Source organism: Niallia sp. CD-39, from assembly GCF_059874745.1.
In genome coordinates this window covers 381,046-496,388 of sequence record NZ_JCBCPS010000001.1, presented here as the reverse complement: position 1 = coordinate 496,388, position 115,343 = coordinate 381,046, and the positions used below count along the sequence as shown (strand labels likewise).

Here is a 115,343-nt window from a genome sequence, read left to right as displayed (position 1 = left end):
AATTGCCCTTCATAATGATATTGTCGTTCCTTATATTACTACTTATGGGACGGTGGAGCAGAAAAAAAGATGGTTACCAAAATGTACTTCTGGTGAAATAATCACGGCAATTGCAATGACGGAGCCTGGAACGGGTTCAGATTTAGCTTCGATTAAAACCTCAGCAATTCGTGAAGGTGATTATTATCGGTTAAATGGCGAAAAAACATTTATTACGAATGGAATTCATTCTGATTTAGTCATCGTTGCCTGTCGAACAAATCCAAGTGAAAAGCATAAAGGAATAAGCCTTCTAGCTGTAGAACGAGGATTAGAAGGATTTAAAAGAGGGAAAAAATTAAATAAAATTGGTTTACACTGTCAGGACACAGCAGAATTGATTTTTGAAGATTGCATGGTGCCAGTTGAGAATATAATAGGTGAAGAAGGAAACGGATTTACTTACTTAATGGAAAAACTTCAACAGGAACGACTTGTAGTAGCGATTGCAGCGCAAATTGCTGCAGAGGAAATACTCCGTCAAACAATACATTATGTAAAAGAAAGAAAAGCATTCGGGAAGAGTATTAGCAAATTTCAGAATACTCAATTTAAAATTGCTGAAATGGCAACTGAAGTTCAAATGAGCAGAGCTTTTTTAGACACTTTAATTGTTGAACATATGAATGGCGAAAATGTTGTTACAAAAGTATCGATGGCAAAATGGAAAATAACCGATGAAGCGAGAAAAATTGCGATGGAGTGCATGCAGTTATATGGTGGTTATGGATATATGGAAGAGTATGAAATTTCTAGAAGATTTCGAGATATACCAGTTGCGAGCATTTATGCAGGAACGAATGAGATTATGAAAACCATTATTGCCAAAAATCTAGGTTTATAAAGGGAGGATTACGATGAGAGATGTTGTGATTGTTGAAGGCGTTCGTACAGCAGTTGGCAAACGAAACGGACTATTAAAAGATATCAGACCAGATGATTTATCTGGATTTATTATAAAGGAACTCGTACGAAAGGCAAAGGTAGACCCTAGCTTGATTGACGATGTTATCTGGGGGTGTGTCTCACAAATCGGTGAGCAATCTGGAGACATTGCAAGAGTAGCTTCATTAATTGCAGGACTGCCAATCGAGGTACCTGGTGTAACCATTGATCGTCAATGTGGTTCAAGTCAACAATCTGTTCACTTTGCCTCTCAAGCCATTCTTTCAGGAGATATGGATGTTGTAATTGCTGGTGGAGTTGAAAGTATGTCAAGAATACCAATAGGCTCAAGTTATCAAGGGGCAAAACTTAGTGATCAACTAACTTCAAAATATGAAATGATTCATCAAGGTGTTTCTGCAGAAAGAATTGCAGAACAATACAATTTCACACGGACAGATTTGGATCAATTCGCATATGAAAGCCATATGAAGGCGTTATTTGCACAGGAAAATGGTTATTTTGAACGTGAGATCGTTTCATTTGAAGGAAAGGATGCAGAAGGGCAATCCTTTGTCATGAATGAAGATTCTGGACCAAGAAAGGGAACATCTGTAGAAGCTTTATCTGGCTTAAAGCCGGCATTTAAAGAAGAAGGAGTAATTCATGCAGGAAATTCTAGTCAAATTAGTGATGGGGCCGCAGCGCTATTATTAATGACTGCTCAAAAAGCGAATGAACTCGGCTTGAAGCCTCGGTTCAGAGTGGTAGCACGATCAGTCGTTGGATCAGACCCAACACTGATGTTAACAGGGCCAATTCCAGCAACCTCTAAAGTATTAGAAAAAGCAGGGTTAACAATCGCTGATATTGATTTGTTTGAAGTTAACGAGGCATTTGCTTCGGTTGCTCTAGCTTGGTTGAAGGATACAGGAGTTGATCCTAAAAAGCTAAATGTAAATGGCGGTGCTATTGCATTAGGTCATCCACTTGGAGCTAGTGGAGCACGATTAATGATTACGATGATGCATGAAATGGAGAGAAGAGGGGTAAAATACGGATTGCAGACAATGTGTGAAGGTCATGGAATGGCAAATGCGACAATTATTGAAAGGATATAAATTCCTTGACTTTATGAAAAAAACAAAACATGTTAACATGAGAATGATATAATATAGAAAACAGCGAACCTAAACAGAAGTTGTTTAGGTTCGTTCATTCTGTTGAACTAGCTAAAGAAGAAGGGAATTTTATTCGACTTAAGGCAATCATGAAAGGAGGATGCATCTTATGAAACTGATTAAAATGATCCCTAATATGATGACTTTAGGTAATTTATATTGTGGATTTCTATCAATTGGATTTGCTGCTTATGGTCAATATAATAACGCTGCCATTTTAATCATTATTGGGATGATGTTAGATAGTATGGATGGAAGAGCGGCGAGAATGCTTAAGGTGGATAGTACGCTTGGCAAGGAACTAGATTCTTTAGCCGATGTAGTTACATTTGGAGTAGCGCCATCATTCTTAGTTTATTATACATATTTTTACCAATTTGGAGTAGTTGGTATGGCGATTTCGGGGTTGTTTCCATTATTCGGAGCATTTCGCTTAGCGAGATTTAATATTAGCTCTTCCAAACAATCATTAAATTATTTCATCGGTGTACCAATTACAGCGGCAGGCGGAATTTTAGCGGTTCTTACACTATTCGGGAGTGTGATTCCTAGCATTGTGACAACGGTTGTATTTACAGCACTTTGCTTTTTGATGGTGAGCCGCATTCGTATACCGAGTTTTAAAGAAGTCCCATTGCCAAAATATGGTACAATTGTTACATTGTTCTTGGGGAGTTTATTGTATGTGTTATATATGGGAACATACTCTACATATCCATTTTTAATTTATATTTTCACCCCATTATACATCGGTTACGTTTTGTATCAATTTAAAAAAGGAAAAACAAAAAGAGAACAAAAAAAACAAGGTGAAGAAAATCACGAAGAGTAGGTTTGGAATCGATCGATTCCAAACCTTTTTTGTATAATCTTTTTATGAGTATTTATGGGTGTATATCATTACAGTAGATGGTGGCGACCCCTTGAAAACGTTCTGCATTTTCTACCAGTTAGTTACTGATATAGCAGTCCTTGTTTCATAGGAAGCTTCCTCGTGAAGAGATAAACGAAGATCATATTAACTTAATGCTGTTTATTCATCACCTTTAATTGGATAAATGGTTCAATTAGCTTGTTTTTTCTATAGGCCATATTGAAATCATGATAAAAGGAAAATGTAAAATGATACAAAAGGATTGGGCGTTTCGACCGATATGTAAAGTAAAAGATTCAACAGGTCGATTTTAGTGCGCATTGGGGGCTGTATCATGGATAACCTTACGGGAATAAATAGTCAAAGTGCTCTATTAAATATAGATACATTGAAAAATAAATATGAAAACTTAGATGCTCACAATATAAAGGAAATAATTAAGGAAGATTTAATTGGTTTGCAGAACCAATACGAACAATATCTGAATCTGACTTATGCGATCGACACGTCTACAATTGTAGCTATTACAGATTTGCATGGTGTGATTCTATATGTAAACGATAAGTTTGTTGAAATATCCCAGTACTCAAGAGAGGAATTGATCGGAAAAACTCACAGGGTCGTTAGCTCAAATTATCATAGTGCAAATTTTTTTCAAGATATGTGGAGGACAATCAAGAAAGGGAAGATTTGGGAAGGGGAGGTGAAGAACAGGGCAAAAGATGGAAGCTTTTATTGGGTAAAGACTTCGATTGTACCCATTCTTAATGAATCAAATGAGATTAAAATGTTTATCTCATTAAGAACTGATATTACAGAAGGCAAATTGCTCCAAGAACAACTGTTTAATGGAATGAAAACAAACTTTCAACATGTCGTTTCTACAATGAATAATATCATTTTTAAAGTAAAGCGCTTTCAAAGAGGAGATTACATTTATACTTTAAGTACCGGTAAATTAGCTGAACAGCTTAATCTATTCGGCGAATCAATTGAGGGAAGAAGCCCTAGTGAGGTCTTTTCATTAGATGTAGCAGATAAATTAATTAGCCATTATGATCAGGCTTTCCAAGGTGAAAAATTCAGTTTTACATTTAGCTATGAAAATTATTACTTAGTAACTCATCTTTCCCCAATAGAAAGCGATGGAGAAATTGAAGAGATTATTGGATGCGTTAGTGATATTACTGAGTTATATCAGGCGCAAAAGCAGGTTGATAAATTAGCTTTTTATGATCCAGTTTCAGAATTGCCAAATCGACGTAGTTTTTTTCTAGAGTGCGAGAGAAGATTTAGTGTGCAAAGTGAAACGCCCTTTTCAATTTTTATCCTAAATATTGACCGGTTTAAACAATTGAATGATTCATTAGGGTTTGCAATTGGAGATGAACTGATTGCTGAGATTTCTTTAAAGTTGAGCTTACTACTGCCTGAAGATGCCACAATCTATCATTTTATGGGAGATGAGTTTATCATTCTCTCTGAAACGAAGGATTTAAAGAAGTTAAAAACATTGGCTCAAGAGATTCTAAAGTTGTTTGAGCAGCCGTTTATGCTACCATCGAATATTCAATTGTTTACATCAGTAAGCATTGGGATTAGTACGTATCCAACGGATGGGAAAACCTACTTAAAGTTATTAAAGTCAGCTGAAGCAGCTAAATCTTATTCGAAAAAATTAGGTCGCAATCTATTTCATTTTTATAGTTTTGAAATGGCAGAGTATGATGAGCAGGTGTTAATGATTGATCAACAACTACGAAAAGCGATTAATAATAACGAGCTGGAATTGTACTTCCAACCAAAAGTTGTAACAGAGAACAAGAAAATTTCTGGGATGGAAGCGTTGATTCGTTGGAAAAGCCCAGTTCTTGGTCAAGTGCCCCCTGATACATTTATCCCTGTTGCAGAGGAGACTGGATTTATAACTATGCTTGATGAATGGGTGCTCACTGAAGCATGTAAGCAAAATAAATTTTGGAATGACCACTTATTTGAAGATCCTCTGAAGGTATCTGTAAATGTTTCAGCAGTACATTTTAAAAGACCACATTTTGAAGAAAGAGTATTAAATGTACTTCAAAAAACAGGCTTAGATCCAAAGTTATTAGAAATTGAAATTACTGAAACGAGTTTTATTGAGGATAGTGAGGAATGTATGAAGTCCTTAAGAGTATTAATGGATGCAGGGGTAACTGTTGCGATTGATGATTTTGGTACAGGCTATTCTTCTTTGCTCTATTTAGAAAAGCTTCCGCTTTGCACATTAAAAATCGACCGGGCATTTATTCGTCAAATGGAAAAAAGTAGAGAGTCAATGAAGATCGTTAAAGCCATCACTGTTCTTGGGCATGAGTTAAATTTAAATGTAATCGCAGAAGGAATTGAGACAAAAGAAGTCTATGAACAAATAAAAAAAATCGGTTGTGACGAAATTCAAGGATACTTCATTAGTAAACCTTTAAATACAGATGATTTTGAAGTTATGTACGAGCAACAAATTGTAGCTGTATAAGGGCAATTAGGTAAAAAAACGACTCTTTCATTCAAACTTTGAAAGAAGAGTCGTTTTTTTATGTCTTTATATGTTCTTTGCCTTTTCAATATCAACTTTTCCTGAGAAGAAGGTTGCACCACCACCCATATCTGCGATGCGATCTGGAGTTAATCCATTTACTAATTGCTTCTTCTTCGGGTCATCCTTCCAAAGACCTTGAGAAACAGCTACCCCTTCCATGACATTGTCAGAAACTACAGCTTTAAGGACACACTCTCCACGATTATTCCATACACGGACATAATCTCCGTCTTCTATTTGTCTAGCTTCTGCATCATTATAATGAAGGTGAATTCTCGGTTCCTTTTCAAGGGATTCATGCTTTTCATTATTCGAGAATGTACTGTTTAAATAATTATGAGTTGGTGCAGGAATAAATGAAAACGGGAAATCAGCTTCAAAATCACTTTCTTCAAAAATCGGTAATGGAGCGTACCCATCATCCTTCATTTTCTCTGAATACAATTCAATCTTTCCACTCGGAGTATTAAGGGGGAAACTAATGAGTGGAGGGATAGTTGCTTTAGCAAAATGTTGCGACTGGAGCAACTCAAGAGAAATATGCAGAATATGGTCGTGATCATTCGTAGATAACGCTACGTTTATCATCTCTTCGTCAGATTCTTTAAAGAGATCTTCTGTAAAATCCATTGCCTTTGCTAATAATCTAAATACATCTGTATTTGATTTTGACTCACCATATGATTCAATAACTGGCTGCTGCAATTGGATATAATGATGCCAATATGAGGCATAAAAATCAGTATTTTCATAAGATGATGTTGCAGGTAGAACAATATCAGCATATGTCGCCGTTTCTGTTAAAAATAAGTCATGGACGACCAGAAATAAATCATCTCTGAGCAGTCCTTCTTTTACCTTATTCGCATTTGGAGCGACAACAGCCGGATTACTAGAATAGACAAACATTGAATGAACAGGCTTTACGTTATCCAATAAAGCTTCACCAATTAGGTTCATATTAATCGAACGAACTGACTGGTTTTTAAGCAAATCAGGTCTCTGTAACGCAAATTCATTATGCCCTAAGTAACCTGAATTACTTTTGATAGCACCGCCACCTTTAAGTGACCAAGCTCCAGTAATAGCAGGTAGTATAGAAATCGCCCGAGTTGCCATTCCACCATGATCATGATGTTGCAATCCGTTGCCAATTCTAATGAATGATGGCTTTGCTTTTCCGTATAGCCTCGTAAATTCAAAAAGATCATCAACAGAAATACCAGTAATTTCAGAAACTAGCTCCGGAGTATATTGCTTTACATGCTCTCTTAAAGCATCGACTCCAACTGTATACTTATCTAGGAATGTTTTATCCTCTAACTCTTCTTTAAATAATATATGCATCATTCCTAAAGCAAGAGCACCGTCAGTTCCTGGCTTGATAGGGATGAACCAATCTGACATCCGCCCGGTTTGGTTTTTATGGACATCAATTGTGATGATTTTGGCCCCGTTTTTCTTAGCTTTCTGAGCAAGTGTCACTTGATGCATATTCGTGCTAACCGCATTGACTCCCCAAAAAATAATCAGTTCAGAATGAATCGTATCCTCAGGGTCAGTTCCAATATTGCCTCCCATTGTATATGCATAGCCTTTTGTGCCTGCAGATTGACAAATGGTTCGTTCCAGTTGAGATGCACCTAGCTTATTAAAGAAACGGCGGTCCATTCCTTCCGAATTAATAATTCCCATGTTTCCATAAAAGCTATATGGCAAGATGCTTTCGGGACCGTGTGTTTTAATTAAATCTACCCACTTGCTTTTAATCGTTTCAATTGCTTCTTCCCAACTAATTCTTTCAAATGATGCTTCTCCTTTACGACCGATCCTTCTCAATGGATATTGAAGTCTTTTAGGATCATACAGTCTTGCTGTCATATTCCTAACTTTGTTACAAATGGTTCCTTTCGTTACTGGATGGTCTTTGTCTCCTTCAATCTTTATAATTGCTCCGTCTTTTTTATGTACTAACAGTCCACATTGATCTGGGCAATCTAAAGAACAAACAGATCGAAACACTCCGTCCTTTTGCTCTACATAAGACATTGCCATCCACCTCTCAATATTATAAATGTATTTCAAATTTACCATAAGAAAAAGAGCGCTGTCTAATTAGATTGAACAAAATAGTTATTATATCTATATTAGAATAATAGATTTGAGAGGAAAGAGCATGAGGAAGCCATGCTCTTTTTTAAGGTAGTTTTGAACTTTCCCAATCGGAGAATAAGCCAGAGCCGTTACAGCCATTGCAGTAAATGGAATCCCCATGATACATGTACATTTCAGGCGGGTAAACGAGAAATCCTCTACCTGAACAATCTGGGCACTTATTTGAATCTTGAAATTGCTTCAATTTCTTCTCTTGACGTTCTTTTCTCCACGTTTGGAAAGATCGAACAATTTTCATATTCAACACCTCTTACCCATTATTTTGTATAAAAAAATCCTTTTTATACCATTATATTGAATGAAAGAAAAATGGTTTATAAAAATAGTTTTGAAAATGCATGGAAATTGAAGGGACGTGCAAAAATTGACGGTGATTGAACAGTTTATTAATACATATACTGCATTCTTTGACTGGACTATGTGGTGGGAGGTTCTATCGAATCCAATCTCGTGGGGATATATTGGTACACTCATAGTGTTAGAAGGCTTGCTTTCAGCAGACAATGCGCTTGTTTTAGCAATGATGGTAAAGCATTTACCAAAGGAAGAACAGAAAAGGGCATTAACTTACGGTGTATTCGGAGCATACTTTTTCCGGTTTTTCTTTATTGGAATAGGTATGATGCTCATCCAGTTTTGGTGGCTAAAATTAATTGGTGCACTGTATCTTGCATGGATGGTGTATCAACATTATCGAAATAAAAAAGCAGATCATGTTGAAGAAGAAAAAAGTCAAAGCAAAGGCTGGCTAATTGGTGCAGTCGGGATGTTTTGGGCTACTGTTATTTCAGTCGAAATGATGGATATTGCTTTTTCTATGGATAGTATATTAGCTGCTTTTGCAATATCAGAAGAAGTGTGGATATTGTTGATCGGAGGTATGATTGGCATACTAATGATGAGAACAATCGCTGGTGTCTTAATTGATGTACTTGAACGAATGCCGGAGCTTGAGCATATTGCTTTTGTGTTAATTGGTTTGATTGCAATAAAAATGCTGTTAAGTGCCTTTGGAGTTGAAGTAAGTCATCTATACTTCTTTATAATCATTACTTCGACACTACTTGGGTTTATTACCTACTCTGTTCTTAAAAGAAGATATGCTTGAAGAACAATACAAAAGAGATCGAGGAAAATTCCTCGATCTCTTTTGTTTGTAAATGTCCATTAATTGCTGAATATGAATGGACGCTTCGTGTGCATTAGTATTTCTATCGCTGCCAATAATGTCAACTGAATTCCAAATTTTATTAATTATAGCAAACGGCGGTGACCTCTGAAGGGAAAAGAATGTCAAGAGAGACTCCGCAAGATCGAAGTGACAAGGAGAATATTTCGGACAGTCAATGGAGAATGACTGCCTGAAGAGATAATGGAAGAGTATTATGTGGACAAAAAAATACTACTGCATAAAAAGTTTAACACTCTAAAGCGATATGAATAATCGCTTTAATAAAGCGATTTCAGCAGTTTTTCTGTAAAAGAATGTAATAATAGCGCTTACAAATAGGTCTTTAGAACTATTGTTATTAGTTGTCTTATTTTTTAGAATTGTGTTATATTTCTGATAATATAAAAGGAGGTAAAAAGATGGGAAATTTGGCGAAGGACTATCCTTCCAAAGATAAGAAGCAGGAAATGATTGAAAACGTTTCCAAATCACCTAAGTTTCATAACCTCATCAGTGATAAGAAAAAATTTATCATCCCAGTTACTATTTTCTTCTTGGCCTTTTATTTCACTCTACCAATTTTAACATCCTACACAACTATTTTAGAAGCTCCAGCAATCGGTGCGATTACATGGACTTGGGTATTCGCATTTGCCCAATTTATTATGACATGGGTATTATGTACAATCTACGTGCGAAAAGCTGCCAAGTATGATGAGCAAGTAGAAGAAATTCTAAAAGAAAATAGTGAACAAGGAGCTAAAAACGAATGAGTTATACAGCACTTAGTTTATTCTTAGTTATTGTTGGTTTGACGTTGTATATTACGTATTGGGCAGCTAAAAGAACAAATACAACAAGTGAATTTTATACAGCTGGTGGGGGGTTAAAAGGTTGGCAGAATGGTCTTGCAATCGCTGGTGACTATTTGTCTGCTGCTTCATTCCTTGGAATTGCTGGCGCAATTGCGTTGACTGGTTTTGATGGGTTTTATTTCTCAATCGGATATTTAGTCGCTTACTTGGTTGTGTTATTTATTGTAGCTGAGCCATTAAGAAACTTAGGGAAGTATACGATTGCGGATATGATCAATGCTCGCTTTGAACAGAAAAAAGTGCGTGGGGTTGCAGCATTAAGTACCATTACGATTGTTATATTTTATATGATTGCACAGCTTGTTGGTGCAGGTGCTCTTATTCAATTATTATTAGGAATTGATTATTGGGTTGCTGTATTATTAGTTGGTGTTATGATGACAACTTACGTATTATTCGGCGGAATGACAGCAACTAGTTGGGTGCAGATTATTAAAGCGGTACTCTTAATGCTTGGTACATTGATTATTTCATTCCTTGTATTAGCAAAGTTCAATTTCAACATCTTTACAATGTTTGAAGAGATGAAAACGGCAACTTCTCATGGAGAAGCTTTCTTAAACGCAGGTGTGAGATATACTATGCCACTTGATACAATTTCGATGATGGCAGCACTAGTATTAGGGACTGCTGGTTTACCACATATTTTAATGCGCTTCTTCACTGTTAAAGATGCTAAAACCGCGAGAAGCTCTGTTGTTACTGCAACTTGGGTAATCGGAATCTTCTACGTCCTCACGATTTTCTTAGGTTTTGGTGCAGCAGCATTTGTTGGTTCTACAGATATTATCGCAGCAAACGCTGCTGGAAACATGGCAGCACCATTATTAGCAGAAGCATTAGGTGGAGAATTCCTAATGAGCTTCGTAGCTGCTGTTGCGTTTGCGACGATCTTAGCAGTTGTAGCAGGATTAGTTCTATCTGGTGCATCGGCATTTGCTCATGACGTATATGGGCAGATTATTAAAAAAGGAAAAGTCACAGACCGTGAGCAAATGCTTGCAGCACGTTATGCTTCATTAGCGGTTTCAGCACTTTCCATTGTTCTTGCTCTATTCGCACAAAGCATGAACGTAGCCTTCTTAGTATCATTGGCATTCTGTGTGGCAGCAAGTGCAAACTTACCTGTTATTATATACACGATCTATTGGAAGAAGTTTAATACAACAGGAGCAGTTACTGGGGTATTAACTGGTTTAATTACAGCACTTGTTCTAGTTGCTGTAAGTCCGAACGTTTTAAGCCCTGAAGGAACTGCAATTCTAACAGGTACACCGTTGTTCCCATTAACGAACCCAGCAATTGTATCGATTCCAGCTGGATTCCTTGGAGGATTCATCGGTACAATTGTATCGAATAAACGCGATGATAAGAAGTATGAAGAAGTATTGGTTAAGGCGAATACTGGAATAAAGTAAGTGTAAAAATTCAGGTTAGTTGGAGTGATTCAGCTAACCTGGATTTTTATCTTTTTATGAAACCGCCATCTGTTGATCGACTTGACGAAGGAAATCTCCAATTTTCTGATCTTGAATAATGGCATCAGCATACTGATCCAGAAAAGTTTCGTCATGATTTACAATGATAAGTTTTGCTCCATTCTCTTTAGCGATAAGGGGAAACTGATTTGCTGGTGATACGGTTAAAGAGGACCCTAAAACAATGAATAAATCCGCCTTTTGCGTTTCATTATAAGCTTTTTCGAACGCTTCCTCAGGTAACGATTCTCCAAAAAGTACGACATTCGGTCGCAATTTGCCCCCGCAGTTACAGATCATTTCTCCTTCTAGATAAATGTCACTTGAATACTTCTTTTTACAAGTCTGACAATGTAGCTTTTGTAACGTACCGTGTAGCTCAATAACATCCTTTGCTTCTGCCATTTGATGAAAGCCATCGACATTTTGAGTGATAATAGATTGAATAATGCCTTCTTCTTGCCATTTGCCAATGATGCGATGACCAATATGTGGCCCAAACTCTTTTAATGCTTGAACTCTGCTTTGGTAAAAGTCAAAAAAATCATCTACCTGTTCATTTAAGGCTTGGATGGATGCTAGTTTTTGTAAATCGTGCTTATTCCATAATCCTTTCTGAGAACGAAAATCTGGAAGACCGCTTTCCGTTGACATTCCAGCACCAGTAAATACAACAGTATATGTAGCCTCTTGCAATAATTTAAGCATGATTTTGACTCCTCCTTGGATATTTAATAATTAATAATAGTGGATTTTATGATTTGTTTATCATTTTTATCGCGCCATAAATAATTTCTAAAGAAAACATGGACGGTTTTGTTTACATTCCATAAGAATATGCATATGATTATTACAATGGTGTTTAAACTCTAGATGTGGAAAGGTGGCCCCTGATTGATACAAGCAACGCATACAAAAGATTTAATCAAAAAAATAGTGCTAGTGATCGTTTTTATTGCAGCTGCTATTTTCATGTACATACATTTTTCTAAGTTCTGGCCAATTTTACTTGCATTATTAACAGCTATGATCTTTGAGCCCTTTGTTAAATGGTTAATGAAATCAATGAAGGTTCAGAAAAGAATCTTACCTGTAACGATTGTATTTTTAACGTTTTTATTTATATGTGGACTTACGTTATATTTAACTTTAACAAAAGTTATCAAGACAGTGTATGACTTCTCCTTGAAAATTCCAAGTTACGCTCTTGAGGTTGAACTGTTTTTGAATAAAGCTATTAACCATCTAAGAGAGTTAATCGAAGAAATCCCTCAAGGAACCATGATCATAACTGAACTTGAAAGTCGAGGAGAATCTTTTGTCCAAACATCGATTGACTTCACAACACACTTAGTTCAATTAATTGGAAATTGGCTGCAATCGATTCCTAATACTTTGTTCATTTCACTGATTTATTTTATTACACTTTTCTTATTTAGTTTAGACCTGCCGAGACTGCTAAATTTGTTTTTTAACTTTTTTAAAGACGAAACGTCTAAAAAGCTTAGATTTGTTTTTCAAAACATGTCAAAGGTATTCCTTGGTTATTGGAAAGCGCAGTTTATTCTTAGTGTCGGGGTATTCCTAATTACATATGTTAGTCTCTTGTTTATTTCGAGAGATGCTGCATTTATTATGGCACTCGTTATATGGGTTGTCGATATTATTCCACTTTATGTTGGTCCTGCCTTGGTGCTGGTGCCATGGGCTTTATTAGCGGTAATTCTTGGCAATGTTTCAACAGCAATTCAATTATCTGTACTAGCACTAGTCTTGTTAATTTTAAGAAGAATCATTGAACCAAAGGTGCTTGGAGATTCAATTGGTTTAGCTGCACTACCAACGGTATTATCGATGTACTTTGGCTTCGTCTTTTTCGGGGTACTAGGTTTAATATTGGGTCCATTCGTATATATTGCCATTCGATCTGCAATCGAATCTGGATTGTTTAGCAATAGTATATTCGCAAAAAAACGCGAAATAGATCATAAATAATAACAACAGACCCTACTGGAAGCTTTTCTTTAGTAGGGTCATTTTCTAAATAGAATACATATACGATTGGATGAGATAACTTTGCTTAAGGTGAGGGAGATAGAATTAGGAACAGGAAGGCCGAAGATCATAGTTCCCATTATTGGCAAAACTGAAAAAGAGATTCTCAATGAAGCAATTGAAATGATTAGCAAAAAGCCAGATTTAATAGAATGGCGAGTGGATTTTTTTGATGGATGTAGAGATATTGTGCGTGTGCGTACAATCGTTGATCGTCTTCGAGAACATATAGATAATACTCCATTAATCTTCACTATTCGTACGAAAGCTGAAGGTGGGTGTATAGAGCTCACATCGCTTGAGTATCAAGCCTTAATTGAAAAGGCTATTCAATTAGAGAACATTGACATCATCGATATAGAATATCGAACGATTCATGTTCCATTACAAGAAATGAAAGGGTGGAATAAACTTCTACTTTGTTCTGTTCATGAATGGAACCACACACCTAGTAGGGAAGAAATTTCTCGATTGATGAAAGAGATGATCACAGCTGGCGCAGATCTACCGAAGCTCGCTGTTACCCCAATTAACTCATATGATGTATTGACCTTATTTGAGGCAAATGTATGGCTAAAAGAGCATTACCCAACCCAACCATTTATTACGATGGCAATGAAAGAAGTTGGTCTACTAACAAGAGTTGCCGGTGGTTTGTTTGGATCTTGTGCAACATTTGCGAGTGGGAAGTATTCTTCAGCACCAGGACAAATCCCGATAGATGAAATGAAAATAATGATAGAATTACTACATAAACAGACTGATCATAAGAAGGAGGAGTTTTAACATGGATTTAGGACTTAAGGGGAAAGTTGTTATTGTCAATGCTTCAAGTCAAGGGTTAGGTAAAGCAATCGCGATTGGCTTTGCAAAAGAAGGTGCTAATGTAATGATCTCTAGTAGAAATGAAGAGGCATTGATTGCTGTACAGCAAGAAGTGAAGGAGCAGTACAATGTAGATATCTCATACTGCCGTTGCGATGTTACAAACCCAGATGATATTGGGAACCTTGTACAATCAACAGTTGATGAGTATGGTACAGTTGATATTCTGATTAACAATGCCGGGGGACCTAAAGGAGGTACATTCCTTGATGTTACGGATGAAGATTGGGAGAATTCTTTCCAATTAAATGTGATGAGTCATGTGAGAATGATTCGTAACGTTGTTCCACATATGATGGATAGAGGAGGAAAAATTATCAATGTTGCTTCTTCCTCAATTAAACAACCTATTCCTGGTTTGATTCTGTCTAATACATTTCGTTTAGGAATTGTTGGCTTAACGAAAAGTTTGTCTAGTGAGCTAGCACCTTATAATATTCTAATTAATACAGTCGCGCCTGGTAGAATTGCAACAGATCGAGTCGATTATTTGGACAATTTAAAAGCGAATAAGTTAAATGTAACGAAAGAACAAGTACAAGAAATGGCTTTAAAGGAAATACCATTAGGGCGTTATGGAAAGCCTGAAGAGTTTGCAAATATGGTCGTGTTCCTTTCATCAGATGTAAATACATTTGTGACAGGCAGCTCCATATTAGTAGATGGGGGAATGGTAAAAGCACTATAAGGTGCTATCCTCCTTGACGAGTATATGTAAGTGTGTTATTAAATAAGAGTATAATTATTAGCACTCTAAGTATAAGAGTGCTAACTTTATAAAATGTTAATAGCTAGGAGGGTTTTGAATGGGAAAAATGCAATTCCAAGCAGAATCAAAAAGACTATTAGAATTAATGGTGAATTCAATCTATTCACAGAAGGAAGTGTTCTTAAGGGAACTTCTATCAAATGCTAGTGATGCTATCGATAAGATGTATTATCGTGCGTTAACAGATGAAGCAATTCCATTTCAAAAAGAAGATTATTACATAAAGATTATTCCAAACAAAGAAAATCGTACATTAACAATATCTGATACAGGAATTGGAATGTCTAAGGAAGACCTGCAAAGTCATTTAGGTGTCATTGCGAGAAGTGGTTCTCTTGCTTTTAAGAAGGAGCACGAATCGAAAGACGGCCATGACATCATCGGTCAATTCGGTGTAGGTTTTTACGCTGCTTTTATGGTTGCAAAAAATGTACAAGTTATCAGTAGAGCTGTTGGAGCTGATGAAGCCTATAAATGGGAGTCAGATGGAGAAGATGGATTCACAATTGAACCGTTCTCGAAGGAAACACCTGGAACAGATATTATCCTCTATTTAAAAGATAATGAAGAAGAGGAAAGTTATGACGAATTCTTTGAAGAATATCGACTAAGATCAATCATTAAGAAATACTCAGATTTTATTCGCTACCCAATCAAAATGGATGTTAAAACAAGCAAACCGGTTGAAGGCAAAGAAGATGAGTTAGAAGAAGTGGTTGAAGAACAAACGATCAATAGTATGGTACCGATTTGGAAGAAAAATAAAAGTGAACTGACTGAAGAGGACTATTCAAATTTTTATGCCGAAAAGCATTATGGTTTTGATCAGCCATTGAAGCATATTCATTTCCAAGTGGACGGTAGCATTCGATATAATGCAATTCTTTATATTCCTGAAAGCATTCCGTTTAATTACTATTCTAAGGAGTTTGAAAAAGGATTAGAGTTATATGCCAACGGCGTCTTAATCATGGATAAATGTGCGGATTTACTTCCTGACCATTTTAGTTTTGTTAAAGGGATGGTTGATTCAGAAGATTTAAGTTTAAATATCTCACGTGAAATGTTGCAACAAGACCGTCAATTAAGCTTGATCTCAAAGAATATCGCTAAGAAAATTAAAAGCGAATTGCTTTCCTTATTAAAGAAAGACCGCGACAAATACGAAACTTTTTATGAATCATTTGGACGCCAATTGAAATTCGGTGCATACAATGAGTTTGGTGCACATAAGGATGCGCTACAAGATTTGCTTATGTTCCATTCATCTCATGAAGAAAAACGTGTAACATTAGATGAATACATCGATAGAATGAAAGAAGATCAAAAATACATTTATTATGCAACAGGAGAGTCGATTGAAAGAATTAAGAAGCTTCCACAAACTGAACTTGTCCTCGATCACAAATATGAGATTCTTTATTTCACAGAAGATATTGATGAATTTGTTGTAAAGGTACTGATGAACTATAAAGATAAGGAATTCAAATCGGTTTCCAGTGGGAATTTAGGAATTGACGCATTAGACAAAGATGATGATCGTACTGAAGAAATGCATAAAGATTTATTTAATGAAATGCAGAAGATTTTAGCGTCTAGTGTTAAAAATGTAAAGTCTTCTAAGAGATTGAAAAGCCACCCAGTTTGCTTATCAACAGAGGGCGAAGTATCAATCGAAATGGAAAAGGTATTAAAGATGATGCCTGATAATCAGAATATACAAGCAGAGAAAGTGTTAGAAGTAAATGCGAATCATGAAGTTTTTCATAAATTAAAAAATGCATTTGAAAATGATCAAGAGAAGTTTACATTGTATACGAAGCTCCTCTATAATCAAGCTTTGCTCATAGAAGGCTTAGCGATTGAAGATCCAGTTGAATTCACTAATGACATATGCAAAGTAATGGTTTAAAAGTGATAGGCTCAAGGAATTCTTCCTTGAGCTGTTTTTATTGGAAAAAATGAAATTAATTCAGTTCATTTAAAGCGTTCTGTTGATATTCTTTGAAGAATGCATCGCAAAAATGATCCCATTTAGCTGCTGCTTCAATCGAAGCATCACATACTTCACCGACAACTGGCTTTTCAACCAGGCATGCTAATTCGTTGCCAAATGATTGAATCGTTTTTTGACTACTTCCGACGAGTAGATCTTCTACAAATTGCTCAGCATTGTACCAGCTCTTAACTCTTTGAAGGTCTTTATAAATTTGAGTCAGTAATAGATTTCTTGGACCTTCTCAATGTGGCGAAATTAAGTATCATAAAAATAGATTTGTAGAAGCAAAAACTCATGGATGGGAATAAACCCTTCCATGAGTTTTTATGATTTGCCTTTGATTAAGAAGAGGATATAGAGACAAACAGAAATTGTTACCGAAATGGCTGAGGCGATATAAATACTGCTATAGCCGAACAAAAACGCAATTTGTCCGAATAAGATCGCCCCGATTCCTATTCCTAGATCAAAGAAGGAGAAGAATGTTGCATTAGCCATTCCTCTTCGATTAGCCGGTGATTCCCGTACAGACCAAGCTTGAAGTGCTGGTTGCACGGTACCAAAGCCAAATCCGAAAAGAATAGCGGCAACATAAAGAATGAGGCTGTTTGGTAGCCATGAAAGCAGTAGCATTGCAATTATTATGCATAATGCACCAGGTATAAAAACTGCTTGATGTCCCTTGCGATCATATAGCTTTCCAGCAAATGTGCGGCTAATAAGTAAAGCAATCGCATATAAGAGAAAGTACCATTCAATTCCACTTACACCTTTACCACTTGCATAAAGCGGTAGAAAGGTAGCGATACCGCCAAAAGTAATCGTAATAAAAAATAGCAAAATCGATGGTGGCATAGCGGTCTTTTCATATAAGTCCCAACGTTTATGAGTTACAGTCGTAGCTTCAACTTTTTTATATTGGATTCTAGAGGATAAAATAAATGCGAGTAATCCCAATAGTGCACAAATGAAAAAGAAGAAAGTAAACGACATCTTCCCGACTAAGGATAGCCCTAAAGCTGGTCCAACAGCTAGAGCAATGTTACCACTTAGTCCATAATACCCCATTCCTTCTCCGCGTCTTTTCGCAGGAATTAAGTCAGTAGCTATTGTACCTGAGGCGGTAGTTTGGAGTCCCCAGCCGAAACCTTGAATAAGACGGAGGGCGAGAAGTGTAATGATTCCGCCAGCAAAGCCGATTAATCCCACTGAAACTAAAAAGATGGCAAGCCCAGTTAAATAAATAAACTTTCTACCTTTTGTTTCTAAAGCATGACCAGCATAGGGACGAATGAGTAAGGCTGAAAAGGTGAAAATCCCAACAACGATGCCGATTAATCGCTCATTGCCACCAAGAGATTCAACGAATAGTGGCAATGTTGGTAAAGTCATTTGAAATCCTAGAAATATAAAAAGATTTGCTAAGCAAATCATTACAAAATCTTTTGTCCAGATTTTATCTTCCTTTTGTTGAGGAATTTCTTTTGAGATGAATTGCGTCATATATGTACCCCCTAGGTGTATATTTATTTAGATAGTCTAAATATAATTCTTATTTTACATTAAACATGAATTTTTTCATATAAAAATAGAAAGGAATAATTGGGAATGAAACTTAATGCTTTTCAATTGAATTATCAGAAAACTTCTGCTACAATTAAAAAAAGCACAAGGGGTTGATTTCAAATGGAAAAATACATGTTAAATTCGCCACTCCAATCTGAAGAATCCATTGTCTCGTATTTGGCAGAAAAAGTACTAAATGAAGCACTACACTCATTTCAAGTCGACAAGCTAAGAACAGAAATTGATAAAGCCCTATGTGAAAGAAATAAAGAACGATTTTTAGAATTATCCGGTCAATTAAACGTGTTATTAAAAGAACAATAATAATGGATATGAAATCCCTTCAATTGTCATGATTGAAGGGATTTATTTGCAGTTTTATAGAAAAAGGAGTTCATTACAAGATGAAAAGAAAATTAAACATCGGTACACTTAATCATGGAGAAAAGAATTGTATTACGGATATAAAAGGAGTAAAAGTTGGACATAAAACCGTTCAGAAGAAGGTCGAGGGAGATGAGAAAGTTGTTACTGGTGTAACTGCGATTCTGCCACACGGAGAAAATTTATTTCAACAAAAAGTAGTTGGTTCTAGCTATATCATTAATGGATTTGGTAAAACAACAGGGTTGGTACAATTGGAAGAGTTAGGATTGATTGAATCACCGATTATGTTAACAAATACTCTATCAGTAGCAGCGGTTACGCATGGAACAATTGAATATATGCTACAACTAGATGAAGAAATTGCTGATACTACGAGTACGATCAATGTAATTGTTGGAGAATGCAATGATGGATATTTAAATTCCATTAGAAAATTAGCTATTTCTCCAACTGATGCTAAAGAAGCAATCGAGTCAGCTTCTGAACAGAAGTGTGAAGAAGGTGCAGTTGGAGCAGGGACAGGTATGGTTTGTTACGGTTATAAAGGAGGCATAGGAACAGCCTCAAGAATCCTTCCAGTGGAAGATGGAATGTATACAATGGGCTGTTTAGTGTTAAGTAATTTTGGTTCAAAGCAAGATTTTCTACGAAGTGATATTATTGAGGCAGAGAACGATTTTGTCAATCGAAAAGAAGATGGTTCGATAATGATCATTATTGCAACAGATGCTCCTCTCAATGAACGACAATTGAAAAGAATTGCAAAGCGATGTGGAATCGGATTAGGAAGAACAGGAAGTTATTTTGGCAATGGAAGCGGAGATGTAGTCATTGCGTTTACAACGGCACATGAAATGAACCATTCAGGTGAAGATCTACTACATACTTTTGAAAATATAAGAGATGATCATCATCTTATGGATAATTTCTTTAGAGCTGCGGCAGATGTTACCGAAGAGGCAATCTTACAATCATTGCTCTTATCCAAAACAACAATTGGAAGAAAGGGTAGAGTCGTTCATTCAATTACTTCTGACAAAGAAAAATAAATAGTTTCACAAGAAAACTTGTAGCGACTAACGTCTCTACAAGTTTTTTTATGGAAGTATAAAAATAAAACTGATATTTCTTTTGAACAAATACGTTCTAATTGTTTAAGCCGAATGAAGACAAAATTATGTGTTTGAGAGAAATGCGGCATTTGACTCGATGTCAGATATAGATAAGTATGCAAAGGTTCGAGGGTTTCTGCAAATGAAGTTGAAGCGCTGCACACGAAAAAAGTCTGCCTAAAAGGATAATGATAGATTATCTACACGATGTATTAAATCACATGATCTGTGCAATTGTTCTCTGCATAATTTTCCTTTAAATAGAGAACGATGAAAGAAACGATAGTATGAATTTAAAGGTGATTAGAATGAAGAAGATAAATGATAGGCGAAAGAGAACTCTTATAAAGACGGACGAGAGTAGGAACGAGTCACTTGCATTACAACATTTGTTTTTGGATGTGACGACATCTGATGATTTCGTTCAATACACATTTCAGTTTGAATCATATTTTATTTGTATAGGCTTTTATAATACGCTCGTAAATGCTGATCACCTACATAAAGATATTATTCCCTATTTAAATAGAGGCTCATCGATTGAAGATTTACCTCGAATTATACCGTGGGAATCAGTTCATGTGACAACAGATTATAAAAAGCTTAAAGAAGATTTAATGAATGGATCTATTATGATATTTGAACCGAACTCATTGGATGCGTTTTGTGTTTTGAATGTTTCTGTTGATAATGCAAGACAAGTATCAATTCCAGAAGTTGAGTTCAGTGTTGTTGGTCCAAAAGAGTCATTTGTCGAATTATATGAAACGAATGTGAACCTTATTCGGAGAAGAATTCCCGATGAAACACTGAAAGTAAAAGAAATGAAAATTGGAAGGCTATCAAAAACGAAGGTTGGAGTTATATACTTAGACGGCATTGCAAATGAAGAAAATGTAAATACTATGATACAAAGATTATCAACAATTGAAATTGATCAAATATTAGATAGTTCTTATCTTACACAACTTATACAGGATAACCAAAATTCGCCTTTTCCGCAACTGATTGATACGGAAAGACCTGATCGGGTAGTTGGAGCATTAGGTGAGGGCAAAATTGCTGTTGTGACAGAAGGAGCACCACATGTATTGATTGGCCCTACAACGTTTTTTGAATTTTTTGCTGCTTTTGAAGATTATTATTTGAACTGGGCAATTGCATCTTTCTTTCGTTTTGTAAGATTCTTTGCCGTTTTATTTTCTATATTAGTCACACCCATTTATGTTGCAGTACTAACCTATCATTATGAACTGATTCCGAAAGATCTTGTAGCTACGTTGGTAACATCAAGAAACCAAATTCCCCTTCCACCGATACTAGAGGCACTAATTTTAGAATTGACAATTGAACTTTTAAGAGAGGCAGGAGCACGACTGCCAACAAAAGTTGGTCAAACGATCGGTATCGTAGGAGGAATTGTAATCGGAACGGCTTCTGTAGAAGCGGGATTAACTAGTAATGTCTTATTAATCTTTGTTGCTTTGGCTGCATTAGCATCCTTTACAACACCGGTTTATCAAATGGGTAATACGATCCGACTGATTCGTTTTCCGTTTCTTTTAATGGCTTATTATATTGGGTTGCTTGGCGTAGCCGTTAGCTTTTGTTTTCTATTAATCCATTTATTAAGGCTTTCTTCGTTAGGGCGTCCATTTCTTGAGCCAATGTATCCTGTTAGAATAAAGGATTTTAAAGATATCGTTCTACGTTTGCCTTTTAAGTATCAAAGCCTACGACCTCTGCAACAAGAAACAGAACAAACGCAAAAATTTAATTCTGTGAAAGCAAAAGAAATTAACGATTCAAAAAGGGGCTAATTATATGGACGGCAAAATTGAGAAAGAAAAAATATCTCCATACTTAGTTGCGTATTTGATACCAGGTGTTCAAGTAGGGATCGGTATTCTTAGCTTTCAAAGTGGTGTCGTCAAGTATACAGGAAATGATTCCTGGATTTCTGTCATTCTTGCAGGGATACTTATCAGCTGTTCACTTTACTTAACTTATCAATTATTAAATAGAGAAAAGCAAGATATTATAGACATACATATAAAATATTTTGGAAAGTGGTTAGGTAATCTGTTTAATGTCTTTTTGATTCTGAATTGGGCCTTGATTGGAATTACAGTGTTAAGAAGCTTTATAGAGATTGTGCAAGTATGGGTATTTCCATCAATTAACATATATACATTTTCTTTGATTCTTCTTATTCTAGCAGTATATTGTGTAAAAGCTGGCTTCCGTGTTGTCGTAGGAATTACTGTTTTAGGTGTTATCATCCCTCTTTATATTTTTTCTACTTTTCTCTACGCATTAGAGTATATTAATTTTCAAAACTTACTTCCCTTTATGAATCATTCTATAATGGAACATCTTATGGGGGGGTATATGATGATGACAAGTTATTTAGGCTTCTCGACTTTATTATTATTCTATACAAGAATACAACAGCCAGAAAAATCACAGAAGTGGGCACAGTTGGGTAATTTTTTTACAATGATTCAATACTTATATATAATGGTCCTTTCAATCGGTTTTTATAGTGAAAAAGAAGTAGATATATTTATTTGGGCAACATTATCAATTTGGAAAATAGTTGAAATGCCATTTGTCGAGCGATTTGAATACATCGGCATCACCTCTTGGGTGCTTATAATATTACCAAATATTTGTTTGAGTTTATGGGCTAGTACGTATGGAATTGAAAAGGTATTTCAGCTGAATAAAAGACTTTGTATTCTCATAGCTGCATGCTTAGTCTTTGTTGTTACAGTATCGATTGATGGTCGAATGCAAATTGAGCTCCTTACAAAGTACTTAAGTCTATCTGGATTGTTTTTGCTTATTTTTTGGATTCCTTTTCTGCTTATTATTTCACTTTTACGTCATAAAGTAGGAATGAAGAAAGGTGAATATAATGCGTAGATTAATGAGATTATTAATCTTTATCTTAGCTATTATATTTTGTACAGGCTGTATGGAATTAGATAAAAATATATTAGATGATGTTCAACTAACCACCGCCATAGGTTATGAATATGAGGATAGACATAGTAAGTCATTAAGGTTGACAGCTGTATATCCTGAATATCAAGCAAGTAGAGCAGTCATTAATAAATCAATTACTGAAACAGGTTTGTTAAGTAAAGAAATACGTGACAAGATAAGTTTACAGTCGGACAAACCTTTAGTAAGTGGGAAACTTGAAGTAGCCCTTTTTCATAGAGATTTAGCTGAGGATGGCATTATTGATGTTGCGGATAGCCTTGTTAGAGATCCATCTGTTGGTGCAAATGTATACTTTTGTGTTACTGAAGAAAGTACAGAAAAGGTTCTGTCGAATCAATACTCAGATAATGATACTGGGTTATATTTATCTAATATTATTGAGCAGAATATTGATACGGGATTAATTCCTAAAAACAACTTACATTTGTTTATGAACAGGTATTATGCAGAAGGTGCAGATCCAATTGTCCCGATCATAACGAATAATGGGAATACTTTGATGATTAAAGGAATTGGGCTGTTTAAAGACGATCAATTAAAAGGGATGATTGGTCAAGAAGACTTCTTCCTTATCCAAATGCTCATGAATCGAAAATCGAGTCGGGACACTCAAAAAATAAAGTTGGATAAAGAAACCCTATTCTCTATCTCTGCTGTTCATTCTAAAAGAAAAATCTTAATAGAAAAGCCGATGACAAGTGAACCGATTACAGTTAGATTGGAAATAAAAACGATTGTACGTGAATTCACTGATGGGAAGATTACTAAGCCTGTTATTAAAGAGATGGAAGAAAAAATTCAACAATTTATAAAGGAAAATGGAGAAGTGTTAGTTAAGAATTTTCAACAATTAGGAGTTGATCCAATCGGTTTTGGAGAAGAAACTCGTGCCAAAACCCGGAAATGGGATATAAAGAAGTGGGAGGAAATTTATCGCGATATTCCAATTAAAATTAATGTCAAAGTGCAGATTGTAGAATCCGGTGGGGTTAGTTAAGAAGCTTACGAAGCTGTATAAGTTGCTAAGTCATCAAGAAAGTATTATAGTTGTGCTATTATGATTTTAAGAAAATAGGGGAGTGCATATGAGAAAAAAATCCATTTTTCTGCTGTTGTTAGCAGGAATGCTGTTTTTAACGGCTTGTGGTTCAAAGTCTTTAGATCAATCCATTACATTAAAAGACCATAATGGTTCAGACGTGACCTTCCCACAAGACAAGCAAACAATTTTCTTCTTTATCACGACATATACATGAGGACTCTGCCAACAGCAACTAGTTGAGTTGCATGATAAGCTTGATCAATTTGATGATTTAGATGTCAATATGTATATCGTAAGCAATGATGCTCCAGAAGAGCAAAAAGTTCTTCATGATGAATTAGAAAGAGTGTTTGGCCAAAGTTTGCCATTCATTTCTGATCCAGAATTACAATTTTCTGAAGCGGTAGGAATGAAAAATAATCAAGTGGCATCTCGTGGTTATGTTTTATTAGATGAAGAAGGAGAAGTCAAACTTCAAAAAGTAAATGACCATTGGGGAGAACAATTACAGCAAACACTTGAAGATATTCAAACTTCATACAATGAATGAGCAAAAGCTGGCTAAAGAGGTGAAAAAACTCCTTTGCCAGCTTTTTTATTAATTTTATAAAGTTTACATCTTCTATGTTAAATAAACCTTTAAGTACTTTCACCATTAAGAAGTTCTTACTGAATTAAATCATTAGTTTTAATAGAAAATAGACCAGCATCGTAAATAAGGCGAGCGGCACACCAAATGTAGCCCATTCTTTACTAGAGATGTTCATTTTTCCAGCTGCTATAATATTTGGAATGTTACCTGGAATGAGCATACCTCCACTGATTAACAGCCCAAGCATTATCATTTTCACCGTATAATAATCCATCGACGGGCTGATTTCAGCAGCTGCTAATGTTGCATTATCTAATAATGCACTTATGATGTTAATCCAATATAAAAGTAAGGGGTCTAATCCAATTAAGTATTTGTTAATAAGAGGCTCAAACCCTGCACCAAGGAAGGTTAACCCCATCACAAAGAAATAAATTTTTAATGAACGAACGACGATTTCTTCGTAAGTTTCATTTGTGTTATCAAAAGTTTTAATTGAAGATTCTAATTGAGTAGGCAATCGAACGACAAGCATACCAAGTATTGAAAAAAACAAAAGAGCCAAAATGGTTTCTTTTCCTATCAAATGAAGTAACAAGAAAAAGTCACCTTGCAGTTTGCTAATGGCAATCGTTGAAAGCGGTTCTCCTAATGGTGTTAATGCTGCACCCATACCAATTGAGAAACATGAGAGGATGACAAGTCTAATTGCAGATTTACGCTCAAGATCACTGTTAGTTACAATTAGTACAAGGACGAGTGCTGCGATAATTGCAGTAATGATGCTAGAAACAAGCCCTAATAAAAAAATCACTAAAAAGATATATATTGGAAAGGGGATATTCTTTTTAATTGTTTGAATGATTCTTTTTAACGGACGTTGAAACCATTTAAAACAAAGTCCTGCAATGAATACGGCAATTGTTATTTTAATTGGGTCACTTGCTGCTTTAACAAATAACTCAGGGTTTAATACCCCCCCTATGTAGGCAGCTACAACCCCCATCAAAAATAGAAAATATTCTAGATTTCTTTCGACTACTTTTAATGTGAACGGCAATACCATAACAAAAATAAAAACGATAAGTAAGCCAACAGTCATAATTTAAACTCCATCCTATCAATTTCCCAAATATAATTAGGTTCTATGATATATATGAAGTGCCAATTCGATTATTGACAACTTTTTGTCCAAGCCGCTTGATTATCTTAGCATCCCGTTTAAACCGGTTCCAAACTCACTGAATTCAGGTTCGACTTGCTGCTTATTTTCCCTCACTTCGTTTTGATTTTTCTGATTCTTATTTTTTTGGTCATTAGTAGGCTTTGGTTTTTCTGTCATTGTAAACATCTCCTTTTACATCCAAATTTTACAGGATTATGATAGTATATTCGTAGTATATCCATTATAATGAATAATAGGACTTAAGATATAAGAATCCAAATAATAGCGAGGGATATTATGACGTTACGAAGTTATATGTTAAGGACAATGCTTGTAGTTATTCCGGGCATTATATTAGTTGGGCTTGGTGTATGTTTTGGAAATGGAATTACTGGAGTTAGTCTCATCTTAACAATGGTAGCGGTAGTATTACTAGGAAGTTTGATCGGTATTTTATCATCAATCGTAAACTATAAGCGTTTTGTAGCACCAATAGCAAAAATTAATTATGTACTAGGAAAGATCGAAGCTGGTGACATTACAGTCAGAGTTGATGAAAATCGAGTAGGACAATTAAGACCAATTGCAACTGCTTTAAATGAAACAATGGAGAGCTGGACAACTGTATTACACCAAGTTGTAAGGGCTTCCAACGAAATAAAGCAATATTCTGAACAATTGTCAGTAGGTGCAGAACAAACAAATTCGGCGACAAAGCTCATTACACATTCAATTGAGGAGATTTCAACAAATGCTGAAGAACAAGTTGACGGTGTTGATGAAACGACAAATGTTGTATCACAATTAACTTCAAACTTACAAGCATTTATCACAAGTAATGAAGCAACGAAATCAGATGTACGTTTGTCCTTGAATAAGGCGCATTCAGGTTCAGAGTTAATACTATCAGCAGGGGCACAAATGGATTCAATTCAGAAAAATGTGGCCCAATTATCAGAGATTGTCATTGGACTTGGTAAGCGCTCACATGAAATTGGTGCGATTGTAGAAGTAATAAGTGGTATAGCTGCTCAGACAAATCTATTAGCATTAAATGCAGCAATTGAAGCTGCAAGAGCAGGTGAACAAGGAAAAGGGTTTGCAGTTGTTGCTAATGAAGTTAGGAATCTGGCCGAAAAGTCAGCAGACTCAACCCTTCAGATAGGTGAATTAATTAAGTATACTCAAGATGAAACAAATAGAGTTGTAACGATGATGGAAACTGTTACAGCAGAAGTAAAACAGGGTATTGACGTGATGGAGTTCGCTGGAAACTCATTCTTAGAGCTGAAAGGTTCAGTCTCAAATGTAACGCTTCAAATGGATCAAATTTCTCAAGTGATTTCAGACATGACAGCAGCTTCACAAAAAATTGTAGGCATGATGGATCACGTTTCAATAATCTCAAAACAATCAGCAGCAGCGACTCAAAACGTTTTAGCAGCAACAGAAGAGCAATCTGCCTCAATGGAGGAAGTAAGCATCTCAGCAGAATACTTACAAAACATGTCTAATGGACTGCATCGTGTAATTGGGAAATTCAAATTATAATTGTTAAAAGTCTATCTCAAGAGGATAGGCTTTTTTGTTGAGAATCGTACTCAACTTTTACTAGTTTCAAGGGATTTATTCAAATATAGTGTGTAACGCAGTGACCGGGGTAAAAGCCTAAGTAGCGGATATGTCGTACTGCATAGTTTAAATTAAGGTTCTACTAAGTCAAAACGCAATGTGATTTTGCTCTACAAGAAGTTCGGTCATGTCATCAATGCAATTAGTTGTGGAGTTTACTTGTCATGAAGCAAAAAGCTACTGCCCAAAAGAAGATGGAGATTATCTTTTAGTGTTCTTGAACCTGTTCCATTTGTCGTATGCATTGTATTTCGTTTGTTCTTCATATAAACTGTTTATATAATTTGCATGAAAAGGTGATTTGGATGAATGAAAGAAAGAAACATGTGATGGAAATTGCCCATCACCTTTTTATCGATAAAGGATATCAAGCTACGTCAATTCAGGAAATAATTGAAAGTAGCGGTATTTCTAAAGGGACTTTTTATAATTACTTTTCATCAAAAAGTGAATTGTTGATGAGTATGATTTCATGGTTACACGAAAAACATGATCTAGAAAGAAATAAATTATTGGTTGGCAAGAATCCTAGAGATCTGAACTTATTTTGTGAACAAATGTCTATCCAGATGAAATCGAATAAGCAGAATAAGCTGCTTAACTTATATCGTGAAATTCTTGCATCAAAAGATAAGGAACTCGTGCAGTTTATTCGGCAACAACAACTACATGAAATGCAATGGCTTGTGCATCGTTTTTGTGATCTATTTGGTAAAGAGAATGAAAAATATTTATTTGATTGTGCAAGTATGTTTATTGGCATTCTTCATCAAAATGCGCATTTTTATTTTTATGATAGCGACACTAATGATGATATAGATCATGTTATTCGCTACTCTGTTCATCGTTTACAATCAATTGTTCATGATGTCGTTGCTAAAGATGAATATCTAATCCATCCAAAGACATTAGCAAGGTGGGTAAATGAGGATCAAACTGTAAATGTTGATAACATCAATTTATTTTTACTTCACTATGGCCAACTGAAAAATACAATTACAAAATCACCACTTCAAGAAAGCGATAAACTAAGATTGAATGAATTATTGGATTTCTTAAAAGAGGAATTAATTGAAGTTGTAGATATCAGAAAATCTATCGTTCAAAGTGTATTTTCTTCATTAGAAAACGATTCCTACTTAGGCAAGAACCCCAAAATTGTAGAAATTAAAAAAATAATCGATAACGTACTAACAAAATAAGATGTTAGTACGTTTTTTTTTCTTAAATGACGTATTCTTTCCGATTTATAAAGTAAATAGATCTATTTATTAAAGAGAAGTTTCTATAGAAAATAGGATTGACTTTACACTTTTTCAGGAGTAAATTAATGTTTATGAAAACGAAATACAAACCTTTTATTCGCTAAATTTATTTGCAAAGGTAATGCGGAGGAACCAATATTCATGGCAAAATGCCTTGGGGTGAATCTTAATTTAAAGATGGGATACTCTTAGTTCCAAACCCGACAGCTAACTTCGTAAGCGTTAATTAAAAGAGGAAAGGTCATGTAATAGACCATTTCTTTATGATGGTTTTTTTTATTTCTTAAGGGTGGTATAAAATGGTTAAACATAAAAAACAGTTTGCAGTGATAGGGCTAGGTCGTTTTGGTGGAACGATCTGCAAGGAGCTTTATCAATATGGTCACGAGGTTTTAGCGATTGATAAAGATGAAGAAAGGGTAGATGACTACGTTCAGTTTGCCACTCAAACTATACAACTTGATTCGACAGATGAGAACTCAATGCGAAAAATAGGAATTAGCAACTTTGATCATGTAATTGTGGCGATTGGTGAAAACATACAGGCTAGTATTTTATCCACATTAATCTTAAAGGAATTAAACGTTCCAAAGATTTGGGTTAAAGCTCAAAATGATTATCATCATAAAGTATTAGAAAAGCTCGGTGCAGATCTAGTAATACATCCAGAATCAGATATGGGAAAGCGTATAGCTCATCAAATGGATTCTGATAAGGTTATTGATTACATCGACTTATCCGACGAATACAGTATTGTTGAAGTATTTGCTTCTGAAAAAATTAGTAATAAAACATTTGTTCAGTTAAATATTCGAGCAAAATACGGAGTAACTATTATTGCTCTAAAGAGAGGCAACGTGATGAACATCTCACCAATGCCTGATGAAGATATACAGATAGGGGATATCTTAGTTGTAATGGGCCATAAAAATGATATCCATCATTTTGAAGAAAAGTGCTTATAGTTTTATTGCAATTAAATGCATTTAGGAAGTGTTTGACGTAAATGTATTGTAGAAGTGGAGAGGAAAAATGGAGTCTGTCGAACCAATTAAGGAAATGAAGAGTATTAATGCAATAAAGAAAAAGCTTGAAGAAAAGTCATTGAGAGATCTTTTGTTGTTTGTTTTAGGGATTAATACAGGAATTAGAATTAGTGACTTATTAAAAATAAAAGTTTCAGACGTTTATGAGAATAGTAAGTTGAAAGATTTTATTGTTATTTGTGAAAAAAATGAAGTGAAAAAACAATATTATGTGAATGTAAAAGTGAAAAATACCATTGCTCGATATCTTGAAGAACACACAGTGAAACCAAATGATTATTTATTTAAATCCAAAAAATCTAATAAACCGATTACAAGGCAGCAAGCATATCGTATTATAAATTTGTCTGCTAAAGATGTTGGAATAGATAGCAATATTGGTACACACACTTTAAGAAAAACATTTGGCTACCATGCCTATAAAAAAGGGATTGCAATCTCCATTATAAAGTCGATTTATGGACATAATACAAGAGCTGAGACTCTAAAATATATTGGCGTTAGAAATACTGAGCTGGCTATTATAAAGGTTGATGTGAATTTATAGAATATAATAGGAACTCAATTAAGTAGTTGTTCGGACAGAAGGCATACTATTGAAATTAGTTTACCTTCTGTCATTATATGAATAAATTTATAGTACGATTATTTTTATGTATTTAGTATTTGATCAATAGATCAACATTTGATGAGGTTCGCACTATTGTTTATATTTAAATGGATTTTCTATTATACGAAAATATAATTTGATTTATGATGAACGTTTTGAGTGTTACACACCTCCGCAAGATGAAGTATCGAGGAATGCATAATAACCACCAAACCTATACAACTGAAGATCAAAAAATATGTTTTAGAAGTTGCTCATTACTATGAAGAGCAAAATGAAATCTTTATGTAGCGAAAAGAAAAGACGATTGAAAAAGTTTTAGCAGACGAAAGAAAAGACCAGGTTTACGATTGAAACTTCTAAAATGACATATTAAATGCCTTTTCAGGATATGTATACTTTTTGCAGTAATGAACTTTAAAGAATTTGCCTCCTCAAGTTATGGATCATAGTAAAAGATTGATGTACTAGAAGTGTAGTTTTATATCCGATATTAACAATAATAAATCATTAAAAATACAATTTAAGAGAACAAAAGGATTGAGGAGGCTTCCTCAATCCTTTTGTTGAGAGTTTCAAATAAGGAATTAATTTATACTAAACACTTAATCATAAAACATATAAAAACACTGATAAAAAGTGAGCTGTCGTTCCTAACATAATAAAAATATGAAAAATCTCATGAAATCCAAAATGTTTAAATTCTAAAAACTTAGGCTTTATTGCGTAAATAACTCCGCCAATTGTGTATAAAACACCACCTAGAATTAATAGTCCAACCCCCATTAAATCTAATGCTGAAGAAAGTGGCGAGAAGGCAAGGATGATAATCCAACCCATTCCAATATATAAGCTAGTTGATAGCCATCTCGGACAATTAAACCAAACCAACTTGAATGTTACCCCTAATACAGCAAGCGATGTTACAATTGCAAAGATCGTCCATCCGACAGTTCCATTTAGTGTGATTAAACAGAATGGAGTATAAGATCCTGCGATTAACACAAAAATCATGGAATGATCGAGCCTTCTTAAAAATGCAATTACTTTATCTTTTGCCATTACCATATGATAAGTAGCAGAAGCAGAATACAATAGAATCATACTAATACCAAAGATAATAACTGAAGCAATCGTTAATGCACTTGGAGCCGTTAAGGCTGCTTTAATGACCATTGCAAGTAGTGCAATAAAGGATAAAACTGCCCCAACTAAGTGTGTAAGTCCGTTAATAGGTTCTCGTATATATGTATGCATGATAAACAACTCCTTGTATGTTGTTAAGTAGTTTTGTTAACTACTTATAATAATACAACTATATCTAGATGTAGTCAACATTTACTTTTCATTAGTTTTTTTGTATGATAAAGGAAAATGTTACGACTAGGAGATTTCAATGAATTCTATAACTGATACAATAAATAGCTTATCATTAAATGAACAGATTCAATTAGAGGACATTCCAGAAATTGATTTATATATGGACCAGGTGATTCAACTATTTGAAAAAAAATACTCAAATTCTAAACGAAATGATGATGAAAAGCTTTTAACGAAAACAATGATTAATAATTATGCAAAAGGCAAAATCCTATTTCCAATAAAAAACAAAAAATACTCAAGAGAACACATCATCTTCATTAGTTTCATTTATCAATTAAAGGGAAGCTTGTCATTAGCAGATATACAAACAACATTAGACCCTTTAAATGAAAAAGCTGTAAAAGGTGATGGAAGTTTGGATGGGATTTACCAAAACTTCTTAATAATGTCGGAAAGAAACAATGAAGTGTTCACACAAGAAATAAGTAGATTGGATCATGATATAAACGATGTTCTAGCTTCCTTCAATGAAGAAGAAGCCTCTATTATTAAAAGGACTTTAGAGATAGTCGTACTTGTGCATATGAGCAATCTTTATCGTAGAAGTGCAGAGAAATTAATTGATGAACTTACAAAACAAAAAAAGCCTTCATCGTAGGCTTTTTTGTTTTGCGATTACAGACTTTTCATTACATCAGAGACAATTTCATATGACTTCAATCGTTCATTATGATCAAAAATTTGCGCATTGATGATGAGTTCATCTGCTTTAGTTTCTGCTAGAAACGATTCAATTTTTGCTTTGACTGTTTCTCTATTTCCGATGATGGAGGAGCCTAGCTGCTTTCTTAGTAAATCTTCTTCGTAAGGCGTCCAAAGGTGATCCATCGATTGGACAGGTGCAGGCAGTTTTCCACGTTTGTTTCTCATCATTGCGAGGAAAGCCTGTTTTAACGATGTTGACAAATACTCTGCGTGCTCATCTGTTTCTGCTGCAATAATATTGACTCCGACCATTGTATATGGTTCGCTTAAAACATTGGATGGTTTAAAACTTCTATGATAAAGGCTTAATGCTGGGATCGTGTTTTCTGGTGAGAAATGAGCTGCAAATGAAAACGGCAATCCTAATTGTCCTGCTAATTGTGCACTAAAGCCACTTGAGCCAAGCAACCAAATTGGTATATTCAAGCCTTCACCAGGATATGCTCGTACGTGCATTGGACCATCATGTAAATCAGGGTTAAAATAGCTGCGTAGCTCAGATAACTGCTCAGGAAAATCGTTTCCATCACTCCTTCTATCACGACGCAATGCCATTGCAGTAACTTGATCTGTGCCAGGTGCTCTACCTAATCCTAAATCGATTCGGCCAGGAAAAAGTGACTCAAGCGTACCAAACTGTTCAGCAATGACAAGAGGTGCATGATTTGGCAGCATGATTCCACCAGAGCCAACTCTTATTTTTTCAGTACCACTTGCGATATGGGTCATTACAACGGATGTAGCTGAGCTTGCGATGCCAGGCATATTATGATGCTCCGCAATCCAATAGCGATTGTAGCCCCATGTTTCAGTTTGCTTTGCAAGATCTAATGAGTTCTTCAATGAATCAGATGCATCTTTCCCAACAACAATAGGAGATAAATCCAATACGGAGTATTTCACTTTTTTCGTCATCTATTTAATCATCTACTTTCATAAATTATCTGTAAGTAATCATATTTTATGATCATATATATGATATCAATCGTTGGAACAGATACAAAGTAACTTGCTTATAGAAGGATAACATAACTAAATTAATTACTTGCGAAAATGATGAATGGGTTATTTTTTGATAAATTTAATAACCATATTTTCAATTGTATGTTTAGTAAAAGTTCTTCCAGTCTATTAAAAAGCATGTAGACAATGTCGATTTTCGACTTTGTCTACATGCTTTGGCAGTTCTAAATACTTCGTTTCATTATTTTCTGTAGAATTTTTCAGTAAAATAGGGGTGTCCCTCTTCATTGAAGGAAACTCCAACTCCTAACTGGCGAAATTCATCATGAAGGATATTCTTTCTATGGCCAATTGAGTTCATTAAACCTTCGTGAGCAAATATGCTGCTGAATTGTCCGGCCGCAAGGTTCTCCCCAGCAACAGAAAATGAGATATTATCTTCCTCCATTCGGTCAAATGGGGATTGTCCTTGTAGATTAGTATGATCAAAATATTTGTTCACTGCCATGTCCTCACTATGTGCCCGTGCAGTTGCTTTCACCTCATCAGACCACTCAAGTAATGGAAGGGAATAATTGAGTCGCTCTGCATTCGTTAAATCAAACAGTTGATATTCAAAGCCCGTCATTAAATCAGAGCTTATTTCTCCATAAAAACCATTTTTATTATTCTCTAATGATTCATTTATTATTTGAATAGCAGTGACTCGTTCTTCTGTATGTTCATCGAAAAAGATTGTAATGTATTGACCATCTAAATGAAACAATTCATATCCTTTTTCTTTTTCAAACTGAAAATATGTTAATCCTTTTCTTAACCGCTGCAATGGCTCTCCAAGCTGTTCAATCACTTGATCTTTAGGTGTATGATATTTGATTTCCAGTTGAGATGTAAATATATCTTGATTCGTGTACATCCCATTGACTTGATTTTCTTCATCATAGGAAATCATAATGAATTGGTTATAGTTATCATGATAGGTATGCCACATTGAGCCATACTCGTTAAGCGAAGTTCTTTTTACATCACCAATTTCATTTTCAACATCAACTTGATTATCTCCGATTTCTATATTCATGATTGAAAAAACAGAAGATGTTGGGTCATTTAACTGAGGTTTCGTAAAAAAGGTGGTAGAATTATCATCATTAGTTGATAAATGCTGAACGAGCGAGCGAACCTCTTTAACAATGCTCTCAAGCCCATTCATAAAAGTATTTGCAATTGTCGCAAGAGCTTCATTCTCCTTGATCGATTGCAAATCTGCTTTAAAAGATTCAAACATAGATGAAGCATTTATGTGTTCACGGTCATCGCTTGAAATTGTTGGATAAATATAGTAAATACCAATGAATAACAATAAAACCAAAAGAATTTTTTTCATTTACTTCAACTCGCATTCTACAACATCTCATTATCTTTATACCCCATATTATAAAGATTAAGAACGGAAATTGACAAAAATATATCTTCTTCGATGTAATGGAATATTTTCCAACCGGTGAAACTTGTAAAATGATCAATAATAGGAATTTTTTCACAAGTGAAAGCGGGAGTTTTGAAGGGAGAATAGGGGAAGGAGATTGGAAAGATGCAGTAGAATTAACCTAGCATATAGCTATTCACCCTTGGGACTTTTTTAATACTTCGATATTTTTCTCTAATTCCTCTAGTTTCTGTTTGACTTCCTCCATCTTTTTTTCAATATCGTCCATTTGGAACGATTGATATTTTGATGATGATGTAATGTCTGCAGAATTATTATTTGATAGTGTCATAAATGAGCCTCCACTGTTTATAGAAGTGGGTCATTTTTTTAATGACCCACTCCTTTACATTTAATATTCACTTCCAAAAATGCCACCATTTTTTATTTACTTCTCTAGAAGCAGCTGTTTTTCTAAAGGAATCAATAAAGGTATGGAACGATTCCTCTCGCATACTAATCGATTCTCTTTCCTTTTCATATTGCTTTTCTCGCTGCTTTAAAATATGTAGATGCGCTTCTCTTTCTTTTTTTAATGAGTGGATGTCATCATTTAATGAGCCCATTATCTCGTTTAATTCTTTGCTCGTAACATCCGCTGAACTTGAAATATAATGAATCATGTTTTTGAATTCTTCGGAAGTGTCCTCTGAAACCTTCGAAACTTTTTTCGTTAACGTATGGATATGCTCGGAAGTACGTTTTGATGACTTCGAAACTTGCTTTGATAAGGTGTGGACAGCTTCAGTAGTAACCTCTGAGGATTGTTGCATTTCAGTTTGAAGTTGAGCAATATCTGCCCTTGTTTTTTCACCAGATTTGTATATTGAGTCGGAAATTGACTTTACTGTATGAAGAGCATTTTTGGATAATTCCTTTTTTATTTCTTCTACCCATTCTTTCTGGATAGAAACTTTTAGTTCGTTTTTTAACTCTTCTACAACTTCTGCTTTGAATTGATGAATTATCACCTCCATGTTTTCATCGGGTGAGCTTGTCTTCACAGTGATTTCATTTTCTTGTAAAAGTGGAGCGGTTGTATGTTCATCTCCATTTAGATGTGCTGCCATTAATTCCTTAATCATTTTTTGAGACAGATTTTTTGACCGCATTTCTTTTATCTTTTCCAACAATACAATTTCTGTTTCTGTATAATAACGAGCGCCATTTTTAGCACGGGGTATCATTAGGATTCCTTTTAAATCTTTCTCCCATTGTCTTAGTGTTCCAGGAGGAACATTAACTTGTTTTGAAACTTCGTTAATTGTATAGGCTTTTTCAAATAATTTATTCACGATTTTCCGTCCTTTCATCCTAAAAGTAAGTGTTTATGAATTTCTTATTCAATGTATTTGACAAGTGGCCTGTTTATTTCCTGCATGGTGACAAAAGCTATCAAAACAAGACGTTATATGTCATAAAACTCACAAAAGAAAAAAATGTCGAATTTACACAGATTACTACGAGCACTTATCATTATTCGTACTAAAATAGCTGAATACCTCGTGGTTCGCATTGGCCAGTCATCTGGTTTAGATAAATTGATTGTCTGGGTGCATCATTGATCATCCAGCATTATTAGGATGGGTAGATTCATCTATAGTTATTGAAGACTTAGTTACATTTTTATTAATAATGTTTTTGCTATATTATGATCAAACAATGAAGATTTAAATAAAAATAGAGTTTGATCTATTGCAGTAGCTGTAGGTGGGTTTCTGCTATGGTTAGTAGGTGATTTGGTACCGGATTACTCGTAGAAATGGAAGATGGAAATGCGATAATCTTATGGTTATTGCTATCTGCGACCTCCGATCAATTCCTGTGCAAACGTAAAGAATTAAGCCAGCTAAATACTACAGCGCTTAGTGCTACACTTTTAGATGATATATTAATAGTTGTGATGCTAGGAGTAAGCAAGTTTCATTGGAGCATTTGTAATTTCTAGAACAGAATATAAGCATGAAGTAGAATGTAAAATAGCGCTGATCGCCTATACAATTTTTGTATCTGTATTCTTTGTAAGCATTGATTCTAATGTTACATTTTTTGGTTTATCGGAGCATTTTGTATTTATTGTCGGATTAGCGATTCTTGCAGTATTAACGAAGCTAATTGGCGCTGGTATAGGTGCAAGAATGACTGGGTTCAACACTAGCTCTTCACTAATTTGTACTTAATCTTGAGGTGAAGGAACTTGATGACTAAAAATCAAATCAATGAACTTGAACAATTAGAAGCTTTAAGTATTGAAGAACTTATCCATAAGAATCATTTAGTTCGGAAATTGGATGCTGCGATTGATTTTACTCTCTTTTATTCTTTAGTGGAACACCTCTATTCTAATGTTGGGAGACCAAGTAGCGATTCCGTTGTTTATTTTCACAGAAGCAAAAGAAAAGCATGGTATGCGATGGACAACCCTAAGGGGAATTAAAAGATTGTCTATGCATACAATGCTTACTTTTGACTAGATGAACTTGAAATGGTTCGCCTTTGGAATTGGAGAACAGCCTAACGAGACCGATGTACTCGAAGGGTAAACCATATTCGCTCAAAAAAGGGAGTATCTAACAAAACCATACAATTAAAATGAACAAAAGGGATCGAGGAGTTTTTTTCCTCGATCCCTTTTGTAGATACTCTGGAAAGGAGTTTCTTGATTATCTTCTTTGTAAGATTCTTTTTAACAGAGGTGCCACAACGAAAAAGATGAAGAGTAATCTGAAGAGTTGATAGCTTGTGACTATGGCTAAATCCGCATTAACATCATGTGCAATGATAGCCATTTGGTCCATCCCTCCGGGTGCTAAACTAAGCATACTAGTGAAAAAGGCATAATCATATAATTGTGTGAGTAAGAAGGCTAGTCCTATTGCACAAAGAATTAAAAGGCTGTTTGATAACAACGTTAATCCTAGCATTTTTTTGATTCCTTTTAGTTCCGACCGTCTAAGCATCATTCCGATGTAGCCACCTATAAAAGATTGGGCAAGAATGAGAAAAATGCTTGGTAGTTCCGGCCCTGATATTCCAAGCATTCCTATTGATGCTGTTGCAATAAGTGGTCCTAAAAAAAACGGTGTTGGTGCCCCTATTTTTACAAAACAAAAGCTTATTGCAAGCGATACGAGCAGGAATAAGGCAATCAAAGGAATAACCTCAAGTGTTAGTGGAATCCATTCCGCTGATGTAACTTGCCCGATTGTAGTGAACAGCATAAGCAGTGGCACGAGCATAAGAATTAAGAAAAGTCTCACTAACTGCATAACGGTTACGATAGATAATTGAATTCCTTTTGTCTCTTCTGCTAAGATTAGCATTTGCGATAAACCACCAGGAATACTTCCTAAAACGAGAGTAGGAAAATGCATTTTCGTAAGTTTCGATATGAAGTATGCAGAGGCAATACAAAATAAGATTAATAAGATTGTAATGAGTAACATGGAAGGAAGCTTAATTCCAATTTGTGTGATTGCTTCTTTTGTAAACGCTAGACCTATTGTATAGCCAATAAAAAGCATCGAAATATGACGCATTATTGGTGGCCAGTATAAGTTAAAGTTTGTATAGTTTCCAATGATGAAAGTGGTTGTCATTGCTCCGAGCAGCCATGGAACTGGAATGCTACATAAATTGAAAGCGAAACCGATTAGCATTGCGAGAGCAAATGTAATACTGAAGCGTTTTAAATGTGATGAGTTCATTTTATGTACCTGCTTAATTAGTAATTAGTCTTTTGTTTATTTTATCAGAAGTGTGAAGGGGAATATACAAGAGAAGCCGTCAGTTTGATATGATAGAATGTTAAGTATAGCCATTTGCTTTTACTTACATAATAAGAAATTGCTAGAATTTTAACTAGGACATGATTATTTATTGAATTTCTATGAATGTATTTACACAGTAAATAAAATAAAACGAAACATTCTATTAGAGTCTCAGGCTCTTTCGCTGAGTGAAAAGTACAGGAAGTGGAGTACTTGTAATTCAATGCTTTAGATTTTTCCTTAGGAACTTGGGAAATTGAATAATATCTATTCTTAACTGGAGGCGATTAAATGTATTTGAAAAGAATTATCTTACAAAAAGATAGAATAATTGATAAAAATACATATCCATTAAATATTCCAGCGATTAAATCAATGGATGAAATCGAGATACGCAAACCAGTAACCTTTTTTGTAGGAGAAAATGGTTCTGGGAAGTCCACGATGTTAGAAGCAATTGCAGATGTAAGTGGTTTTAATACTGCTGGTGGGGGAAGGTCAAATACTTATGAAGTAAGAGATTCTGAGGCAGCATTAAGTAATTATATTCGTCTTAGTTGGATGCCAAAAGTAACGAATGGATTTTTCTTACGAGCAGAATCGTTTTTTCAATTTGCAAGCTACATAGACGAATTAGAAGAAGAAGGCTATGGAAATGGTTATAAGGCGTACGGTGGGAAATCTTTACACAAGCAATCACATGGAGAATCTTTTTTATCTTTATTCATGAATCGCTTTGACGGCAAGGCACTTTATTTACTTGATGAGCCTGAAGCAGCACTATCACCTGCGAGACAACTTGCATTTCTAAGAATCATCCATGATCTAGTCGAGGATGGTTGCCAGCTAATGATTGCTACTCATTCACCAATCTTACTCGGATATCCTGATGCAGAGATTTTAAGCTTTGATAATGAAGAGATTAGTCCAATAAATTATGAAGATACCGAGCATGTACAGTTAACAAAGTATTTCTTAGATCACCGTGAAAGAATGCTTGAGGAATTGTTGCAAAAAGATGAGAAATAACCATCCGATGTGGATGGTCATTTTAGACTGATGATAAAAGCTCGTATTCTCGCTACTTTGTTCATTAGTACCCAGCTGAACAGTGAGTTCTATGCCTATTCCCATATGCCTGCACGCCTTGATTAAAACATTCTGAGAAGAGTGCTATCATTAAATAACCTAAAAAAGTAGTTAGAGTTTGAAAATGACGACATTGTCTCTGTTCTCATTTAGCTAGTGAACGAACCTATACGAATCGAATGGTTGCATTACACTCTACTTCAACATTGCCTTTAAGTGCTCTAGATATCATACAAGATTGTTCTGCTTTTACTGCTAATTTCTCTACTAGTGACCGTTCTTTATCACTGCTATTTGAACGTAACGTAATTATCGGATTATGAATGATTTTTTTATATGTAATGACACCGTTTGTAAAGTCTACAATTCCAGTGGATTCCATCGATAATGCTTCTTTTTGTATGCCGCTTCTTTCCATCATTGCTGCAAGCGTAATGATATAACAAGTTGCTGCAGCACCAAGCAACATCTCATCTGGGTTCGTACCAATTCCAGGTCCATTCATTTCAGGTGGAATAGATATATCTGTTTGTAAATGTCCACTAGAAATGGTTCCTACGTCATTTCTTCCTCCTGGCCAGTTTGCGACTAATTGAAAATGATGTTCTGCCAATACTAATTTCCCCTTTCAACAATAGTTGATCAACTGTAGAATATATAGTAACGATTAAATCATACAGGGAAAAAAGGAGTAATTGCAACGATGAAGCTAGTGTCTTGGAACGTGAACGGATTAAGAGCATGTGTAAAAAAAGGGTTTTTAGATTATTTCAATGAGATCGATGCCGATTTCTTTTGTATACAAGAATCAAAACTTCAAGAAGGTCAAATTGAATTAATGCTTGAAGGTTATCATCAATATTGGAACTATGCTGAAAAGAAGGGTTACTCTGGAACAGCAATCTTCACAAAGGAAGAACCTCTTTCTGTATCTTATGGAGTAGGTGATGACGACTCCGAGGGTGAAGGAAGAATCATTACGTTAGAATATGATAGCTTCTTTTTAGTCAATGTATACACACCAAACTCAAAAAGGGATTTATCCAGACTTCCATATCGACTTGAATGGGAGGAGAGCATGAAACATTATTTAGTTCAACTAGACAAGAAAAAGCCTGTCATATATTGTGGAGATTTAAACGTCGCTCACAATGAAATTGATTTGAAAAATGCTCGTTCCAATATCGGCAACTCAGGATTCACATTTGAGGAAAGAGAAAAGATGACGTTGTTACTTGGTTCAGGTTTTATTGATAGTTTCAGAGAATTGCATCCTGATCAAGAAGGAGCATATACATGGTGGTCCTATATGGCGAAAGTCCGTGAGAGAAATATCGGATGGAGAATAGATTATTTTATCCTTTCGAAAGCACTAAAATCAAAAATTGATATAGCAGAAATTCATCCACAAATAATGGGGAGCGATCACTGTCCAATTTACCTTGAACTCTCATTAGACGAAGAGTAATCAATTTGCTATAATGTAACTATAAACTTGAATAAAGATAGGTTTTCTAGGGTTCCGTAAAATGATTACATCATTTTAGACTGGTCCGAGAGAAGACCCGCAATTAATCATTGCGACACGGAAGGATAAAAGCCTGGGAGATTGATCATTATCTCTTAGGCTTTTTTTATTTTTCTTAAAAAAGCATAATGCGGTAAAAATACTGTGAAGGAGGATGTATTCATGAATTGGGCAAAAGTATTTATTGCAGCATTTTTTGAAGTGTTTTGGGTGATAGGCTTAAAGCATGCAGAAAACATGTTAGAGTGGAGTGGTACAGTTGTTTGTATCATCATTAGTTTCTATTTAATGATAATGGCAGGGAGGGTTCTACCTGTTGGAACGGTTTATGCTGTTTTTGTAGGATTAGGTACTGCAGGAACAGTATTAGCTGAAATCATCTTCTTTGATGAACCGTTTCAATGGTCTAAAATTGGATTAATAGCGGTCCTATTGATAGGTGTAATCGGTCTGAAAATTGTGTCTGAACCTCAAGTGAAGGAGGAGGAGCCATCATGAGTTGGATTTATTTAATAGTAGCTGGTCTATTTGAAATGGTTGGAGTGGCAATGATTAACCAAGTCCATTTAAAAAGAAATGCACTGTCTATCTTTTTACTATTAGCAGGATTTTCACTTAGTTTTTTATTTCTAGCACTTGCCATGGTTGATTTGCCGATGGGTACAGCTTATGCGATATGGACCGGAATTGGAGCTTCAGGTGGTGCAATATTAGGGATGATCTATTACGGAGAACCAAAAAATATAAAAAGGATATTCTTCATTAGTCTTGTCCTCCTTTCAGCCATTGGCTTGAAATTGCTCTCATAATTCTCTAAAAACAAACTCGAGATTATCAACTCATCTCGAGTTTTTACTTTTAGATTAAAATTGATTACGTTAAAACGTAATTTTACGTTGCTTTTAAACGTATGGAATAATATAATAAAAACAAGGAGGGATTATATGGATCAAATTCGTTTAAATGTAAATTTATTAAGAAGAAGAATTCCAAACATTACAGCAGCAGCAAAAAGTGTCGGCTTGCGCCCTGCAACAGTATCAAATTTATGTACTGGAAAAATTCCAGTAGCTCGAGCCGAAGTTCGCACCCTTGTATTACTAGCTAGCTTAGCAAAATGTAGCTTGGATGAATTACTTATTCGAGGGGAGAGTCAAGAGATGATCGAAACGAAAATAAAAACGATTGATTTTTTTGCACCACTTGTGAAGGGAGGTACAATTGGGTTAATTGCTAGACCAAAAATGGGTCAGCTCGTCGTTTTAGCTGAATTATTTTACCGACTCAAGCAAGAGGGCTATAAGACTATGATACTCGAGCCAAAATCAGCAGGAAAAGACATTGAAGATGTGTATGGTTTTACAGATGTCAGAGTAATGACGATTGACGAAGCATTTGAGGAAATAAAGAAAATGAATGCGGCGACAGATGTCTTATTTGCAGCAGATAGAAGCCATGTGATTACAGGTGAAATTATAGAATTACAAGAGCGCCTACAAATAAATGGATTGAACAACGTCACAACCTGCTTACTTGATACATCTGGTGAAGCAGTAGATGAAGAAATACCATACGGTCCATTAGAAACAGTATTACAATTTGACGCTGATTTATCAGCGCGTCATAAGTTTCCAGCAGTAAACCCTCTATACTCAACTTCTTCAGTGATAGAATCATCCATCTTAGACGAAACTCATTTGCATACTCAACAACGGGCATTAAAGCTGTTAAGGAGATATAAAGAGCTCCGTTCAATTGTAATGGCATGGGGAGTGAATAAACTACCACAACATGAAAAGGAAATCTACTTGCGTGGAGAACGCTTAGAAGCTTATTTTACACAGCCGTTCTTTGTTGCTGAACCGTTTACTGGCAAGAAGGGAACTGCTGTTTCTATAGTTACGACATTACAGGATGTTCAAAAAATAATAGACGGTAGCGTGGATATGAAACCAATTGATGAGTTGTCCTATATTGGAGCGTTAGCATAAGAAGAAACCCTCATTGGATGAGACCAATGAGGGCTTAATTAATGGCAATTACATTTCAGTAGGAACTTCTTTTTCTATTTTTTTCTTTTTGTTGATTTCACTGACATCTCGAACGCCAAGTACATCTAATAAGAAGATAAAGACAGGAATCCCGACGATTAATCCCCAGACACCGAAGAAATGCTCTGAGAAGATTAAGATAACGAACGTATAGAATACAGGCAAATTCGTTTTAGCTGACATTAACTTTGGATTTAGAATGTATGCTTCAATCGCATGGATGATCATAATAATTCCGAGAATGTAAATGACCATCATAAACCCACCGATTGTATATGCGATTGCGCATAGTGGGAATAAGGAAATAATAACGCCTGCAACAGGAATTAATCCAAGGAAAAAAATTAAGATGGACAACCCGAGTAAATGAGGGAAGCCAAGTAACCATAATGCAAGTGTTGTTAAAATACAATTGACTGTAGCAATCATAAACTGTGCTTCTAATACTCTTCCAAACGTTTGAACAAACTTCTTTCCAAAATATTCGATCTCATTATAGAAGGCACTTACCTTACTTTGTTTGAACTTTAATGTAAATGCGATCAATTTATCTTTTTCGAGTAAGAAGAACAAGCTTAGAATAATTGAAATAATAAATTGAATTCCAATTTTACTAATATCAGAGAAATATTTAAGTATGATGCTTAAGCCTTGTTCTAGATAAGTAGTAATTTCATTTCGCTTTAGTAAGTCGGTGATGTAATTCAAGATATAATGATCATGGTCCTGCATAAAGAAAAGCTGCAGTTGAACAATTAGCTGAGAAAACTCGTTAACAATAACAGGTAAGTACTTAGTAATTCCATAAGATAGTAATCCGATGATAATTGTATATAATATGACGACCATAAGTTTTCGATTGATTGTAATTTTCTTTAAACTTAGACGCACAAGTCGATCCATAAGAAATGAGAAGATAAATGTAATCAAAATAATGTTTATCATACTTCTCATCAAATATAGAACAAAGACTAAAATGGCAAAAATAATCAGTCTTTTAATACCATTTTGCTTAAAAAAATTAATAATCGCTTCCATTTACTGTAATCCCCCAGTCTATTGCTTCATTCATAAGGTTTTATTCCATCATGTGCGACTGAATTGGGAATTACGATGAATTGCTCCATAAAAAGCGTGAACGCACGTCTGTAAATAATCTTCCTTAACGATGTAATTCTATTTTATATGATTTATACAACAATAAGATATTAATTTTTTTGTAAATAGAAAAAATTTACGTAACTTTATCATTACCTTGTTCATATTCGACTTCAATCTGTAACAAACTAATGAAATGAAAGTTTAAAGGGGCGTTTTTTTGTGAGGATGCAAAAAGGTTTATTTGTCACTTTCATTACACTGGTTATTTTTAGCATGTCAACAATTACGATTCATGCAAGTTCAACCATTCATTTGAAAGTGATGCAAACAACGGATATGCATGGATATTTAATGGACTATGATTACAAGCTTTTAAAGAAGGACTTTAGACAAGGACTGATAAGAACAGCCTCCTTAATAAAAAGGGAACAGAAAAACAATAATACATTGTTATTTGATACAGGAGACTTCCTAGAAGGAAATGAATTTAATCGTTATTACTATGAAAATCGGCTATTATACATCGGCGAAGTTCATCCAGTTATAAAAGTGATGAATTCGCTACAATATGATGCCGTGACTGTAGGCAATCATGAATTCAACTTTGGAGTGAATTATTTAATGGACCATCTTAAGGATGCGTCTTTTCCAGTTGTGAATGCGAATGTGTTCTATCAAACACCAAATCAAATGGGTGAATTTAACTTGTTTAAACCATATAAGATCATTCCAATGGAAGTGATCGACTCAGGCGGAAAGAAACATATGATTCATATAGGTGTTATTGGATTCATAACACCGATCGTTGCAAAGTGGAACAATGAATTCTTTAAAGGGAAACTATCTGTAAAAAATATAGTTGATGCTGCTAATTATTTTATACCTTTAATGAAGAAAGACGGTGCAGACGTTATTATAGCACTAAATCATGCAGGCCTAGAAGCTGATCAACAAGTTCAAAACAGACATTTGAACTCAACGATCGCATTATCACACGTAAAAGGGATTGACGTTCTATTATACGGTCATAGTCATTCTATCTTTCCTAATGGTGAAGTGTCGGATACATTAGACGGTGTACTTGGAACGATTAATAATATACCAGCAGTTCAGGCTGGGCATTGGGGAAATCATTTAGGCGTTATCGACCTGAAATTAGTACGACAAGATAGCAAGTGGATTATCCTTGAGTCAAGATCTAAAGCATACCCAATATACAAGAGAAAAGAAAACGTTGATATTTCGGTCGTAGACATCGATTCAAAAACTGAATATAAAATAAAACACGACCACATGAAAGTAATCGAATCATTAAAAAAGAAAAGAAAGAAATGATTGTTTTCGTAGACTGCGATAAAGATTTAGTAATACTCAGTAAAAGTGCATGGAAAAAATAAGTCAAAATTGAAAGAATGTATTGTAAAACAGGGCTTATTCCACTAGAATAATTTATTAGCATCTTGCAATTTTATTCATAATTCGACATAAAAATATCGTTTATAAAGGAGACAAAATGGCAGAGAATTCTATTATTCGTTTTGAAAATGTTACGAAGCAATACGACCAGGACGCCCCTGTCTTGAAAGAAGTATCATTTGAAATTGAGAGAGGTAAATTTTATACATTACTCGGACCTTCTGGCTGTGGAAAAACAACTGTTTTACGTTTAATTGCAGGTTTTATTGAACCATCAGAAGGATCGATTTACTTTCATAATAAAGTGATCAATCATGTGCCTGCAAATAAAAGACAAGTAAATACAGTTTTTCAAGATTATGCACTATTCCCACATTTAAACGTATTTGAAAATGTGGCTTTTGGTTTGAAGATTAAAAAAATGAAAAACGATGAAGTAAATCGAAAAGTTGAAGAGGCATTGAAGTTTGTCAATCTTGAAGGTTATGGCAGTCGAGAAATTAGTGAAATGTCAGGTGGACAAAGACAACGAGTTGCAATTGCGAGAGCGATAGTTAATGAACCAGAAATAATTTTATTAGATGAACCACTCTCAGCGTTAGATTTGAAACTACGTACAGAAATGCAGTATGAATTACGAGAGCTGCAACGAAGATTGGGAATTACGTTCATTTTTGTTACACATGATCAAGAAGAGGCATTGGCGATGTCTGACGAAATTTTCGTTTTAAATAACGGTAAGATTGAACAGAGCGGAACACCAACGGATATTTATGATGAACCAATCAATCGATTTGTTGCGGATTTTATTGGTGAATCAAACATTGTCCCAGGGGTGATGGTAGATGATTACGTTGTCCAATTTACTGGAAGAACTTTCGAATGTGTTGATAAAGGCCTCCATAATAATGAGGATGTTGATATCGTCATCAGACCTGAGGACTTAGAAATTACAGCACCTGAAAAAGGAAAACTTCAAGTAAAAGTAGACAGCCAATTGTTTAGAGGTGTTCATTATGAAATTAGCTGTTATGACCAAGATGGAAATGAATGGCTAGTTCATTCAACGAAAAAAGCAATCGTCGGGGAAGAAATCGGCTTATTCTTTGATCCAGAAGCGATCCATGTTATGAGATTTAATGAAACAGAAGAGGAATTTGATAAACGATTAGAAGCGTATGAAGAGGATCAGAATGAGAACTAATTCACGTAACTTTTATTTAATTCCATATGTGATCTGGATCGCATTTTTCGTTGTTACACCGATCTTGCTTGTATTGTATTTTTCATTCTTTGACTTAGATGGTCAGTTTACGTTCGATAATTATAAAAAGTTCTTTACACCTGTCTATTTAACAATGACATTAAGTTCTTTCTGGTATGCATTTTTAATTACGCTATTTACTCTTTTAATCGCGTACCCAACTGCTTACTTGCTAACGAAAACGAAGCATAAGCAGCTTTGGTTACTGCTTATTATCTTGCCTTCATGGATCAATCTTTTACTAAAGGCATACGCATTCTTAGGTATCTTTGGAACATATGGTGCAGCAAACGGCTTCTTAGAAGCAATCGGAGTAGGCAGCAAGCAAATATTATTTACCGATTTCAGCTTTATTTTCGTTTCGGTCTATATCTTTTTACCATTTATGATTCTACCTATTTTTAACTCTTTAAACGAGATGAATCCGTCCCTTGTTTATGCAGCAAATGACTTAGGAGCTTCTAGTTGGACAACTTTTAAAAGAGTGATATTCCCACTGACAATTGATGGAGTAAAGGCAGGATGTCAAGTTGTCTTCATACCTGCATTATCCTTGTTCATGCTTACACGTTTAATTGCAGGAAACCGTGTTATAACATTAGGTACAGCAATCGAACAACACTTCCTTGTAACACAGGATTGGGGAATGGGGGCAACCATTGCTGTATTCTTAATTTTAGCGATGGTGCTGATCATGGTTCTAACAGGTAGAAGAAGGAGGGGGATAATGTAATGAAAAGAAAAAAGAAGCTTTCGTCCATCTATTTAGCGATTGTATTCCTTGTTCTTTATGCCCCGATCTTTTATTTAATTTTTTATTCCTTCAATAGTGGGGGAACGATGTATAAATTTGAAGGATTTACACTTGAATGGTATCAAGCGCTCTTTGAGGATACGCGTTTATTGATTATTGTTTTAAACACAATTGTCGTTGCGCTAATCTCCGCGACCGTGTCAACAATTATCGGAATTGCAGGTGCATTAGCAATTGCTTATGTTCGTAAACGTAGAGCAAAAAATACATTGCTATCTTTAAACAATGTATTAATTGTATCACCCGATGTAATTATCGGTGCATCATTTCTTATTCTTTTTACGATGATTGGTTTACAATTAGGATTTATTTCAGTTGTGTTAGCACATATTGCTTTCAGTGTTCCAATCGTTGTTTTAATGGTCTTGCCTAAGATTGAGGAAATGAGTCCAACAATGATTTATGCGGCACTTGATTTAGGGGCAAGTAAATTTGATGTATTAACAAAGGTCATTCTGCCATATATTACACCAGGTATTTTTGCTGGCTTCTTCATGGCTTTAACCTATTCTCTCGATGATTTTGCCGTGACATTTTTTGTAACTGGAAATGGATTTACAACTTTATCAGTTGAAATTTATTCATTAGCACGACGAGGTGTATCTTTAGATATTAATGCTTTATCTGCATTATTGTTTATCTTCACAATGATCCTTGTGATTGGTTATTATTTTATAACGAAGAAAACGAATAAACCGAATGGATTGGGGGTTCGTCAATGAAACAATTAATACGAGCGTTTATTATTGTTACGATTGTTTCTATTGCCTTATTAGTCCTCATCAATCGCATGAATTCAGCTCAAGGATTTACGAGTGGAAATACCTTAACTGTTTTTAACTGGGGAGATTATATCGATACAGATTTAATCAAAGAGTTTGAAGAAGAAACAGGTATAAAGGTTATATATGAAACGTTTGATTCAAATGAAGCAATGTTAACAAAAATTCAACAAGGTGGTACAAGCTATGACATTGCAGTACCATCTGAATACACAATCGAAAAAATGAAGGAAGACGGATTATTAATCCCTGTTGACCATGAAAAGCTTCCTAATTTGCAAAATATTGACCCTAGATTTATGGATCTTGCATTTGATCCTGGCAATGAATATTCGATTCCTTATTTTTGGGGAACAGTAGGGATCCTATATAATACTGACATTATAAAAGATCGTGAAATTACTCATTGGAATGATTTATGGGAAGAAGAGTTTAAAAATGAGATTCTTCTTATAGATGGAGCTCGTGAAGTAATTGGTATGGGGTTAAATAGTTTGCATTATTCTTTGAATGATGTGAATATAGACCACCTTCAACAAGCGAAAGAAAAGCTAGATGCACTAGCACCAAATATTAAAGCAACTGTCGGTGACGAAATCCGCTTGCTTATGCAAAATGATGAAGCTGGGATTGGCATTGTATGGTCAGGTGTTGCACAGGAGCTTATGTGGGAAAAAGAAAATTTAGAATACGTTGTTCCTGAAGAAGGTTCAAATTTATGGTTCGATAATATGGTCATACCTAAAACAGCTCGAAATGTTGAAGGTGCCCATTTATTTATGAACTTCTTATTAGATGCAGAAATTGGTGCTAGAAATGCTGATTATGTCGGTTATTCCACACCAAATAAGGCAGCGTTAGAATATTTAGATGACGAAGTAGTAGAAGATGAACGTTTTTATCCTGATGAGGAATTAACAGCGAGACTTGAAGTGTATGAGAACCTCGGAAAACATATGCTTGCATATTACAATGAACTTTTCTTAGAGTTCAAAATGCATAAAAAATAAGAAAAACCGGCTTATTTGCCGGTTTTTCTATTATACTTAAAATAACGGACATTTTTTTCATGAATAAATAGTATATAGTATTAACTCTAAGGGGAAATGGATGTATGACAATCAAACTTGATACAAAGACAATACCGCTGTTGGATGAAATATTTGAATATTTGCACAAAAATCCAGAAGTTAGTTGGGACGAGTATCAGACAACCGCTTATCTTACTACTTTATTGGAAAATAACGGTGTGAAGGTAACGACATTTGGAGATCATCCAGGACTTATTGCAGAGATTGGTATTGGCTCTCATGTTATTGCATTAAGAGCAGACATGGATGCTTTATGGCAAGAAGTCGATGGGGTTTTTAAAGCGAATCATTCATGTGGACATGATGCACATATGACCTGTGTTGTGGGTACGATACTTTTATTAAATCAATATGATTTTACTAAAAAAGATGTATGCCTTCGTTTTATCTTTCAGCCAGCTGAGGAGAAAGGGACGGGTGCTTTGAAGCTCATTGAAGAAGGTGTTTTAGAAGACGTAGAGTATTTATATGGAATTCATCTTCGACCAAAGCAAGAGCTTGCTGATGGCTATGCAGTTCCTGCAATTCATCATGGTGCAGCTAGGTTTATCGAAATCGAGATTAATGGGGAAGAGGCACATGCAGCTCGTCCTCACTTGGGGAAAAATGCAATTGAGGTAGGAGCTTCGATTGTCTCAAATTTAAAAGGAATCTATTTGGATCCTATGCTTCCTTACTCAGTAAAAGTGACTAAGTTTATTGCAGGAGGTGATTCTGCCAATATTATACCAGCTTCTGCAAAGCTAAGTGTTGATATGAGGGTGCAAACAAACGAAGGAATGGAAGTTCTTTATGATCATGTTGAAAGAATTTTACATCATTTAGCTGGGTTGAATCAGGTTGAAATTCGCTGGGGAATACTAGCGAACTTAGCAGCTGCGGAGAAAAACGCTGAAGCGACGATGATCATGGAGCAATCTATAGTTGAAGTAATTGGAGAGAGTATGACGAAAAAGCCTGTTGTCACAACTGGTGGTGATGATTTTCATTTTTATACGTTAGCGAAACCGGATTTAAAAGCAACGATGCTTGGGCTAGGCTGCGGGTTATCTCCTGGTTTACATCATCCTAAAATGACATTTAATCGTAAAGCAATGTATACTGGTGTAAATATACTAGCTACGGCTGTATTGAAAACGGTGGCATATATAGAAAGTAGTGAGTAAGAATGAGAATAAAAAAAGTAATCATGAGGCACCTAAGAATGAAGATGAAAACACCATTTGTTACGAGCTTTGGAGTGGTACAAGAGAAGAACTTTATCTTGCTCGAAGCAATTGAAGAGAATGGAGAAAGTGGCTGGGGAGAATCAGTAGCCTTTGATACGCCATGGTACACTGAAGAAACGTTCATAACAAATTGGCATATATTGGAAGATTTTCTTCTTCCACTAATACTAAAGAATGAAATTAAGCACCCTGACGATCTTCAAAGCACTTTCTCATCAATTCGGAAAAATCATATGGCTAAGGCAGCTATAGAAGGTGCAGTTTGGGATTTATATGCTAAAGTGGAGGGTCTCTCTTTATCAGAGGCATTAGGGGGGACAAAAAGCAAAATAGAGGCGGGGATTAGCATAGGCATCCAACCCTCTAATGATGCTTTGATAGAAATCATTCACCGTTATGTAGAAGAGGGCATTAAGAGGGTCAAAGTGAAAGTAAAGCCTGGCGCAGATGTACATGTCGTAGAAGCCATTCGTACACATTTCCCTGAGCTGCCGCTTATGGTTGATGCGAATTCCTCTTATCACTTAAATGATGTTGAACGATTAAAAGAACTGGATAAATATAATCTTTTAATGATTGAACAGCCATTAGCCTATGATGATTTTATTGATCATGCGGTTTTACAAAAGCAATTAAGGACTCCGATCTGTCTTGATGAAGGCATAAACTCACTGCATGATGCAAAACTAGCGATTGCGATGGGAAGCTGTAAAATTATTACAATAAAAATCGGCAAAGTTGGTGGTTTAACCACAGCGAAAGCGATTCACGACTATTGTAAAGAACAGGGCGTTCCTGTGTGGTGTGGAGGCATGCTAGAGTCCGGAATAGGGAGAGCACATAATATTGCATTGGCTTCATTAGATTCCTTTAGTTATCCAGGGGATATTGCTGGGTCATCAAGATATTGGCATGAAGATGTCATTTACCCAGAAGTTATAACAGACAACGGGTTTATTGAGGTGCCGAAGCAATTTGGAATTGGCTTTGAACCTGTCAGTGATCGTATCGATGCTTTTACAATTAGCAAAAAAATTGTTTGTGAGTAGTGTTGCGCTTTTTTTGGCATAGTAACACTAGAGGTGATAAATAGTGAAGATGCGAATCTTGTACGTAATTATAGTCGTATTCGTTTCTATGTTCATTGTAAATCCTGTTTCGGCTCAGGTTATCAAGCAGCAATTAGCAATTGTGATTGATGACCTTGGCAACGATATGAAAGGTACTAAAGAAATTCTATCACTCGAAGCTCCTTTAACAATTGCTGTTATGCCTTTTTTACCATCGACTGTAACAGATGCGAAAACAGCACATGAGTTAGGTCATGAAGTTATTATACATATGCCAATGGAGCCGAAAAAGGGCAAAAGAAGCTGGTTAGGCCCAGGGGCGATCACTGCTGATATGAGTGATAAGGAGGTTCGTGAAAGGGTTCTTGAAGCAATCAAGCAAAATCCTTATGCTGTAGGAATGAATCATCACATGGGTTCTAAAATTACTGAAAATGAACGGATTATGCGCGTTGTATTAGCCGTCTGTAAGGAAAATGGATTGTACTATTTAGATAGTAAGACGACAGGAAAAAGTGTGATTCCAGCTATCGCAGAAGAAGTAGGCGTGCCGATTTTAGAGAATCAATTATTTTTTGATGACGTCTATACGAAACGACATATTTTAAAGCAAGCAAATTTATTGTTGGCCAAAATTGAAAGAAGTCCAGATGTAATTGCAATAGGCCATGTAGGAGTTACTGGTACACAAATGGCAGAGGTATTAACAGAATACTTACCAAGATATTTACAGAAAACAGAAATAGTTCCGTTGTCTAAAATGATTGAGGAAGACAAATTGATCGATGGTACCTATTAAATTCTCTAAGTTTACACGATAGGGAAAATACCTTCATACCTTCCATAAATAATTAAAATCCTGGCGCATGAGTGCAACAGGATTTTAATTATTTCTCGGGAAAGCGCAAATTTAGACATTTGTCAAACGATATATCACTTTTTATTAATTAATTTCACCAATCCTGTCGTTTATTCTTTTAAAGGTAGATGGCTGTTGTCGAAACACCGTTAGATTGGGAAAATAACTTGAAATGTTGTGCCTTTATTGACCTCACTTTTAATAGAGTAAGTACCATTCATTCTTTTAATGATTTGAAATGAAACGAGTAGTCCTAAGCCCGTTCCTGTTGTTTTTGTTGAGTAATAAGGATGGCCGAGCTTTTTCATTTTGCTTTTAGATATGCCACATCCTTCGTCCTTCACACTAACTAGGATTTTATTTTCATATTGTACGGCATGAATAAAAACTGTTCCGCCTTTATCCATTGATTCAATCCCGTTTTTAATAATATTTATATAAAGCTGCTTTAATTCGTTCACATTCCCCTTTATATATAAATGATCTTCTATCGTCATCTTGAAGGTAACATTTGAAAGATTAGCGTACGGTCGCATAAAATCAATGACATCATGAAGTGTCGTTGTCAAGGGCAAGGAATGAACAGCTTTTTCATTAGGTTTTGCAAGTGTTAGAAAATCGCTAATGATCATATTCGTTCTGTTTAGTTCTTCTAAAGATAATTGAACAAAGCTTTGCTGCTGTGATGTTAAATTTCGTTCATTCTTAAGTATTTGTAAGAACCCTTTAACCGTTGTCATTGGATTGCGGATTTCATGTGCGACTGATGCTGCTAACTGACTAATTGCATTCATTCTTTCTGCGTTTTGCAAGCGCATATCCATTTCGATATGAGCAATGTTTAACTCGATTAAATAAATGATAGTTAATAATGTTAATACAGAGACAATTGAAAAAATCGTTATCATTAGTACATCTTCTGTTATTGAATCGTAATGGGTTCCGATGATCCTTGTGAAAATAATTGGTATGTACATAATGGTCGCAAAAATAATTTTATTTAAAAATGAAAATTGATTATATACTCGAGACAAAATCGTAAAGATTAAGATAATCATAGAATAATTGATGAATATTAAGAAAAGTTGCGTCGGCTCTAAGAAGTAAGCAAAAATAAATAAACAAGCTGTACTTGCAATACCAGCGTAAGGGTGAATATAAAAGAATGTAATGAAGACGGGAATGTATTTTAAATCGAAGATGCTAGAATCATCAACTTTTATCGAAAAGATCATCGTCAATAAGAGCGCAAGGATGTTAGCAAGCCAAAAAAAGAAATGGCCTTTTGTTTTTTCATAATGACGATAAATAATCATATTAGTGAGTGGAATAAACATCATAATAAAAAAGTGCAAGGCAAGGCTAGTAATAAAGCTATCCATACGTATCTCCTTTAAGGATCAGTGATATGTATTTAATTATACAAATAGTTGGAAATTCCTTTCGACTTATGAATTATTTTAGTTCTTCTTTTATTTCTAACTGCGTAAAAGCATTCTAAAAAGATAGATTTATCTTAGCTACTTTTCAAAGAGTGAGTTCTGTATTATACTGATTAAGATTAATTAATTTTATAGTTTTTTACCACAAGGGGAGCACGAATAGCTGAGACTGAACATTTTTGTTCTGACCCTTTGAACCTGTTAGATAATGCTAACGCAGGGATGTGGAATAATAGGATTGTTTTGTCTTGTCTTGTCATTCTCCCTTGAGGTAATACTATTACATATTAAGGGGGATTTTTTTTATGAATAAAGGTAAATTACTTATAATGATTGAAATATCATTCTTAGCAGCTTTTGCACTGATTCTTGATTTATTGCCGCTTGCAATTAAGCCAACTCCTAATATTTCAATCTCATTTGCAATGGTACCAATCTTTATCCTTGCATTTAGATGGGGCTTTAAAGCAAGTGTGATCGCAGGGTTTCTATGGGGGCTTCTGCAAGTAGTAACCGGTAATGCGTGGATTTTAACTCCAACTCAAGCGTTTATTGAATATTTTATTGCATTTGCATTCATTGGTTTTGCAGGACTTTTCTTTAAACAAATTCAAACATCGTTAAAAGCCGATAAAAAAGGTCAATTTATAGCGTGGATATCGTTAGCTGTTTTAGTTGGAAGCATTGCACGATATTTTTGGCACTTCCTAGCTGGAGTCATCTTCTTTAGTGAATATGCACCAGCAAATATGTCGGCTGTATTATTTTCATTCTTAGCAAATGGCGCGGCAATGCTAGGTTCAGCAATCTTCTGTATCATCGTCTTGATTTTAATTTTATCTACTACAAAACAAATTGCAATAAACAAAAGCTTATAAAAAAACAGGCACGATCTTCAAACATGAGGGTCGTGCCTATTTTTATGGATCGTTTTTCTTAGTAATAGAATACTTATTGTTAGCCTCATTTTAATGCTTAATAATGGGAAGTTAAGAAGAGGTTAAAAGAAATATCGAAAATTGCTTACCTAATTTGTGAAATATCCTTCACAAATTGGGCGATATATAGAATAAAAGGTGTTTGCAATAGATAAAATTGAACAAACTATAAAAATTATTTGACAATTTTGTGAACGAACGAATATAGTATAGATAGGAGGTTGGTTACGATGAACAATAACAACAAAATGTTACAGGCAACGAAAGTATGTGGTGGGTCCATCTTAACGATTGGGATCGTTATCTTTTTAATCGGGATGTTTGCAAGCGGTTCCAGTGTTTGGACTGGGGTTGGAATAGGAGCGATTGTAGGAGCGATTTTTATCTTCTTAATGGGCGTGTTTTTCGTAGCAACCGAAGAGGTTTTAATGAAGACAAAACGAAAACGTTTAGATGTTCATATAAATACAAAACCAGGTGGAACTGTATAGTCCACCTGGTTTTGTTGTTAATGCAAAGATCTATTAAATATTGTAACCCCAAACCATTGTAAGCAGAGTACCAAGCACTGTTACTACTGCAACAATTAATCCATAAAATACGTTTGTATAGATGGAGGCTTTATCTTCACTTTCACCAGCATGCATGAATAAGACAAGTTGTAAACCTGCTTGAATCAATGCAGTGACGAGAAGAATAGCCATACCCATTCCGTAAGACATATCGAAGAATACAACACTTAATGCTACAAATGTTAGCACTAATGATAAGACAAAGCCCATTACTTGATTGAGAGGAAATAATTCTTTCATAATTACATCATTCCTTTCAAGTAGACGAAGCTAAAGATGAAGATCCAAACAACGTCTAAGAAGTGCCAGTAAAGCGAGAAGATAAACGATTTATTCGCTGTTCTTGCTGTTAAACCACGCTTTTTAATTTGTAGCATGATTCCTAATCCCCAGAACAATCCAAAGGCAACATGGGCTCCGTGTGTTCCTAAAGTAGTTAAGAGGATAGCTGTGAATCCACTCGTTTGTAAGCCAGCGCCTACATGTACATAGTGAACAAATTCATAAATCTCAACAGATAAGAAGGCGAGACCTAGAATTAATGTTAATCCAAAGAACGTTAGCATCGCTTTTTGACGACCAAGTCTCATCGCATGAATTGCGAGTCCGATTGTGAAGCTACTTGTTAAGAGTAGAAGCGTCTCAACCATGATTGGTGTTAGTTCAAAAATATCCGCCCCGATCGGGCCGCTACCAGTTCGATCCGCTAAAACAAAGTAGGATGCGAACAAAGTAGCAAACAACATAATCTCTGCTCCAAGGAAAATCCAGAAACCTAAAATCTTCATGCGATTTTCTTCAGTACTATATTCAAGAGGGAGTGAGTGATCAATTTTCATTATTTATTACCTCCCAGCTCTTTTTCAGTTTCTTCAACTTCTTCTTTCGAAATATAACGACCATCATCTTTTTCAAACGACTGATAAGCCATTAGTGCAAAGATAGCAAGTGTTGAAATGATGACAGGAATCCAGAGTGCAAAGACAAAGGAGAAGCCCCATACGAAGAAGACTGCTGCTTTAATAACTGGAATTCCACTGTTGTTCGGCATATGAATCTTTTCGATTTTACCCTCAAACAATTTATGACCACGTTTTTTCATATCCCAGAAAGCTTCACTAGATTTAACTGTTGGTGTAATCGCAAAGTTATACTCTGGAACTGGAGTATGTGTTGCCCATTCAAGAGAACGTGCATCCCAAGGATCTGGGCCAATATCTCTAGGTGCATAGCGGTAGCTATAATAAATATTGTATACAATGATCATGAAACCGATAGCTAAACCAGCTGCTCCAATGAACGAAAGAACATTCCACATTGTAAATCCAGCTGCTTCAGAATAAGTGTACATTCTGCGTGCTTGCCCGTCTAAACCAGAGAAGAACATTGGAATAAACGCAAGTAGTGTATTTGCGGCAATGATCCAAGCTGCAATTTTACCAAGTCTTTCATTTAGCATGAAACCAAACATTTTTGGCCAGTAATATGTTAACCCTGCTAGCATTGCGAATACAACACCAGGGATGATTACTAAGTGGAAGTGGGCAACTAAGAACATCGTATTATGATATTGATAGTCAGCTGCACTCATTCCAAGCATTACTCCTGTAACTCCACCAATTGTGAACAATGGAATAAACAGTAGGGAATAAAGCATTGGTGTTGTTACTACAATTTTTCCTTTCCATAAGGTTAATAACCAGTTGAAGATCTTAACCCCGGTAGGAACGGCAATGGCCATCGTTGTAATAGAGAAGATACTATTTACAAAAGCACCTTGACCCATTGTGAAGAAGTGGTGTACCCAAACAAAGAATGAAAGTAAGGATATTACAACCATGGACCAAACCATTGATTTATAGCCATATAAATTTCTTCTTGCAAAAGTAGAGATAATTTCACTATAAATACCGAAAGCAGGTAGGATTAAAATATATACTTCAGGGTGTCCCCAAACCCAGAATAGGTTGGCCCATAACATATCCATACCACCGTTATCGGTTGTAAAGAAGTTTGAAGCGAACAAACGATCAAGTGTACCCATTGCCAATGCTACTGTTAATACAGGGAATGCGAATACAATAATGATGTTTGTAATTAAAGCAGACCAAGTGAACATCGGCATTTTCATTAATGTCATTCCAGGCGCACGCATTTTCAGGATTGTTACGATGAAGTTAACACCAGTCATTAGCGTACCAAATCCGGAAATTTGCAGTGCTAACATGTAATAATTCGTACCTACCGACTCACTAAAGTCTGTTCCAGCGAGAGGGAAATACGATGTCCAGCCAGCATCTGGTGAACCACCGATTACAAATGAGATGTTAAAGAGCATTGCTCCACTAAAGAATAGCCAGAAACTTAGTGCGTTTAACCGTGGGAATGCAACATCTCTTGCTCCGATTTGTAATGGAACAACATAGTTCATAAAACCGATAATGAATGGCATAGCCATGAACATAATCATGACAACACCATGCGTTGTAAAAATTTCATTGTAGTGCTGTGCATCTAAAAGTTTATTTTCAGGCTGTGACAATTGAGCGCGCAACATAATTGCGTCTACTCCGCCACGGAAGAGCATTAGAATCGCTGCTAGGATATACATAATACCTAGACGCTTATGGTCAACAGTTGTAAGCCATTCTCTCCATAGGTAACCCCATTTTTTAAAGTAAGTTAAACCTGCAATGATCGCAATTGTCACTAGACCAATTGCAACCATTGATGCATAAATTGCAGGACTTGGATGAGGTATGGCAAATCTTTCGAAGAATTCCATACGATAATCTCCTTTCAACATTGGAAGATTGTTAATTTAATTGGTTAATAATTAATGGTGATCAGAATCATCATCAAAGTTAAATTCATCATCGTCTTCATTTGAAGAGCCATGATCATGTCCACCGTTTTCTGCATAAGGTGGTGGCAAGAAATCAAGTCTTGTACCAGTAAACGTCATTCTACCTAAATGACCTGGTTCTAATAGTTTCATAAATTCATCTTCATTAATTGGGTCAGCGGTTGCTTTTACTTCTTCAACCCAGTCATCAAATTCACCTTGAGGCATTGCCTTAACATCAAATGTGTTTTTTGCAAATCCAGCTCCATTAAAGTTTGCGTTTCTTCCCATGTATTCCCCAGGAACATCAGCAGCTAAATGCAATGTATTGACCATATCTGCCATCGCATATTTCTGTCCACCTAATTGTGGAACCCAGAAGCTTGAGATTGTGCCATAAGAATAAAGTCTAAACTCTAACGGACGATCTGTAGGAATATATAAGTAGTTTAATGTTTCTATACCTTCTTCAGGATAGCTGAAATGCCACTTCCAGTTTGAAGAAGCTGCATAGATGACTAAAGGCTCTTTATCCTCATAACCTTCAGGAGTAGCTTCAACTTTATAGTTACTTTGTACAGAGATGACTGATAGAAACGCTACAATTAAAATTGGAATCCCGATACAAATTGCTTCTACAATTGGGTTCCCTTCAATATGTGGCGGCTCATAGTCTTCGTCTTGTTTAGAAGCTCTATACTTAATTAGCATATATGCTAACATGACAAAAACAACGATTACGATGAAGAGCATAATTCCAGCTGATAGCATAATGTCTTTTGCTTGTACTGCTGCTTGTGGACCTTTAGGGTCGAGTACAATTAATTTTTCACATCCTGCTAGAAATGTCGTAACAGAGATGATCAATGTAAGTACAGCCCATTTTAATTTCATTAGTGAACCTCCATTTCAAACAAGAGAGTTATAAATTTTTGGTGTGACAAATATCACACATTGCAACTGTTACTATGTTATTATCTTCACATACTAATTACAATGAATTGTGATACCTGTCACAAAATGTTCAAGAAAACAGCCATTTTTTCGTCACAGAATGTTCATGAAGAGTGCTAGTAATCGTTGGAAATTAAGTCGATTTACTGGACATTTAAAAAGTCAACACAGTGGAGAAATGTTGCAAAACTAAGATGATTCTAAAGAGAGAAAATGATGCGAAAGTCACAGGTATTTCATGGAAATTATCGTTTGATTGCTGTTACAGAAGGGAAACCATAAAATATATATTTACAACCCCCACAAATATTAAACTTTATTCGAACTTTGTAATTGAGAAATAAACAAGCAGGAGGTGCTCTGATTATGGAATTACAAATGACTGATATTGATGAGATTCTACAAGAAACATCAGACCTTGAAGATGAATTCGATCATGAGACAGTAATCAGACACATTGAAATTGATACATTGCTTAAGGTGACCGAAGACTGGTAATAAATAATTTCAAACCATATACGTAAAAAAACCATGTATCTACTTCATGGTTTGAGACTGTAGACAAAGTCGACTTCTGACTTTGTCTACATTTTTTTAGAGGACTTATTAATATAGGTGAAACCCACAGACTGTTTTGAAAACGCTTGTCAGACTAGGCTTTCGGCCATAGTGAAGACGGGAATAGAACACACGGTTTATGAGAGAACTAACGAGACAAATCACGACGTATGCGAAAACTCGTTCAATCGTTTCTTTTCGCTTCTTATAGATTTCTTTTTATCTCATGAAAGTGCGTGAGATGATCATCTTCTACATACTCTGCCTATATATGGCGTTGGATGAGTTTTTGATGATTTTTACTTTCTGTGCACTTTGATAAAAAAGAACAGGATTTACAATTGTTTGGGTTGGATTGGTTTCTTGCCATGGTCTTCGCGATCTAAATTGGGTTCTAATTGAAGTTTCTCTTCGTAAGCACGGTTTTCCTTATGAACAACTTTCTTCGTGTGTTTTTGTTTGTTAGCACTCGCTTTCACATGAGTGGAATCAATAAAGATATGTTCCGACTGTAGTAGCCCATGATCCATGATCTCCCTTAAAATATGATAGAAAATCTGTTCAAATCTATCTGAATCATGGTAACGTCGCTCGTAGTTTTTACCGAAGGTTCACGTTCAGTATTTTGATTTTTAGTCATCAAGTTTCTTCACCTCAAAATTAAGTAAAAATTAGATGAATTAGAGCGAAAGGTGATGACTCCTGCGGGAAAGCGTGGCAGGTGAGACTGAAGCGTCGCGATAGCGACGATCCGGCTCACGCCATGCCCGCGGAAAGCGTTCGCCTTAAGCGATAATCAACATCTCTCCTTTAATTTTAATCCAAAAAAGACAGTAGCCAAACTAAATTTAATAGTTTGGCTACTGTCTGAAACCATGAATCTACTTCATGGTTTTTTCTTATTGTATTGCGTATTCCACTATTCGATATTTGTTGATCTTTCATCTATTTTTGTGAACGCGAAGATTAGAGAGTAATGCTGTTATTTCTAAAGAATTAGTAAGCGCTGCTTTAGTAACAATAGTTTTAATGTTAATTGAAGTTTATTTTTTATTTAGTGTAAACTTTTATTTGATATGTAACCCATTTCTAAAATCTTCCGTCAAAGTAAATAAAAAGGCGGGTTGTGTATATGAAGAAATGGTGGGGATTGATCGTACTAGGCGTTTGCTTGATTGGTTTTGCTTCATGGTATTTCATGAATGATTTTAAAGTGATCAGTACATTTACTGATGAAAAAGTCAAAGTTTCATCAACAAAATCATGGATTATTGATTTTTCTCAAAAGCTTAGCAAGAATGAATTAAAGGAAGCATTTATAATCAAGAACGAAAATGGAGAAGTTATAGAGACAAACATAGAGCTTTTACAAGGTGGTAGATCAGTGAAAATTTATCCGCCACAAAATGGGTATATAATAGGAGAGACGTATACTTTATCAGTATCCGAGCACTTAAAAGGAACAATTGGGCGAACATTGCTAGAAGAAATTAATCAGTCTTTTACGATCGTTGAACAGTTACGATCACCAAAAGATGTAAGCGAAATCAATGAATATTTTTTAAACGTAATTGCACAAAAGGCAACAGAACAGGCTAAATTCCCTACTTACGATGGAAGAGAGAGTGAAGCTGTTCAGGAAACTGCGGGTTCTAATGATTCATCAGCTCAAAGTGGAGGCGATAGTGATTATTCACAAACAAATGTACAAGTAGAAGGAATTGATGAAGCTGATTTAGTAAAGACTGATGGAGATTTTCTCTACTATATAGATGGAAGAAACTTATTTATTGTTGATGCAGGAGAGTCGAATGAATTACATGTCTTGTCTAAAATAACATTGGATTCTTCTTTTCATGGTGAAGGGCTTTATCTGAACGGAGATCAGCTTGTAGTAGTAGGAAATGATTATGTAATGGACAAGAAAATAAGCGGTAATAAAATGGATGCTGATCCTATTGAACGTAATGTATCAAAGGTTGTCATTTATAACATTACAGATCGCCAAGCTCCAGCCGTTGAGAAAACGGTGGAGATGGAGGGCTATCTTAATTCTTCACGTTTAATGGATGGGAAAATCTATTTAATAACTTCACAAATGCCAGAATATTGGATATTGCGAGAGAATGAAGAGGTGGATTTGCGACCTGCATTTCGTGAAGATGGATACAAAAGTGAATGGAAGCATGTTCCTTTAAATGATCTGCAGATTATAACCGATTCAGAAGGAGATCATTTTTTAAATATAGGTGCAGTGGATTTAAATGAAGAAACTTATCCTTTTTCTATTCATAGTTTTATTGGAAGTGGACAGAACATCTATATGTCTAATGATCATCTTTATATTGCTGAAACACATTCATTATGGATGCCTATGGTTATGGAAGATGTTGCAGCTCCACATTCAATTGACACTACATTATTAAAGTTTAATATCAACGATCTTGAAGTTGAATTGTCTAGTACAGCAACAGTGCCAGGAAGAGTATTGAACCAGTTTTCAATGGATGAACACAATGGATATTTCCGCATCGCCACAACAAGTGGAAATATGTTTAATGATCAAAACCCATCGGAAAACAACCTATATATATATGACGAAGACTTACATCTCACAGGTGAGGTAGAAGGCTTAGCAAAGGGAGAGAGAATTTATTCTGCAAGATTTATGGGAGATATGGTATATGTCGTTACATTTAGAGAAACCGATCCATTATTCGTTATAGATGCAAAAGATCCAACAAACCCAACTGTATTAGGAGAATTAAAAATTCCTGGCTTCAGTGACTACCTACATCCTTTAGATGAACATCACTTAATTGGTTTTGGTTATGATACAAAGGTTGTCCCTTCGAAAAATGCTAATGAACCTAATATTGTACTAACAGGAGGATTAAAGCTTTCACTATTCGATGTTTCAGATTTCCATCATCCTAAGGAGAAATTCACTGAAATCATTGGAGGGAGAGGGAGTTATTCGCCGTTAAACTATGATCACAAATCGCTCCTTTTTCATAAGGAGAAACAGCTCTTTGGATTTCCAGCTACTATCTATAAAGAAGTTGAAGGTAAAGAGGAAGTTACCTATCAGTATAACGGGGCGTATATTTATCACATAGACAAAGATAGAGGATTTCAATTGGAAAATCAAATCACACATGAAAACAAAAAGGGTACGTATGAAGACTGGGATAGGGTCATTAACAGAATGGTTTATATCGGAGATAAAATATATGCGTTCTCTCATAAAATGGTTTCTGTGTATGACCAGCAGACAAATGTAAAGTTAGGAGAGAAAGCATTTTAATTTAATTACAATAACATCCATTATTATACTGGGATATCATTGGTAAAAGAGAATTACTATTCGGAACAAATATCAATACAAATTAGTGATGACAATAATATAATTGCTATATAGATTATGCTTTAAATCGCTGCAAATAACAACATATTTGTGAGAATATCTACCCAAAGGAACATTGCAATAGCATTAAAAAAAGCTGCTGAGATTGCAATCTCAGCAGCTTTTTACCTATGAATCTAGCTTAGTTAGCCATTTTAATATCTTTGAAGAATGGTGTACCACTGAAGTTTACGAATAATCCTTCTGCAACACCGTTTGTACCGTGTACAAAGTCAGGGTGCATCAAGTAAGTCATTGGTACTTCTTCAACAAGAATTTCTGAAAGTTCTTTATAAGCATCTAAACGTGCATTCTCATCAGTTGCAGAACGTCCTACATCAAGTAACTCATCAACTCTTTCGTTTGTGTAGAAAGAACGGTTACCAGGAGAACCATGCATTGAAGAGTGGAATAATGCGTATAAACCATAGTCAGCATCACCTGTTACAGTTGTCCATCCTAATACGAATAACTCATGCTCACCAGCAGCAGTCTTGTCTAGGAAAGCACCCCACTCGATGATTTCGATTTTTACATCAATGCCAATCTCTTTTAATTGAGCTTGAGCTAGCTGTGCAATATCAGCACGTTCTTTGCTTCCTTCGTTTACAAATAGAGTAGTAGTGAATCCATCTGGGTGACCAGCATCAGCAAGTAATTCTTTAGCTTTTTCTACGTCATATCCAAGTGGCTCAAGGTCTTGGTAGTTACCCCATACTGTTGGAGCAAGTGGTCCAACTGCTGGTACACCTTGACCGTCTAAAATTCCATTTACGATATCTTCTTTATTGATTGCCATTGATACTGCTTGGCGAACGCGGATGTCATCGAAAGGAGCTACATTCATGTTAAATCCAATGTAATCCATACGAGTACCAGATACGCGATCAAGTGTAATGTCTGGCATAGCTTCTACACGCGTAACATCTGAAGCACCTACTAGCATAACGTTTGCTTCACCAGTTTCTACCATTGCTACACGAGTAGCTTGCTCAGGAACTACTTTAAATGTAATTGTGTCTAAAGATGGTGCTCCATCCCAATAATCGTCGTTACGTACCATTTTAATTTCTGCACCACGGTTCCAGCTTTCAAACTTGAAAGGACCAGTTCCAATTGGTTGTTCATCAATCTTAGTTCCACCACTGTTCTCTTCTTCAATTGAAGCTGGAGAAATGATTGAACCTGCATTATGTGCTAAGTGAGCAGGTAGTGGAGCGAATGGCTCTTCTGTTTTAATATGAACAGTGTGCTCATCAATTACTTCAACCTCAGTAATCATATTTAATACAACTGCACGAGGTGAAGCAAATTCAGGATCTAAAATACGATCTAAAGTAAGTTTAACAGCTTCTGCATTAAAATCTGTACCATCGTGGAATTTAACGCCTTGGCGTAATTTGAATTCCCAAACAGTGTCTTCTACTGGCTCATAGCTTTCAGCCAATGAAGGAACTACAGTTCCATCAGGTGCATACTCAGTTAATCTGTCAAAGATTTGAGATGTAGCTGTTGTTGTAGCCGTATCATTGTTCCCGTGAGGGTCAAGTGTTGGTGCATCAGATCCAGTTACATATACAAGATCTCCGCCTGTTGTTGCTTCTACATCTGGAGTTTCGCTTCCATCTTCAGTGCCTTCATTACTAGTTCCTGAATTACCGCTACAAGCAGCAAGGAACAATACGAATGACATTAGGAGTAGCAATAACCAGTTTTTGCTCATTTTTCTCAAATGAACTCCCCCTTATATTTGGTTGTCTTACATTAATCATAGTAATCGAAAAATTTTCAACTTTCAATACAATTTTTCGAATATTTTTTCTAGCAAAATATTATTAATGTGTTTTTGCTATACTGCAATAAATAATTCATTACAAAAACTATTGTTTTGTTTCTGAATATTAGCTAATATGATTATTAAGAAAATATTCACAACATTTCTTACTAATTTCGAAAGGATGAATTGAATGGAAGAACAGACACAAGTCCAGCCTGCTGGCGTCGCAATTCCGCCACAACCGAATGCAACGTCTACAAGGTGGAAAACTTTCAAAAAAAAGCTATTCAAAAATAAAGCAGCAATTGTCGGTGCTATTATTGTTTTATTTTTCATCGTATTGGCCATTTTAGCGAATTTTCTAGCGCCTTACGATCCGAATGCTGTTGCTGTACAAAATAAACTGCAAACTCCATCAGCTGAACATTGGCTGGGAACAGATGATATGGGAAGAGATATACTCTCTCGTATATTATATGGAGCTAGAGTCTCATTATTGGTAGGGATTACATCTACCGTACTGGGTGCAATAGTAGGGGTCTTTCTAGGAATCATTTCTGGTTACTATGGTAGATGGATAGACTCGTTGATTATGAGAATATGTGACGTTCTCCTTGCATTTCCGGGTATGCTATTAGCATTAGCTATTGTAAGTGTATTAGGTAGAAGTACGACGAATGTTATAATTGCAATTGCGATATTCGCTATCCCAACCTTTGCGAGGATCGTTCGAGGTTCAACGCTCAGTGTGAAAAAACTTGAATATGTAGATGCGATTAAGGCGATGGGTGCAAAAGATATGAGGATTATTTTCCTGCATATTTTACCGAATATTATGTCACCGATCATCGTTCAATTTACATTGTATATTGCATCTGCAATTATTACAGCTAGTGCCCTCGCCTTCTTAGGAATGGGTACACAGCCTCCAACACCAGAATGGGGATCAATGCTATCAACTGGTAGATCATATGTAGCGCAAGCGCCTCATATTACTTTATTCCCAGGATTGGCGATTTTACTAGTTGTCGTTGGGTTTAACCTATTTGGTGATGGATTGCGTGATGCTCTAGATCCGAAGTCGAAAAAATAAGGAGGGAAATAAATGTTTCTATATATACTAAGACGAATTTTTCAAACAATTCCCGTTATGATAGGGGTAACCTTAGCTGTATTCTTAATGATGCATTTATTACCAGGTGACCCAGCACAAATTATGGCTGGTGAAAGTGCGAACCCTGAGCAGGTAGAACAAATGCGTGAAAATTTAGGATTGAATGATCCTTTGCATATACAGTATTTTCGTTATGTTGGAAATGCCATTAAAGGAGATTTAGGTGAATCGATCAGAACAGGTCGATCTGTTACAAGTGAGATTTTTGAATCGCGTTTTGCGATTACTGTACAGCTTGCCGTAATTGGTACAGTGTTAGCAGTTGTTGCTGGTTTAATTGTAGGAATCATCTCAGCAACGAGAAAATATTCCTTCATTGATGTTTCATCAATGTTCACTGCTCTTCTATTATTATCATTACCGAACTTTTTCTTAGGGATTTTATTAATCTATCTATTCTCGGTTCAGTTTAGAATATTACCAGTCTCAGGTTGGGGAACATTTGAGCAGATGATACTACCAGCGATTACGCTTGCGACTGCAGGGGCAGCAATTATTGCTCGAATGACACGCTCTAGCATGCTGGAAGTTATTGACCAAGATTATATCCGTACTGCATATGCAAAAGGGGTAAGTGATCGTGTTGTCACATATAAACATGCATTGAAAAACGCATTGATTCCTGTTGTAACAGTAGTAGGTCTTCAGTTTGGTGGGCTATTAGGTGGTGCGGTTATCACTGAAACTGTTTTTGCAATCAATGGACTTGGGCGCTTAATTATTGACTCAATCCGAGCATACGATTTCCCAATGGTTCAAGGGACGATACTTGTGTGTGCTGTTCTATTTGTAATTGTTAATACTCTAGTAGATATTACGTATCGTTTAATTAATAAAAGGATTGATCTTAATTAAGGTGGGTGAAGAAAGTTGACGAATAAAACCGAGTATATTTTAGAAGTAAAAGATTTAAGAACTTCCTTCTTCACTGACGATGGAGAAGTGAAAGCTGTAGATGGTGTCGATTTTTCGATTGAAAAAGGAAAAACGATCGGGATTGTTGGAGAATCAGGATCAGGGAAAAGTATTACTTCTCTATCCATTTTAAGATTGTTACAAGAGCCGATTGGAAAAATCGTTGGTGGCGAGGTTGTTTTTAAAGGGGAAGACCTTGTCAAGAAATCAAAGAAAGAAATGCAAAAAATTCGTGGTAATAATATTTCGATGATTTTCCAAGAGCCGATGACTTCATTAAACCCAACATTAACATGTGGGGAACAAATTGCTGAATCGATTCGTATTCACCAAAAATTATCGAAACAGAATGCTTGGGTGAAAGCGGTTGATATGCTAAAGCTTGTAGGAATTCCTTCACCTGAGAAACGTGCGAAGCAATATCCTTTTGAACTATCAGGCGGTATGCGACAACGTGTAATGATTGCAATCGCACTTGCATGTAATCCAGAATTATTGATTGCAGATGAACCAACTACGGCACTCGATGTGACGATTCAAGCGCAAATTCTCGAACTGATTAAAAACTTGCAAAAAGAATTAGGAACATCCTTAATGATGATTACCCATGATTTAGGTGTTGTTGCTGAAATGTGTGATAAAGTTGCCGTCATGTATTGTGGGAAAGTAGTCGAGTATGCAGATATGCGAACGATCTTTAAAGACCCTAAACATCCTTACACGGTAGGCTTACTTAATTCAGTACCAAAACATGATGAAGATGTTGAAGGTGATTTAGCTGTCATTCACGGTTCTGTACCTAGCCCATTTAACTTACCGGAAGGCTGTCGATTTGCTCCAAGATGCCCGCATGCAAGAGAAATCTGTACACAGCAGTTGCCAGAATTGAAAAAGACTGAAGATGGAGACCAAGTAAGATGCTGGATTTATACAGATGAGTGGGAAAAACAGGAGGAGGTTGTGAAGTAAAATGACTCAAAAACCTTTACTAGAAGTGAAGAATTTGAAACAATATTTCCCGATCAAAGGGGGATTATTTGGAAGAACGGTCAATCATGTTAAAGCGGTTGATGATATAAGCTTTGAGGTACTAGAAGGTGAAACAGTTAGTATCGTTGGAGAATCAGGTTGTGGGAAGTCAACAACTGGTCGTGCGATTTTACGATTAGACAATCCGCACTCTGGTGAAATTCAATTTGACGGTGAGGATTTACTCTCTTTATCAAAATCGGAGATGCGAAGAAGACGTAAAGACTTACAAATTATCTTCCAGGATCCATATGCTTCATTAAATCCACGTCAAACGGTAAGTGAGATTTTAGAGGAAGCGTTAAAAATCCAAAATGTTGTTCCGAAAAGTGAACGACGCCAAAAGATAATTGAATTATTACAAACGGTTGGAATTGGTGATCATCAAGTTGATCGCTATCCACATGAATTCAGTGGTGGACAACGTCAAAGAATCGGGATTGCTCGTGCATTATCCGTTGATCCGAAATTGATCATTTGTGATGAAGCTGTTTCAGCACTAGATGTATCGATACAAGCACAAGTACTTAACCTTTTAAAGAAATTACAACGTGAATTTAATTTAACATATCTGTTTATCTCACATGATTTAGGAGTAGTACGTCATATTTCAGACCGTATTATCGTCATGTATTTAGGTAAGATTGTTGAAATTGCGGATAAAAAGTCATTATTTAATGACCCGCAACATCCTTATACGAAGGCGTTACTATCAGCTATACCGAGCACGAATATTGATGAGAAGAAAGAAAGAATTATTCTTTCTGGAGATGTCCCATCACCGATTGACCCACCAAAAGGTTGTCGCTTTCATACAAGATGTCCGCTGGCATTCGATCGCTGCAGAAGCGAAGAGCCTCAATTAATTGTGACAGACGAAGGAACACACCGTGTTGCTTGCCATGTAGTTGAAGAAGAAGTGGCTAATAAAGCGGTTACAGTATAACTTTATGTAACAATTACTCAGAATGTAGACAAAGTCGTTTTAAGACTTTGTCTACATGTTATTTATTGGGATTTTAAAAACAGTAAAAGGCTCCAGATCTTATTGGGAACCTTTGTAAGACTTGGAGTACATTCTTGGTGATAACTAGAATAGAAAAAATTATACCTATGCCAAATGACGTCTGTTGTAGGCATTTGCAAACAATATAAGCCATTTGTAGGCTATTTTTTTCGTCAAGATGGTCATACTATGGGTGATTTCATTTTACTTGAAAAGGATGAACCTATATTGAAGACATTAAAGATATTCTACACACTGTGTTTACTAATGGTCATTATTAATTGGCCAGCCAATACAGCGAATGCTAATACAGAAGTGCCTAAGTATGCAAAATGGGGGCAATTAGCTGTCCTTAGTGCAAAAGAGAAGTACCCTCAGGCAAAAATTAGAGACTACTTACATATAGGGCGAGAGGTTCGAGGCGAAGAGTCTATCGAGCACTTTAAATTATGGGTAGAAGATGAAGGGAAAGAATTTGGCTTATACATTGATATAACATTTGAAACAGCTAATGAAAAAGTGAAACAAATAACATTCAAAAGAACAAACAATTAACAATAATTACATTATGTAAACTACCAATTGATTTCCAAAGTTTTTACAATATGAGGAAATGCAGTTGGTTTTTTATTCGTTTTTTTAATATAAAGTATTTTTTGAAAAAATATTATAAGAATTTACACTATATTCATGTTTTTATCCTTTTATCTGTAGCTTTAACGTGTTAAAATGGCTTTGGAAACATTTTATCCTTTAAATAATAATATTATTCTTATTTATTCATATACGAATAAATAAACGAAAAGGATGGAATTCATATTATAGTAGAATTTAATTGAGCCTTGGAGGTAATTTTCCATGAAAAAGCCATTAAGCGGTGCAGGGCCTTTTGAACAAGGGTTTTACGGTCCAAACCTTGGCTATGTTATCGAGCTTTACGAGCAATTCTTACAAGATCCAACCTCAGTAGATGAGGAAATGAAACAGTACTTCGAAGAAAATGGCCCACCAGTTATTGAAGATTTAGCGCAACCAACACAGGTTGAAAATTTAACTGCAGGTCAATTAGACAAAACATTAGCTGCAATCCGTTTAGCTGATACAATCAGAACATATGGACATCAAGCAGCAGATATTTATCCACTTGGCAATCGTGAAAAAGAAACTGATTTATTCGATTTAAAACAATATGGATTATCAGAGAAGGATCTTGAAGCGATCCCTGCTAAAGTAATTTGTACAGATGCAAACATTCCATTGCGAAATGGTTTGGAAGCGATTGAATATTTGAAAGCGGTGTATATGGGTACAATTGCTTTTGAAGTGAACCATGTATACGATGCGAATGAGAAAAACTGGCTACGTCGTAAGATCGAGTCAAGTGCATTAAGAACTCCATTAAAACAAGCTGAAAAGGCGAAAGTATATAAAAGGATAGCTGAAGTTGAAGAATTTGAAAAATTCCTTCATCGTACATTTGTTGGACAAAAACGTTTCTCGATTGAAGGTTTAGATACGATGGTCCCGTTGTTAGATGAGGTTGTTTCATCTTCGGTATTATCAGGAGTGAAAACGATTAATATTGGGATGGCTCACAGAGGTCGTTTAAACGTACTTGCACATGTATTAGGAAAACCGTATGAAATGATCTTTGCTGAATTCCAACATGCGCCAAACAAAGATTTAGTACCATCAGAAGGATCAATCGGTATTAGCTATGGATGGACAGGTGACGTTAAATACCACCTTGGATTAGATAAACAAATCAAGGCTGAAAATACAACAGTGGCACGCTTAACTTTAGCAAGTAACCCAAGTCACCTAGAGTTTGTCGGAGCTGTAGTTGAAGGATACACAAGAGCATCCCAAGATACAAGGGATGAAAAAGGTTATCCAAAAGTTGATTTTAATAGTGCTTTATCAATCATCATTCATGGTGATGCGGCATTCCCTGGCCAAGGAGTTGTTGCTGAAACATTAAATCTTGGTAGATTAAATGGATATGCAACAGGTGGTTCTATTCATATTATTGCTAATAATACGATCGGATTTACAACAGAATCGATTGATTCACGTTCAACTCGATATGCGAGTGATTTAGCAAAAGGGTACGAAATTCCAATTCTTCATGTAAATGCAGATGATCCAGAAGCTGTTTTGGCTGCTGCAAAATTAGCAATTGAATATCGTACGAAATTCAATAAACACTTCCTTATCGATTTAATCGGCTATCGTCGTTTTGGTCACAATGAAATGGATGAGCCAATGACAACGAACCCGCTAATGTACAATATTATTCATAATCAACCAACAATTAAAGAAATTTATAAAAAGCAACTGATTGAGCAGTCGGTCATTACTGAAAGCGACGTGAAAAAGGTAGAGGAAGAGATTCAAAGTAAGCTAACAGAGGCTTATGAAATGGTTCCTTCAAAAAATCATGAAGCAAATGAGGTTCCATTGCCTGAGTATATTGAAAAAGGGTTTGGAACGATCGATACTTCGATCTCTATCGACGAGTTAAAGCGTATTAATGATGAATTGCTACAATGGCCAGAAAACTTCAAGGTTTTCGAAAAGCTAGCGAAAATATTAAAAAGACGTTCAAGTGCACTGTCAAATGATCCGAAAATTGATTGGGGAATGGCAGAAACATTGGCATATGCTTCCATCGTATCAGACGGAACACCAATCCGTTTAACTGGACAGGATTCAGAGCGCGGTACATTTGCTCATCGTAATATTGTATTGCATGACCATACTAATGGAATGGCGTTCTCTCCTTTGCATGAAATCGATTCTGCGAAGGCATCATTTGCTGTTCATAATAGCCCGTTATCTGAGATGGCTGTATTAGGATTCGAGTATGGTTATAATGTTTTTGCACCTGAAACATTAGTTTTATGGGAAGCACAATTCGGTGACTTTGCAAACTCTGCACAAGTGATGTTCGATCAGTTCATCGCAGCTGGTAGAGCGAAATGGGGACAAAAATCTGGACTAGTTATGCTACTTCCACACGGTTATGAAGGGCAAGGACCAGAGCATTCAAGTGCTAGACTTGAGCGTTTCCTATCTCTTGCAGCAGAAAATAACTGGACGGTTGCAAACTTAACTTCTTCTGCTCAGTACTTCCATATTTTACGAAGACAAGCAGCGATTTTGAAAAGGGAAGAAGTACGTCCGTTAGTAATCATGACACCGAAGAGTCTACTACGTAACCCACTTGTTGCATCAAGTAGTGTAGACTTAAGCGAAGGCTCGTTTAAGCCAATTATTGAGCAGCCAGGTTTAGGGGAAAAGGTAGAACAAGTTGAGAGAGTAGTCTTTGCTTCAGGTAAGATTGCAATCAATTTGGCAGAGCAATTGAAGTCTGTTGAAAATACAGATTGGCTTCATATCGTTCGTGTGGAAGAAATCTATCCTTTCCCATTCAATGAGATTAATGAAGTTTTAAGCAAATATAAAAATGTAAAAGAAATCGTTTGGGTACAAGAAGAGCCTAAGAATATGGGGGCATGGTCATTTGTTGAGCCTAGATTAATACAGGTAGCAAATGGAGTAGATGTAACCTACATTGGGCGAAAACGTCGTTCAAGTCCGTCCGAAGGTGACCCGAATGTTCATAAAAAAGAGCAAGCTAGAATTATTGACGAAGCCCTAACGCGCAAGTAACAAAGGAGGATAAATAAGGTGGCAGAAATTAAAGTTCCTGAATTAGCTGAATCGATTACAGAAGGTACGGTAGCACAGTGGCTAAAACAGCCAGGTGAACAGGTAAACAAAGGGGAATTTGTTTTAGAATTAGAAACAGATAAAGTAAATGTTGAGATTATTTCTGAATATAGCGGTGTGTTAACTGAGCTAAAAGCCCAAGAAGGTGACACAGTAAACGTTGGAGATACAATTGCACTTATTGATGAAAGTGGAAGCGGTGCAAGTGCTCCAAAAACTGAAGAGCCTAAGCAAGAAGTGAAAGAGCAGCCTCAAACTCAAGTTGAAGAGAAGCAAGCAGCACCAATTACTGAGGAAAAATCAAAATCACAAACAGTTGCTTCTCCAGCTGCTCGTAAACTAGCTAGAGAAAAAGGTATCGATTTAACACAAGTGCCTACAATCGATCCACTTGGCCGTGTTCGTGCTCAAGATGTTCAATCATTTAATCCAGCAAGTCAAGCTGCTGCTAAATCAGAGGCGCCTAAGCCTGCAGCTGCACCAACTCCAGCGGTTCAAGCAGCAGATGATAAGCTAGTTGAGCGCGTGCGTATGACTCGTCGCCGTCAAACGATTGCTAAACGTCTTGTTGAAGTTCAACAAACTTCTGCTATGTTAACTACTTTCAATGAAGTTGATATGACGAATGTGATGAACTTACGTAAAAAACGTAAAGACAAATTCCAAGAAGATAATGATGTTAAATTAGGATTTATGTCTTTCTTTACAAAAGCAGTAGTTGCTGCTCTTAAACGCAACCCAATGTTGAATGCTGAAATTCAAGGCGATGAACTTGTAATTAAAAAGTACTATGATATCGGTGTTGCTGTATCAACTGACGAAGGCTTAGTCGTACCAGTTGTTCGTGATGCTGATCGTAAAAACTTCGCTGAAATTGAAAAAGACATTATGGGATTAGGAAAGAAAGCAAGAGAAAATAAGCTTGCGATTTCTGATCTACAAGGTGGAACATTTACAATCACAAATGGTGGAGTATTTGGATCATTGCTTTCAACGCCGATTCTTAACGGACCTCAAGTTGGTATCTTAGGTATGCACTCGATTCAATTACGTCCAGTTGCGATTGATGCAGAAAGAATGGAAAACCGTCCAATGATGTACATTGCTCTTTCATACGATCATCGTATCGTAGATGGTAAAGAGGCAGTTACATTCCTTAAACGAGTTAAAGAGCTAATTGAAGATCCAGAATCATTATTATTCGAAGCTTAAATAAAGCAATATTAAAACCTGTAAGCTAAATCCTTTCTAGGAGATAGCTTACAGGTTTTTGTGGATAATTGATCATATACGATTGTATTATACAAATAAGAAGAGCGAGGGTTGCCCTCGCTCTTTCAAAAAGATGATTGTTATTTAAATGGTTTTAAGCCTCTTTTTTGTATTTCTGTTTTAAGTAAAAGAATCCATTCCTTATCTGTGCCTGTCTTTAATGCATCACGATACGAGACGACCAACTGTTCATTACTCATAATCTTCAATATGCATACCTCCTGGCAATTTGGATTGAATTTTCTATCTTTTTATCATTGTATCGGATGAAGAGTGTTTTGAAAACCCAAAAGCCGTTATTTTGAATCATTATCATCAAAATGTCAGTTTTGTTTTCTTTTCGTCAAGATTCAGCAATATTTGTCATTTTCCAACTTTGATCATACGGAGGCTGCCAGTAGTCATTATGTTAAAATGGATGCAAATGAATGATAAACACCTATATAAATAAGGAGAGCTATAATGAAAATTCTATTTGATCACATTGTACACTTTATTAAAGAACATCCTGATACTGCGGTTTCGGAATGGAGAAAGCTAGGAATTAAAGCTGTGAATGGAGGAAGTCATTCTGAGTGGGGAAGCTATAACAGTTTACTATACTTAAAGTCCTCTTATATTGAATATTTAGCAGTTGAGGACGAAGATAAAGCAATGAAATCAAATAACCCCCTCATTCAGCAACTGATGCATGATTTGCATATAGGGGGAGGCTTCGGTCAGATTTGTTTTAGAACGACGGATATAACAAGCTTGCAACAAACCATTGAAAGAAGAGGCTTTCATACATATCCCATATTCAATGGTCAAAGAACTCGTAAAGATGGGAAGACGATTCAGTGGAAGATGCTTTTTATAAAACAAGACCTTGAGAGTTTACCTTATCCGTTTTTTATTCAATGGAATGAACCAGATGAGGAGCGGTATGAAGAGCTTAAAGCATTACAGATGATTGATGAACAAATGGTACAATGCGAAGTGAGTTCTGTTCAATATGTTACAAACAATTTAAAGGAAGCTGTCACAAATTGGTCAAAGCTATTTGCAATAAAAGAGGAGAAGCTAAAAGGTGAGAGATCCGCAATTCTTTCTATTGGAAATGTATCTATTTGTTTCAATGAAGAAGAAGGTGATGTCGCCTTGAAATCTGATCGTCCTTGCGCAATCACTTTTGAACCTAACCTCAATGAAGGAGAAGTCTATATGTTTGGTGGCTTATATAAATAACATTAAACAGAGTAGGTGTATGAAATCACCTACTTGTATGCGACTAAAAGATTGAATATTCTATATTTTATGATAACATAAAATTGAAAGCGCTTTACTTCTCTGTTCGAATGTAGCATCACAGACACAAAGTGCAATGACTTGCGTTGAGGAGGAAAAGTATTGACGAATTTACGAAGTGTGACAGTCGGAAGGCTTTTGGAAGAAAAAGCAAAACTTCATCCGAATCATGAGGCTCTCGTTTATGCAGATCGAGAATTACGACTATCTTATGCCGAGTTTAATCAATCATGCAGTCAAGTGGCAAAGGGATTAATGAAACTGGGAATTAAAAAGGGTGAACATATTGCCATATGGGCATCAAACAGGCCAGAATGGGTAACAACACAATTTGCAACGGGAATGATGGGAGCGGTACTTGTTACAGTTAATACAAATTATCGAACTGCAGAATTGGAATATTTGTTGAAGCAATCTGACGTAACAACATTAATCCTAATGCCTGAATATCGTGACAACTCTTATATAGATATGTTATATGAAATTGTTCCTGATTTAAAAATGAATAAAAAAGGTGAACTTTCTTGTGATCGCTTACCGTATTTGAAAAATATAATTGTATTAGGTGAAGAAGCCTACTCCGGAACATATAGTTGGGAAGAGTTAATCTCTTTTTCCAAGGAAGTATCGGATGAAGAACTATCAAATAGAATAGAGGCGCTAGATCCGGAAGATGTTATTAATATGCAATATACATCTGGAACAACAGGTTTTCCAAAAGGGGTAATGTTAACACATTCCAACATCGTCAATAATGCTATTAATATAGCAAGTTGCATGAATTTAGAAAAAGAAGACCGACTTTGTATACCAGTACCTTTTTTCCATTGCTTCGGCTGTGTTATAGGTACGATGACAGCAGTATCCGTTGGAGCTACGATGGTTCCAATTCAAGAATTCAGTCCAAAGCAAGTGCTTCAAACTGTTGCTGATGAAAGATGTACAGCTTTACACGGTGTACCAACGATGTTTATTGCCGAACTGAATGATCCTGATTTCAATACATATGACTTATCTTCATTAAGAACGGGTGTAATGGCAGGCTCCAATTGCCCGATTGAAATAATGAAAGCCGTCATTGAGAAGATGGGGATGGAAGAAATAACTATTTGCTACGGGCAAACAGAGTCATCACCTGTGATTACACAAACACGCAAGGATGATCCTCTCCACTTACGTGTAGAATCAGTAGGAAGAGCTTTGCCTCAAGTTGAAGTGAAAATCACAGAACCGGGTACGGGCAATGAAGTGCCAAATGGTGTACAAGGTGAACTTTGTACTCGTGGTTACCATGTGATGAAAGGCTATTACAAAAATGAAGAAGCAACTAAAGAAGCAATTGATCAAGAAGGTTGGCTGCATACAGGTGACTTAGCGGTCATGGATGAAAATGGTTATTGTAGAATAACTGGAAGGCTTAAAGATATGATTATTCGTGGGGGAGAAAACATTTATCCACGGGAGATTGAAGAGTTTTTATATACTCACCCTGCAGTTTTAGATGTGCAGGTAGTAGGGGTTCCAGATGAAGTTTATGGAGAAGAAGTAGCAGCTTGGCTTATTCTAAAAGAAGACGTCGCTTGTACAAAAGAAGATATAAAAGCATATTGCAATGGGAAAATTTCTCGACATAAGATTCCTAAATATATTGAGTTTACAAATGCTTATCCGATGACGGCATCTGGAAAAATTCAAAAATATAAATTGAAAGAATCAACAGTTAAGTTAATTGATTCAACAGTATAACAATGAGCTCCTTCAAATTTCAGTCTGAAGACTTAAGCCTTTTCAATCTTACTGCTAATGTGGCAGGAAGCAAACGATTGTAAAATGGTTCTTGAAGATAGAAAATTGAAGGAGTGATTTTAATATGTATGATGTATATGTCAATTCATCGATAGTGAATAATAGAATGAAAGAATTACGAAGTGAAGGTAAAAAAGATCATGACCACCGATTGTATTCTAATAAAAGCCACTTAAAAGAGGCCTCAATTGAACTTTCCCCCAAAAATAGTTAATCTAAAAAGGTATCCAAAATACGAACAGCCAAGTATTGTCACTTGATTGTAGAGTGCAGACAAAGTCGATTTCCGACTTTGTCTACATGGTTATCGATGGGCTTTACTATAATAAGAGACTCTCAGACGACATTGGGGAAGGGTATCTTTTTTTAACTATTGGAGGTCGTGATTGAAAGGTTTACGGTGAATTGTATGTAGTAAAAAGGCGAGAGCTGGCAAGTAATCAATGAGCTAGAAGGCTATATTGAAGGACGAGAAGAAAAGAAGAAAATCTATATAATCGTGAAATCGTATCTGTAACAATAGATCAAGGTGTGGTATCGGCATTTGTCTATACAACCACAACCACACGTTTGTATGGAGAAAATGATGTCATAAGAGAAGACGATTGGAAAGTATATCAACTTTTTTAAGGGAAGCGAGAAAAAGTTCAATATTTTGCTTACGGATCATGCATGGATGATGAACGCTTTCGCTTGGCTGGTGTTGAGCGATACTTTAAGGAAATCTCCTTTATTGGAATGCTAGAAGGTTACACTTTAAATTATACATTCCATGCTCCTGATGAGGAAAGAGCGGACAATCTTGAATGTGGTGGCTCAATAAAAGGGGGTGTTTATAATATTCCATTTGCTGTTCTGGAGTATCTACTGGACAGGGAAGGTTATATTAACAGACATGATCGACCAACTTTTAGAACTGCCGACTTCAACAGGAGAGAGTATGCTTGTTCTAACTTTTCACATTTACGAAAAAGAAGCATTAAATTGCTCCACCTAAGTATTATGCTACTGAAATCCTGCGGGGACACGAAAACATTTAGATGCTAAATATGTTAGGGAACTCACATTGCATATTAGAAAATTAAATAATCAATAATACAGTCTTGCAGAAGTGGGGTAAACTTCTTTATACTAAAATAAGCATCGTGAATTGAAGGAGTGTTCTAAAATGAATCATTTATCATGGAATGATAAAGACTCGATAAAAAAGGTGAAATGTATACATACAAATGCAGCGAAATATATCGTTAATCGTGCTTTAACAGAAGGAAAAGAATATGATGTAAAAAATGAAACTGAAGAATTTTACTTCATTGTAGATAACTCTGGAAAAGTTAGTGGCTTTTATAAAGACTATTTCGAAGAAGCTTAACAATTAATATTGTTATTGTATTGTTATTATAAGGCCGACAAAGATTTCGTTTTCATAACGAGTTCTTTGTCGGCTATCTCTGTGTTTAGAATGATTACAAATCGACTTTAATGGCGATTAGGAAAAACTCGTTGAACCATCTCTGTAAATTCATCAAAAAAGCCACTGACAGGCTTTCCATCACGAATATCTGAGGCGTAGGTGTCCATACGATCATAAAAATCAGGATTAACAGACACATAAACTTGATCAATTCTTTGATCAACCGATTTTACTTGATCGGCGATTTTTTCTTCCAATCTATTCGTCAAAGAATGAGATCCATTATTTTCTAAAGTAGCCGCAACATATGCGCTTTCACCAGTAATGATTACATTGGCATGGTCAATCTCATCCATTTTTATGATTTGTTCTGCAGCTAAATCCGCAACCTCCATTCTAGATTCGTTTTCATTTGCTGGATCATTGATTCGAGTTGGATTTAATAGACGACTCTGATCTTGTACTCTTACTGTGTCAACTTGGTTCTGATTATCGTTCGGCAGACCGTAGTCATTATTTGCATTACAACCTGTCATCGCTAGTGCTGCGAAACTAAGAATTAATATTTTTTTAATCATCTTTATGGCCCTCCAAATCATGTTTAAATTGCATTACAGTGTTAGCTTTTGTGCAAAGGCAATAATTATTCTTTAGAATCTGGAGATTTTTAAAGATAAATTATCGTATTGTCCTATTTAGATGAATATAGTGGGTAATAAATAGGATGTTTTTTAGAAATTAGGTGAAATGATTGAAGTTTAAACCATTAATGAATGTCTTCAAAGTAATCTTCCCTTTGTTTATTATCTTTGTTGTTTGTTATGAAGCAAAGGAGATCTTTGTCGATTTTAATTGGAAGTTGCTTGCCATGTATGTGGACATGCTTTCAATCGGACAAGTGCTACTTATTATTATTTTGGGAATCATAGCGATCTATCCAATGTATTACTACGATGTGATATTACTAAAGCTATTTAATATCCATATACCAAAGAAAAAGCTGTTCATGTACTCATTATCCGCAAATGCATTTTCGAATTTAGTTGGATTTGGAGGTGTTGCAGGTGCTACATTGCGGTCATATTATTATCGTGACTATGTGAATGACTCTAAGCCATTTTTTAAAATTATTGTGAAGTTGTCTTTGTTTTACTTAAGCGGTTTATCGATACTCGCATTATGCGTTTTATTTACTGATTTTTCACTATTTGATGAGTTGAAAATTGTAAAAATCGCGGTAATTGCCATTTCAACATATACTCCAATCTTACTTGTGACCTTTTTTATTCGACAAGAATCTTGGAATTTTCATGTGTTTAAAAAGGGCTTTATATTTGAGCTTATGCTTATTTCTTTATTTGAATGGATCTTTGTCGTACTTTGTATATGGGGGATTACAAATATATTAGGTGTCACGATCTCAATCTTGTCAATTTTACCAATTGTCGTGCTTGCATCATGTGCAGGAATTATTAGTATGATACCTGGTGGAATTGGTTCATTTGATCTAGTCTTTTTATTAGGTATGGAAGCGAAGGGCATTCCGACTGAATTAACCTTACTGATTCTAATGCTGTACCGATTGAGTTATTATATTCTTCCAGTACTTGTGAGCTCACCATTTGTTCTATATAAGCTATGGATCAAAAGAAAACGGTGAGGTTCATAGAATCTTTTGTTTGGGGTTACAGTGTGTGTGTGTTACACTATTGTAATGTAATGATAACATCACAATAATGTTAAAAACTTATTTTAATGCAAAGGATTATAGTAGAATCATGAAAAAACATAATCGGAATGAAACGGTTCAAGCTCGACGCTTTTTCGATCCAAAACTATTATCTGCGACCGTAAAATCTGGAATTATTAAGTCAAATTTAATTCCGATGTTCGCAGGGATTACTTTAGCTCTTTATACGTATGAAGAATCATTTATTGCATTATTTCCGCAAATACTCTCAAGTCTTATCGGTGCAGCACTGATTATTGGGGCGGCTGGAGCCTTTAACAATTTGTATGATCGTGATATTGATTCCATTATGGAAAGAACGAAGTCCAGACCTACGGTAACGGGAGAGATTGCTCCGAAATCTGTCATGGCATTGGCTATCACGATGACGGTTTTAGGGTCAGTCTTATTGTATCTTGCCTCTTTTCTAGCGGCCGTTTTAGGACTATTAGGGCTGTTTTTATATACAGTGCCTTATACGATTTGGACGAAAAGAACGACCATTTATAATACTGAGGTTGGAAGCATTTCAGGTGCGATGCCACCATTAATTGGCTGGGCAACAATCTCTAATGACATTTTTCACCCTGCATCACTCGGTCTTTTTATCATCACAGTTATTTGGCAAATGCCACATTTCTATGCTATTGCAATTCGTAAACATGATGATTATAAAGCAGCGAATGTGCCTATGCTACCGGTTGTAAAAGGGATTCGGAGAACGTATTTACAAACGAATATCTATTTAATTATCTTAATTGCTTCTAGTTTATTGTTTTGGAAATTAAGCAGTGGTTTAATGCTAGTTGCGCTAATTTTGAATTGTGGTTGGCTAGTATTAAGCATTTACGGTTATCATAAAATGGATTCAGAGAAATGGGCAAAGTCATTATTTCTCTATTCACTTTTTCATATGACAGCATTATTCTCTACAGTGATCATCTATTCATTAGTAGGAATCTTTTTCCTACAATAAATAAACATATAAATAGTAAAAAACGTGCGAACATTTCGTTGCACGTTTTTACGTATGTTTTCTATGCAGTTTTTTGTGGATAAAGCTTATTCGTATACAAGAGTTTTGCAGATATTAATCGATGACGAACAATTAATCCAATCCATGCAGCTAAGAAAGATTTAATAATTCCTACGATAATAAATGGAGTGAATCCAGCAGCTACGGCTTGTACCCATGTCAAACCAGTTCCAAATTTTAACCAAACTGTTCCGAATATTAACGTGATGAATGTACCAATTAAATTGGCTATTAATGCGTGTGGCAATGTAAACTTTGTTTTCTCTAAATAATATCCCATTATAAAAGCAGCTGGGATGAACCCAACAAGGAATCCTCCTGTCGGGCCAACAAGTTTACTTAATCCTCCCGACATTTCTGCAAACACGGGTACACCAGCACTCCCAATAGCTAAGTATACAAGAACAGAGATTGTTCCATACTTACTTCCGAGAATGGTTGCTGCTAGTCCAATAGCCAAAGTTTGTCCAGTTATTGGTACTAATGGCAATGGAATAACGATTTGAGCCATAATTGCGATGATGGCAGCAAACAAAGATGTGACAATCATTGAACGAAGCTTTACTTGATGTACATTCATAATTGACCTCCCAAAGAGTTAACTTTTTTTGTATGTGTAATTTTTATTTTAAAATTACATCCGTTTTAAGTCAACTTATTTTTAATTTAAGTTTACATAAATGGTCAGTTTGTATGAAACGAGTAGAAAGGATTACAATATGTAATAAAAAACATTACAAATCGTTCATGTTTTTGTAAAATAGATAGAGATATACCTAGGAGGGGAATCTTATGAAAAAGGCTTTAATTAATATTGACTATACGAATGATTTTGTTGTTGGAGCTTTGCCATGTGGGGAACCCGGTATTGCAATAGAACAAAAAATCAGTGAGATTACAAAGCAGTTTATTGTAAATGGCGACTTTACTGTATTTGCGATTGATTTACACCATAAAGATGATCCGTATCATCCTGAAACAGTTTTATATCCACCACATAATATTGCTGGTACAGAGGGCCGGAACTTATACGGTACATTACAAACCGTTTTTGAAGAGTATAATGGAGAAGAAAATGTTTTCTGGATGGATAAAACAAGGTATAGTGCTTTTTGTGGAACTGATTTAGAATTGAAATTAAAAGCAAGAGGAATTGAAGAAATACATCTTGTCGGAGTTTGTACAGATATTTGTGTGTTACACACGGCAGTTGATGCTTACAATAAAGGGTTTAAAATTGTTGTTTATAAAGATGCAACAGCTAGCTTTAATCAAGTGGGACATGATTGGGCATTAGAACATTTCAAAGGTTCAATGAACGCAAAGGTTATATAAGTGGTTGTGCAGGTTGAGGAGGACAAGTTGTGGAAGGGCAATATAAGGATAATAGCTTAAGCCTACATACAGATTTATATCAAATTAACATGGTTGAAACATATTGGAGAGACGGAGTTCATAATCGAAGAGCTGTCTTTGACCTTTATTTTCGTAAACAACCATTTGGAAATGGGTATGGAGTTTTTGCAGGTTTAGAGCGTATGATCCACTACTTACAAAATTTTCGTTTTACTGAAGATGATTTAAATTATTTAAGAAATGAGCTTCACTATAAAGATGACTTCCTAGCGTATTTAAAAGATCTAAAATTTACAGGGTCTTTCCGTTCAATGGAAGAGGGGGAGATTGTTTTCGGCAATGAACCAATTGTTCGTGTTGAAGCACCTTTAGCTGAGGCACAATTGGTTGAAACAGCATTGCTTAACATTGTGAATTATCAAACATTAATTGCAACGAAAGCTGCTCGTATAAAAGAAGTGCTAGGTAATGAAGTAGCAATGGAGTTTGGTTCTAGAAGAGCTCAAGAAATGGATGCTGCTGTTTGGGGAGCGCGTGCATCTTTTATTGGTGGTTTCGAAGCTACTTCGAATGTACGTGCAGGGAAAATCTTTGGTATTCCGGTAGCAGGTACACATGCTCACTCGCTTGTTCAAGCTTATGGCGATGAATATACAGCTTTTCATAAGTATGCCCAAGCGCATAAGGAATGCGTGTTTCTTGTCGATACGTATGATACGCTTCGTTCTGGTGTGCCAACTGCGATTAAAGTAGCTCAGGAACTCGGGGATCGAATCCACTTTAAAGGAATTCGATTAGATAGTGGAGACCTTGCATATTTATCAAAAGAAGCGAGAAGAATGCTTGATGAAGCTGGGTTCCATGATACGAAAATCGTTGCATCGAACGACTTGGACGAGTACACAATTATGAATTTAAAGGCACAAGGTGCAAGAATTGATATTTGGGGCATCGGAACGAAAATTATAACTGCTTATGACCAACCAGCATTAGGGGCAGTCTATAAATTAGTAAGTATTGAAAACGAAGCTGGTGTGATGGAAGACACGATTAAAATTAGTGGAAATCCTGAGAAAGTAACAACACCTGGAATAAAAAAGGTTTATCGGATTATTAACAAGGAAAATAGAAAATCAGAGGGCGATTATATTGCTCTTCAAGAAGAAGATCCACAAAATGAAAGTCGCTTAAAGATGTTTCATCCTGTCCACACGTATATTAGTAAGTTTGTGACGAATTTTGAAGCGAAAGATTTGCACAAAGATATTTATAGGGATGGCCAGCTTGTATATGACGTTCCATCTCTAAAGGATATGCAAAAGTATACAAAGGAAAACCTTGAGCTGCTTTGGGGTGAGTATCGCCGTTCGTTAAATCCAGAAGAGTACCCGATTGATTTGAGTCCTAAATGCTGGAAAAACAAAATGCGTTTATTAGAATCCATTAAGAAGAATGTAAAAGGCAAGATGCATTCATAAAAGGGAGGTTCATCCATGCAAAAAGAAATTATGGAGGCTTTACACGTAAACCCAAGCATCCAACCAAAGGAAGAAATTAAAAAAAGGGTAGAATTTTTAAAAGACTATTGTAAAACAACGAAAGCTAAGGGCTTTGTATTAGGCATTAGTGGTGGTCAAGATTCATCTCTAGCTGGTCGTCTAGCTCAGCTCGCTGTTGAGGAACTGCGTAAGGAAGGCGAGGATGTAAAGTTTATTGCAGTTCGACTTCCGTATGGTACACAACATGATGAGGACGACGCACAAAAAGCTCTACAATTTATTCAACCGGATGAATCGATTACGTATAATATTAAGCCACCTGTAGACGAGGCTTCAAATGTATATAATGAGATGCTTAATCATGTATTGCCTGATTACCATAAAGGAAATGTGAAAGCACGTATGCGAATGATTGCACAGTATGCAATTGGTGGACATCTCGGACTGCTTGTCATTGGAACGGACCACGCTGCCGAAGCAGTCACAGGTTTCTTTACAAAGTATGGTGATGGTGGTGCAGACGTTCTTCCACTTAGCGGCTTAACAAAACGTCAAGGAAAGCTATTATTGAAAGAGCTTGGTGCAGAAGAAAGCATTTATTTGAAAGTGCCGACAGCTGATTTATTAGATGAAATACCTGGACAGGCGGATGAAACAGAGCTAGGGATCACTTATGATGAACTTGATGATTACTTAGAGGGAAAAGAAGTCAGTGAAGAAGTTGCAAAAAAAGTTGAAGGCCGTTATAGAGTAACAGAACACAAGCGTCAAGTACCAGCTACGCTGTTCGACACTTGGTGGAAATAAGGTCAAAAACGGATGTGCTATTTTGGCACATCTCAGACTGTTGACAAACGCTTGCATACGTCGTTGTTTGTCTCGTTCGTCCCCTCATGAACCAAATGTTCTATTCGGGTCTTCACTTGACTGCATGCCTAGTCTGACAAGCGTTTTCAAGATAGTCTGTGAGTTTCATCTATTATTAATAAGACCTAAAAAAAATGTGGATAAAGTCAGGAATTGACTTTGTCTACAATCTCGGATGTGCTATTTTGGCACATCTGTTTTTTTTGAAAAGACCTTTACAGAAGTTTCTTGGGAGATTTATTTACGATTAGGAAATGTATTTTACTTTGCATCCACTGAAACCGTTCTATTGCTTTAGGCATGTCAAAACGGACTCGTTCTAAAGGAATACATGGCAAAGCCTCTCACGTTCCGAGTTGGCACATGAGCTTATTCTTTTTGAACCAGTCCATTTACATATGTAAGTTCTTATCATTGTTTTAAAGTTTAGTATCTATTATTGATGATAAACTTTGAAATCGTTTATAATCAAAAAAAGTCAAAATTTAAACTGTGTATTTATAAAGGGGCATGGGGAATGATTCAATCAATAATGGAAAATAACAGAGATAGGGTTACGGAATTTTTTATAAAGCAATGGGGAAGCCCAGATATGGTCATATCAACTGGTGTTTATCAATGCAATCAGTTAGAAGGTTATCTCTACATAAATGACAATAATCAAATTACAGGTTTAATTACTTATGTGATTAGAGGAAATGAATGTGAAATTATCTCTCTTGATAGTATTGAAGAGAGTAAGGGTATAGGGTCTTGTCTAGTAAAAGAAGTTGAAAAATTATCAATGGAGAAGAGTTGTTTAGCAATCACATTAATTACAACCAATGATAATTTAAATGCATTGAGATTTTATCAAAAAAGGGGCTATAGAATATCTAAAGTCATTCCAAATGCTGTAGGAGAGGCAAGGAAGATAAAGCCATCTATCCCGACTATGGGAGACTTCCAAATACCATTGTTAGATGAATTGAAATTAGTTAAAACATTATAACTCACAAGTGTTCAGAGCTGATATAGAGTTCATTGCTTATTGAAGTAGGAAAATCGAGCTTAGTCTATAGCCTGACTATTAATAGTCGGGCTTTATTCAAGCATTCGTATGACTTTTATGATGCATCTTTACCAATATTTTTAGATAAAATTAATCAAGCTGAACGTTCATTCTGGTAACGATTTTCCATTTTCATGATGGGTTAGACAATCCAGATTTTACGTTTGTTTTTCGCTTCGTGTATTGGACTTCAAAAATGAATACTTCTATTTAATGTTAAATACTTAGTCTATATTACAATCAGGTAACATATTTCATAAACGAGCCAATTTTTTCATCTATTAGCAACTCTTTTTCATCTGTTTTAAAAAGAGGAGTATGTAAGAGTTACTTCGGATGTGAGCAAATATATTACAATAAAGTAACAAGTTATACAACCAGTTATTACCTGTTTAAGGCTTGTATTTCATTTGCTTTAATAAGACTATGAAAAAATTAATCTTACCTTTTATGTTGTCTGTCGCAATAGTCCTTGGTCTTCAAGTCACTCAAGCGGAAGCATCGTCTGTACATACAGTTAAATCTGGTGATACGATGTGGAAGATTGCTGTGCAATATCAAGTTGGTGTTCAAGAAATTATTAATGCCAATGCTAGTATTTCGAATCCAAACTTGATCTATCCAGGTCAAACGATTCAAATCCCAGCTTTAGCTGCTCAAACGTTAAATGTTGAACAGCAAGTAGTAGAATTAGTGAATAAAGAAAGAGCAAAGTATGGTTTGAATCCACTTCGTTCGAATTGGGAGCTTGCTAGAGTTGCAAGGTTCAAGTCACAGGATATGATCGATCGTCGTTATTTTGATCATAATTCACCTGTTTACGGTACCCCATTCAAGATGATGCAAGATTTCGGAATTAAATACCGTACAGCTGGTGAAAACATTGCAGCTGGTCAAACAACAGCACAAGCGGTTGTGACAGCGTGGATGAATAGTGAAGGACACCGCAAAAATATATTGTCTTCAAGCTTTACAGAAATCGGTGTAGGATATGTAAAGGGAGGATCATACGGCCATTATTGGACGCAAATGTTTATTTCTAGATAATGGTTAGGGGAATTTATTTAAAAATATAAAGCTATGAAAGAACATAAAATAAAGTTCATTTCATAGCTTTATTTATTAGTTTGGATATAAATATCCCTTAGTTTTATATGTCATTTCGATCAATTGTATTCTAGATCACATTATCTACTTAAAAGTTCAACCTATTATACCGTATAAAATAACGCTGATGATTAGTTCTATAAGGTAGAACTAATTGATGATAGCAATTCATTATCCTATAGGGTAAGCAGGGGACTTGAGTCTCTGTAATTGAATGTTATTAATATGTGAAGAAACTCAAGCCACGCCCTCGGAAAGCATTCGCTTAGAGTGAAAATCACATCCTAAGCAAAAAAGAAGTCTGATTCAAAAGTATTAGCTTGTCTTCTATCTATTGAGCACATTTAATTCACATGGATATATGCAATCATTTTCCCGTGGTGGTCATGGTGGGTATGTGTTTCACAAATTAATTTATAGGTGCCTTTTTTATTAAACTGCACTGGTATTGTTACTTCTTCTCCTTTTTTGACAACGCCATTAATGTCAGTGCCCTCAATATGAAATGGGTGTTCATCTCCGTTTACTCCTAAGATCTTCAAGTTGATTTTTTCTCCTTTTTGTACGTTGATAGAACCTGGATCCCAGCGATACACTTCAATTTTTTCTCCATTAGGTAGGGTTGAGGTGAATTCACCCGTTACCATATGGATATCTCGAGTAGAGTCTGTTTCAGAATGATTAAATGCAGTTATATCCTGGCTATTGCTGCCAATGAACCAAACCGATGCAGTGACAACAAGTACAATCGCAAGTAAGAACATGATGATTGTGTTTTTTTTCAATACAAAAAAAGTCATTTCCTTTCTCCTTTCAAAACAGATTGTCCATATATACATATGCATAATGGTAGTAGGAACTTGTCTATTTCTTTTAATTTGTTTTCATTATTTTAAATATTCGTTCATAATGGAGGGGAGGTGGTTGAATGTTTCATATTCTCATAGCAAATCGAGACCGAGAAGATGGAGATGGATTAAGATGGCTTCTATCAACTAGCTTGCTGAATAACGAGGTACATTTCTATAGTAAGAAAGAAGATGTTCTGTTAGCGTTAGAGCAAGTTCCGTTTCAGCTTTTAATCATTGATTTAGAAATGGTAGATGAAGAATTCTTCCATCAACTAAAGAAAGCAAAAATGATCTCAGAACCGTTTATCATTGGCCTTACCATAGAACAAACATTTGAAAAAGCATACGAAGCGATTCAATTAGGAGTCGAAAATCTATTTATTAAACCGATTGTTCCTGAATCGATTTTAAAGGAAGTAAGAAAACTAGAAAGACAACTGCATGCAAAGATGCAATTTGAAAGAAAGAACAAATTTTTAAGCAGTCATAATGAAATGAATACTGTAATAGAAAATGGTCCATTTATTGCGTTTGCATTAAGGATCGAAAAGGGAGCGAAGGATCGGCTAAATGCCTTTGTTGAAAACTATCAATTTAAAGGAATCGTATATTTCTATGATACGCCTGATTGTATGATCGGAGTCAGTAATGATATTCAAGTCAATTGGAAAAATGAATGCGATTCTTTCATACGTACGTGGCAAGAATCAACTTTCACTTCAATCGCGATTTCATTAATACAATATGATACAGTGCAGTCCATTTATAGTCTCCATCAGTCGTTGACAAACTTATTAAAACAAACTTTCTATAGTGGATTTAACATCGTCATTCAATCTGCTGAATTTACAGCATCATCAAACTATGATCCTTTATTGACATCTGAGGAGCAGGTTATTTGGGTCCGGTTCTTACGCGAGCAGAATCGAAAGGATATCAAACAGTGGATGCATGCAAATTTCTTAATCGATGGAAAGCGATACCCAGACCCTGGATTAGTTCGTATAAAATTAACAAGTATATTGGCTCAAATCCGTAGGCATATGCAAACGTTTAATCTAGAAGAAAATGAAAACGAGTATCATGCTTTATTCGATAAAATCCTATATGGACGAGTGATCTACACAATAATTGATGACATGATTTTGTTTGTAGATGGGCTCTTTGATACAATCAATCATCGAAAAAAGCTAAATGTAGTGAAGGAAGCACTATGGTATATCGAAAATCACTACAAAGACCCTAATCTATCCATTGAGCAAATCGCACGAAAAGTAGGAAAGAATCCAAACTATTTAAGCACCATTATGGTCAAGCATAATGGAAAGGCGTTTCGAGAGATTGTTAATCAAAAACGAATTGACTTAGCAAAGCAATTGTTGCTACAGTCAAATATGAATATAAAGGAAATAGCTCATACATGCGGCTTTCATAATCAACAATCATTTACGAGAGTATTTAAAAAACAAGTAAAAGTTGCACCTAAACTTTATCGAAAGCTTACGCAAACATAAAACACTTCTGTTTAGCCAGGAAGTGTTTTTTTATTGAATTAAAAACCAATTTTTTACTATATCTGTTGATCTCTTGTTCGTGCATGAATGTAAATGATGGCTCAAAAAATCCAATTTATTAATAAAAAATCTAACTAATTAATAAATTTCATTACAGATAGCATTGCATATGAAATAAAAATCGAAGAATTAGATAAAGGATAGAGTTAAATGATAAATTTGTACTGAATATTCAGAATTTATAATAAAGGAAAAAAGATAGAGGAGTTGTTGTTTGATGGGTCAGCATGTCGGGCAAAGAATTGTAAGATATCGAGGATCTGAGTTAAACACAAAAGGTTGGGTGCAGGAAGCGGCACTAAGAATGCTTATGAACAACTTGGATGAAGAGGTAGCAGAGAGTCAAGAAAATCTCGTTGTGTATGGTGGAATAGGAAAAGCTGCTCGTAATTGGGAGAGCTTTGACGCGATTGTTTCATCATTAAAGGATTTACAAAATGATGAAACGCTTCTTGTTCAATCAGGAAAGCCTGTTGCTGTTTTTCGTTCTCATGAAGACGCTCCAAGAGTGTTGTTAGCAAATTCAAACCTCGTACCTGCATGGGCAAACTGGGACACTTTTCATGAATTAGATCAGAAAGGGCTTATGATGTACGGACAAATGACAGCAGGAAGCTGGATTTATATAGGTAGTCAAGGAATCGTACAAGGTACTTATGAAACATTTGCAGAGCTTGCAAGACAGCATTTCTCTGGATCATTGAAGCAAACGATTACACTTACAGCAGGTCTAGGAGGAATGGGTGGTGCTCAGCCACTAGCAGTAACAATGGCAGGTGGAGTCTGTATTGCAATTGATGTTGATGAAAAGAAGATTGATCGAAGACTTGAAACAAAATACTTAGATACAAAAGTTTATTCAATGGAAGAGGCAATTCAGCTAGCACAGGATGCGAAAGCGGCTGGCCAACCTTTATCAATCGGATTATTAGGAAACGCAGCTGAAATGCTTCCGAGAATGATAAAACATGGTTTTATTCCTGATGTATTAACTGATCAAACTTCAGCACATGACCCTCTAAATGGTTATATTCCAGTTGGTTATACAATAGAGGAAGCAGCGCTCATGCGTGATCAACATCCTATCGAATATACGAAAAAAGCGAAACAAAGCATGGCACTTCATGTAAGATCGATGATTGAAATGCAAGAAAAAGGTGCAATCACATTTGATTACGGCAACAACATTCGCCAAGTAGCGAAGGATGAAGGGGTTGAGAATGCTTTTGCATTTCCTGGCTTTGTCCCTGCGTATATTCGTCCATTGTTTTGCGAAGGCAAAGGACCGTTTCGTTGGGTAGCATTATCAGGAGACCCAGAGGATATCTACAAAACAGATGAAGTCATTTTAAAAGAGTTTAGTGACAATGAGCATTTATGTAGGTGGATTCGTATGGCACGAGAAAAAATTCAATTTCAAGGTCTTCCATCAAGAATCTGTTGGCTCGGGTATGGAGAAAGGGCTAAATTCGGGAAAATCATTAATGACCTTGTCGCGAGTGGAGAGTTAAAAGCCCCGATTGTCATCGGGAGAGATCATCTTGACTCTGGTTCGGTTGCTTCGCCAAACAGGGAAACAGAAGGAATGAAAGATGGAAGTGATGCTGTCGCCGATTGGCCGATTTTAAATGCGTTAATTAATGCAGTCGGAGGAGCAAGCTGGGTGTCGGTCCATCACGGTGGTGGAGTTGGTATGGGTTATTCTTTGCACGCAGGAATGGTTATTGTTGCAGATGGAACGAAAGAAGCAGAAAAACGATTGGAAAGAGTTTTGACGACCGATCCAGGCATGGGCATTGTACGCCATGTTGATGCAGGATATGATGAAGCAATTGATGCAGCAAGAAAGCATCAATTGACGATTCCCATGATGAAACAATAAAGGAGAGCTGAAAATGGGATATGTATGGATTAAAAACGCAAGTGAGCTGATCACATTAAGTGGCTCGAGTCATCAGCCACTACGTAAAGAAGAAATGAATGAATTGAATATCATTAAAGATGGTTCTCTTCTTATAGATGGAGAGACGATCATCGCAGTAGGGAACACGAATGATATAGAGAAACAATATTCAAATGAAATCGAAGCTGCTAAAGTCATTGATGCTGCAGGAAAAGTGGTAATGCCAGGTTTAGTTGACCCTCATACACATCTAGTTCATGCCGGCAGTAGAGAAAATGAGTTTTCCATGCGTTTAAACGGTGCTACGTATATGGATATTCTGAATAGCGGTGGAGGCATTCACGCAACAACAACAAAAACACGAGAGGCATCTTTTGAACAGCTCGTTAGTGAAAGTAACGAAAGATTAAATAAGTTTTTGTTACATGGAATAACGACCGTTGAAGCGAAAAGTGGATATGGTTTAGATTGGGAGACAGAGGAAAAGCAGTTAAAAGTAGCTAAGGCTTTGAATGATCTACATCCAATTGATGTCGTTTCTACTTTTATGGGAGCACATGCCATTCCTGCTCAATATAAAGAAAATGCAGATGCTTTTATCGATTTAATTATTAATGAAATGCTTCCAAAAGTTGCAAGTGAACAGCTTGCTGAATTTAACGATGTTTTTTGTGAAAAAGGAGTATTTACTCCTGAGCAATCTCGAAAATTATTAGAAGCTGGAAAGAAGTACGGGTTAATTCCTAAGATCCATGCGGATGAAATAGAGCCATATGAAGGGGCGGAGCTAGCGGCTGAGATAGGAGCGATTTCAGCGGATCACCTGCTGAGAGTGTCTGATAATGGAATTGAAAAAATGGCTGAAAAAGGAGTCATTGCAGTTCTGCTTCCAGGTACTGCATTTTTCCTAATGGCAGAGGCAGCAAATGGACGGAAAATGATTGATTCTGGAGTTGCAGTCGCGATATCAACGGATTGCAATCCTGGTTCCTCGCCAACATGCTCACTGCCATTTATGATGAATTTAGCATGCATGCATATGGGATTAACGCCAGAAGAAGCAATTGTTGCAGCTACAATCAATGCAGCTCATGCAATCAACCGCGGCAACAAGGTGGGCAGTTTAGAGGTAGGCAAAAATGCCGATGTGCTATTACTTAACATTCCAAACTACGAACAAATGCAATATTATTACGGCATGAACCATACCCATACGGTTTTGAAAGCAGGCAAAGTGGTGGTAGAAGGTGGCAGGCTATGCATGACAATATAATCGTACCGCCACCCTTTCTATGGCCAAAAATTGATCAGAAGTTGGAGGATCTATTTGTTCATCAATGGATCTCTTCACTACAAAAAAGGGAAGATTGGAAGGAACATACGAATTGTGATGTTGCGATTCTAGGAGTTCCTCTTTCTAGATCATCTATAAGTGCCTCTGGTGCATCTGAGTTTCCAGAGAGCTTTAGACAATCATGGAGAAAATTTTCAACGTATAACGTAGATGAAGAGGTGGATTTGAGACAACTTCATGTTGTGGATGTTGGAGATGTCTCCATGCATGTGACTGATATCTCAAGATGCCACAAGAACATTACGGAGGCAATGAAACTGCTTCTACAGGCATTTCCTAAAAGTATGCCAATTTCGATTGGAGGGGACCACTCGGTTACTGCTATGTTAGTTAAAGGCATAAAAGAAGTGTACCCAGATAAAAAAATTGGCATTCTCCAATTTGATACACATTTAGATGTGCGTGATCTAAAGGGGAATGGACCATCAAATGGTACCCCAATTCGAAATTTAATTGAAAACAATGTAATAAAGGGTGAATATGTTTACAACATTGGCCTTCATGGATATTACAATACACCTTCCCTTGTCCGCTATGCAAAAGAGCAGAATATCCATGTCATCACATTAAAACAGGCGAGAGAGCAAACGATCAAGGAAACTGTAAGGAGCTGCATCACCGAACTTGAGAAAGAAGTGGACTTTATTTATGTAACAGTTGATATGGATGTAGTAGATATCGCATATGCCCCAGGTGTTCCTGCCTCAACTCCCGGGGGAATGCGTACCGATGAGTTATTTGATGCTGTTTATACAGCAGGTTTGTCTAACAAGGTGGGTGCAATGGACATTGTCTGTTTAGATCCATTAAGAGATGAGCAAGCATTACCAACTGTAAAAACAGGAACATACACTTTTCTCACCTTTTTAACTGCATATTTGAAAAGGAAGACTCAGGCGTAAATCCCCTGAGTCTCTTTATTTGCCGGATTTCCTTTTATTTTATTGAAAAATACATAAACTGCTCATACATCCTTTAATAATCAAGTAGCTACTTTTTGTTAAACAAAGAATATTAGGCACAAAGTTATGGGTATTTTTTCTTATTTTTAGAAAAAACAGGATGGTTTTTTTCATTTTTATAACAATTTATTTTCATTTCAAAATATATTGAGTTGCTTTGGTATAATTCTTTATGGAAATGGACGAGTATTGGATGTGTATGTATGAAGAAAATGGGCATATTGTTTTTCACTTGTATACTGTTTTTTCAACATCATGTAGCAACGTCTGCATCTGAACATGTTGAAAAGCCTTCAGTTATTAGTGAGACAGCTGTATTAATGGATTCAGAAACTGGAGCAATTCTTTATGGTAAAAATGAAAACGAAAAGATGTACCCTGCAAGCTTAACAAAAATAGCGACAGCGATTTACGCAATTGAGAATGGTAACTTAAATGATGTAGTTACAGTAAGTGAAGCTGCTAGGAATGCTGTTGGAACAAGAGTATACCTAGAGGCAGGAGAGCAAGTCACATTAATGAAATTAATTGAGGGAATGTTAATAAATTCAGGAAATGATGCCGCATGGGCGATTGCTGAACATTTACATGGATCGATTGAACAATTCTCTCAGCACTTAAATGAATATTTACATGAGAATATTCGCGTACATCATACAAATTTTACGAACCCTCATGGCTTATTTGATGAAGAGCATTATACAACTGCAAAAGATCTCGGCAAAATTACAAATTATGCATTAAAGAACAAAACATTTCAACAGATCTTTGGAAAGCGTGACCTTGAGTGGGTTGGAGAGTCATGGGATACGACGATTATATCTCATCATCGTATGGTAAATGGTGAGCTTCCATATGAAGGAGTCACTGGTGGCAAAACGGGCTTTGTTAATCAATCGAAGCAAACTCTAGCGACATCTTTTGATAATGGTGAATTGCAGATGACTGCAATTTTGCTTAAAGCAGATTATAAACAAGACATTTACAATGACACGATTCAATTATTCGACTATGGAATGGCAAACTTTGAACGAGTCATGTTGTTAGCAGGTGAAGTTTTTCATGAAGCTGACAAAGAGTATGTTCTTGGAGAGGATACGATGATTACAGTCCCAACAACAGGATTTAGTAAAGAATTATCCTCGTTTGGGAATTTGAAAATCTTGAATCAAGAGGATGAAACGCTTCAGCGAGTTCCGTTAGATTTACATGAAGAGGAAGAAGTAGTATATCCTTATCAGCAAGTCGCTGATTCTGACACTGTGGACGACTCTAATATCGTTATGATCCAGGCAGCTGTAGTAGCAGTAGTATTACTAGCAGTTATATTTGGAGTAAATCGTATGCGAAGCCGCAATAGAAGATACAGATGAAAAGATCCAAAGAGCATTTATTTGCTCTTTGGATCTTTTTTTATCTGAAATCTTATTGATTTAGCAGACTAAACATTCTAGCCGTTAAATAGAGTGTAGGGCATCTGCTTTATTTGTACATCTCAGCGATATTTTTCTGTAAGTTTACGTCTTCTAAATACTCATCATAAGACATTTCTTTATCGACGATGCCAGACGGTGTTAATTCGATGATGCGGTTGGCAATCGTTTGAATAAATTGATGGTCATGTGATGCAAAGATTAATGAACCTTTATAGTTTATTAATCCATTATTTAAAGCAGTAATGGATTCTAAGTCAAGATGATTTGTCGGTTCATCTAATAATAAAACATTTGCTCCACTTAGCATCATTTTAGAAAGCATGCAGCGGACTTTTTCTCCACCAGATAATACGCTCGACTTTTTAAGCACTTCTTCACCTGAGAAAAGCATTCTTCCTAAGAATCCTCGTAAGAAGCTTTCACTTTGGTCGTTTGGTGAGAATTGGCGTAACCAATCAACAAGGTTCTGTTCATTGTTTTCAAAGAACTTGCTGTTATCTTTAGGGAAGTATGCTTGCGAAGTTGTAACACCCCATTTGAATGTTCCTTCATCAGCTTCTAATTCACCCATTAAGATTTTGAATAATGTCGTTTTCGCAATTTCATTTGTTCCTACAAGTGCAATTTTGTCATCTTTATTCATCGTAAAGCTAATATTGTCTAATACTTTTACACCATCAATAGTCTTTGAAATGCCTTCAACTCGAAGCAGATCATTCCCAATCTCACGCTCAGGTGAAAAACCTACATAAGGATAACGTCTTGAAGATGGACGAATATCGTCTAACGTAATTTTATCAAGAAGTTTCTTTCTTGAAGTGGCTTGTTTTGATTTAGATGCATTTGCACTAAATCGAGCAATAAAGCCTTGAAGCTCTTTAATTTTCTCTTCTTTTTTCTTGTTTGCATCTTGTGCCATTCTTTGTGCTAACTGACTAGATTCATACCAAAAATCGTAGTTCCCAACATAGATTTGGATCTTCCCGAAATCTAAATCAGCAATATGTGTACAAACCTTATTTAAGAAGTGACGGTCATGTGATACAACGATGACTGTATTTTCAAAGTTAATTAAGAACTCTTCTAACCACTGAATTGCTTTAATATCAAGGTGGTTTGTTGGCTCATCTAGTAAAAGTACATCTGGTTTTCCAAATAGCGTTTGTGCTAGTAATACCTTTACTTTCTCTGCACCCGTTAAGTCAGCCATAAGCTTCAAATGCAAATCTTCCTCAATACCTAACCCTTTTAAAAGGATCGCTGCTTCTGATTCAGCTTCCCAACCGTTTAGCTCTGCGAATTCACCTTCAAGCTCAGCGGCACGAATCCCATCTTCATCAGTAAAATCAGCCTTCATATAGATAGCATCTTTTTCTTGCATTACTTCATAAAGGCGTGAATGTCCCATGATGACAACTTGAAGTACTTGATGCTCTTCAAATTCAAAGTGATCTTGTTTAAGAACAGCCAAACGTTCATCTGGTCCAATGCTTATATTTCCACTTTGAGCTTCGATATCACCTGATAAGATTTTTAGAAAAGTTGATTTTCCAGCACCATTTGCACCAATCAGTCCGTAGCAATTTCCTGGTGTAAACTTAATGTTTACATCTTCAAATAATTTTCTTTCACCGTATCGTAAACTTACATTACTAACCGTTAACATGTATTTGTATTCCTCCAACATTCTAATAAATCGTCTTATAAAGTACTGACGCTATCAAATTATAACATTTGTGGAGTTCAATCGCTAATAAATGTAGAGAATAATATTAACTTCAATCGTTTTAAAGGGAGACATTAAGGGTAAAGGTCTTTAAACTTGCAAATAAAATATAGATTTTAATAAATTGTTCATAGTTTCTTCATAATTATAGCGTACAATATAAAATAACAAGGCAAACAAAAGGGAGTTTTGTAAATGGCTAAGAAACAACTCGTTGAATTAGTAAGTCAATTGAGGAAATCAGGTATTAAAATCAGCTTCACAAAACCTAGATCAGAAGTGGTCTTGCCTATTCAAGCGACAAAAAGCTTAACAACGTCTTAATTGTAATGAAACATAGTATTTGAATTACATAGTTTATTAAAAAACGAAACAGAATAGGACTTACCTCGTGTGAAGTTCATGAATATGTTTACGAGGGGAATATTCAAAGTTAAATATCGCTCCAGTTGAATCTGCAATTATCATTTTAGGTCGACGCCTCAACTTTCACGGAATAACAATGATTTCTACGAGGAAGTGGGTTGTCTTTTCCAGCTGAAATAATTGCTCTGTACTTCTTGTCTAATGGTTCTTGTTAAGATTCATAAAATATCTACACAAGCTTAGTAAAAGTAAAAGTTTAATACAATCAAAAATCAGTGGGGCAAATTTCCCCACTGATTTTTATACATTTCGCTGTATTGTTTTTAATACATCTTCTTTATTGAAATCCTCACCCATAGGGAATTTTTTAATAAACTTATTATTTTCATCGACTAGGTAGACGAAGGTGGAGTGGATGAAGAAACCATCACCTGGATCTCTGTATTGAAATTGAAAGGCGTCAGCCAAACTTTGGATTTTATCTAAATCTTCTCGAATATGATCGCGATCTCCGGTTAATAAGACCCAGTTTCCATCATTGTTAATTTCAAAGTTATCCATATAGCTTTGCAACACTTCAGGTGTGTCACGATATGGATCAATTGTAACTGTTAAAAATTGCACATCTGTGCCAAATAACCCTTCATTTTCTAAGTCTTCTTGTAATAAGCGCATTTTATGAGTTGTAGTAGGACAAATATCAGGACAATGTGTGTACATAAATTCAATTAACTTAAGCTTTTGATCTGATTTTGAAAAATCATAAGTTTCGTTGTTTGCAGTGAGTAAAGTAATATCCTCAGGGATCTTTGCCGTTTGTTCTCTAATAATGAAATAAGAAATTCCTGAAGCAATTCCCACAAAGACAATAATTGTACAAATTAAGTAGATTTTTTTCATGAATACCCCTCCCATACTAAAGATATATAAAATAATTGGAAATTCCTATGGACAATATGTGAACATATTCAAAGTTAAATAAGATTGTCACATTAATAACAAAATTAGGGAGGGGATATTAATTTGATAAACAATATTCGGTTGTACGTTCAATCGTCTGACTCAACGAATACAATAGAAGAAGCGCAGGGCAGTCATTAACCGCCTTGCGCTTTTTATGTTTAACTCATTGAAATCCAAACACTTTTCACTTCAGTGTAATTATTCAGTGCATAAGAGCCCATTTCTCTGCCAATTCCTGATTGTTTATATCCACCGAATGGTGAAGCTGCATCAAATGTATTGTAGCAATTTACCCAAACTGTTCCTGCACGAAGATTGTTGGCGATATAATGGGCTTTGGCGATATCACGCGTCCAAACTCCAGCCGCTAATCCATATTCACTTTTATTTGCACGGTTCACCAATTCATCCAAATCCTCATAAGGCATAGCAGAAATAACAGGGCCGAAGATTTCTTCTTTTGCAATCGTCATATCATCATTTACATTTGCAAATATTGTTGGAGATACGAAGTAGCCTTGATCTTGTGGCTTCTCACCGCCTACAAGCAATTCAGCACCTTCGTCTAATCCTTTTTCGATGTAACCAAGTACACGAGATTGTTGTTCAGTTGAAACAAGTGGGCCGATTTCAGTATCTGCATGCAATCCTGCACCTTGTTTTATCTTTTTAGCATGACTGACCATATCCGCGACAACATTGTCATACTGTTTCTTTTGAATAAAAACTCGAGAACCAGCACAGCATACTTGCCCTTGATTGAACATCACACCATTTAATGCGCCCGGGATGGCTTTAGAAAGATCTGCATCTGGCAGAATGATGTTTGGCGACTTTCCACCTAATTCAAGCGTCACACGCTTTAGGGTTTTTGATGCATTTTTCATAATAAGCTTTCCAACTTCAGTTGAACCAGTAAACGCTACTTTATCAACTTGCGGATGGTCGACTAATGGCTGACCAGCTGTCTCCCCGAATCCTGGAACAATATTAATGACACCTTCTGGAAAACCAGCTTCGTCGATTAATTCAGCTAAGAACAAAGCGGAGAGAGGTGTTTGTTCGGCTGGTTTTAAGACTACCGTACATCCTGTTGCAAGTGCAGCACCTAGCTTCCACATAGCCATTAATAACGGGAAGTTCCAAGGGATGATTTGCCCAACTACACCAACCGCTTCATGTCTAGTATAGTTAAAGTATGGTCCACTGACTGGTATTGTTTGACCAGTGATTTTTGTACACCAGCCTGCATAATATCTCATATGTTCGACCGCTAGTGGGACGTCAGCATTTGTCGTTTCACGAATCGGTTTTCCGTTATCTAGTGTTTCAAGCTGAGCTAATGCTTCTTTGTTTTCTTCCATTAAATCAGCAAGTTTGTATATCAATCTACTTCTTTCTGCTGCGCTGATTTTAGACCAAGTGCCTTCATCAAAAGCTTTTCTAGCAGCCTTTACAGCTAAATCAATATCTTCCTTCTCTGCTTCATAAACATGAGCCAATACTTCACCAGTTGCTGGATTATAACTTTCAAAGGTTTTTCCGGATTTACTTTCTACAAATTGTCCATTAATGAATAATTTTTTCTTTCCAGATAAAAACTTTTCTACCTTTTCATTTAAACTTACTGCAATCTGACTCATTAACATTCCTCCTAATAAAATAGTAGTCTATGTTATTCATGATGCGACAGAAACCGCTTTCATATGTATCGTATCACTAGTAAAAATAGAAATCTAGAAATTTTAGACTAAATATTCTGATAATAAACGACAAGATTCATCAAAGTACATAAGAAATATGGGAGGTTATCGGTAAAAATATAGAAATAAGTGGTATAATTAACAATTATTAATAGCGAGGAGTGTTTAAATGAGTTTTCAAACGGCTATCAATGTGAAAAATCTAGTAAAGCGGTATGGGAGTCATACAGCTGTGAATGGGATTGATATACAAGTATCAAAAGGAGAGCTTTTTGGATTCCTTGGTCCAAATGGTGCTGGAAAAACGACCGCAATTAAGATGATGACAGGCTTATTAGAGCCAAGCAATGGAGAAGTAGAAATTGTCGGTCAGAATATGTGGAAGTCTCCGCTAGATGCAAAGCGGAAAATGGCCTATATTCCTGATTTTCCAGCTCTTTATCCTAAGTTAACAGGGGAGGAATACCTTCATTTTATTGCAAGTGTTTTTGAGTTGGATGATTCGATTTATGAAGAAAGAAAAACCAATTATCTACGTTTATTTGAACTAAATGGTCGAGAAGGCGATTTAATAGAATCGTATTCTCATGGGATGAAACAAAAGTTAAACTTATGTGCAGCATTTATACGTCAACCTGAGGTTTTATTTTTGGATGAGCCAACAGTTGGGCTTGATCCTAGGGCTGCAAAAACGTTGAAGACTTTATTGCGAACCTTTTGTCAAAAAGGGATGACTGTATTTATGACAACACATATTCTTGAAATAGCAGAAGGCATGTGTGACAGAGTCGCAATCATTCAAAAAGGGAAGATCATTGCACAAGGAACAATGGAGGAACTGAAGCAGGAGAAAAGCGATTCAACATTAGAAGATTTATTTTTGGAGCTAACTGGAGATGTGGACATTCAAAATCTAATCCAAGAGCTTTCGAAGGATAATGAAGAGGTGGATGTAAAGTGAAACCATTGTTGAGAATGTTTTGGCAACTGAAAAAGAATGAACTGAAGACAATGCCAGATTCATTAAAACTATCCATTGGTATCTTAGTTGTCATATCACTTTTCTTTGTTATCCTTCTCGGAGGACTGATTATGGATGTTGGGAGAGCATTTCCTAAGGAAGAATATATCGGCTTCTTTGCATTTAGCTTAATTGCTTTATGTGGAATGACTATCTTACTAGGGATTCCACAAGTGTTTAAAGAATTGTACGGCTCAAATGATTTATCTCTCTTATTCACATTACCGATTCATACAAAAAAAATCTTTTGGGTAAAGTTCTTAATGAGTTTATTCGGGATGCCACTAATTATTTTAGTTTTATCAACAGGCATATTTATCCTTTTTGGGCTAGGAGCGGGTGCTGGTCTTATTTTCATGCTAGTGGCACCAATCATTCTTTTCATTTTTTTACTATCTTCTATCGCAATATGTTATTTAATTAATTTGCTATTAATACAAATTATTCCTATTCATCGTGCAAAAGAATTAATGGTTGTGATGAGCACAGTCGCTGGTTTGTTATTCTATCTCTTAATTCAACTTCCGAATCTGTATTTTCATAGTAATAATCAATCTGGACAAGTGTTACTAGTTCCAGAATTCCCCTCATGGCTTCCCTTTGAATGGGGAGGACGAGTATTGAGTGCGATGATCTCATTTGAGCATTCTTTTATTATGCCATTTCTGTTGTTACTGATTGTAACAGGTCTTATTTTATTATTGACGTCATTGCTGATTGAGCGTGGATTTAGAACTGGATGGATCAGAATGAATGATGGAGAGCGACCAAATAAGAAAAAAAGGAAAAGTAAATCAAGGCCATTACAGCATCCAATCTTAGTAGTTGGAATAAAAGAATGGAAAATGATTCGACGTGATATAAAAGAATGGACTAATTTTATCCCAATGTTTATTTTTATGTTTTTCCCGATTATCAGTATGATTGGCAACAAGGATCAGCTTCACTTTTTATTAAATAATCCAGGTGTATCATGGGCAGTAGCTCAAGTGATGTTTTTCTTTATGTATACATTTTTAGCGGTTGGATTTTCATCACAATCAATTGCAAGAGAAGCACATGCCATTCATTTATTAAGAGTCCTACCATTAAGTGGAATGAACGTTGCGATAGGGAAGTTTTGGATGAATTGGATCATCCCACTGATGTTTATTTCGTTCATCCAGATTATAATTGGAATATTTTTAAAGTGGGGTGTGTTTGAATTAGCAGTTGGATTAGGTGTCATTTCGGTTATGTCTTTAGGACTAAATGGAATTGGACTTTATATTGGTTCAATTGGTGCAAAGTATAATCCGTCAAACCCTCAACAACGTTTACAAACGGGCAGTTCATTTTTTATGTTATTTTTATCCTTTTTATATTTTTTTATCGTTTCAATTCCTGCGGTCATTTTTCTATTACCAACTAATTTACTTGAGGTTCTAACGACAAATGATATGAGTTTTGGATTTCTTGATTTATTCATCGGATTATTAAAGCTTAAGCTGGAAAGTCCAATCATAGTTAAAGGGATTTCAGGAATGCTCGTCGTTCTATTCTCGTTCAGTGTAGCGATCTTTACATTGAGATTAACGGCAAAACAAGTGGACAAAGGAATTGAAATTCAGTTTACGTCTGAAAAGTAAAAAGGTTGAGGTGTATCCTACGCACCTCAAACTTTTTTACTATAGTTACATTAACATTCCTGCCATTGCTGCACTTAACAATGAGGCAAGTGCTCCAGCAATAACTGCTTTAAATCCAAGTTTAGCAATGACTTCACGTTTGTTAGGAGCCATGCTACCAAGTCCGCCAAGCAAGATTGCCATAGAGGAGATATTAGCAAAACCACAAAGTGCAAAGCTAATGATTGCAGCTGTTTTAGGTGTAAAATCTGCAATATTCGGTCCGAAAGAAGAAAACGCAACGAATTCATTTAAAACAATTTTCTGTCCGATATATCCGCCGGCTTGTACAGCTTCTGCCCATGGTACACCAATTGCAAATGCAATAGGGGAGAAAATGAGACCAAGAATTTGCTCTAGTGTAATATCCCCATAGCCAAACCATCCGCCAATATAGCCAATAATTCCATTTAACAATGCGATCAAGGCAATAAATGCTAAAAGCATCGCTCCGATGTTCGCAGCAAGCTTTAATCCATCGGATGCACCTTTTGCTGCGGCATCCACCACATTAGTAGTATCTTTATCTCTTTCAATCTTAATATCACTTGCAGTTACACTTTCTTCTGTTTCTGGAATCATTATCTTTGCCATAACAAGGCCAGCAGGAGCAGCCATAAAGCTTGCAGCGATTAAATATTCTAGAGGGACACCAAGTAAAGAGTATCCAATAAGCACAGAACCAGCAACAGAAGCTAAACCGCCTGTCATTACCGCAAAAAGCTCTGAACGAGTCATTTTCTTAATAAATGGGCGAACAACTAGAGGAGCTTCAGTTTGTCCCACAAATATATTTGCCGCAGCAGAAATTGATTCAGCTTTACTAGTTTTTAATAATTTGGCAAGTCCGCCACCAATAAATTGAATAATGATTTGCATGATACCTGTGTAATATAAGACAGATATAAGGGAAGAGAAGAAAATGACGATCGGCAATACTTGAAAAGCAAATATCATTCCAAGATTTGCTTCTTCCTGAACGATTCCTCCGAATAAGAAGGAAATCCCTTCATTTGCATAGTTCACAATATCAGCAATCACAAAAGTGACTTGTTGTAATAGTTTATTTCCGAATTCCCACTTTAATACGATGAATGCAAATGTAAATTGAATCAATAAACCAATTAAAATTGTTCTAAAATTGATTGCTTTTCGATTGTCAGATAAAAGAAATGCAATCATTAATACCGTTAAAATTCCGAAAATTCCCCAAATAATGTTCAAAATTGCCACCTCATTTATGTAAAAGATATAGGGGATAAGAGATATGATGTCTGACATCATACATCTACTCTTCATATTGTAACATGATTACGCTTACAAACAAGCTTTTTTATATTTTGCGAAAATATTGGAAAATATTTATGATGAAAACCACCTAATCGATTGTGTGAGTGATAAAATAGTATAGGCTCTATACAAAATCTTAGGAGATACAATCACCTTATGAATTCTATAAAAAAAACGATTATAACAATGCAAGGCTTTTATTTGCTTGCTTTTTTTGCTGTTGGTAGCTTAACACCCTTATTAAGTGTTTACTTAAGCGAAGTCGAGCAATTAAATGGCTATGAAATTGGTGTCATAATGTCGATCAATCCAATCGTCATGATTTTTTTCCAACCGCTATGGGGTATGATCAGTGATCGTTTTAAGGCACCTATACAAATATTAGCTGCAACAACTATGTTAACAGGGGTATTTGCACTAGGATATGTCATCTTTTCTGGCTACTATTGGCTATTTGTCATTTCTGTGCTTGTTGGTGTTTTTCAAAGTGCGATCATCCCTCTATCAGATAGTGTATCCATTCAATATGCCAGTAAACACCGATTATCATATGGAAACATTAGGATGTTTGGTTCAATTGGGTTTGCAATCGGTGTATTTTTGATGGGGCGTTTCTTTGAATGGAATCCTCAAGTGATTTTTTGGGCTTTCTTTGGTTCTTTAGTTCTTGCTTCGTTCATTTCAATTAAAATGCCTGCTGAGAAACCAAAGCATCGTTACAAGATAACGAGCGGATTAAAAGAATTATTACGAATGAAAAAATTCATATTATTTCTACTTATTACCTTTTTAATCTTCGGTCCAAACTTGGCAAATAATGCTTATTTCGGATTGTTTATTGAAGGAAGTGGGGGGACTTATGCAGGAATCGGTGTTGCATTTTTAATCGCTGTTCTATCAGAGGCTCCTTTTATGAAAGCTGCTGGGCAATTAATGAAGAAACTTGGATTGTTACAAGTAAGTTTATTTGCTGCTACAGTCTCATTGATTCGATGGATATTTTACTTTACAGAACCTAGTTTATGGTTAGTCTATACAACAGCTATTTTGCAGGGAGTATCGATCGGTCTGTTTATTCCAGCAGGACTTCAATATATTAAAGAGCTTGCTCCAGTGCATATTACAGTGACAGCCGTGACCATTTATTCTGCAGTTGGAAATGGCTTTGGCAATTGGTTTGCTACTTTTTTCGGAGGCATTATTTTAGAGGAGTTTTCTATCTTTAAGGTTTACTTCTTCTATGGGTTATTATCAATGATCGGTGTAATTTTATTAGTTTGGTTAATTCGAATAGAAAAACAAGAGAAAAAAATAGTTCAAGTAACGTAAACAAAGCCAAGCTCAAGGTGAGCTTGGCTTTGTTTTTCTATTCATTTGAATGAAATTGGTAGGAGTTGTATACACTATGTGTGACTATATGAGGAGGGATGAAGATGAAATCCGAAGAAAAGCAGAATAATCATCCTAAAAAAAAGCTTGAGCAAATTCATCATTCAAACCTTTACATGGACGCCTATCCAATATTTGATGAAGAGTATGGAGCTGAATATGTTGAAGGAATCGACATTGCAATTCCTCGAAATAAAAAAGAGCTTGCTACAAAAAGAAAAGGATAAACGAAAAGAAAACATGCAAACTATTGAAAAAAGGGGCGGTGATTATTTTCTTTAATCGAAAAGCAATGGATGATAAACCAGAAGTCGTGATGTTAGATACTGAGGTATACTCCTGTGTGGAAGATCAGTGTAATGGATGGATGAGAAAAGACTTTGTATCAGATGATTTAAAGTGTCCGTTATGTGGAAATGGGATGAATCAAGAAATGAGAGAGCTTCCGGAAATCCAGTTCTAAAAGTAGAAAAGCCTAGATTCTAGGCTTTTCTACAACAATTTTATTTATAGCTATCCACCAATTGGTCTACTAAGTCTCCAACATAAGATACAGCTTCTGAAATTGAATCAGGCTTTGACATATCGATTTTGGCCATTTTTAATAACTCTAATGGCTTTTTCGTTCCACCAGACTTTAATACATCTAACCAACGTTGAACTGCAGGTTCTCCTTCTTCTTGTATCATTTTCGATACAGCAGTTGAAGCAGTAAGCCCCGCAGAGTAAGTGTAAGGGTATAAGCCCATATAATAATGAGGTTGTCTCATCCATGTTAACGCAGCTTCCTCATCTATATGAACAGCATCTCCCCAGAAGGATGATAGCACATCATGTTTTTGCTCACTTAAAGATTTCGCTGTTAGTGGTATCCCTTTTTCCGCCATTTCATAAACGCGTCTTTGGAATTCTCCTTCTAACAAGTGTGTTACAAAGTTATGATAATATGTTCCTAATAACTGAAGAATCACCCAACGTTTCATACGTACATCTGTAGTGTTTTTCAGCAAATGTTGTCCAAGTAGCATTTCATTTAATGTTGAAGGGGCTTCAACAAAATAAGTGGACGGTCGAGTATTAAATATACGTTGGTTCTTATTTGCAAGATAAAAATGACCTGCATGACCCAATTCATGTGCTAAAACAAATGCACCTCGCATCGTATCTGTCCATGTAATTAAAATGAATGGGTGGCTACCGTATGGACTTGAACAGAAGGCACCAGTTGCTTTCCCTACATTATCAGCCAAATCAACCCAACGCTCTGATAATCCTTTTTCCATAATTTCTGTGTATTCTGGTCCCATTATAGAAAGAGCTTCTAGAATCGTTTTGCTAGCTTCTTCATAGGTTGTTTTTGGATTAAATTCAGGATCAAGTGGAGCTTTAAGGTCATAAAAATGAAATTCATCTAAACCTAGAATTTCCTTCTTTAATTTCGCAAATTTCCTCATATGAGGAGCAAGCTCTCTTTGAATAATTGATAGTTGATTGTTGTACATTTCCTTTGAAACATACTGTTGTGCTAGGAGCATATCTGTAACCGATTCATAGCCACGAAGCTTCGCCATGGCAACTTGCTTCTTAACTTCTGCAGAATAACCAGAAGCAAATGTGTTTTTATATTGATGTAGGACAGAAGAGAATGATTTAAACGAGTTACGTCTGACTGAAGGTGATGTAGAAAATTCATACTTATCTTCAAACAATGCAAATCCATTTGCATATTCGTTTCCGTCATCATCATTGAACGTTGGGAATTGCATATCTGCAAGCTTTGCTGATTGATACACTTTATAGGGTGAATCATGAATCTCACCTAAAGCAGCCAATGCTTCTTCTGTTTCAGGAGAGAGGCGATAGTCCTTCTTTGCGATTAAATCATTCAAGAACAATTCGAATGCTTTAAGGCGATCATCCTCTTGGAGAAACGATGAAATCGTTTCTTCTGATAGCTGTAAGATCTCTGATACGATAAAAGCTATGGTTGCATTCGCTTTTGCACTTAAGCTCGCGTACAGCTGAGAATTTCCTTGGTTTAATGGATTCGTTCCATCTTCCGATTGTCTTAGAGACGTATACGCGCCAGATTGAACTAATCGAATCATTAATTGTTCGTATGAAAGCAAACAATTTGCTAATGTTGATGCATTTTCATGTAATCGACCTTTAAATTGAGAAATCTCTTCAAGATCACTCTCTATGTATGACAACTCTTTCTTCCATAAATCTTCGGTAGGAAACAAGTCTTCAATTTTCCATTTCGATTCTTCTGATACTTCATGACGTTCTAATCGTTTTTCAACAATTTTTTCCAAGGATACCCCTCCATTTTCAAATATTTCGGTTCTCAAATAATTATACATGAAGTCTACTAGTCGATGTATATATTTTTAGAATATTTATTATATAAAGAAAATAAACAAGTGTCTTGGTATTGTATCATCAATACAATACTTACATAAAAAAATCGATGGGGAAATTCCCTCATCGATTTAAGCTGTTACTCCATTTTCTTTGATAAGCAACGATCACATTCCATTAAATAAGATTCAGCTTGCTCTTGAACTTGTTGACCACATTCAGGACATAACTTTTTTGGCATGTTTCTAAAAAATTCAACTGGACTTTGCATTTTCATTATAATCCGCTCCTTATATAATACAATTTAAATTATTATCATCTGTTATGATACAGTATACACTGTTTATCTGAAAATGTGTACTATAAATGTGTATATTTTTAGAAAATTAATTCTTTTTTAGCTTTTTTGCATATGACCTTTCATCATTGCTTCAATTCAATTAATATTTATATAGAACAAGAACGGATTGTATAACTTAGACAGGATATACTTTTTAGGAGCACTTAGATTTTGAGGTGAAAGATAATGGAAGAATTTATTCGATTTAGCCCGATTTTATTTATAACGTCAATTATGTTAACTTTTTTGACTACATATACAGGATTGGATTTATTTACACATATTTTAAAATCAGAACGAAATAAGAAATTTTTATTTTTAGGTGGCTCTTTTTCGATAGGAGTAGGTATTTGGTTATTAAACTTTATTGGCATGATTTCAATAAATTCGGAAGGTGCAACATCCTACCATAACACATTGACATTTCTTTCGGCTCTATTTAGTATTTCGTTTACTGCAATGGCCTTCTATTATGTAATGAATCAAAAAAGAAGGGTTGTTCAAATTGTCTTAGGGGCAACATTTTTATTGATTGCACACCTTGCTACCCATATTACTGGTATGTTTGCAATGGGCTATGCGATTTCATTTGATTGGATATTATTCATTATTACAATGGTTATAACGTTTATTTCATATTATTTTTCATTATGGCTGTTAACATTTTATGAACGAGTCTCACCGGCAAATAATTGGTGGTTAAAGCCACTTAGTGCCGTTATAATGACTGCAACTAATATACAAGGTTATCTTTTATTCCTACGCTCAACTTATTTTGAAAGTGATTATACAGCAATGCAAAATGATGCGGCTTCAGACCATTTAGTCATCTACATAGGCATCTTTATGGCAATTTTTATCCTCACGGGCTTGATAGGATCAAGTAGCATAGTGAGTCAAAAGCTAGCAGAGAAAGATGATTATCTTCAAGATATCTTAACCGCTTTAAATGAATCATCGATTGTTGCAATCACTGATGCTAAAGGTATTATTTTGTACGTGAACGATAAGTTCACAGAGGTTTCAAAATATGAAAAACATGAATTAATTGGACAAAGTCATAGGCTGTTAAATTCTAACTATCATACTGATGAATTTTATCGTGATCTTTGGGAAACGATCTCCAAAGGGAATGTTTGGTCTGGTGAAATAAAGAATATAGCAAAGGATGGATCTGATTATTGGGTTAAGACGACAATTGTGCCTTTCTTAAACAGCAAAGGGAAACCGTATCAATACATATCAATTCGTACGGATGTAACTCATGTTAAGAGAACTGAGGAAAAACTAAAAGGAAGCTTGCGAGAAGTAAATGATATTACATTTGCGCTTCATCAGTCTTCAATTGTTGCGTTTACAGATGCAAAAGGAAAGATTACATCTGTTAATGAGATGTTCTGCCAAATATCTAAATATAAGCGAGAAGAATTAATTGGTAAGGATCATGCTGTGTTAAATTCTGGTCATCATTCAAGTTTATTCTTTAAAGAAATGTGGAAAACGATAGGAACAGGTGCAGTTTGGAAAGGTGAAATCAAAAATATAGCGAAGGATGGTACATTCTATTGGGTTGATACGACGATTGTCCCGTTTTTGAACAAGAACGGAAAGCCGTACCAGTATTTATCTATTCGTAATGATATAACGGAGAAAAAAGAAGTAGAAGAAGCACTACATAAGCAAGACAAGCTTGCAGCTGTTGGACAATTGGCTGCTGGGGTTGCTCATGAGATTCGTAACCCTCTTACATCGATGAAAGGTTATACTGAGTTTTTACTTTTGGACGAAGAAAAAGAAGATCGCCGTGAATATTTGGAGATTATTCTGGATGAGATCAATCGTACGAACAATATAGTCGAGGACTTTATGGTGTTAGCAAAACCGAATATCGTTGATTTAGTCGAAAATAATATCGTTGAAATCATTGGAAACACGCTGTCAGTAATGGAGCTTGAGGCAAAGAAGAGGCATGTTTCATTTGAATTTCATCCACATCAGGCAAATATTCATGTTTTCTGTGATGCGAATCGATTAAAGCAAGTTTTTCTAAATCTTATCAAAAACGCAATTGAGGCGATGCCATCTGGTGGGACGATTGTTGTAAAGACGCACGTCATAGAAAATGAGCTGTTCTTGTCATTTAAAGATGAAGGACTTGGAATACCTGCAAGCTTACTTTCACAAATTGGTCAGCCATTCTTCACAACAAAATCATCAGGAAACGGCCTTGGGTTAATGGTTAGTTATAAAATAATTGATAATCATCAAGGACGAATTGAAATTGACAGCAAGGAAAAAAACGGTACAACGTTTACAATTGTTTTACCAATGGAAAAAACGGAATATGCCTAGTAATAAGTAACATCGCTTTGTTATAATGTCATCGTCTCGTTATAAAGCTGTTAGGACTGTTATCATATTATAAACTGCTTGTTCTTTTTGTACCGATAATTCATGTTATGCTAAATCTCGTTAGCTACATAAGAAAGCTAAGGAGGTTTTTCTAACATGAAAAAAACATTAGTATCATTCGTAACTGTTGCGGCGATATTCGGAGCAGCAGGGGGAGTAAACGCAAAGGCAGAAGAAATTAAGGTCCAAAAAGGAGACACGTTATGGGGGCTCTCCTCTAAATATGAAGTAAGTGTAGAACAAATCAAAGAATGGAATGATCTTCCTTCATCGGATATTTATGTTGGTGATGTACTAAACATTAACCCTAAAGAAGTGTATGTAGTGAACACTGGAGATACATTATGGAAGATCTCACAGGAATATGATGTGACCGTTGATTCTATTAAACAATGGAATAACTTAAAGTCTGACGTCATTTACCCAGAACAACAAATAACACTTTATCCAGGTGCTCCCGAATCAACAAACATGAAAGAAGGTAATGAAACTGTAGCTAATCCTTCTAATAATGTCGAAGAATCAACTTCTAATCAGGAAAGTGGCAATGTTATGATGATGGAAGCAACTGCTTATACAGCAAATTGTGAAGGCTGCTCTGGGATTACAGCAACAGGAGTAGATTTGATTAATAACCCGAATCAAAAAGTAGTTGCTGTCGATCCAGACGTGATTCCTTTAGGGACGAAAGTTCATGTTGAAGGATATGGTGAAGCAATTGCAGCTGATACTGGTGGTGCAATTAAAGGAAACAAAATTGACGTATTCATCCCTAGTAAAAGCGATGCGATTCAATGGGGAAGAAAAACTGTGAAAGTAACAATATTAGATTAATAGAGTTAGAGGAAACGGCAGTGCATTGGTACTGCCGTTTCATTATGGCTTAAATTATTTTTTCTCATCATGCTTTATAAAAAATGACTGAACTGGTCTAAACATTTGCTCAAGGCTTTTTTCAATGATTTCTGCCAAATGATTTGTTCGTTCAAACAATGTGATTTTTAAATGATCGAGCTGTCTTGTTATTTTCTGTGATAAAGCCTCCTGTTCATCAAGCCGCTCCATTACGGTTGTATGAAGGATATCTTGGTTATTTAACTGCTCCTCAATTTTTTCAATTGAACTCGTTTGAGCTTCAATCTGTTGTTTGATTTCAAGCTCAATAAGCTGTTGTTGCTCTAGCTTTCTCTCAAGAGCTTTTGACTCAGCTTCTTGAATGGATAATTGCTCAAGAATCTCATTGAGTTTATTTGATTTTATTGAAAATAGATCGTTCAGCTTATGTGACATTTCTTCTAATTGTTCAAGCTTTTCGAAATGTACATTTTGATTTATTTCAAGGTCTTGTGCAATTTCATATGATTGATGTTCTATATTATTCAATTGAAGTGAAACTCTATTAAAATTACTCTTCAAATTAGAATGAACACTCTCCATTTGCCTCTGTTGTTGATCGAGTAGCTCCATTAAATAATTTCTTCTGAATACATGTTGATTTGTTTGAAGCTCGCTTATATTTTCGCTAAATATAATCGGTCTCGAATGCTCTGCCATCTTATTGATTCCTCCTATAATGCAGTAAACTTTTCAATATCTTATGTAAATGCACTAGAAATGGTTGCAATAATAGGCAATAACCTAGTAACATGCAATCATTGGACTAATCATACGTACTGTGAAGAAGTAGTGAAAATGAATGAGGGAAAAGGTTATGAAATCGAAAGACTATATAAAAGAGTGGACGAAAGCTCTTCAAGCAGAGATTTATTATTTAAAGACATATGGTAGTACAAAATACAAATTAATGAACGGAGTATTGATTCAACGTTCAGAAAATCAATATTTGTACTTTTTTGAAACAACAACTGAAATGAAGGCAAGCATTGGTTCGATGGTCAAGTTAGAATGGGGAGTAAAGCCTTTATACGGAAGGCTGCAATCGAGTGGTGACGGAAGGGTTCTTCTATCACTTGATGTCTATTTAGGGGAAGAGTTATCTGAAGTAATTTGTACATACGACCCGTGGGAGCTATTGGATCAATTAATTGAAAGGCTAAATTCTATCAGTAAAAGCAAACGAAAACGTTCGCGAGTGATCAAAACAATCAATCCCGCGGAAAAAACGAGACATCCAGAAGAGAAAATCAAGTCGAGTGTCCATGAGCTTGTATTAAGATCAAAGTATAACGATGTAACTTATGTTTGGGGGCCACCTGGAACAGGAAAAACTTATACATTAGCAAGATGTGCAGTCAACAAGATGGAAAAAAATCTAAAAATATTGGTTGTTGGTCAAAGTAATCAGGCTGTGGATGTCTTTTTAATTGAAGTTTATAAGTTTTTACATAAGACTGACCTTTTTAAGGAGGGCAAGCTGCTTCGCTATGGAACGAATAGAAGCGAGCTGTTAATCGATTTTCCAGAGATGACATCAGACTATCTACTAAAAAAGCAATCGAGCTCAGTACATGAAAAGTTAGAAAGTTTAACGAGAGAACGGCGGTTGCTTAAGCAGGATCTAGGGAAATCATTTTCTAAGCGAGATTCAAATCAACTTGTTGAAATTGAGAAAAAGATTGGGTCTTTAATGGAGAAAATTAGACAAAAAGAAGTAAAACTTATAAAGGATGCAAGCCTTGTTGGCGTTACTTTAGCGAAGGCAGCATCAGATCCAGCAATTTATGAGAAAGAATACGATCTAGTCATACTAGATGAAGCAAGCATGGCTTATGTACCACAGGTTGCATTTATTTCTTCTTTAGCGAGTCATGCGATTATATGCGGTGATTTCAAACAATTATCACCGATTGCAAGTGCAAAACACGCACTTGTGGAAAAATGGCTGAAGAAGGATATCTTCTTCCACGCTGGAGTATCAAAGCAAGTGGAACAAGGTACTCTTCACCCACAAATGTTTATGTTAAGTGAGCAACGAAGAATGCATCCTGACATTTCTGCGTTTACTAATAAGCATGTTTACCATTCTCTCGTTTCAGATTATAAGTGGATGAAGAGGGATCGGAAGGAATTAGCTCACCTATCTCCTTTTTCAGACCATGCATCGGTTTTACTAGATACATCTGGGTTAGGTTCATATAGTTTGACAGAGAAGAACAATAATTCAAGAATAAATATGATGAATATCTGTTTAGCTATACAGCTGATTATTGAGGCAATACATGCTGGTGCAGTTTCAATCGGATACATGACTCCATATAGAGCCCAAGCAAAATGGATGGAACATTTAATCAAAGAGGTTATCCCACTAAAAGACCGCAAATCGATTGAAATAATCATTGCGACGGTTCACCGTTTCCAAGGGAGTCAATGTGATGCAGTAATCTTCGATTCTGTTGATAGTTATCCTTTTACACGTGCAGGCTATTTATTAACGGGTCAGGAAAGTGAGCGATTATTAAATGTTGCAATCACTAGAGCAAAGGGGAAGTTTATACATCTCGCAGATAGAGCTTTTGTTCACAAAGCTGTAACTAAAGATAAGTTATGGCGGAAATTAGTTGAATTCCAAGAAGATAAGCAGTTGGTAGTAAACCGAGGGCAAATAGGTACATGGATCAACCAGCATCAACCTTCATTAAGATGGATACATGCTTTAAAAACGGAAATCATTTTTACAGATTTAAAACAGGCAAGGTCGATTGAGTGCTACATACCTGCTGGGAAGGGAATACCGACTGAATGGAGAAATAAAATTCTCAATTATCGAGGTGAAATAAAGGAAACAAGCAGCCCATTTCCATTTATCATTGTGAACAATCAAAAAGTTTGGTTAGGGATGCCATATGAAGCTGTATCAAATACGCTGCCTCCTTCCATTGCAATTGGCATTGACTCACCTTGGCTAGCCGCAATGTTAAAAGCAACATTTTAAATATAAAGGATGGAAATAAAATGAATCGAAAACCTTTAGTAGGACATCACCATATTTCTGCTCGTACAAAGGATGCTAGTGCGAATTATTCGTTCTATCATGAAATATTAGGATTAAAGCTAGTGAAAAAGTCAGTCAATCAAGATGATCCGACAATGTATCATTTATTTTATGGAGATCAAGTTGGTTCACCAGGTACGGAATTGACATTCTTTGAAATGCCGATGATTGGAAAAACACATGAAGGGACGAATTCAATCTCTAATACAGCATTACTCGTACCTTCAAATGAATCGCTTAATTATTGGAAAGACCGATTTGATACTTATAATGTAGATCATCATTTTGGAGAAAATATAAA

Annotated in this window: 102 protein-coding genes, 3 pseudogenes and 3 riboswitches (2 of these 108 only partly in view); of the genes and pseudogenes, 73 read left to right on the top strand and 32 right to left on the bottom strand. The window is 35.8% G+C overall.

Going from position 1 to position 115,343, the window contains the following annotated elements; translation table 11 throughout:
- From AC6F34_RS02480 to AC6F34_RS02465, 4 genes are all read left to right on the top strand, one after another.
- Positions 1-883: the 3' portion of an acyl-CoA dehydrogenase family protein gene (locus AC6F34_RS02480; RefSeq protein WP_500768623.1), read on the top strand. The gene continues 257 nt to the left of window position 1, outside the view; the window shows 883 of its 1,140 coding nt (coding positions 258-1,140); the start codon falls outside the window, past its left edge; it ends in the stop codon at positions 881-883.
- Between the two features lie 13 nt (positions 884-896).
- The gene (locus AC6F34_RS02475; protein WP_500768621.1) at positions 897-2,045 is read left to right on the top strand and encodes a thiolase family protein; all 1,149 of its coding nucleotides are present in this window, start codon (positions 897-899) and stop codon (positions 2,043-2,045) included.
- A gap of 169 nt (positions 2,046-2,214) precedes the next feature.
- Positions 2,215-2,937, top strand: coding sequence for a CDP-diacylglycerol--serine O-phosphatidyltransferase (gene pssA, locus AC6F34_RS02470; RefSeq protein ID WP_500768619.1), 723 nt, complete (start codon positions 2,215-2,217; stop codon positions 2,935-2,937).
- 376 nt (positions 2,938-3,313) lie between these two features.
- Positions 3,314-5,494: a sensor domain-containing protein gene (locus AC6F34_RS02465; RefSeq protein WP_500768617.1), complete on the top strand. Its 2,181-nt coding sequence runs from the start codon at positions 3,314-3,316 to the stop codon at positions 5,492-5,494.
- Positions 5,495-5,560: 66 nt separating this feature from the next.
- On the opposite strand, the gene AC6F34_RS02460 is transcribed toward AC6F34_RS02465, so the two are convergent.
- The gene (locus AC6F34_RS02460; RefSeq protein WP_500768615.1) at positions 5,561-7,606 is read right to left on the bottom strand and encodes a molybdopterin oxidoreductase family protein; all 2,046 of its coding nucleotides are present in this window, start codon (positions 7,604-7,606) and stop codon (positions 5,561-5,563) included.
- A gap of 148 nt (positions 7,607-7,754) precedes the next feature.
- Positions 7,755-7,970, bottom strand: coding sequence for a methionine aminopeptidase (locus AC6F34_RS02455; RefSeq protein ID WP_500768613.1), 216 nt, complete (start codon positions 7,968-7,970; stop codon positions 7,755-7,757).
- Positions 7,971-8,150: 180 nt separating this feature from the next.
- Between AC6F34_RS02455 and AC6F34_RS02450 the strand changes: the two genes are divergently transcribed.
- From AC6F34_RS02450 to AC6F34_RS02440, 3 genes are all read left to right on the top strand, one after another.
- Complete coding sequence (locus AC6F34_RS02450) at positions 8,151-8,840, top strand: TerC family protein (RefSeq protein WP_500770095.1); 690 nt, start codon at positions 8,151-8,153, stop codon at positions 8,838-8,840.
- A gap of 482 nt (positions 8,841-9,322) precedes the next feature.
- Positions 9,323-9,676, top strand: a complete 354-nt coding sequence (locus tag AC6F34_RS02445) for a DUF485 domain-containing protein (RefSeq protein WP_500768611.1) — start codon at positions 9,323-9,325, stop codon at positions 9,674-9,676.
- A complete protein-coding gene (locus AC6F34_RS02440) occupies positions 9,673-11,196 on the top strand; it encodes a solute symporter family protein (protein WP_500768609.1) in 1,524 nt (507 codons plus the stop codon). The genes AC6F34_RS02445 and AC6F34_RS02440 overlap by 4 nt, the downstream gene beginning before the upstream one ends.
- A 54-nt stretch (positions 11,197-11,250) precedes the next feature.
- On the opposite strand, the gene AC6F34_RS02435 is transcribed toward AC6F34_RS02440, so the two are convergent.
- Positions 11,251-11,967 carry an NAD-dependent deacylase gene (locus AC6F34_RS02435; RefSeq protein ID WP_500770093.1) on the bottom strand — a complete coding sequence of 239 codons (717 nt, stop codon included), beginning with the start codon at positions 11,965-11,967 and terminating at the stop codon, positions 11,251-11,253.
- 183 nt (positions 11,968-12,150) lie between these two features.
- Here AC6F34_RS02435 and ytvI point away from each other — a divergent pair, with 183 nt between their 5' ends.
- From ytvI to htpG, 4 genes are all read left to right on the top strand, one after another.
- The gene (gene ytvI / locus AC6F34_RS02430; protein WP_500768607.1) at positions 12,151-13,251 is read left to right on the top strand and encodes a sporulation integral membrane protein YtvI; all 1,101 of its coding nucleotides are present in this window, start codon (positions 12,151-12,153) and stop codon (positions 13,249-13,251) included.
- Positions 13,252-13,341: 90 nt separating this feature from the next.
- The gene (aroD, locus tag AC6F34_RS02425; protein ID WP_500770091.1) at positions 13,342-14,097 is read left to right on the top strand and encodes a type I 3-dehydroquinate dehydratase; all 756 of its coding nucleotides are present in this window, start codon (positions 13,342-13,344) and stop codon (positions 14,095-14,097) included.
- Between the two features lies 1 nt (position 14,098).
- Positions 14,099-14,884 (top strand): SDR family oxidoreductase, encoded by a 786-nt coding sequence (locus tag AC6F34_RS02420; protein ID WP_500768605.1) that lies wholly within the window; start codon positions 14,099-14,101, stop codon positions 14,882-14,884.
- Positions 14,885-15,002: 118 nt separating this feature from the next.
- Positions 15,003-16,877 (top strand): molecular chaperone HtpG, encoded by a 1,875-nt coding sequence (gene htpG, locus AC6F34_RS02415; protein WP_500768603.1) that lies wholly within the window; start codon positions 15,003-15,005, stop codon positions 16,875-16,877.
- Between the two features lie 411 nt (positions 16,878-17,288).
- Here the strand turns inward: htpG and AC6F34_RS02410 are convergent, their stop codons facing one another.
- On the bottom strand, positions 17,289-18,467 hold the full coding sequence (locus AC6F34_RS02410; protein ID WP_500768601.1) for an MFS transporter: 1,179 nt from the start codon (positions 18,465-18,467) through the stop codon (positions 17,289-17,291).
- A 183-nt stretch (positions 18,468-18,650) separates the two neighbouring features.
- Here AC6F34_RS02410 and AC6F34_RS02405 point away from each other — a divergent pair, with 183 nt between their 5' ends.
- The 7 genes and pseudogenes from AC6F34_RS02405 to AC6F34_RS02375 all read left to right on the top strand — a co-directional run.
- Complete coding sequence (locus tag AC6F34_RS02405; RefSeq protein WP_500768599.1) at positions 18,651-18,854, top strand: IDEAL domain-containing protein; 204 nt, start codon at positions 18,651-18,653, stop codon at positions 18,852-18,854.
- 80 nt (positions 18,855-18,934) lie between these two features.
- Positions 18,935-19,966 carry a DmpA family aminopeptidase gene (locus tag AC6F34_RS02400; protein WP_500768597.1) on the top strand — a complete coding sequence of 344 codons (1,032 nt, stop codon included), beginning with the start codon at positions 18,935-18,937 and terminating at the stop codon, positions 19,964-19,966.
- 371 nt (positions 19,967-20,337) lie between these two features.
- Positions 20,338-21,849 (top strand): spore germination protein, encoded by a 1,512-nt coding sequence (locus AC6F34_RS02395; RefSeq protein WP_500768595.1) that lies wholly within the window; start codon positions 20,338-20,340, stop codon positions 21,847-21,849.
- Positions 21,850-21,853: 4 nt separating this feature from the next.
- Positions 21,854-22,957 (top strand): GerAB/ArcD/ProY family transporter, encoded by a 1,104-nt coding sequence (locus AC6F34_RS02390; protein ID WP_500768593.1) that lies wholly within the window; start codon positions 21,854-21,856, stop codon positions 22,955-22,957.
- Positions 22,950-24,038 (top strand): Ger(x)C family spore germination protein, encoded by a 1,089-nt coding sequence (locus AC6F34_RS02385; RefSeq protein ID WP_500768591.1) that lies wholly within the window; start codon positions 22,950-22,952, stop codon positions 24,036-24,038. Before AC6F34_RS02390 ends, AC6F34_RS02385 begins: the two co-directional genes overlap by 8 nt.
- Positions 24,039-24,126: 88 nt before the next feature.
- Positions 24,127-24,297 (top strand): hypothetical protein, encoded by a 171-nt coding sequence (locus tag AC6F34_RS02380; RefSeq protein WP_500768589.1) that lies wholly within the window; start codon positions 24,127-24,129, stop codon positions 24,295-24,297.
- A gap of 15 nt (positions 24,298-24,312) precedes the next feature.
- Positions 24,313-24,633: pseudogene (locus tag AC6F34_RS02375) on the top strand (redoxin domain-containing protein); the annotation flags it as partial.
- A gap of 124 nt (positions 24,634-24,757) precedes the next feature.
- Here the strand turns inward: AC6F34_RS02375 and AC6F34_RS02370 are convergent.
- Both AC6F34_RS02370 and AC6F34_RS02365 read right to left on the bottom strand, forming a co-directional pair.
- A complete protein-coding gene (locus AC6F34_RS02370) occupies positions 24,758-25,777 on the bottom strand; it encodes a DUF1646 family protein (protein ID WP_500768587.1) in 1,020 nt (339 codons plus the stop codon).
- Between the two features lie 102 nt (positions 25,778-25,879).
- A complete protein-coding gene (locus AC6F34_RS02365) occupies positions 25,880-26,017 on the bottom strand; it encodes a hypothetical protein (RefSeq protein WP_500768585.1) in 138 nt (45 codons plus the stop codon).
- A gap of 120 nt (positions 26,018-26,137) precedes the next feature.
- Between AC6F34_RS02365 and AC6F34_RS02360 the strand changes: the two genes are divergently transcribed.
- The 4 genes from AC6F34_RS02360 to AC6F34_RS02345 all read left to right on the top strand — a co-directional run bounded on the left by AC6F34_RS02360 (position 26,138) and on the right by AC6F34_RS02345 (position 30,330).
- On the top strand, positions 26,138-27,391 hold the full coding sequence (locus AC6F34_RS02360) for a methyl-accepting chemotaxis protein (RefSeq protein WP_500768583.1): 1,254 nt from the start codon (positions 26,138-26,140) through the stop codon (positions 27,389-27,391).
- Between the two features lie 386 nt (positions 27,392-27,777).
- Positions 27,778-28,674 (top strand): TetR/AcrR family transcriptional regulator, encoded by an 897-nt coding sequence (locus AC6F34_RS02355; protein ID WP_500768581.1) that lies wholly within the window; start codon positions 27,778-27,780, stop codon positions 28,672-28,674.
- 151 nt (positions 28,675-28,825) lie between these two features.
- Positions 28,826-28,974, top strand: a riboswitch (cyclic di-AMP (ydaO/yuaA leader).
- Positions 28,975-29,036: 62 nt separating this feature from the next.
- On the top strand, positions 29,037-29,702 hold the full coding sequence (locus tag AC6F34_RS02350) for a potassium channel family protein (protein WP_500768579.1): 666 nt from the start codon (positions 29,037-29,039) through the stop codon (positions 29,700-29,702).
- 67 nt (positions 29,703-29,769) lie between these two features.
- Positions 29,770-30,330, top strand: coding sequence for a tyrosine-type recombinase/integrase (locus AC6F34_RS02345; RefSeq protein ID WP_500768577.1), 561 nt, complete (start codon positions 29,770-29,772; stop codon positions 30,328-30,330).
- A 672-nt stretch (positions 30,331-31,002) separates the two neighbouring features.
- Here the strand turns inward: AC6F34_RS02345 and trhA are convergent.
- On the bottom strand, positions 31,003-31,650 hold the full coding sequence (gene trhA, locus AC6F34_RS02340) for a PAQR family membrane homeostasis protein TrhA (protein ID WP_500768575.1): 648 nt from the start codon (positions 31,648-31,650) through the stop codon (positions 31,003-31,005).
- 139 nt (positions 31,651-31,789) lie between these two features.
- Here trhA and AC6F34_RS02335 point away from each other — a divergent pair, with 139 nt between their 5' ends.
- Positions 31,790-32,374, top strand: a complete 585-nt coding sequence (locus tag AC6F34_RS02335) for a DUF1836 domain-containing protein (protein WP_500768573.1) — start codon at positions 31,790-31,792, stop codon at positions 32,372-32,374.
- Positions 32,375-32,391: 17 nt separating this feature from the next.
- Here AC6F34_RS02335 and AC6F34_RS02330 read toward each other — a convergent pair whose 3' ends face one another.
- From AC6F34_RS02330 to AC6F34_RS02315, 4 genes are all read right to left on the bottom strand, one after another.
- On the bottom strand, positions 32,392-33,396 hold the full coding sequence (locus tag AC6F34_RS02330; RefSeq protein ID WP_500768571.1) for an LLM class flavin-dependent oxidoreductase: 1,005 nt from the start codon (positions 33,394-33,396) through the stop codon (positions 32,392-32,394).
- A 289-nt stretch (positions 33,397-33,685) separates the two neighbouring features.
- Complete coding sequence (locus AC6F34_RS02325; RefSeq protein ID WP_500768569.1) at positions 33,686-34,828, bottom strand: CAP domain-containing protein; 1,143 nt, start codon at positions 34,826-34,828, stop codon at positions 33,686-33,688.
- Positions 34,829-35,066: 238 nt separating this feature from the next.
- Positions 35,067-35,222 (bottom strand): hypothetical protein, encoded by a 156-nt coding sequence (locus tag AC6F34_RS02320; protein ID WP_500768567.1) that lies wholly within the window; start codon positions 35,220-35,222, stop codon positions 35,067-35,069.
- A 67-nt stretch (positions 35,223-35,289) separates the two neighbouring features.
- Positions 35,290-36,225 (bottom strand): MerR family transcriptional regulator, encoded by a 936-nt coding sequence (locus AC6F34_RS02315; protein WP_500768565.1) that lies wholly within the window; start codon positions 36,223-36,225, stop codon positions 35,290-35,292.
- Positions 36,226-37,127: 902 nt separating this feature from the next.
- Here AC6F34_RS02315 and AC6F34_RS02310 point away from each other — a divergent pair.
- Positions 37,128-37,313, top strand: a pseudogene (locus tag AC6F34_RS02310) (transposase); the annotation flags it as partial.
- Positions 37,314-37,593: 280 nt separating this feature from the next.
- Here AC6F34_RS02310 and AC6F34_RS02305 read toward each other — a convergent pair.
- A complete protein-coding gene (locus tag AC6F34_RS02305) occupies positions 37,594-38,637 on the bottom strand; it encodes an AbrB family transcriptional regulator (protein WP_500768562.1) in 1,044 nt (347 codons plus the stop codon).
- A 354-nt stretch (positions 38,638-38,991) separates the two neighbouring features.
- On the opposite strand from AC6F34_RS02305, the gene AC6F34_RS02300 reads away from it, so the two are divergent.
- Positions 38,992-39,729, top strand: a complete 738-nt coding sequence (locus AC6F34_RS02300; RefSeq protein WP_500768560.1) for an AAA family ATPase — start codon at positions 38,992-38,994, stop codon at positions 39,727-39,729.
- Positions 39,730-39,955: 226 nt separating this feature from the next.
- Here the strand turns inward: AC6F34_RS02300 and AC6F34_RS02295 are convergent, their stop codons facing one another.
- Positions 39,956-40,402 (bottom strand): OsmC family protein, encoded by a 447-nt coding sequence (locus AC6F34_RS02295; protein ID WP_500768558.1) that lies wholly within the window; start codon positions 40,400-40,402, stop codon positions 39,956-39,958.
- Positions 40,403-40,492: 90 nt separating this feature from the next.
- Between AC6F34_RS02295 and AC6F34_RS02290 the strand changes: the two genes are divergently transcribed.
- From AC6F34_RS02290 to AC6F34_RS02275, 4 genes are all read left to right on the top strand, one after another.
- Positions 40,493-41,257, top strand: coding sequence for an exodeoxyribonuclease III (locus tag AC6F34_RS02290; RefSeq protein WP_500768556.1), 765 nt, complete (start codon positions 40,493-40,495; stop codon positions 41,255-41,257).
- A 35-nt stretch (positions 41,258-41,292) separates the two neighbouring features.
- A riboswitch (guanidine-I (ykkC/yxkD leader) is annotated at positions 41,293-41,399 on the top strand.
- Positions 41,400-41,479: 80 nt separating this feature from the next.
- Positions 41,480-41,815, top strand: a complete 336-nt coding sequence (locus AC6F34_RS02285; RefSeq protein ID WP_500768554.1) for a DMT family transporter — start codon at positions 41,480-41,482, stop codon at positions 41,813-41,815.
- The gene (locus AC6F34_RS02280) at positions 41,812-42,126 is read left to right on the top strand and encodes a DMT family transporter (RefSeq protein WP_500768552.1); all 315 of its coding nucleotides are present in this window, start codon (positions 41,812-41,814) and stop codon (positions 42,124-42,126) included. Before AC6F34_RS02285 ends, AC6F34_RS02280 begins: the two co-directional genes overlap by 4 nt.
- 135 nt (positions 42,127-42,261) lie before the next feature.
- Positions 42,262-43,308 carry a P-loop NTPase family protein gene (locus AC6F34_RS02275; protein WP_500768550.1) on the top strand — a complete coding sequence of 349 codons (1,047 nt, stop codon included), beginning with the start codon at positions 42,262-42,264 and terminating at the stop codon, positions 43,306-43,308.
- Between the two features lie 48 nt (positions 43,309-43,356).
- Here the strand turns inward: AC6F34_RS02275 and AC6F34_RS02270 are convergent, their stop codons facing one another.
- The gene (locus tag AC6F34_RS02270; RefSeq protein ID WP_500768548.1) at positions 43,357-44,406 is read right to left on the bottom strand and encodes an AI-2E family transporter; all 1,050 of its coding nucleotides are present in this window, start codon (positions 44,404-44,406) and stop codon (positions 43,357-43,359) included.
- A 288-nt stretch (positions 44,407-44,694) separates the two neighbouring features.
- Between AC6F34_RS02270 and AC6F34_RS02265 the strand changes: the two genes are divergently transcribed.
- The 8 genes from AC6F34_RS02265 (at position 44,695) to AC6F34_RS02230 (ending at position 52,934) form a co-directional block, all read left to right on the top strand.
- Positions 44,695-45,804 carry a metallophosphoesterase gene (locus AC6F34_RS02265; RefSeq protein WP_500770089.1) on the top strand — a complete coding sequence of 370 codons (1,110 nt, stop codon included), beginning with the start codon at positions 44,695-44,697 and terminating at the stop codon, positions 45,802-45,804.
- Between the two features lie 178 nt (positions 45,805-45,982).
- The gene (locus AC6F34_RS02260; RefSeq protein WP_500768546.1) at positions 45,983-47,089 is read left to right on the top strand and encodes an ABC transporter ATP-binding protein; all 1,107 of its coding nucleotides are present in this window, start codon (positions 45,983-45,985) and stop codon (positions 47,087-47,089) included.
- Positions 47,079-47,882 (top strand): ABC transporter permease, encoded by an 804-nt coding sequence (locus AC6F34_RS02255; RefSeq protein ID WP_500768544.1) that lies wholly within the window; start codon positions 47,079-47,081, stop codon positions 47,880-47,882. Before AC6F34_RS02260 ends, AC6F34_RS02255 begins: the two co-directional genes overlap by 11 nt.
- Positions 47,882-48,685 carry an ABC transporter permease gene (locus tag AC6F34_RS02250; protein ID WP_500768542.1) on the top strand — a complete coding sequence of 268 codons (804 nt, stop codon included), beginning with the start codon at positions 47,882-47,884 and terminating at the stop codon, positions 48,683-48,685. Before AC6F34_RS02255 ends, AC6F34_RS02250 begins: the two co-directional genes overlap by 1 nt.
- Positions 48,682-49,755 carry an ABC transporter substrate-binding protein gene (locus AC6F34_RS02245; RefSeq protein WP_500768540.1) on the top strand — a complete coding sequence of 358 codons (1,074 nt, stop codon included), beginning with the start codon at positions 48,682-48,684 and terminating at the stop codon, positions 49,753-49,755. The genes AC6F34_RS02250 and AC6F34_RS02245 overlap by 4 nt, the downstream gene beginning before the upstream one ends.
- Positions 49,756-49,859: 104 nt before the next feature.
- Positions 49,860-51,002 carry a M20 peptidase aminoacylase family protein gene (locus AC6F34_RS02240; protein ID WP_500768538.1) on the top strand — a complete coding sequence of 381 codons (1,143 nt, stop codon included), beginning with the start codon at positions 49,860-49,862 and terminating at the stop codon, positions 51,000-51,002.
- 2 nt (positions 51,003-51,004) lie between these two features.
- Entirely contained in the window at positions 51,005-52,114 is a 1,110-nt protein-coding gene (gene menC / locus AC6F34_RS02235) for an o-succinylbenzoate synthase (RefSeq protein WP_500768536.1), read from the top strand.
- A 49-nt stretch (positions 52,115-52,163) separates the two neighbouring features.
- A complete protein-coding gene (locus AC6F34_RS02230; protein ID WP_500770087.1) occupies positions 52,164-52,934 on the top strand; it encodes a divergent polysaccharide deacetylase family protein in 771 nt (256 codons plus the stop codon).
- 209 nt (positions 52,935-53,143) lie between these two features.
- Here the strand turns inward: AC6F34_RS02230 and AC6F34_RS02225 are convergent, their stop codons facing one another.
- The gene (locus AC6F34_RS02225; RefSeq protein WP_500768534.1) at positions 53,144-54,376 is read right to left on the bottom strand and encodes an ATP-binding protein; all 1,233 of its coding nucleotides are present in this window, start codon (positions 54,374-54,376) and stop codon (positions 53,144-53,146) included.
- 197 nt (positions 54,377-54,573) lie between these two features.
- A riboswitch (TPP riboswitch) is annotated at positions 54,574-54,676 on the top strand.
- Positions 54,677-54,741: 65 nt separating this feature from the next.
- Between AC6F34_RS02225 and thiT the strand changes: the two genes are divergently transcribed.
- Together thiT and AC6F34_RS02215 are read left to right on the top strand one after the other, a co-directional pair.
- On the top strand, positions 54,742-55,314 hold the full coding sequence (gene thiT, locus AC6F34_RS02220; protein ID WP_500768532.1) for an energy-coupled thiamine transporter ThiT: 573 nt from the start codon (positions 54,742-54,744) through the stop codon (positions 55,312-55,314).
- A 290-nt stretch (positions 55,315-55,604) separates the two neighbouring features.
- Complete coding sequence (locus tag AC6F34_RS02215) at positions 55,605-55,865, top strand: hypothetical protein (protein WP_500768530.1); 261 nt, start codon at positions 55,605-55,607, stop codon at positions 55,863-55,865.
- Positions 55,866-55,898: 33 nt separating this feature from the next.
- On the opposite strand, the gene qoxD is transcribed toward AC6F34_RS02215, so the two are convergent.
- From qoxD to qoxA, 4 genes are read right to left on the bottom strand one after another with little or no spacing between them, the layout of a single operon-like run.
- On the bottom strand, positions 55,899-56,186 hold the full coding sequence (gene qoxD / locus AC6F34_RS02210; protein WP_500768528.1) for a cytochrome aa3 quinol oxidase subunit IV: 288 nt from the start codon (positions 56,184-56,186) through the stop codon (positions 55,899-55,901).
- Positions 56,187-56,188: 2 nt separating this feature from the next.
- Complete coding sequence (gene qoxC, locus AC6F34_RS02205; RefSeq protein WP_500768526.1) at positions 56,189-56,785, bottom strand: cytochrome aa3 quinol oxidase subunit III; 597 nt, start codon at positions 56,783-56,785, stop codon at positions 56,189-56,191.
- Positions 56,785-58,731, bottom strand: a complete 1,947-nt coding sequence (gene qoxB / locus AC6F34_RS02200) for a cytochrome aa3 quinol oxidase subunit I (protein WP_500768524.1) — start codon at positions 58,729-58,731, stop codon at positions 56,785-56,787. Before qoxB ends, qoxC begins: the two co-directional genes overlap by 1 nt.
- 51 nt (positions 58,732-58,782) lie before the next feature.
- Positions 58,783-59,685 carry a cytochrome aa3 quinol oxidase subunit II gene (gene qoxA / locus AC6F34_RS02195; protein WP_500768522.1) on the bottom strand — a complete coding sequence of 301 codons (903 nt, stop codon included), beginning with the start codon at positions 59,683-59,685 and terminating at the stop codon, positions 58,783-58,785.
- 426 nt (positions 59,686-60,111) lie between these two features.
- Here qoxA and AC6F34_RS02190 point away from each other — a divergent pair, with 426 nt between their 5' ends.
- Positions 60,112-60,243 (top strand): hypothetical protein, encoded by a 132-nt coding sequence (locus tag AC6F34_RS02190; RefSeq protein WP_500768519.1) that lies wholly within the window; start codon positions 60,112-60,114, stop codon positions 60,241-60,243.
- 401 nt (positions 60,244-60,644) lie between these two features.
- Here AC6F34_RS02190 and AC6F34_RS02185 read toward each other — a convergent pair.
- A pseudogene (locus AC6F34_RS02185) lies at positions 60,645-60,914 on the bottom strand (transposase); the annotation flags it as partial.
- A 521-nt stretch (positions 60,915-61,435) separates the two neighbouring features.
- Here AC6F34_RS02185 and AC6F34_RS02180 point away from each other — a divergent pair.
- Complete coding sequence (locus AC6F34_RS02180; protein ID WP_500768517.1) at positions 61,436-63,610, top strand: beta-propeller domain-containing protein; 2,175 nt, start codon at positions 61,436-61,438, stop codon at positions 63,608-63,610.
- 241 nt (positions 63,611-63,851) lie between these two features.
- Here AC6F34_RS02180 and AC6F34_RS02175 read toward each other — a convergent pair whose 3' ends face one another.
- Positions 63,852-65,432, bottom strand: a complete 1,581-nt coding sequence (locus tag AC6F34_RS02175; protein WP_500770085.1) for a glutathione ABC transporter substrate-binding protein — start codon at positions 65,430-65,432, stop codon at positions 63,852-63,854.
- A gap of 244 nt (positions 65,433-65,676) precedes the next feature.
- Between AC6F34_RS02175 and AC6F34_RS02170 the strand changes: the two genes are divergently transcribed.
- The 7 genes from AC6F34_RS02170 (at position 65,677) to odhB (ending at position 74,557) form a co-directional block, all read left to right on the top strand.
- The gene (locus AC6F34_RS02170) at positions 65,677-66,579 is read left to right on the top strand and encodes an ABC transporter permease (protein WP_500768515.1); all 903 of its coding nucleotides are present in this window, start codon (positions 65,677-65,679) and stop codon (positions 66,577-66,579) included.
- A gap of 12 nt (positions 66,580-66,591) precedes the next feature.
- Positions 66,592-67,515, top strand: coding sequence for an ABC transporter permease (locus tag AC6F34_RS02165; RefSeq protein WP_500768513.1), 924 nt, complete (start codon positions 66,592-66,594; stop codon positions 67,513-67,515).
- Positions 67,516-67,530: 15 nt separating this feature from the next.
- On the top strand, positions 67,531-68,544 hold the full coding sequence (locus AC6F34_RS02160; protein ID WP_500768511.1) for an ABC transporter ATP-binding protein: 1,014 nt from the start codon (positions 67,531-67,533) through the stop codon (positions 68,542-68,544).
- 1 nt (position 68,545) lies between these two features.
- Positions 68,546-69,550, top strand: a complete 1,005-nt coding sequence (locus AC6F34_RS02155; protein WP_500768509.1) for an ABC transporter ATP-binding protein — start codon at positions 68,546-68,548, stop codon at positions 69,548-69,550.
- Between the two features lie 288 nt (positions 69,551-69,838).
- The gene (locus tag AC6F34_RS02150) at positions 69,839-70,165 is read left to right on the top strand and encodes a DUF3889 domain-containing protein (protein ID WP_500768507.1); all 327 of its coding nucleotides are present in this window, start codon (positions 69,839-69,841) and stop codon (positions 70,163-70,165) included.
- 303 nt (positions 70,166-70,468) lie between these two features.
- Positions 70,469-73,285, top strand: a complete 2,817-nt coding sequence (locus AC6F34_RS02145; RefSeq protein ID WP_500768505.1) for a 2-oxoglutarate dehydrogenase E1 component — start codon at positions 70,469-70,471, stop codon at positions 73,283-73,285.
- An 18-nt stretch (positions 73,286-73,303) separates the two neighbouring features.
- On the top strand, positions 73,304-74,557 hold the full coding sequence (gene odhB, locus AC6F34_RS02140) for a 2-oxoglutarate dehydrogenase complex dihydrolipoyllysine-residue succinyltransferase (RefSeq protein WP_500768503.1): 1,254 nt from the start codon (positions 73,304-73,306) through the stop codon (positions 74,555-74,557).
- A gap of 140 nt (positions 74,558-74,697) precedes the next feature.
- On the opposite strand, the gene sda is transcribed toward odhB, so the two are convergent.
- Positions 74,698-74,817 (bottom strand): sporulation histidine kinase inhibitor Sda, encoded by a 120-nt coding sequence (sda, locus tag AC6F34_RS02135; RefSeq protein WP_500770083.1) that lies wholly within the window; start codon positions 74,815-74,817, stop codon positions 74,698-74,700.
- 262 nt (positions 74,818-75,079) lie between these two features.
- Here sda and AC6F34_RS02130 point away from each other — a divergent pair, with 262 nt between their 5' ends.
- From AC6F34_RS02130 to AC6F34_RS02120, 3 genes are all read left to right on the top strand, one after another.
- Positions 75,080-75,844 carry a VOC family protein gene (locus tag AC6F34_RS02130; RefSeq protein ID WP_500768501.1) on the top strand — a complete coding sequence of 255 codons (765 nt, stop codon included), beginning with the start codon at positions 75,080-75,082 and terminating at the stop codon, positions 75,842-75,844.
- A gap of 162 nt (positions 75,845-76,006) precedes the next feature.
- A complete protein-coding gene (locus AC6F34_RS02125; protein ID WP_500768499.1) occupies positions 76,007-77,650 on the top strand; it encodes an AMP-binding protein in 1,644 nt (547 codons plus the stop codon).
- Positions 77,651-78,878: 1,228 nt separating this feature from the next.
- Complete coding sequence (locus AC6F34_RS02120) at positions 78,879-79,082, top strand: DUF6501 family protein (protein ID WP_500768497.1); 204 nt, start codon at positions 78,879-78,881, stop codon at positions 79,080-79,082.
- Between the two features lie 107 nt (positions 79,083-79,189).
- Here the strand turns inward: AC6F34_RS02120 and AC6F34_RS02115 are convergent, their stop codons facing one another.
- Positions 79,190-79,702 (bottom strand): YhcN/YlaJ family sporulation lipoprotein, encoded by a 513-nt coding sequence (locus AC6F34_RS02115; RefSeq protein WP_500768495.1) that lies wholly within the window; start codon positions 79,700-79,702, stop codon positions 79,190-79,192.
- A 173-nt stretch (positions 79,703-79,875) separates the two neighbouring features.
- Between AC6F34_RS02115 and AC6F34_RS02110 the strand changes: the two genes are divergently transcribed.
- Positions 79,876-80,784 carry a lysylphosphatidylglycerol synthase domain-containing protein gene (locus tag AC6F34_RS02110; RefSeq protein ID WP_500768493.1) on the top strand — a complete coding sequence of 303 codons (909 nt, stop codon included), beginning with the start codon at positions 79,876-79,878 and terminating at the stop codon, positions 80,782-80,784.
- 118 nt (positions 80,785-80,902) lie between these two features.
- Positions 80,903-81,829: a heme o synthase gene (gene cyoE, locus AC6F34_RS02105; RefSeq protein ID WP_500768491.1), complete on the top strand. Its 927-nt coding sequence runs from the start codon at positions 80,903-80,905 to the stop codon at positions 81,827-81,829.
- Between the two features lie 61 nt (positions 81,830-81,890).
- Here the strand turns inward: cyoE and AC6F34_RS02100 are convergent, their stop codons facing one another.
- Positions 81,891-82,469, bottom strand: coding sequence for a biotin transporter BioY (locus tag AC6F34_RS02100; RefSeq protein WP_500768489.1), 579 nt, complete (start codon positions 82,467-82,469; stop codon positions 81,891-81,893).
- A gap of 212 nt (positions 82,470-82,681) precedes the next feature.
- Here AC6F34_RS02100 and AC6F34_RS02095 point away from each other — a divergent pair, with 212 nt between their 5' ends.
- The 5 genes from AC6F34_RS02095 to safA all read left to right on the top strand — a co-directional run bounded on the left by AC6F34_RS02095 (position 82,682) and on the right by safA (position 87,709).
- On the top strand, positions 82,682-83,224 hold the full coding sequence (locus AC6F34_RS02095; RefSeq protein WP_500768487.1) for a cysteine hydrolase family protein: 543 nt from the start codon (positions 82,682-82,684) through the stop codon (positions 83,222-83,224).
- Positions 83,225-83,253: 29 nt separating this feature from the next.
- Positions 83,254-84,723 carry a nicotinate phosphoribosyltransferase gene (locus AC6F34_RS02090; RefSeq protein ID WP_500768485.1) on the top strand — a complete coding sequence of 490 codons (1,470 nt, stop codon included), beginning with the start codon at positions 83,254-83,256 and terminating at the stop codon, positions 84,721-84,723.
- 15 nt (positions 84,724-84,738) lie between these two features.
- Positions 84,739-85,551 carry an NAD(+) synthase gene (gene nadE, locus AC6F34_RS02085; protein ID WP_500768483.1) on the top strand — a complete coding sequence of 271 codons (813 nt, stop codon included), beginning with the start codon at positions 84,739-84,741 and terminating at the stop codon, positions 85,549-85,551.
- Positions 85,552-86,128: 577 nt separating this feature from the next.
- Positions 86,129-86,602, top strand: coding sequence for a GNAT family N-acetyltransferase (locus AC6F34_RS02080; protein WP_500768481.1), 474 nt, complete (start codon positions 86,129-86,131; stop codon positions 86,600-86,602).
- A 486-nt stretch (positions 86,603-87,088) separates the two neighbouring features.
- Complete coding sequence (gene safA, locus AC6F34_RS02075; RefSeq protein ID WP_500768479.1) at positions 87,089-87,709, top strand: SafA/ExsA family spore coat assembly protein; 621 nt, start codon at positions 87,089-87,091, stop codon at positions 87,707-87,709.
- A gap of 404 nt (positions 87,710-88,113) precedes the next feature.
- Here safA and AC6F34_RS02070 read toward each other — a convergent pair whose 3' ends face one another.
- Complete coding sequence (locus tag AC6F34_RS02070; RefSeq protein WP_500768477.1) at positions 88,114-88,569, bottom strand: cupredoxin domain-containing protein; 456 nt, start codon at positions 88,567-88,569, stop codon at positions 88,114-88,116.
- Between the two features lie 128 nt (positions 88,570-88,697).
- Between AC6F34_RS02070 and AC6F34_RS02065 the strand changes: the two genes are divergently transcribed.
- The 5 genes from AC6F34_RS02065 to AC6F34_RS02045 all read left to right on the top strand — a co-directional run bounded on the left by AC6F34_RS02065 (position 88,698) and on the right by AC6F34_RS02045 (position 95,786).
- On the top strand, positions 88,698-90,134 hold the full coding sequence (locus AC6F34_RS02065; RefSeq protein ID WP_500768475.1) for a helix-turn-helix domain-containing protein: 1,437 nt from the start codon (positions 88,698-88,700) through the stop codon (positions 90,132-90,134).
- A 277-nt stretch (positions 90,135-90,411) separates the two neighbouring features.
- Positions 90,412-92,076, top strand: coding sequence for a urocanate hydratase (gene hutU / locus AC6F34_RS02060; RefSeq protein WP_500768473.1), 1,665 nt, complete (start codon positions 90,412-90,414; stop codon positions 92,074-92,076).
- Between the two features lie 13 nt (positions 92,077-92,089).
- A complete protein-coding gene (gene hutI / locus AC6F34_RS02055; protein WP_500768471.1) occupies positions 92,090-93,370 on the top strand; it encodes an imidazolonepropionase in 1,281 nt (426 codons plus the stop codon).
- On the top strand, positions 93,355-94,353 hold the full coding sequence (locus AC6F34_RS02050) for an agmatinase family protein (protein ID WP_500768469.1): 999 nt from the start codon (positions 93,355-93,357) through the stop codon (positions 94,351-94,353). The genes hutI and AC6F34_RS02050 overlap by 16 nt, the downstream gene beginning before the upstream one ends.
- 263 nt (positions 94,354-94,616) lie before the next feature.
- Positions 94,617-95,786, top strand: a complete 1,170-nt coding sequence (locus tag AC6F34_RS02045; protein WP_500768467.1) for a D-alanyl-D-alanine carboxypeptidase family protein — start codon at positions 94,617-94,619, stop codon at positions 95,784-95,786.
- 109 nt (positions 95,787-95,895) lie between these two features.
- Here the strand turns inward: AC6F34_RS02045 and AC6F34_RS02040 are convergent, their stop codons facing one another.
- Entirely contained in the window at positions 95,896-97,515 is a 1,620-nt protein-coding gene (locus tag AC6F34_RS02040) for an ABC-F family ATP-binding cassette domain-containing protein (protein WP_500768465.1), read from the bottom strand.
- A gap of 255 nt (positions 97,516-97,770) precedes the next feature.
- On the opposite strand from AC6F34_RS02040, the gene AC6F34_RS02035 reads away from it, so the two are divergent.
- Positions 97,771-97,899: a hypothetical protein gene (locus AC6F34_RS02035; protein ID WP_500768463.1), complete on the top strand. Its 129-nt coding sequence runs from the start codon at positions 97,771-97,773 to the stop codon at positions 97,897-97,899.
- Between the two features lie 342 nt (positions 97,900-98,241).
- On the opposite strand, the gene AC6F34_RS02030 is transcribed toward AC6F34_RS02035, so the two are convergent.
- Together AC6F34_RS02030 and AC6F34_RS02025 are read right to left on the bottom strand one after the other, a co-directional pair.
- Positions 98,242-98,841: an SCO family protein gene (locus tag AC6F34_RS02030; RefSeq protein ID WP_500768461.1), complete on the bottom strand. Its 600-nt coding sequence runs from the start codon at positions 98,839-98,841 to the stop codon at positions 98,242-98,244.
- Between the two features lie 221 nt (positions 98,842-99,062).
- Positions 99,063-100,547 carry an aldehyde dehydrogenase family protein gene (locus tag AC6F34_RS02025; protein WP_500768459.1) on the bottom strand — a complete coding sequence of 495 codons (1,485 nt, stop codon included), beginning with the start codon at positions 100,545-100,547 and terminating at the stop codon, positions 99,063-99,065.
- 229 nt (positions 100,548-100,776) lie between these two features.
- Between AC6F34_RS02025 and AC6F34_RS02020 the strand changes: the two genes are divergently transcribed.
- The gene (locus AC6F34_RS02020) at positions 100,777-101,568 is read left to right on the top strand and encodes an ABC transporter ATP-binding protein (RefSeq protein WP_500768457.1); all 792 of its coding nucleotides are present in this window, start codon (positions 100,777-100,779) and stop codon (positions 101,566-101,568) included.
- Positions 101,565-103,256 (top strand): putative ABC transporter permease subunit, encoded by a 1,692-nt coding sequence (locus AC6F34_RS02015; protein WP_500768455.1) that lies wholly within the window; start codon positions 101,565-101,567, stop codon positions 103,254-103,256. The genes AC6F34_RS02020 and AC6F34_RS02015 overlap by 4 nt, the downstream gene beginning before the upstream one ends.
- 45 nt (positions 103,257-103,301) lie before the next feature.
- On the opposite strand, the gene AC6F34_RS02010 is transcribed toward AC6F34_RS02015, so the two are convergent.
- Positions 103,302-104,519 (bottom strand): NupC/NupG family nucleoside CNT transporter, encoded by a 1,218-nt coding sequence (locus AC6F34_RS02010; RefSeq protein ID WP_500768453.1) that lies wholly within the window; start codon positions 104,517-104,519, stop codon positions 103,302-103,304.
- A gap of 222 nt (positions 104,520-104,741) precedes the next feature.
- Here AC6F34_RS02010 and AC6F34_RS02005 point away from each other — a divergent pair, with 222 nt between their 5' ends.
- The 3 genes from AC6F34_RS02005 to AC6F34_RS01995 all read left to right on the top strand — a co-directional run bounded on the left by AC6F34_RS02005 (position 104,742) and on the right by AC6F34_RS01995 (position 106,437).
- Positions 104,742-105,914: an MFS transporter gene (locus AC6F34_RS02005; RefSeq protein ID WP_500768451.1), complete on the top strand. Its 1,173-nt coding sequence runs from the start codon at positions 104,742-104,744 to the stop codon at positions 105,912-105,914.
- Between the two features lie 104 nt (positions 105,915-106,018).
- Complete coding sequence (locus AC6F34_RS02000; RefSeq protein ID WP_500768449.1) at positions 106,019-106,201, top strand: hypothetical protein; 183 nt, start codon at positions 106,019-106,021, stop codon at positions 106,199-106,201.
- A 38-nt stretch (positions 106,202-106,239) separates the two neighbouring features.
- Positions 106,240-106,437, top strand: a complete 198-nt coding sequence (locus tag AC6F34_RS01995; RefSeq protein WP_500768447.1) for a cold-inducible protein YdjO-related protein — start codon at positions 106,240-106,242, stop codon at positions 106,435-106,437.
- Positions 106,438-106,477: 40 nt separating this feature from the next.
- Here AC6F34_RS01995 and pepF read toward each other — a convergent pair whose 3' ends face one another.
- Both pepF and yhfH read right to left on the bottom strand, forming a co-directional pair.
- Positions 106,478-108,292 carry an oligoendopeptidase F gene (pepF, locus tag AC6F34_RS01990; protein WP_500768445.1) on the bottom strand — a complete coding sequence of 605 codons (1,815 nt, stop codon included), beginning with the start codon at positions 108,290-108,292 and terminating at the stop codon, positions 106,478-106,480.
- 185 nt (positions 108,293-108,477) lie between these two features.
- On the bottom strand, positions 108,478-108,615 hold the full coding sequence (yhfH, locus tag AC6F34_RS01985; RefSeq protein WP_500768443.1) for a protein YhfH: 138 nt from the start codon (positions 108,613-108,615) through the stop codon (positions 108,478-108,480).
- Between the two features lie 249 nt (positions 108,616-108,864).
- Between yhfH and AC6F34_RS01980 the strand changes: the two genes are divergently transcribed.
- Positions 108,865-111,030, top strand: a complete 2,166-nt coding sequence (locus AC6F34_RS01980) for a PAS domain-containing protein (protein ID WP_500768441.1) — start codon at positions 108,865-108,867, stop codon at positions 111,028-111,030.
- Positions 111,031-111,186: 156 nt separating this feature from the next.
- A complete protein-coding gene (locus AC6F34_RS01975) occupies positions 111,187-111,924 on the top strand; it encodes a 3D domain-containing protein (RefSeq protein WP_500768439.1) in 738 nt (245 codons plus the stop codon).
- Positions 111,925-111,978: 54 nt separating this feature from the next.
- On the opposite strand, the gene AC6F34_RS01970 is transcribed toward AC6F34_RS01975, so the two are convergent.
- Entirely contained in the window at positions 111,979-112,644 is a 666-nt protein-coding gene (locus AC6F34_RS01970) for a hypothetical protein (protein WP_500768437.1), read from the bottom strand.
- A gap of 157 nt (positions 112,645-112,801) precedes the next feature.
- On the opposite strand from AC6F34_RS01970, the gene AC6F34_RS01965 reads away from it, so the two are divergent.
- Positions 112,802-114,982 carry a DEAD/DEAH box helicase gene (locus tag AC6F34_RS01965; RefSeq protein WP_500768435.1) on the top strand — a complete coding sequence of 727 codons (2,181 nt, stop codon included), beginning with the start codon at positions 112,802-112,804 and terminating at the stop codon, positions 114,980-114,982.
- A gap of 20 nt (positions 114,983-115,002) precedes the next feature.
- On the top strand, positions 115,003-115,343 hold the 5' end (the start) of the coding sequence (locus tag AC6F34_RS01960; protein ID WP_500768433.1) for a ring-cleaving dioxygenase. 625 nt of this gene lie beyond the right edge of the window; 341 of the gene's 966 nt are visible here — the first part of the coding sequence; its start codon is at positions 115,003-115,005; its stop codon lies off the right edge, out of view.

Excerpts from the sequence above, each read along its gene's own strand:
- AC6F34_RS02320 (WP_500768567.1), bottom strand. The coding sequence starts at position 35,222 with ATGACACTATCAAATAATAATTCTGCAGACATTACATCATCATCAAAA.
- AC6F34_RS02475 (WP_500768621.1), top strand. The coding sequence starts at position 897 with ATGAGAGATGTTGTGATTGTTGAAGGCGTTCGTACAGCAGTTGGCAAA.
- AC6F34_RS01970 (WP_500768437.1), bottom strand. The coding sequence starts at position 112,644 with ATGGCAGAGCATTCGAGACCGATTATATTTAGCGAAAATATAAGCGAG.
- AC6F34_RS02465 (WP_500768617.1), top strand. The coding sequence starts at position 3,314 with ATGGATAACCTTACGGGAATAAATAGTCAAAGTGCTCTATTAAATATA.
- AC6F34_RS02115 (WP_500768495.1), bottom strand. The coding sequence starts at position 79,702 with ATGATTAAAAAAATATTAATTCTTAGTTTCGCAGCACTAGCGATGACA.
- AC6F34_RS02460 (WP_500768615.1), bottom strand. The coding sequence starts at position 7,606 with ATGTCTTATGTAGAGCAAAAGGACGGAGTGTTTCGATCTGTTTGTTCT.
- yhfH (WP_500768443.1), bottom strand. The coding sequence starts at position 108,615 with ATGAAAATGCAAAGTCCAGTTGAATTTTTTAGAAACATGCCAAAAAAG.
- AC6F34_RS02260 (WP_500768546.1), top strand. The coding sequence starts at position 45,983 with ATGGCAGAGAATTCTATTATTCGTTTTGAAAATGTTACGAAGCAATAC.
- AC6F34_RS02215 (WP_500768530.1), top strand. The coding sequence starts at position 55,605 with ATGAACAATAACAACAAAATGTTACAGGCAACGAAAGTATGTGGTGGG.
- menC (WP_500768536.1), top strand. The coding sequence starts at position 51,005 with ATGAGAATAAAAAAAGTAATCATGAGGCACCTAAGAATGAAGATGAAA.
- AC6F34_RS02130 (WP_500768501.1), top strand. The coding sequence starts at position 75,080 with ATGAAAATTCTATTTGATCACATTGTACACTTTATTAAAGAACATCCT.
- AC6F34_RS02270 (WP_500768548.1), bottom strand. The coding sequence starts at position 44,406 with ATGGAAGCGATTATTAATTTTTTTAAGCAAAATGGTATTAAAAGACTG.
- pssA (WP_500768619.1), top strand. The coding sequence starts at position 2,215 with ATGAAACTGATTAAAATGATCCCTAATATGATGACTTTAGGTAATTTA.
- AC6F34_RS02005 (WP_500768451.1), top strand. The coding sequence starts at position 104,742 with ATGAATTCTATAAAAAAAACGATTATAACAATGCAAGGCTTTTATTTG.
- AC6F34_RS02290 (WP_500768556.1), top strand. The coding sequence starts at position 40,493 with ATGAAGCTAGTGTCTTGGAACGTGAACGGATTAAGAGCATGTGTAAAA.
- AC6F34_RS01965 (WP_500768435.1), top strand. The coding sequence starts at position 112,802 with ATGAAATCGAAAGACTATATAAAAGAGTGGACGAAAGCTCTTCAAGCA.
- AC6F34_RS02065 (WP_500768475.1), top strand. The coding sequence starts at position 88,698 with ATGTTTCATATTCTCATAGCAAATCGAGACCGAGAAGATGGAGATGGA.
- AC6F34_RS02025 (WP_500768459.1), bottom strand. The coding sequence starts at position 100,547 with ATGAGTCAGATTGCAGTAAGTTTAAATGAAAAGGTAGAAAAGTTTTTA.
- AC6F34_RS02040 (WP_500768465.1), bottom strand. The coding sequence starts at position 97,515 with ATGTTAACGGTTAGTAATGTAAGTTTACGATACGGTGAAAGAAAATTA.
- qoxB (WP_500768524.1), bottom strand. The coding sequence starts at position 58,731 with ATGGAATTCTTCGAAAGATTTGCCATACCTCATCCAAGTCCTGCAATT.
- AC6F34_RS02420 (WP_500768605.1), top strand. The coding sequence starts at position 14,099 with ATGGATTTAGGACTTAAGGGGAAAGTTGTTATTGTCAATGCTTCAAGT.
- AC6F34_RS02145 (WP_500768505.1), top strand. The coding sequence starts at position 70,469 with ATGAAAAAGCCATTAAGCGGTGCAGGGCCTTTTGAACAAGGGTTTTAC.
- AC6F34_RS02405 (WP_500768599.1), top strand. The coding sequence starts at position 18,651 with ATGGAAAAATACATGTTAAATTCGCCACTCCAATCTGAAGAATCCATT.
- AC6F34_RS02325 (WP_500768569.1), bottom strand. The coding sequence starts at position 34,828 with ATGAAAAAAATTCTTTTGGTTTTATTGTTATTCATTGGTATTTACTAT.
- AC6F34_RS02350 (WP_500768579.1), top strand. The coding sequence starts at position 29,037 with ATGGTTAAACATAAAAAACAGTTTGCAGTGATAGGGCTAGGTCGTTTT.
- AC6F34_RS02360 (WP_500768583.1), top strand. The coding sequence starts at position 26,138 with ATGACGTTACGAAGTTATATGTTAAGGACAATGCTTGTAGTTATTCCG.
- qoxA (WP_500768522.1), bottom strand. The coding sequence starts at position 59,685 with ATGAAATTAAAATGGGCTGTACTTACATTGATCATCTCTGTTACGACA.
- AC6F34_RS02400 (WP_500768597.1), top strand. The coding sequence starts at position 18,935 with ATGAAAAGAAAATTAAACATCGGTACACTTAATCATGGAGAAAAGAAT.
- AC6F34_RS02045 (WP_500768467.1), top strand. The coding sequence starts at position 94,617 with ATGAAGAAAATGGGCATATTGTTTTTCACTTGTATACTGTTTTTTCAA.
- AC6F34_RS02385 (WP_500768591.1), top strand. The coding sequence starts at position 22,950 with ATGCGTAGATTAATGAGATTATTAATCTTTATCTTAGCTATTATATTT.
- AC6F34_RS02390 (WP_500768593.1), top strand. The coding sequence starts at position 21,854 with ATGGACGGCAAAATTGAGAAAGAAAAAATATCTCCATACTTAGTTGCG.
- AC6F34_RS02445 (WP_500768611.1), top strand. The coding sequence starts at position 9,323 with ATGGGAAATTTGGCGAAGGACTATCCTTCCAAAGATAAGAAGCAGGAA.
- safA (WP_500768479.1), top strand. The coding sequence starts at position 87,089 with ATGAAAAAATTAATCTTACCTTTTATGTTGTCTGTCGCAATAGTCCTT.
- AC6F34_RS02120 (WP_500768497.1), top strand. The coding sequence starts at position 78,879 with ATGAATCATTTATCATGGAATGATAAAGACTCGATAAAAAAGGTGAAA.
- AC6F34_RS02070 (WP_500768477.1), bottom strand. The coding sequence starts at position 88,569 with ATGACTTTTTTTGTATTGAAAAAAAACACAATCATCATGTTCTTACTT.
- AC6F34_RS02410 (WP_500768601.1), bottom strand. The coding sequence starts at position 18,467 with ATGACGCAATTCATCTCAAAAGAAATTCCTCAACAAAAGGAAGATAAA.
- AC6F34_RS02225 (WP_500768534.1), bottom strand. The coding sequence starts at position 54,376 with ATGGATAGCTTTATTACTAGCCTTGCCTTGCACTTTTTTATTATGATG.
- AC6F34_RS02305 (WP_500768562.1), bottom strand. The coding sequence starts at position 38,637 with ATGAACTCATCACATTTAAAACGCTTCAGTATTACATTTGCTCTCGCA.
- AC6F34_RS02230 (WP_500770087.1), top strand. The coding sequence starts at position 52,164 with ATGCGAATCTTGTACGTAATTATAGTCGTATTCGTTTCTATGTTCATT.
- AC6F34_RS02330 (WP_500768571.1), bottom strand. The coding sequence starts at position 33,396 with ATGACGAAAAAAGTGAAATACTCCGTATTGGATTTATCTCCTATTGTT.
- AC6F34_RS02440 (WP_500768609.1), top strand. The coding sequence starts at position 9,673 with ATGAGTTATACAGCACTTAGTTTATTCTTAGTTATTGTTGGTTTGACG.
- thiT (WP_500768532.1), top strand. The coding sequence starts at position 54,742 with ATGAATAAAGGTAAATTACTTATAATGATTGAAATATCATTCTTAGCA.
- AC6F34_RS02285 (WP_500768554.1), top strand. The coding sequence starts at position 41,480 with ATGAATTGGGCAAAAGTATTTATTGCAGCATTTTTTGAAGTGTTTTGG.
- AC6F34_RS02035 (WP_500768463.1), top strand. The coding sequence starts at position 97,771 with ATGGCTAAGAAACAACTCGTTGAATTAGTAAGTCAATTGAGGAAATCA.
- AC6F34_RS02455 (WP_500768613.1), bottom strand. The coding sequence starts at position 7,970 with ATGAAAATTGTTCGATCTTTCCAAACGTGGAGAAAAGAACGTCAAGAG.
- trhA (WP_500768575.1), bottom strand. The coding sequence starts at position 31,650 with ATGCATACATATATACGAGAACCTATTAACGGACTTACACACTTAGTT.
- AC6F34_RS02345 (WP_500768577.1), top strand. The coding sequence starts at position 29,770 with ATGGAGTCTGTCGAACCAATTAAGGAAATGAAGAGTATTAATGCAATA.
- AC6F34_RS02020 (WP_500768457.1), top strand. The coding sequence starts at position 100,777 with ATGAGTTTTCAAACGGCTATCAATGTGAAAAATCTAGTAAAGCGGTAT.
- AC6F34_RS02050 (WP_500768469.1), top strand. The coding sequence starts at position 93,355 with ATGCATGACAATATAATCGTACCGCCACCCTTTCTATGGCCAAAAATT.
- AC6F34_RS02355 (WP_500768581.1), top strand. The coding sequence starts at position 27,778 with ATGAATGAAAGAAAGAAACATGTGATGGAAATTGCCCATCACCTTTTT.
- AC6F34_RS02280 (WP_500768552.1), top strand. The coding sequence starts at position 41,812 with ATGAGTTGGATTTATTTAATAGTAGCTGGTCTATTTGAAATGGTTGGA.
- AC6F34_RS02155 (WP_500768509.1), top strand. The coding sequence starts at position 68,546 with ATGACTCAAAAACCTTTACTAGAAGTGAAGAATTTGAAACAATATTTC.
- AC6F34_RS02365 (WP_500768585.1), bottom strand. The coding sequence starts at position 26,017 with ATGACAGAAAAACCAAAGCCTACTAATGACCAAAAAAATAAGAATCAG.
- AC6F34_RS02380 (WP_500768589.1), top strand. The coding sequence starts at position 24,127 with ATGAGAAAAAAATCCATTTTTCTGCTGTTGTTAGCAGGAATGCTGTTT.
- AC6F34_RS02255 (WP_500768544.1), top strand. The coding sequence starts at position 47,079 with ATGAGAACTAATTCACGTAACTTTTATTTAATTCCATATGTGATCTGG.
- AC6F34_RS02080 (WP_500768481.1), top strand. The coding sequence starts at position 86,129 with ATGATTCAATCAATAATGGAAAATAACAGAGATAGGGTTACGGAATTT.
- hutU (WP_500768473.1), top strand. The coding sequence starts at position 90,412 with ATGGGTCAGCATGTCGGGCAAAGAATTGTAAGATATCGAGGATCTGAG.
- AC6F34_RS02275 (WP_500768550.1), top strand. The coding sequence starts at position 42,262 with ATGGATCAAATTCGTTTAAATGTAAATTTATTAAGAAGAAGAATTCCA.
- AC6F34_RS02250 (WP_500768542.1), top strand. The coding sequence starts at position 47,882 with ATGAAAAGAAAAAAGAAGCTTTCGTCCATCTATTTAGCGATTGTATTC.
- AC6F34_RS02190 (WP_500768519.1), top strand. The coding sequence starts at position 60,112 with ATGGAATTACAAATGACTGATATTGATGAGATTCTACAAGAAACATCA.
- AC6F34_RS02300 (WP_500768560.1), top strand. The coding sequence starts at position 38,992 with ATGTATTTGAAAAGAATTATCTTACAAAAAGATAGAATAATTGATAAA.
- AC6F34_RS02000 (WP_500768449.1), top strand. The coding sequence starts at position 106,019 with ATGAAATCCGAAGAAAAGCAGAATAATCATCCTAAAAAAAAGCTTGAG.
- AC6F34_RS02335 (WP_500768573.1), top strand. The coding sequence starts at position 31,790 with ATGAATTCTATAACTGATACAATAAATAGCTTATCATTAAATGAACAG.
- AC6F34_RS02395 (WP_500768595.1), top strand. The coding sequence starts at position 20,338 with ATGAAGAAGATAAATGATAGGCGAAAGAGAACTCTTATAAAGACGGAC.
- qoxC (WP_500768526.1), bottom strand. The coding sequence starts at position 56,785 with ATGAAAATTGATCACTCACTCCCTCTTGAATATAGTACTGAAGAAAAT.
- qoxD (WP_500768528.1), bottom strand. The coding sequence starts at position 56,186 with ATGAAAGAATTATTTCCTCTCAATCAAGTAATGGGCTTTGTCTTATCA.
- nadE (WP_500768483.1), top strand. The coding sequence starts at position 84,739 with ATGCAAAAAGAAATTATGGAGGCTTTACACGTAAACCCAAGCATCCAA.
- AC6F34_RS02240 (WP_500768538.1), top strand. The coding sequence starts at position 49,860 with ATGACAATCAAACTTGATACAAAGACAATACCGCTGTTGGATGAAATA.
- AC6F34_RS02450 (WP_500770095.1), top strand. The coding sequence starts at position 8,151 with ATGTGGTGGGAGGTTCTATCGAATCCAATCTCGTGGGGATATATTGGT.
- AC6F34_RS02370 (WP_500768587.1), bottom strand. The coding sequence starts at position 25,777 with ATGACTGTTGGCTTACTTATCGTTTTTATTTTTGTTATGGTATTGCCG.
- AC6F34_RS02165 (WP_500768513.1), top strand. The coding sequence starts at position 66,592 with ATGTTTCTATATATACTAAGACGAATTTTTCAAACAATTCCCGTTATG.
- AC6F34_RS02170 (WP_500768515.1), top strand. The coding sequence starts at position 65,677 with ATGGAAGAACAGACACAAGTCCAGCCTGCTGGCGTCGCAATTCCGCCA.
- AC6F34_RS02100 (WP_500768489.1), bottom strand. The coding sequence starts at position 82,469 with ATGAATGTACATCAAGTAAAGCTTCGTTCAATGATTGTCACATCTTTG.
- AC6F34_RS02030 (WP_500768461.1), bottom strand. The coding sequence starts at position 98,841 with ATGAAAAAAATCTACTTAATTTGTACAATTATTGTCTTTGTGGGAATT.
- hutI (WP_500768471.1), top strand. The coding sequence starts at position 92,090 with ATGGGATATGTATGGATTAAAAACGCAAGTGAGCTGATCACATTAAGT.
- htpG (WP_500768603.1), top strand. The coding sequence starts at position 15,003 with ATGGGAAAAATGCAATTCCAAGCAGAATCAAAAAGACTATTAGAATTA.
- AC6F34_RS01975 (WP_500768439.1), top strand. The coding sequence starts at position 111,187 with ATGAAAAAAACATTAGTATCATTCGTAACTGTTGCGGCGATATTCGGA.
- AC6F34_RS02180 (WP_500768517.1), top strand. The coding sequence starts at position 61,436 with ATGAAGAAATGGTGGGGATTGATCGTACTAGGCGTTTGCTTGATTGGT.
- AC6F34_RS02265 (WP_500770089.1), top strand. The coding sequence starts at position 44,695 with ATGCAAAAAGGTTTATTTGTCACTTTCATTACACTGGTTATTTTTAGC.
- AC6F34_RS02095 (WP_500768487.1), top strand. The coding sequence starts at position 82,682 with ATGAAAAAGGCTTTAATTAATATTGACTATACGAATGATTTTGTTGTT.
- AC6F34_RS02175 (WP_500770085.1), bottom strand. The coding sequence starts at position 65,432 with ATGAGCAAAAACTGGTTATTGCTACTCCTAATGTCATTCGTATTGTTC.
- AC6F34_RS01980 (WP_500768441.1), top strand. The coding sequence starts at position 108,865 with ATGGAAGAATTTATTCGATTTAGCCCGATTTTATTTATAACGTCAATT.
- cyoE (WP_500768491.1), top strand. The coding sequence starts at position 80,903 with ATGAAAAAACATAATCGGAATGAAACGGTTCAAGCTCGACGCTTTTTC.
- sda (WP_500770083.1), bottom strand. The coding sequence starts at position 74,817 with ATGAGTAATGAACAGTTGGTCGTCTCGTATCGTGATGCATTAAAGACA.
- AC6F34_RS02245 (WP_500768540.1), top strand. The coding sequence starts at position 48,682 with ATGAAACAATTAATACGAGCGTTTATTATTGTTACGATTGTTTCTATT.